The 114,431-nt window shown below is 58.9% G+C and carries 111 protein-coding genes and 1 riboswitch (1 of these 112 running past the window's edge); of the genes, 42 read left to right on the top strand and 69 right to left on the bottom strand.

Going from position 1 to position 114,431, the window contains the following annotated elements; translation table 11 throughout:
• Positions 1–819 carry the 5' portion of a DUF3095 domain-containing protein gene (locus tag ACR0MI_RS05345; protein ID WP_480853835.1) on the bottom strand. Its footprint begins 324 nt before the window's first position, so the window shows 819 of its 1,143 coding nt (coding positions 1–819); it begins with the start codon at positions 817–819; its stop codon lies off the left edge, out of view.
• 151 nt (positions 820–970) lie between these two features.
• Between ACR0MI_RS05345 and ACR0MI_RS05340 the strand changes: the two genes are divergently transcribed.
• From ACR0MI_RS05340 to ACR0MI_RS05325, 4 genes are all read left to right on the top strand, one after another.
• Positions 971–2,143, top strand: a complete 1,173-nt coding sequence (locus ACR0MI_RS05340; protein ID WP_170612619.1) for an MFS transporter — start codon at positions 971–973, stop codon at positions 2,141–2,143.
• Positions 2,143–3,210 carry a glycosyltransferase family 4 protein gene (locus tag ACR0MI_RS05335; protein ID WP_480853832.1) on the top strand — a complete coding sequence of 356 codons (1,068 nt, stop codon included), beginning with the start codon at positions 2,143–2,145 and terminating at the stop codon, positions 3,208–3,210. Before ACR0MI_RS05340 ends, ACR0MI_RS05335 begins: the two co-directional genes overlap by 1 nt.
• 114 nt (positions 3,211–3,324) lie before the next feature.
• A complete protein-coding gene (locus tag ACR0MI_RS05330) occupies positions 3,325–4,347 on the top strand; it encodes an aspartate-semialdehyde dehydrogenase (RefSeq protein WP_170612623.1) in 1,023 nt (340 codons plus the stop codon).
• A gap of 171 nt (positions 4,348–4,518) precedes the next feature.
• Positions 4,519–5,436, top strand: coding sequence for an endonuclease/exonuclease/phosphatase family protein (locus tag ACR0MI_RS05325; RefSeq protein WP_170612625.1), 918 nt, complete (start codon positions 4,519–4,521; stop codon positions 5,434–5,436).
• 38 nt (positions 5,437–5,474) lie between these two features.
• On the opposite strand, the gene ACR0MI_RS05320 is transcribed toward ACR0MI_RS05325, so the two are convergent.
• Positions 5,475–6,011 (bottom strand): SRPBCC family protein, encoded by a 537-nt coding sequence (locus tag ACR0MI_RS05320; RefSeq protein ID WP_170612627.1) that lies wholly within the window; start codon positions 6,009–6,011, stop codon positions 5,475–5,477.
• Between the two features lie 204 nt (positions 6,012–6,215).
• Here ACR0MI_RS05320 and ACR0MI_RS05315 point away from each other — a divergent pair, with 204 nt between their 5' ends.
• From ACR0MI_RS05315 to ACR0MI_RS05305, 3 genes are all read left to right on the top strand, one after another.
• On the top strand, positions 6,216–6,605 hold the full coding sequence (locus ACR0MI_RS05315; protein WP_170613141.1) for a hypothetical protein: 390 nt from the start codon (positions 6,216–6,218) through the stop codon (positions 6,603–6,605).
• A gap of 63 nt (positions 6,606–6,668) precedes the next feature.
• On the top strand, positions 6,669–8,051 hold the full coding sequence (locus ACR0MI_RS05310) for a M17 family metallopeptidase (protein WP_170612629.1): 1,383 nt from the start codon (positions 6,669–6,671) through the stop codon (positions 8,049–8,051).
• On the top strand, positions 8,048–8,785 hold the full coding sequence (locus ACR0MI_RS05305; RefSeq protein WP_170612631.1) for a C40 family peptidase: 738 nt from the start codon (positions 8,048–8,050) through the stop codon (positions 8,783–8,785). Before ACR0MI_RS05310 ends, ACR0MI_RS05305 begins: the two co-directional genes overlap by 4 nt.
• Here ACR0MI_RS05305 and ACR0MI_RS05300 read toward each other — a convergent pair.
• From ACR0MI_RS05300 to ACR0MI_RS05235, 14 genes are all read right to left on the bottom strand, one after another.
• On the bottom strand, positions 8,782–9,132 hold the full coding sequence (locus ACR0MI_RS05300) for a DUF2794 domain-containing protein (RefSeq protein ID WP_170612633.1): 351 nt from the start codon (positions 9,130–9,132) through the stop codon (positions 8,782–8,784). The genes ACR0MI_RS05305 and ACR0MI_RS05300 overlap by 4 nt on opposite strands.
• Positions 9,133–9,207: 75 nt before the next feature.
• Positions 9,208–10,872 carry an ABC transporter permease gene (locus ACR0MI_RS05295; RefSeq protein ID WP_170612635.1) on the bottom strand — a complete coding sequence of 555 codons (1,665 nt, stop codon included), beginning with the start codon at positions 10,870–10,872 and terminating at the stop codon, positions 9,208–9,210.
• 121 nt (positions 10,873–10,993) lie between these two features.
• On the bottom strand, positions 10,994–12,211 hold the full coding sequence (locus ACR0MI_RS05290; protein ID WP_170612637.1) for an acyl-CoA synthetase family protein: 1,218 nt from the start codon (positions 12,209–12,211) through the stop codon (positions 10,994–10,996).
• A gap of 19 nt (positions 12,212–12,230) precedes the next feature.
• A complete protein-coding gene (locus ACR0MI_RS05285; protein ID WP_170612639.1) occupies positions 12,231–13,064 on the bottom strand; it encodes an ABC transporter ATP-binding protein in 834 nt (277 codons plus the stop codon).
• A gap of 113 nt (positions 13,065–13,177) precedes the next feature.
• Complete coding sequence (locus tag ACR0MI_RS05280; RefSeq protein ID WP_170612641.1) at positions 13,178–14,461, bottom strand: ABC transporter substrate-binding protein; 1,284 nt, start codon at positions 14,459–14,461, stop codon at positions 13,178–13,180.
• Between the two features lie 74 nt (positions 14,462–14,535).
• Positions 14,536–15,612: a branched-chain amino acid ABC transporter permease gene (locus ACR0MI_RS05275; protein ID WP_170612643.1), complete on the bottom strand. Its 1,077-nt coding sequence runs from the start codon at positions 15,610–15,612 to the stop codon at positions 14,536–14,538.
• A 3-nt stretch (positions 15,613–15,615) separates the two neighbouring features.
• A complete protein-coding gene (locus ACR0MI_RS05270) occupies positions 15,616–15,873 on the bottom strand; it encodes a hypothetical protein (protein WP_170612645.1) in 258 nt (85 codons plus the stop codon).
• A gap of 3 nt (positions 15,874–15,876) precedes the next feature.
• A complete protein-coding gene (locus ACR0MI_RS05265; RefSeq protein WP_170612647.1) occupies positions 15,877–16,863 on the bottom strand; it encodes a branched-chain amino acid ABC transporter permease in 987 nt (328 codons plus the stop codon).
• Positions 16,864–16,892: 29 nt separating this feature from the next.
• Entirely contained in the window at positions 16,893–17,711 is an 819-nt protein-coding gene (locus ACR0MI_RS05260; RefSeq protein ID WP_170612649.1) for an ABC transporter ATP-binding protein, read from the bottom strand.
• 78 nt (positions 17,712–17,789) lie between these two features.
• Positions 17,790–19,733 carry an AMP-binding protein gene (locus ACR0MI_RS05255; protein WP_170613143.1) on the bottom strand — a complete coding sequence of 648 codons (1,944 nt, stop codon included), beginning with the start codon at positions 19,731–19,733 and terminating at the stop codon, positions 17,790–17,792.
• A 618-nt stretch (positions 19,734–20,351) separates the two neighbouring features.
• The gene (locus tag ACR0MI_RS05250) at positions 20,352–21,386 is read right to left on the bottom strand and encodes an NADP-dependent oxidoreductase (protein WP_170816863.1); all 1,035 of its coding nucleotides are present in this window, start codon (positions 21,384–21,386) and stop codon (positions 20,352–20,354) included.
• Between the two features lie 224 nt (positions 21,387–21,610).
• Positions 21,611–22,009, bottom strand: a complete 399-nt coding sequence (gene mutT / locus ACR0MI_RS05245) for an 8-oxo-dGTP diphosphatase MutT (RefSeq protein ID WP_170612653.1) — start codon at positions 22,007–22,009, stop codon at positions 21,611–21,613.
• A 55-nt stretch (positions 22,010–22,064) separates the two neighbouring features.
• Positions 22,065–23,291, bottom strand: coding sequence for a bifunctional glutamate N-acetyltransferase/amino-acid acetyltransferase ArgJ (gene argJ, locus ACR0MI_RS05240; RefSeq protein ID WP_170612655.1), 1,227 nt, complete (start codon positions 23,289–23,291; stop codon positions 22,065–22,067).
• Positions 23,292–23,296: 5 nt separating this feature from the next.
• Positions 23,297–24,145, bottom strand: a complete 849-nt coding sequence (locus ACR0MI_RS05235; protein ID WP_170612657.1) for a peptidylprolyl isomerase — start codon at positions 24,143–24,145, stop codon at positions 23,297–23,299.
• 176 nt (positions 24,146–24,321) lie between these two features.
• On the opposite strand from ACR0MI_RS05235, the gene secA reads away from it, so the two are divergent.
• The 3 genes from secA (at position 24,322) to ACR0MI_RS05220 (ending at position 29,650) form a co-directional block, all read left to right on the top strand.
• Positions 24,322–27,039, top strand: coding sequence for a preprotein translocase subunit SecA (gene secA / locus ACR0MI_RS05230; RefSeq protein WP_170816862.1), 2,718 nt, complete (start codon positions 24,322–24,324; stop codon positions 27,037–27,039).
• Between the two features lie 100 nt (positions 27,040–27,139).
• Positions 27,140–28,069 carry a hypothetical protein gene (locus ACR0MI_RS05225; protein WP_170612661.1) on the top strand — a complete coding sequence of 310 codons (930 nt, stop codon included), beginning with the start codon at positions 27,140–27,142 and terminating at the stop codon, positions 28,067–28,069.
• Between the two features lie 24 nt (positions 28,070–28,093).
• Positions 28,094–29,650 (top strand): phosphate ABC transporter substrate-binding/OmpA family protein, encoded by a 1,557-nt coding sequence (locus ACR0MI_RS05220; protein ID WP_170816861.1) that lies wholly within the window; start codon positions 28,094–28,096, stop codon positions 29,648–29,650.
• A 19-nt stretch (positions 29,651–29,669) separates the two neighbouring features.
• Here ACR0MI_RS05220 and radC read toward each other — a convergent pair whose 3' ends face one another.
• The 13 genes from radC to dnaK all read right to left on the bottom strand — a co-directional run bounded on the left by radC (position 29,670) and on the right by dnaK (position 41,371).
• Positions 29,670–30,425: a RadC family protein gene (radC, locus tag ACR0MI_RS05215; RefSeq protein ID WP_170816860.1), complete on the bottom strand. Its 756-nt coding sequence runs from the start codon at positions 30,423–30,425 to the stop codon at positions 29,670–29,672.
• 35 nt (positions 30,426–30,460) lie between these two features.
• Positions 30,461–31,198, bottom strand: a complete 738-nt coding sequence (locus ACR0MI_RS05210) for an ABC transporter permease (protein WP_170612665.1) — start codon at positions 31,196–31,198, stop codon at positions 30,461–30,463.
• Positions 31,195–31,923 (bottom strand): ATP-binding cassette domain-containing protein, encoded by a 729-nt coding sequence (locus ACR0MI_RS05205; RefSeq protein WP_170612667.1) that lies wholly within the window; start codon positions 31,921–31,923, stop codon positions 31,195–31,197. Before ACR0MI_RS05205 ends, ACR0MI_RS05210 begins: the two co-directional genes overlap by 4 nt.
• The gene (gene tenA, locus ACR0MI_RS05200) at positions 31,920–32,594 is read right to left on the bottom strand and encodes a thiaminase II (protein ID WP_170612669.1); all 675 of its coding nucleotides are present in this window, start codon (positions 32,592–32,594) and stop codon (positions 31,920–31,922) included. The genes ACR0MI_RS05205 and tenA overlap by 4 nt, the downstream gene beginning before the upstream one ends.
• Positions 32,591–33,526 (bottom strand): ABC transporter substrate-binding protein, encoded by a 936-nt coding sequence (locus ACR0MI_RS05195; protein ID WP_480853822.1) that lies wholly within the window; start codon positions 33,524–33,526, stop codon positions 32,591–32,593. Before ACR0MI_RS05195 ends, tenA begins: the two co-directional genes overlap by 4 nt.
• Before the next feature lie 20 nt (positions 33,527–33,546).
• Positions 33,547–34,512: a HesA/MoeB/ThiF family protein gene (locus ACR0MI_RS05190; protein ID WP_170613145.1), complete on the bottom strand. Its 966-nt coding sequence runs from the start codon at positions 34,510–34,512 to the stop codon at positions 33,547–33,549.
• Positions 34,509–35,105 (bottom strand): thiamine phosphate synthase, encoded by a 597-nt coding sequence (locus tag ACR0MI_RS05185; RefSeq protein ID WP_170612673.1) that lies wholly within the window; start codon positions 35,103–35,105, stop codon positions 34,509–34,511. The genes ACR0MI_RS05190 and ACR0MI_RS05185 overlap by 4 nt, the downstream gene beginning before the upstream one ends.
• Positions 35,102–35,872 carry a thiazole synthase gene (locus ACR0MI_RS05180; protein WP_170612675.1) on the bottom strand — a complete coding sequence of 257 codons (771 nt, stop codon included), beginning with the start codon at positions 35,870–35,872 and terminating at the stop codon, positions 35,102–35,104. Before ACR0MI_RS05180 ends, ACR0MI_RS05185 begins: the two co-directional genes overlap by 4 nt.
• Position 35,873: 1 nt before the next feature.
• A complete protein-coding gene (gene thiS, locus ACR0MI_RS05175) occupies positions 35,874–36,068 on the bottom strand; it encodes a sulfur carrier protein ThiS (RefSeq protein ID WP_170612677.1) in 195 nt (64 codons plus the stop codon).
• Positions 36,052–37,029: an FAD-dependent oxidoreductase gene (locus ACR0MI_RS05170; protein WP_480853817.1), complete on the bottom strand. Its 978-nt coding sequence runs from the start codon at positions 37,027–37,029 to the stop codon at positions 36,052–36,054. Before ACR0MI_RS05170 ends, thiS begins: the two co-directional genes overlap by 17 nt.
• Positions 37,026–37,829 carry a bifunctional hydroxymethylpyrimidine kinase/phosphomethylpyrimidine kinase gene (thiD, locus tag ACR0MI_RS05165; RefSeq protein ID WP_170612681.1) on the bottom strand — a complete coding sequence of 268 codons (804 nt, stop codon included), beginning with the start codon at positions 37,827–37,829 and terminating at the stop codon, positions 37,026–37,028. The genes ACR0MI_RS05170 and thiD overlap by 4 nt, the downstream gene beginning before the upstream one ends.
• A 45-nt stretch (positions 37,830–37,874) precedes the next feature.
• Positions 37,875–37,981, bottom strand: a riboswitch (TPP riboswitch).
• 262 nt (positions 37,982–38,243) lie between these two features.
• On the bottom strand, positions 38,244–39,389 hold the full coding sequence (gene dnaJ, locus ACR0MI_RS05160) for a molecular chaperone DnaJ (RefSeq protein WP_170612683.1): 1,146 nt from the start codon (positions 39,387–39,389) through the stop codon (positions 38,244–38,246).
• Positions 39,390–39,463: 74 nt separating this feature from the next.
• On the bottom strand, positions 39,464–41,371 hold the full coding sequence (gene dnaK, locus ACR0MI_RS05155; RefSeq protein WP_170612685.1) for a molecular chaperone DnaK: 1,908 nt from the start codon (positions 41,369–41,371) through the stop codon (positions 39,464–39,466).
• Between the two features lie 214 nt (positions 41,372–41,585).
• On the opposite strand from dnaK, the gene ACR0MI_RS05150 reads away from it, so the two are divergent.
• Positions 41,586–42,188 (top strand): alpha-ketoglutarate-dependent dioxygenase AlkB, encoded by a 603-nt coding sequence (locus ACR0MI_RS05150; protein ID WP_170612687.1) that lies wholly within the window; start codon positions 41,586–41,588, stop codon positions 42,186–42,188.
• On the opposite strand, the gene ACR0MI_RS05145 is transcribed toward ACR0MI_RS05150, so the two are convergent.
• The gene (locus ACR0MI_RS05145; RefSeq protein WP_170612689.1) at positions 42,185–43,006 is read right to left on the bottom strand and encodes an ABC-2 transporter permease; all 822 of its coding nucleotides are present in this window, start codon (positions 43,004–43,006) and stop codon (positions 42,185–42,187) included. The genes ACR0MI_RS05150 and ACR0MI_RS05145 overlap by 4 nt on opposite strands.
• Positions 43,007–43,128: 122 nt before the next feature.
• Here ACR0MI_RS05145 and cysQ point away from each other — a divergent pair, with 122 nt between their 5' ends.
• From cysQ to ACR0MI_RS05110, 7 genes are all read left to right on the top strand, one after another.
• Complete coding sequence (gene cysQ, locus ACR0MI_RS05140) at positions 43,129–43,926, top strand: 3'(2'),5'-bisphosphate nucleotidase CysQ (protein ID WP_170816856.1); 798 nt, start codon at positions 43,129–43,131, stop codon at positions 43,924–43,926.
• Entirely contained in the window at positions 43,926–44,726 is an 801-nt protein-coding gene (locus ACR0MI_RS05135) for a 3-deoxy-manno-octulosonate cytidylyltransferase family protein (protein ID WP_170816855.1), read from the top strand. Before cysQ ends, ACR0MI_RS05135 begins: the two co-directional genes overlap by 1 nt.
• Positions 44,727–44,796: 70 nt before the next feature.
• Positions 44,797–45,780, top strand: coding sequence for a UDP-glucose 4-epimerase GalE (gene galE, locus ACR0MI_RS05130; protein WP_170612695.1), 984 nt, complete (start codon positions 44,797–44,799; stop codon positions 45,778–45,780).
• 7 nt (positions 45,781–45,787) lie between these two features.
• Positions 45,788–46,831 carry a glycosyltransferase family 2 protein gene (locus tag ACR0MI_RS05125; protein WP_480440951.1) on the top strand — a complete coding sequence of 348 codons (1,044 nt, stop codon included), beginning with the start codon at positions 45,788–45,790 and terminating at the stop codon, positions 46,829–46,831.
• A gap of 186 nt (positions 46,832–47,017) precedes the next feature.
• Positions 47,018–48,004, top strand: a complete 987-nt coding sequence (locus ACR0MI_RS05120; protein WP_170612697.1) for a glycosyltransferase family 2 protein — start codon at positions 47,018–47,020, stop codon at positions 48,002–48,004.
• Positions 48,001–49,701, top strand: coding sequence for a DUF5927 domain-containing protein (locus ACR0MI_RS05115; protein WP_170612699.1), 1,701 nt, complete (start codon positions 48,001–48,003; stop codon positions 49,699–49,701). The genes ACR0MI_RS05120 and ACR0MI_RS05115 overlap by 4 nt, the downstream gene beginning before the upstream one ends.
• Before the next feature lie 6 nt (positions 49,702–49,707).
• Positions 49,708–51,132: a nodulation protein NodH gene (locus ACR0MI_RS05110; RefSeq protein WP_170612701.1), complete on the top strand. Its 1,425-nt coding sequence runs from the start codon at positions 49,708–49,710 to the stop codon at positions 51,130–51,132.
• Between the two features lie 2 nt (positions 51,133–51,134).
• Here the strand turns inward: ACR0MI_RS05110 and ACR0MI_RS05105 are convergent, their stop codons facing one another.
• The 8 genes from ACR0MI_RS05105 to hslO all read right to left on the bottom strand — a co-directional run bounded on the left by ACR0MI_RS05105 (position 51,135) and on the right by hslO (position 60,396).
• On the bottom strand, positions 51,135–51,653 hold the full coding sequence (locus tag ACR0MI_RS05105) for a L,D-transpeptidase family protein (RefSeq protein WP_170612703.1): 519 nt from the start codon (positions 51,651–51,653) through the stop codon (positions 51,135–51,137).
• 61 nt (positions 51,654–51,714) lie between these two features.
• A complete protein-coding gene (locus tag ACR0MI_RS05100; RefSeq protein WP_170612705.1) occupies positions 51,715–52,500 on the bottom strand; it encodes an ion transporter in 786 nt (261 codons plus the stop codon).
• Between the two features lie 20 nt (positions 52,501–52,520).
• Complete coding sequence (locus tag ACR0MI_RS05095) at positions 52,521–53,750, bottom strand: methyltransferase (protein ID WP_170612707.1); 1,230 nt, start codon at positions 53,748–53,750, stop codon at positions 52,521–52,523.
• 59 nt (positions 53,751–53,809) lie between these two features.
• The gene (locus tag ACR0MI_RS05090; protein ID WP_170816854.1) at positions 53,810–55,642 is read right to left on the bottom strand and encodes an ABC transporter ATP-binding protein; all 1,833 of its coding nucleotides are present in this window, start codon (positions 55,640–55,642) and stop codon (positions 53,810–53,812) included.
• Positions 55,639–57,477 carry an ABC transporter ATP-binding protein gene (locus ACR0MI_RS05085; protein ID WP_170612711.1) on the bottom strand — a complete coding sequence of 613 codons (1,839 nt, stop codon included), beginning with the start codon at positions 57,475–57,477 and terminating at the stop codon, positions 55,639–55,641. Before ACR0MI_RS05085 ends, ACR0MI_RS05090 begins: the two co-directional genes overlap by 4 nt.
• Positions 57,478–57,669: 192 nt before the next feature.
• Entirely contained in the window at positions 57,670–58,824 is a 1,155-nt protein-coding gene (locus ACR0MI_RS05080) for a CCA tRNA nucleotidyltransferase (protein WP_480853808.1), read from the bottom strand.
• Positions 58,821–59,435: a CoA pyrophosphatase gene (locus ACR0MI_RS05075; RefSeq protein WP_170612715.1), complete on the bottom strand. Its 615-nt coding sequence runs from the start codon at positions 59,433–59,435 to the stop codon at positions 58,821–58,823. Before ACR0MI_RS05075 ends, ACR0MI_RS05080 begins: the two co-directional genes overlap by 4 nt.
• Positions 59,410–60,396: an Hsp33 family molecular chaperone HslO gene (gene hslO, locus ACR0MI_RS05070; RefSeq protein ID WP_170612717.1), complete on the bottom strand. Its 987-nt coding sequence runs from the start codon at positions 60,394–60,396 to the stop codon at positions 59,410–59,412. Before hslO ends, ACR0MI_RS05075 begins: the two co-directional genes overlap by 26 nt.
• Positions 60,397–60,472: 76 nt before the next feature.
• Here hslO and ACR0MI_RS05065 point away from each other — a divergent pair, with 76 nt between their 5' ends.
• A complete protein-coding gene (locus ACR0MI_RS05065; RefSeq protein WP_170612719.1) occupies positions 60,473–60,916 on the top strand; it encodes an NUDIX hydrolase in 444 nt (147 codons plus the stop codon).
• Here the strand turns inward: ACR0MI_RS05065 and ACR0MI_RS05060 are convergent.
• Positions 60,913–62,187, bottom strand: a complete 1,275-nt coding sequence (locus tag ACR0MI_RS05060) for a SpoIIE family protein phosphatase (RefSeq protein ID WP_170612721.1) — start codon at positions 62,185–62,187, stop codon at positions 60,913–60,915. The two genes, ACR0MI_RS05065 and ACR0MI_RS05060, sit on opposite strands and share 4 nt — an antisense overlap.
• Before the next feature lie 161 nt (positions 62,188–62,348).
• On the opposite strand from ACR0MI_RS05060, the gene ACR0MI_RS05055 reads away from it, so the two are divergent.
• The gene (locus tag ACR0MI_RS05055; protein WP_170816853.1) at positions 62,349–62,678 is read left to right on the top strand and encodes an Hpt domain-containing protein; all 330 of its coding nucleotides are present in this window, start codon (positions 62,349–62,351) and stop codon (positions 62,676–62,678) included.
• A gap of 16 nt (positions 62,679–62,694) precedes the next feature.
• Here the strand turns inward: ACR0MI_RS05055 and ilvA are convergent, their stop codons facing one another.
• Together ilvA and ACR0MI_RS05045 are read right to left on the bottom strand one after the other, a co-directional pair.
• On the bottom strand, positions 62,695–63,921 hold the full coding sequence (gene ilvA / locus ACR0MI_RS05050) for a threonine ammonia-lyase IlvA (RefSeq protein WP_170612725.1): 1,227 nt from the start codon (positions 63,919–63,921) through the stop codon (positions 62,695–62,697).
• Positions 63,922–63,979: 58 nt separating this feature from the next.
• Positions 63,980–64,741 (bottom strand): hypothetical protein, encoded by a 762-nt coding sequence (locus tag ACR0MI_RS05045; RefSeq protein WP_170612727.1) that lies wholly within the window; start codon positions 64,739–64,741, stop codon positions 63,980–63,982.
• Positions 64,742–64,882: 141 nt separating this feature from the next.
• On the opposite strand from ACR0MI_RS05045, the gene ACR0MI_RS05040 reads away from it, so the two are divergent.
• The 3 genes from ACR0MI_RS05040 to msrA all read left to right on the top strand — a co-directional run bounded on the left by ACR0MI_RS05040 (position 64,883) and on the right by msrA (position 67,305).
• Positions 64,883–66,109: an argininosuccinate synthase gene (locus ACR0MI_RS05040; RefSeq protein WP_170612729.1), complete on the top strand. Its 1,227-nt coding sequence runs from the start codon at positions 64,883–64,885 to the stop codon at positions 66,107–66,109.
• Between the two features lie 144 nt (positions 66,110–66,253).
• Entirely contained in the window at positions 66,254–66,535 is a 282-nt protein-coding gene (locus tag ACR0MI_RS05035) for an SCP2 sterol-binding domain-containing protein (RefSeq protein ID WP_170612731.1), read from the top strand.
• A 98-nt stretch (positions 66,536–66,633) separates the two neighbouring features.
• The gene (gene msrA, locus ACR0MI_RS05030) at positions 66,634–67,305 is read left to right on the top strand and encodes a peptide-methionine (S)-S-oxide reductase MsrA (protein WP_170612733.1); all 672 of its coding nucleotides are present in this window, start codon (positions 66,634–66,636) and stop codon (positions 67,303–67,305) included.
• Here the strand turns inward: msrA and ACR0MI_RS05025 are convergent.
• Both ACR0MI_RS05025 and ACR0MI_RS05020 read right to left on the bottom strand, forming a co-directional pair.
• A complete protein-coding gene (locus ACR0MI_RS05025) occupies positions 67,302–68,174 on the bottom strand; it encodes a ribokinase (RefSeq protein WP_170619055.1) in 873 nt (290 codons plus the stop codon). The two genes, msrA and ACR0MI_RS05025, sit on opposite strands and share 4 nt — an antisense overlap.
• Before the next feature lie 3 nt (positions 68,175–68,177).
• Complete coding sequence (locus ACR0MI_RS05020; RefSeq protein ID WP_170612737.1) at positions 68,178–70,433, bottom strand: NADP-dependent malic enzyme; 2,256 nt, start codon at positions 70,431–70,433, stop codon at positions 68,178–68,180.
• Positions 70,434–70,595: 162 nt separating this feature from the next.
• Between ACR0MI_RS05020 and mutS the strand changes: the two genes are divergently transcribed.
• A complete protein-coding gene (gene mutS, locus ACR0MI_RS05015; RefSeq protein WP_170816882.1) occupies positions 70,596–73,211 on the top strand; it encodes a DNA mismatch repair protein MutS in 2,616 nt (871 codons plus the stop codon).
• A 57-nt stretch (positions 73,212–73,268) separates the two neighbouring features.
• Here the strand turns inward: mutS and ACR0MI_RS05010 are convergent, their stop codons facing one another.
• Positions 73,269–73,832 carry a nucleotide exchange factor GrpE gene (locus ACR0MI_RS05010; protein ID WP_170612739.1) on the bottom strand — a complete coding sequence of 188 codons (564 nt, stop codon included), beginning with the start codon at positions 73,830–73,832 and terminating at the stop codon, positions 73,269–73,271.
• Positions 73,833–73,842: 10 nt separating this feature from the next.
• Positions 73,843–74,907, bottom strand: a complete 1,065-nt coding sequence (hrcA, locus tag ACR0MI_RS05005) for a heat-inducible transcriptional repressor HrcA (protein ID WP_170612741.1) — start codon at positions 74,905–74,907, stop codon at positions 73,843–73,845.
• Positions 74,908–75,019: 112 nt separating this feature from the next.
• Between hrcA and rph the strand changes: the two genes are divergently transcribed.
• The 4 genes from rph to ACR0MI_RS04985 are packed head-to-tail and all read left to right on the top strand — an operon-like array spanning position 75,020 to position 77,845.
• Positions 75,020–75,733: a ribonuclease PH gene (gene rph, locus ACR0MI_RS05000; RefSeq protein ID WP_170612743.1), complete on the top strand. Its 714-nt coding sequence runs from the start codon at positions 75,020–75,022 to the stop codon at positions 75,731–75,733.
• A complete protein-coding gene (gene rdgB / locus ACR0MI_RS04995) occupies positions 75,730–76,344 on the top strand; it encodes an RdgB/HAM1 family non-canonical purine NTP pyrophosphatase (protein ID WP_170612745.1) in 615 nt (204 codons plus the stop codon). Before rph ends, rdgB begins: the two co-directional genes overlap by 4 nt.
• A complete protein-coding gene (gene hemW / locus ACR0MI_RS04990) occupies positions 76,334–77,488 on the top strand; it encodes a radical SAM family heme chaperone HemW (protein WP_170816851.1) in 1,155 nt (384 codons plus the stop codon). The genes rdgB and hemW overlap by 11 nt, the downstream gene beginning before the upstream one ends.
• A 3-nt stretch (positions 77,489–77,491) precedes the next feature.
• Positions 77,492–77,845, top strand: coding sequence for a YbaN family protein (locus ACR0MI_RS04985; protein WP_170612749.1), 354 nt, complete (start codon positions 77,492–77,494; stop codon positions 77,843–77,845).
• On the opposite strand, the gene ACR0MI_RS04980 is transcribed toward ACR0MI_RS04985, so the two are convergent.
• The 7 genes from ACR0MI_RS04980 to ACR0MI_RS04950 form a co-directional block, all read right to left on the bottom strand.
• Positions 77,835–78,728 carry a ParB/RepB/Spo0J family partition protein gene (locus tag ACR0MI_RS04980; RefSeq protein ID WP_480853799.1) on the bottom strand — a complete coding sequence of 298 codons (894 nt, stop codon included), beginning with the start codon at positions 78,726–78,728 and terminating at the stop codon, positions 77,835–77,837. The two genes, ACR0MI_RS04985 and ACR0MI_RS04980, sit on opposite strands and share 11 nt — an antisense overlap.
• A gap of 20 nt (positions 78,729–78,748) precedes the next feature.
• Positions 78,749–79,552: an AAA family ATPase gene (locus tag ACR0MI_RS04975; protein ID WP_170612753.1), complete on the bottom strand. Its 804-nt coding sequence runs from the start codon at positions 79,550–79,552 to the stop codon at positions 78,749–78,751.
• Positions 79,545–80,165: a 16S rRNA (guanine(527)-N(7))-methyltransferase RsmG gene (gene rsmG, locus ACR0MI_RS04970; RefSeq protein WP_170612755.1), complete on the bottom strand. Its 621-nt coding sequence runs from the start codon at positions 80,163–80,165 to the stop codon at positions 79,545–79,547. The genes ACR0MI_RS04975 and rsmG overlap by 8 nt, the downstream gene beginning before the upstream one ends.
• Positions 80,162–82,030: a tRNA uridine-5-carboxymethylaminomethyl(34) synthesis enzyme MnmG gene (gene mnmG, locus ACR0MI_RS04965; protein WP_170619059.1), complete on the bottom strand. Its 1,869-nt coding sequence runs from the start codon at positions 82,028–82,030 to the stop codon at positions 80,162–80,164. Before mnmG ends, rsmG begins: the two co-directional genes overlap by 4 nt.
• A 12-nt stretch (positions 82,031–82,042) precedes the next feature.
• Complete coding sequence (gene mnmE, locus ACR0MI_RS04960; protein WP_170816850.1) at positions 82,043–83,329, bottom strand: tRNA uridine-5-carboxymethylaminomethyl(34) synthesis GTPase MnmE; 1,287 nt, start codon at positions 83,327–83,329, stop codon at positions 82,043–82,045.
• A gap of 30 nt (positions 83,330–83,359) precedes the next feature.
• Positions 83,360–84,631, bottom strand: a complete 1,272-nt coding sequence (gene rho, locus ACR0MI_RS04955; protein WP_170619061.1) for a transcription termination factor Rho — start codon at positions 84,629–84,631, stop codon at positions 83,360–83,362.
• A gap of 122 nt (positions 84,632–84,753) precedes the next feature.
• Positions 84,754–85,203 carry a CopD family protein gene (locus tag ACR0MI_RS04950; protein ID WP_170612763.1) on the bottom strand — a complete coding sequence of 150 codons (450 nt, stop codon included), beginning with the start codon at positions 85,201–85,203 and terminating at the stop codon, positions 84,754–84,756.
• Between the two features lie 404 nt (positions 85,204–85,607).
• On the opposite strand from ACR0MI_RS04950, the gene ACR0MI_RS04945 reads away from it, so the two are divergent.
• Genes ACR0MI_RS04945 through dnaQ form a run of 4 tightly spaced genes read left to right on the top strand, consistent with a single transcriptional unit; the run spans position 85,608 to position 88,342 of the window.
• Positions 85,608–86,207, top strand: coding sequence for a nucleoside triphosphate pyrophosphatase (locus ACR0MI_RS04945; protein ID WP_170612765.1), 600 nt, complete (start codon positions 85,608–85,610; stop codon positions 86,205–86,207).
• Positions 86,204–87,037 carry a shikimate dehydrogenase gene (locus ACR0MI_RS04940; RefSeq protein WP_170816849.1) on the top strand — a complete coding sequence of 278 codons (834 nt, stop codon included), beginning with the start codon at positions 86,204–86,206 and terminating at the stop codon, positions 87,035–87,037. Before ACR0MI_RS04945 ends, ACR0MI_RS04940 begins: the two co-directional genes overlap by 4 nt.
• Positions 87,034–87,627 (top strand): dephospho-CoA kinase, encoded by a 594-nt coding sequence (gene coaE, locus ACR0MI_RS04935; RefSeq protein ID WP_170816848.1) that lies wholly within the window; start codon positions 87,034–87,036, stop codon positions 87,625–87,627. Before ACR0MI_RS04940 ends, coaE begins: the two co-directional genes overlap by 4 nt.
• The gene (gene dnaQ, locus ACR0MI_RS04930; protein WP_170816847.1) at positions 87,620–88,342 is read left to right on the top strand and encodes a DNA polymerase III subunit epsilon; all 723 of its coding nucleotides are present in this window, start codon (positions 87,620–87,622) and stop codon (positions 88,340–88,342) included. Before coaE ends, dnaQ begins: the two co-directional genes overlap by 8 nt.
• A gap of 27 nt (positions 88,343–88,369) precedes the next feature.
• On the opposite strand, the gene secB is transcribed toward dnaQ, so the two are convergent.
• A complete protein-coding gene (secB, locus tag ACR0MI_RS04925; RefSeq protein ID WP_170680123.1) occupies positions 88,370–88,867 on the bottom strand; it encodes a protein-export chaperone SecB in 498 nt (165 codons plus the stop codon).
• A gap of 54 nt (positions 88,868–88,921) precedes the next feature.
• Positions 88,922–89,422, bottom strand: a complete 501-nt coding sequence (locus ACR0MI_RS04920) for an FxsA family protein (protein ID WP_170816846.1) — start codon at positions 89,420–89,422, stop codon at positions 88,922–88,924.
• Between the two features lie 108 nt (positions 89,423–89,530).
• Here ACR0MI_RS04920 and ACR0MI_RS04915 point away from each other — a divergent pair, with 108 nt between their 5' ends.
• The 3 genes from ACR0MI_RS04915 to ACR0MI_RS04905 are packed head-to-tail and all read left to right on the top strand — an operon-like array spanning position 89,531 to position 91,811.
• Positions 89,531–90,187: a Tim44/TimA family putative adaptor protein gene (locus ACR0MI_RS04915; RefSeq protein WP_170612777.1), complete on the top strand. Its 657-nt coding sequence runs from the start codon at positions 89,531–89,533 to the stop codon at positions 90,185–90,187.
• The gene (gene mltA / locus ACR0MI_RS04910) at positions 90,184–91,224 is read left to right on the top strand and encodes a murein transglycosylase A (protein ID WP_170612779.1); all 1,041 of its coding nucleotides are present in this window, start codon (positions 90,184–90,186) and stop codon (positions 91,222–91,224) included. The genes ACR0MI_RS04915 and mltA overlap by 4 nt, the downstream gene beginning before the upstream one ends.
• The gene (locus ACR0MI_RS04905) at positions 91,224–91,811 is read left to right on the top strand and encodes a Smr/MutS family protein (RefSeq protein WP_170612781.1); all 588 of its coding nucleotides are present in this window, start codon (positions 91,224–91,226) and stop codon (positions 91,809–91,811) included. The genes mltA and ACR0MI_RS04905 overlap by 1 nt, the downstream gene beginning before the upstream one ends.
• On the opposite strand, the gene ACR0MI_RS04900 is transcribed toward ACR0MI_RS04905, so the two are convergent.
• From ACR0MI_RS04900 to hslU, 3 genes are all read right to left on the bottom strand, one after another.
• Positions 91,808–93,028, bottom strand: a complete 1,221-nt coding sequence (locus ACR0MI_RS04900) for an MFS transporter (RefSeq protein WP_480440962.1) — start codon at positions 93,026–93,028, stop codon at positions 91,808–91,810. The genes ACR0MI_RS04905 and ACR0MI_RS04900 overlap by 4 nt on opposite strands.
• Complete coding sequence (locus tag ACR0MI_RS04895) at positions 93,025–94,125, bottom strand: alpha/beta hydrolase (protein ID WP_480853788.1); 1,101 nt, start codon at positions 94,123–94,125, stop codon at positions 93,025–93,027. Before ACR0MI_RS04895 ends, ACR0MI_RS04900 begins: the two co-directional genes overlap by 4 nt.
• Positions 94,126–94,221: 96 nt before the next feature.
• Positions 94,222–95,529 (bottom strand): ATP-dependent protease ATPase subunit HslU, encoded by a 1,308-nt coding sequence (gene hslU / locus ACR0MI_RS04890; RefSeq protein ID WP_170612785.1) that lies wholly within the window; start codon positions 95,527–95,529, stop codon positions 94,222–94,224.
• A 199-nt stretch (positions 95,530–95,728) separates the two neighbouring features.
• Here hslU and ACR0MI_RS04885 point away from each other — a divergent pair, with 199 nt between their 5' ends.
• Together ACR0MI_RS04885 and ACR0MI_RS04880 are read left to right on the top strand one after the other, a co-directional pair.
• Positions 95,729–96,130 carry a DM13 domain-containing protein gene (locus ACR0MI_RS04885; protein WP_170612787.1) on the top strand — a complete coding sequence of 134 codons (402 nt, stop codon included), beginning with the start codon at positions 95,729–95,731 and terminating at the stop codon, positions 96,128–96,130.
• A gap of 116 nt (positions 96,131–96,246) precedes the next feature.
• Positions 96,247–97,488: an MFS transporter gene (locus tag ACR0MI_RS04880; protein WP_170612789.1), complete on the top strand. Its 1,242-nt coding sequence runs from the start codon at positions 96,247–96,249 to the stop codon at positions 97,486–97,488.
• On the opposite strand, the gene hslV is transcribed toward ACR0MI_RS04880, so the two are convergent.
• On the bottom strand, positions 97,480–98,037 hold the full coding sequence (hslV, locus tag ACR0MI_RS04875; RefSeq protein ID WP_170612791.1) for an ATP-dependent protease subunit HslV: 558 nt from the start codon (positions 98,035–98,037) through the stop codon (positions 97,480–97,482). The two genes, ACR0MI_RS04880 and hslV, sit on opposite strands and share 9 nt — an antisense overlap.
• A gap of 199 nt (positions 98,038–98,236) precedes the next feature.
• Between hslV and ACR0MI_RS04870 the strand changes: the two genes are divergently transcribed.
• Positions 98,237–98,431: a DUF1127 domain-containing protein gene (locus ACR0MI_RS04870; RefSeq protein WP_170612793.1), complete on the top strand. Its 195-nt coding sequence runs from the start codon at positions 98,237–98,239 to the stop codon at positions 98,429–98,431.
• A 57-nt stretch (positions 98,432–98,488) separates the two neighbouring features.
• Here ACR0MI_RS04870 and ACR0MI_RS04865 read toward each other — a convergent pair whose 3' ends face one another.
• From ACR0MI_RS04865 to regB, 10 genes are all read right to left on the bottom strand, one after another.
• Positions 98,489–98,851, bottom strand: a complete 363-nt coding sequence (locus ACR0MI_RS04865; RefSeq protein WP_170612795.1) for a Lin0512 family protein — start codon at positions 98,849–98,851, stop codon at positions 98,489–98,491.
• Positions 98,848–99,198, bottom strand: a complete 351-nt coding sequence (locus tag ACR0MI_RS04860) for a Lin0512 family protein (RefSeq protein ID WP_170612797.1) — start codon at positions 99,196–99,198, stop codon at positions 98,848–98,850. The genes ACR0MI_RS04865 and ACR0MI_RS04860 overlap by 4 nt, the downstream gene beginning before the upstream one ends.
• 269 nt (positions 99,199–99,467) lie before the next feature.
• On the bottom strand, positions 99,468–99,788 hold the full coding sequence (trxA, locus tag ACR0MI_RS04855) for a thioredoxin (protein ID WP_170612799.1): 321 nt from the start codon (positions 99,786–99,788) through the stop codon (positions 99,468–99,470).
• 60 nt (positions 99,789–99,848) lie between these two features.
• On the bottom strand, positions 99,849–103,208 hold the full coding sequence (gene addA / locus ACR0MI_RS04850; protein WP_170816844.1) for a double-strand break repair helicase AddA: 3,360 nt from the start codon (positions 103,206–103,208) through the stop codon (positions 99,849–99,851).
• A complete protein-coding gene (gene addB, locus ACR0MI_RS04845; RefSeq protein WP_480440967.1) occupies positions 103,205–106,132 on the bottom strand; it encodes a double-strand break repair protein AddB in 2,928 nt (975 codons plus the stop codon). Before addB ends, addA begins: the two co-directional genes overlap by 4 nt.
• Complete coding sequence (locus tag ACR0MI_RS04840; RefSeq protein ID WP_170612805.1) at positions 106,125–106,811, bottom strand: nucleotidyltransferase family protein; 687 nt, start codon at positions 106,809–106,811, stop codon at positions 106,125–106,127. The genes addB and ACR0MI_RS04840 overlap by 8 nt, the downstream gene beginning before the upstream one ends.
• Positions 106,808–107,812 carry a phosphotransferase gene (locus tag ACR0MI_RS04835; RefSeq protein WP_170619065.1) on the bottom strand — a complete coding sequence of 335 codons (1,005 nt, stop codon included), beginning with the start codon at positions 107,810–107,812 and terminating at the stop codon, positions 106,808–106,810. The genes ACR0MI_RS04840 and ACR0MI_RS04835 overlap by 4 nt, the downstream gene beginning before the upstream one ends.
• On the bottom strand, positions 107,809–108,282 hold the full coding sequence (gene tsaE, locus ACR0MI_RS04830; RefSeq protein WP_170612809.1) for a tRNA (adenosine(37)-N6)-threonylcarbamoyltransferase complex ATPase subunit type 1 TsaE: 474 nt from the start codon (positions 108,280–108,282) through the stop codon (positions 107,809–107,811). Before tsaE ends, ACR0MI_RS04835 begins: the two co-directional genes overlap by 4 nt.
• Before the next feature lie 41 nt (positions 108,283–108,323).
• Positions 108,324–109,832, bottom strand: coding sequence for a PAS-domain containing protein (locus ACR0MI_RS04825; protein ID WP_480853782.1), 1,509 nt, complete (start codon positions 109,830–109,832; stop codon positions 108,324–108,326).
• Between the two features lie 64 nt (positions 109,833–109,896).
• Entirely contained in the window at positions 109,897–111,294 is a 1,398-nt protein-coding gene (gene regB, locus ACR0MI_RS04820; RefSeq protein WP_170612813.1) for a sensor histidine kinase RegB, read from the bottom strand.
• Between the two features lie 91 nt (positions 111,295–111,385).
• Between regB and ACR0MI_RS04815 the strand changes: the two genes are divergently transcribed.
• The 4 genes from ACR0MI_RS04815 (at position 111,386) to ACR0MI_RS04800 (ending at position 113,743) form a co-directional block, all read left to right on the top strand.
• Positions 111,386–112,006 (top strand): SCO family protein, encoded by a 621-nt coding sequence (locus ACR0MI_RS04815; protein ID WP_170612815.1) that lies wholly within the window; start codon positions 111,386–111,388, stop codon positions 112,004–112,006.
• Positions 112,007–112,082: 76 nt separating this feature from the next.
• The gene (locus tag ACR0MI_RS04810) at positions 112,083–112,637 is read left to right on the top strand and encodes an ActR/PrrA/RegA family redox response regulator transcription factor (RefSeq protein WP_170612816.1); all 555 of its coding nucleotides are present in this window, start codon (positions 112,083–112,085) and stop codon (positions 112,635–112,637) included.
• A gap of 131 nt (positions 112,638–112,768) precedes the next feature.
• Positions 112,769–113,263, top strand: a complete 495-nt coding sequence (locus tag ACR0MI_RS04805; protein WP_170816841.1) for a lactoylglutathione lyase family protein — start codon at positions 112,769–112,771, stop codon at positions 113,261–113,263.
• 84 nt (positions 113,264–113,347) lie between these two features.
• Complete coding sequence (locus ACR0MI_RS04800) at positions 113,348–113,743, top strand: DUF805 domain-containing protein (RefSeq protein WP_170612820.1); 396 nt, start codon at positions 113,348–113,350, stop codon at positions 113,741–113,743.
• Positions 113,744–113,771: 28 nt separating this feature from the next.
• On the opposite strand, the gene ACR0MI_RS04795 is transcribed toward ACR0MI_RS04800, so the two are convergent.
• Complete coding sequence (locus tag ACR0MI_RS04795) at positions 113,772–114,365, bottom strand: HD domain-containing protein (protein ID WP_170612822.1); 594 nt, start codon at positions 114,363–114,365, stop codon at positions 113,772–113,774.
• Positions 114,366–114,431: the final 66 nt, after the last annotated feature.

Genomic DNA, 114,431 nt, shown 5'->3' with positions numbered 1-114,431 from the left:
GAACAGGTTTTCACCCAACATCTTCATAGTGTGCCAAAGAATGTTGCCGCCGGCGCGCATGACACGCGCATTGATCGCAATACCCGGCGGCGGCCACGAGATTGGCGGCCCGTTGACCGGCACCGGGTGGCCCGCGCGATCCAGCGCCTCGGACACGGACAGCACCGACTGCGCCAGATCCGCAAAATCGATTTCTGTCGCGGTCGCGGTCGGTTGCACAACCAGCGATACGATCTGGCCATGTTTCGCTGGGCTGTTGGACCACCGGCAGGACAAGCCCGTCAGATCCGGGTGCGCGCCGGGTGCCGCATCGGGAACAGCGTATTGCCCCGACTTCATCTGCGTCTCGGCCCAGGCCAGCCCACCGCCCGAGAACATCGCGTAGTCCACGCCCGACGATGGCGCATAGCGGGCAACGCGCACATCCCGGCCCGCATTCCGGATATCCGCAACCGGCACCACGGCGCCGCGCAGGGAAACCGAAAACTCTTCATGCGCCCAGCGCTGCAAAGCGGACAGGGTGGCGCGGGCTGTATCCGCTGCGCTGGCCGGGACGGCGAATCCCGCGCCGTCGCCGCCAAAGATATAGGGAAACAGCTTGCCGCCCACTGCGTTGATCATGCCCGAAATCACCGCCGCTCCGACCATGTTCACGGTTTTGTACCGGCCCCGCGCGATTTCACCGGTCGAATCGACGATATCAGCAACCCCGACAACCCAGTCATCCGGCACCGGTGTAAATCGCGCAGGCTTTGCAAGTTCGGTAAAGTCCCTCAACAGCGGCAGGGATTCATAGAAATCGGAATGGACGTCTTTCATTGTCCCCTCAGCGTTGGTGCCTTGTGTCGGTTCCTGATTTGAACAATAGCCCGATTGTGATGTCTGTCCGCCAAATTCAGCATAGCACACGCGCTTGTGCATGATGGCACGACATGCCAAGCATGGCCCGTATTCAGGTTGAGGGCAGATCATGCAGGCAGGATTGGTGGTTTTGTGTCTGGCCTATGTGCTCAGCCAGTTTTTTCGCGCTTTTCTGGCTGTGCTCAGCGTGGATCTGGGCCGGGACCTGGGGGCCACGCCCGAGGACCTGGCCTTTGCCTCGGGCCTGTGGTTCTTCATATTCGCCCTGATGCAGATTCCGGTCGGCTGGGCGCTTGACCGGATCGGACCCCGCCTGACCGCTTCCTTGTTGCTGCTGATCGGCGGTGCAGGAGGGGCTGCTGTTTTTGCGATGGCAACTGCGCCGTTGCATATCAGTATCGCGATGGCCCTGATCGGCATCGGGTGTTCTCCGGTGCTGATGGCCTCGTACTATATCTTCGCGCGCGAGTTTCCTCCCGCCCGTTTTGCCACACTGGCCGCCGTCATGCTGGGTGTCGGTTCCGTCGGTAACCTGGTGGCCTCGTACCCGACGGCACTGGCGGTCGAACTGATGGGCTGGCGCGCAACGCTGGCCGGACTGGCGGCGATCTCGGGCTTTGTGGCGATTGGAATCTGGTTGACGGTCCACGATCCGCATAAGATCGAAACAGAACAGAAAGGATCGTTGCTGGATCTGCTCAGGGAACCAGCGCTCTGGACGATACTTCCGTTGATGCTGGTGGCCTATGCGCCTTCCGGGGCGCTGCGAGGATTGTGGGCCGGGCCGTACCTGCAGGACGTCTTTGGCCTGGGCACCGCGCAAATCGGGCAGGCAACCCTGGTAATGGGCGCAGCGATGATTGCGGGAACCTTTGTCTATGGCCCGCTTGACCGCATTCTTGGCACGCGCAAATGGGTGATCTTCGGCGGCAACGCGCTCAGCGCTGTGTCCCTGATCCTGTTGTGTATCTGGGTCGCCGACGCGGTCTGGGTGTCCGTCATCCTGCTGGCCCTGATCGGATTTACCGGCGCCACATTTCCCGTGATCATGGCGCATGGCCGTGCCTTCATCCCCCCGCATCTAGTCGGCCGGGGCGTCACCCTACTGAACCTGTTTGGAATTGGCGGCGTTGGTGTGGCGCAGTTTGCCACCGGGCGGCTTCATGCCGCTACAGAAGGCGCGGGGCCCGCTGCGCCCTATACGGCCATTTTCGGGTTCTTTGCCATAACAGTTGCGATTGGGTGCCTGATTTACCTATTCAGCCGCGACAGCATAGACTGATGCCAATCAACCCTGAACAGGAGATCACAGTGCGGGAAATCGAGGTCATCGCACCCAACCTGAAACACAGCCTGTCAGGCGTGACCACAACGATCATTCGGCTTTTGCCGATCCAACGCGACCTGATCGAAATTCGCGCGACGGGACCCGGACTGCCCGACGATCTGCCGCACATCCGGCTATGGAAGGTTCCGTTTCTGTCAAACCGGGTGCAACGGGTCTGGCATGCCCGACGCAACACCGAGATGCTGGCAGGACTGGCGCTGAAACATCTGTTCCGGCGCAATTTCCGCCTGCTCTTCACTTCGGCCGCGCAGCGTGATCATTCGGGGTTTACCAAGTGGCTGATCTCGAAGATGGATGCGCTGATCGCGACCACTCCGCAGGCGGCTTCGTTTCTGAAACACCCGGCAACTGTCATCATGCACGGAGTGAACACGGACCTGTTTCATCCGGCACAATCCAAGCAAGCCCTGCGCCAGAAGCTCGGTCTGCCCGATGGCGTTCTGATCGGCTGTTTTGGCCGTATCCGCCCGCAAAAGGGCGTGGACCTTCTGGTGGACGCCGCAATCGAGGTTCTGCCGTCCCACCCTGATGCGCAGATTATCTTCACCGGCCGGGCCACCAAAGAGTTCGAAGGCTTTCAGCAGGAACAGGAACAAAAGCTCAAGGCCGCCGGGTTGGCGGACCGGGTGCATTTTCTGGGCGAGCGTCCGTGGGAAGAGATCGTGGAAACCTATCGCGCGCTGGACCTGTTCGTGGCCCCTGCACGGCACGAAGGCTTCGGCCTGACCCCGCTCGAGGCGATGGCGTCTGGCGTGCCTGCCATCGCCTGTCACGGTGTTGGCGCATTCAGCGCGCAGATCAAAGATGGTGTGACCGGCCGTCTGGTCGAGAAAGACAATGCAAAGGCGCTGGCGGGCGCGTTGCAGGAAATGTTGGAAGACCGCGAAAAACTGGCGCTGGCCGGGCAGGCTGCACGGGCCCATGTCGAGAAGAATTTTCGAATCGAGGGCGAGGCGGAAGCCATCGTTCGGGTCTATCGATCCTTGCTGGAGGCGCATTGACCCGCCGCAATGGTGTCAATTTGGTGTTCCGCGCCGAAATTCGCTTCGATTAGTCTTTTTTCTTCGCCGCAACGCGGCTATGAACGCGCGTCCTTAGACTTCAGGAGACATGATATGGGCTATCGCGTCGTCGTCGTTGGCGCCACTGGCAATGTGGGCCGCGAAATGCTGAACATCCTGGCTGAACGCCAGTTCCCCGTGGACGAACTTGCCGCGCTGGCAAGCCGCCGTTCGCTGGGCACCGAGGTCAGCTTTGGCGACAAGACATTGACGACCAAGGATCTGGATACATTCGATTTCAGCGGTTGGGACATCGCGCTGTTTGCCGTGGGTTCGGCGGCGACCAAGGACTATGCGCCCAAAGCCGCGGCTGCCGGCTGCGTGGTGATCGATAACTCGTCGCTGTATCGCTATGACCCGGACATTCCGCTGATCGTGCCGGAATGTAACCCGCAGGCGATCCACGACTACAAGAACAAGAACATCATCGCCAACCCCAACTGCTCGACCGCGCAGATGGTTGTGGCGCTGAAACCGCTGCATGACCGCGCCAAGATCAAGCGCGTTGTCGTGTCGACTTATCAGTCGGTTTCGGGCGCAGGCAAGGAAGGCATGGACGAGCTGTGGGATCAGACCAAGGCCGTGTACAACCCGATCAACGAGGTTGAGCCGAAGAAGTTCCAGAAGCAGATCGCTTTCAACGTCATTCCGCAGATCGACGTCTTCATGGAAGACGGCTCGACCAAGGAAGAGTGGAAGATGGTTGTCGAAACCAAGAAGATCGTCGATCCGTCGATCAAGGTCACGGCCACTTGCGTTCGTGTTCCGGTCTTTGTCGGCCATTCCGAGGCGGTGAATATCGAGTTCGAGGAATTCCTCGACGAAGACGAAGCCCGCGACATCCTGCGCGAGGCACCCGGCATCATGGTGATCGACAAGCGTGAGGCGGGTGGCTACGTCTCGCCCATTGAATGCGTCGGTGATTTCGCCACTTTCATCAGCCGCATCCGTCAGGACTCGACCGTCGAAAACGGTCTGAACCTGTGGTGTGTGTCGGACAACCTGCGCAAGGGTGCGGCCCTGAACGCCGTTCAGATTGCCGAGCTGCTGGGCCGTGAGGTTCTGAAAAAGGGCTGAATTCTTCCCATCCGAATGTACGAAGGGGCCGCTTCACATGAAGTGGCCCTTTTTTCTCGGCCCCGGCCCGGTGATCGGCCGGACGTTCGAGACCCTCACACCAGTTTCAACTGGACGTATACACCACAAAATGCACAGTGTTTGCCCTGAGCATTTCGATTGAGGCAGAACGTGCGTTTCCTGAACAACAACAGGTTTGCCCGATCCGCTATTCTGGGTTGTGCAACGCTTCTCATGGGTTTGGTGATCCTTGGATTCACCGGACGGTATTTTGCACCCGGTGACTCGGTCGCCCTGATGAGACCCCAGATTGGCGTGCTGCTGATCGTCTTTGCCGCGATCCTCATGGCCGTGCGTGCCAGGGGTTTCGCGTTGGCCTCCCTTGCTTTCGCAGTGATTGCGGTGGGGTCCGTTGCGGCCGGGCTCGTACCTGTTTCAGACGAATGCGATGATCCTTGTGTGACCTTGTATCAAAAGAACCTGATGTCTGTGGCATGGCCCCGGTATTCCCTTGCCGACGACATCCTTTCTTCGGACGCGGACATCGTGACACTTCAGGAAGTTTCCAGCCACAACCGGCAATATATGGAAAACCTGTTCGGGAATTACCCGACATCGGCAATATGTGAGTTCAGGCCCGAGCAGAACGTTGCGATACTGACCAGACTGGCCGTTGTTGAGGGTTCAGAGTTCTGCCTGCAGGGGCTTGGACTGGTGGGTCTTCAGGTCGTCGGTCCGGGTGGTCAGCCGGTTTGGGTCGTCTCCGTTCACCTAAACTGGCCCTACCCTTATGGCCAGTTCGAACAGAGCAAAAAGATCGCCCACCAAATCGAACAACTGGACGGCCCTGTTCTGATCGCCGGGGACTTCAACATGGCCCATTGGGGCAGCAGCGTGCGCCGTATCGGTATGGCTGCCGGCAATCACGTGTTTGGCGCAGTTATGAACACGCACATTCTTGGCAACTGGATGATGCCGATGCCGATCGACAATCTTCTGGTGCCCAATGGCACGACGGGCACGGCGGAACTGCGCCCGTTCATGGGATCCGACCATATGGGAATCAGGGCCCGCATAAGCCTGCCCTGAGAACTCATATTTTCAGCTTTTTAGAGGCTGTTTTTGCCTTACTGGCCGGATTCGACCAGTTCTTTGAGGTTGGAAAGCCCGCGCTCGTAATCCCCGCCGACCCATTCATCCATCATGAGCCCCATCCAGCGCGACATGGGGTTCATACCAAGATCACTTTCAAAGCCCCACGAAATCTCGGTCTGATCGCCTTCGGGCTGCAGAGTAAACGACGCATTTGCCGTCCCCATGGATCCGAAATCCAGCGCGGTTCTGACAAACTGGTTTTCAACGCTTTCGATGATTTCTTGTGATCCCGATCCGACCTGAGGATGCTCAGAGCTCCAGCTCAGGGTATTCCCGACGCCGGCTTCTGGGCCGCTGTAGGCCAGTTTGGTTTCCGGATCGCGCGCCAGCCAAGGCGACCATTTCTCGGTCGCCTGCATCGAGTTCACAAAAGGAAAGATGGCAGCAGCCGGCGCGTTGATGGTGACGCTTCGCGAGACTTCGGCCTTACCGGGCAGCAGATAGGACGCGCCCACCAGAACCAGTATCAATACAAGTAAAATCAGAAGAATTCGTTTTATCCATCGCATGGCTGTCTCCGATCCCAAGCAGAATAATCTCATGTTCAAAAACCGACGGCGCCAGATTGGACCAGAGCCGCGCCAGCTTGACTTTGCCGCGCCACGCAAATGGAATTCAACATAAATTCGAAGAACTTTCCCGACCCATTGCAAGGTTTTGCAAAGATTATGGGGCGCATTCTCTGCCCGTGCCGTGGGGGCATGAACATAGGGGTGAACGTGGTGGATAATGTAATCACGCTGGAGCACACGGAATCCGTGCGGCTGGATCCGGATCGCATTGGCGGCTTGTGCCGTCAACTTGGTGACAAGAACGCGCTGGATGTCATGTGCCGAACCGTTGAAGAACTGGCCGTGCGGCTTTCGAACTGCGAACGATTCTGGCGGCAACGCAACTGGGCCGATCTTCGCAAATGCGCCAGATCACTGGTGGCGATTGCCGATCAGATCGGAATGACGGCGCTGGCCCATGTGGCAAGTGATGTAGCCAGGACAGTCGATGCCGGGGACGCGGTGGCCTCGGGGGCGACGCTGTGCCGTCTGATCCGTGTGGGCGAGCGATCGCTGACGGCAATTTGGGATCAGCAGGATCTTTCCGTTTGACGGGGGTTGCAGGCGCGCGTCCGGTGGCTAGTCTGGGCGCGAACCGAGCCAGCCGAGAACCCTATGACCCTGTCCTTTGCACCTGCCTCTGAACCGTCCTTGCCGCTTCATGTGATCGAACAATCCCGGCTGGAGGACTGGCTTAAAAACCAGAGCGCGAAAGTGCAATCATGGATTGCCGTCAACGGTTTCACCGGTGCTTTGGGACAGGCCCTGTTGATACCGGACACTGATGGTGTGCCGGGCTGCGCAGTTGCGGGATACGGAACGGGCGCCACGCGGGCGCGCAAACGTTTTCCTCTGGCGGCCGCGGCCGAAGCGTTGCCCCAAGGCAACTACCGCATTGCGTCAGGTGTTCCCGAGGATGCGCTGGACACAGAAAGCCTTGGCTGGCTTTTGACCGGATACACTTTTGATCGCTACGCCAGCCAGTCTCCTGTTGGTGCCAGGCTGGTTGCACCCGACGGGTTGAACAGCGCGCGGATTGAAGCGATCGCCACCGCCGAGGCGCTGATCCGAGATCTTGTCAATACGCCCGCGTCCGACATGGGGCCGGATCAGTTGCAGGCCGCCGCGGAAACGCTCGCGCAGGAATTCGGGGCCTCTTGCAACGTGATCGCAGGCAACGCTCTGCTGGAAAACAACTTTCCGATGATCCACGCCGTTGGCCGTGCCGCCGCGCAGGAACCTCGGCTGATCGAAGTGAACTGGGGCACCAGCGGCCCCAAACTGACACTGGTGGGTAAAGGCGTCTGTTTCGACACCGGCGGGCTGGATCTGAAACCGGCGGCGGCGATGGGACTGATGAAAAAGGATATGGGCGGGGCGGCCAATGTGCTGGGTCTGGCCCGCATGATCATGTCCCTGAACCTTCCGCTACAGCTTCGGGTCTTAATCCCTACCGTGGAAAACGCGGTTTCGGGTAGTGCATTCCGTCCCGGCGACATCCTGACCTCACGCAAGGGGTCTACCGTCGAGATCAACAACACCGATGCAGAGGGGCGGCTGGTTCTGGCCGATGCCCTGACACTGGCAGATGAGGGGCAGCCGGATCTGCTGATCTCGATGGCCACGCTCACCGGCGCGGCGCGCGTTGCGGTCGGAGCGGATCTGGCTCCATTCTACACCGATGACGATGGCGCGGCGGAAATCCTGACCGGCGCGGCGCGGTTAGCGGCGGATCCCGTCTGGAGGATGCCGTTCCACGAACCTTATGAAGCCTTGATCGAACCCGGCATAGCAGATCTGGACAATGCCCCATCGGGCGGGTTCGCAGGTTCGATCACTGCGGCCTTGTTTCTGCGACGCTTTGCAGGCCAAAGTCGCTACATGCATTTTGACATCTATTCATGGCAACGCGCCAAGGAGCCGGGACGCAGCAAAGGTGGCCTTGGACAAGGCCCTCGGGCCTTGCTGGCCGCGTTGCCAGAGTTGTTGGACCTATGAGCCGTCTTCGAGTCATCGAACCGGTTGTCGACCTTCTGCGCCAACCGGACGGACCGCGCGACCGTCAATTGCTGTTTGGTGATACGGTTGAGGTCCGTGAAAACCGGGAAGGGTGGAGCCGCGTCACTTCGGACAAGGACGGATATCAGGGCTGGGTTGCGACAGACCGTTTGGGGCCCGAGGCGTCACCGACCCACTGGATCACGGCCCCGTCGACTCATACCTATGTGTGGGCGGACATCAAAAGCGCGGATCGGGCATCGCTGAGTTTTGGCAGCAAGGTTCAGGCTCTTTCCAAGCAAAACGGGTTTTTTGAAACCGAGCTGGGGTTCATTCCGTCCACCCACGCCACCACAATTTCCGACACAGTGAATGACCCGGTTGCCGTAGCCGAACTGTTTTTGGGCACGCCCTATCTTTGGGGTGGCAACAGCCGGTTTGGCCTGGATTGCTCGGGGCTTGTTCAGGCCGGGTTGCTGGCCTGTGGCATTGCCTGCCCCGGTGACAGTGGCGATCAGGAAAGGGCGTTGGGACACCTGGTGCCGCAGGATGCACCCGCAAAACGGGGCGATCTGTTATTCTGGAAAGGACATGTGGCCTGGGTCAGCGGCAACAACATGCTGCTGCACGCCAACGCCCACGATATGGCGGTCGTATATGAACCGATGGATCGGGCCATTGCCCGTATCCGGGAACAAGGCGACGGGCCGGTTACGTCACATAAAAGGCTCTAATCCAGGTCAACCGCCCGGATCAGCTTCCGCTCAAGCACGCGCAACACGGTGCGCAGGTCATGGCCGCGTTTCAGAATTCGACCGTCCATGCCAATGACCGAGTACATTCCTTGCCGCTGACGAAGGCGGGGGTGTTTTTCCACCCGGTAAATCGGATGCTCGGCCGTGCGTCGGAAGATCGAAAAAACTGCCGTATCCCGTAGGTTTGAAATGCCATAGTCGCGCCATTCTCCGGCGGCGACCATTCGGCCATAAACAGACAGGATCTGGGTCATCTCGCGCCGGTCAAAAGCGACTGGCATCTGAGCCGGGCTGGCAGAAAACCCGCTGGGTGGCTGCATTTTCATACTCTCAGCCTTGCCGGAAATTCTATTTTAATCAACCCCGAGGCAGACACGCTGGTTCATTTTGCCTTGAACCTGTTACCTGCGGCCAACCTGCCGGCAGATCAGGATAACCGGCAACAATCCAACAGCCAGTATCACAAGCGAGGGTACGGCAGCCCCTTCCAGCCGCTCATCAGACGCCAATCTGTAAGCCTGCACTGCCAGCGTGTCGAAGTTGAAGGGCCGCATGATCAGCGTCGCGGGCAGTTCCTTCATGACATCGACAAACACGATCAGCAGCGCAGTCAGCAGCGATGGCGTCAGAATCGGCAGGTGCACCCGCCGCAGCGTCGCCAGCGGCGTCTGGCCCAAAGACCGCGACGCGGCATCCATATTTGCGTGAACCGTGCTTTGTCCGCCTTCATAGGCGCTGAGCGCGGCGGCCAGAAACCGCACCATATACGCTGCGACCAGCAACCAGATCGAACCGGTGATTAGCAACCCGGTCGAAATATCGAAGGTCTTGCGCATCCACGCGTCCAGCGTGTTGTCGAACCCGGCAAAAGGCACGATCAGACCGACCGCAATGACACCGCCCGGAACCGCGTATCCCAGCCGCGCCAGATAAGCCGCCGCTGACGAGACGCGCCCCGGTCTCAGGCGCTGATAAAAGCCCACGCAAATGGCGGCGAACACGGTCACCACTGCGGCTATACCGGCCAAAGTCAGCGAGTTCTGGATGAACCCGATATAGCGCCGCGACAGAAGGTTCTGTTCGGAGGTCATCCCCATCTGCACCAATATGATCACCGGCAGAAGGAAACCCAGGACAACCGGTATGATGCACAGGACAAATGCCCCGACCGACTGCCAGCCTTTCAAATGTGCTGTTGGCAGCGCGGCGTGGCTTTTACCGGCCTGATAGTATTTGGCTTTGCCGCGCTGGGTCCGTTCGGCCACGGCCATCAGCAGCGCGAACCCAAGCAGGCACAGGGCCAGCTGAGCGGCAGCGGCGCGGTCGCCTATGGAAAACCAGCTTGTATAGATCCCGGTGGCAAAAGTCTGAACGCCGAAATAGGCGACTGTTCCAAAATCGGCGATGGTCTCCATCACTGCCAGCAGAACACCGCCCGCAATCGCCGGGCGCGCCATCGGCAGGGACACGCGCCAGAATGCCATCCACGGGCTGTTGCCCAACGCCCGGGCCGCCAAAAAGGCTGAACCGCTTTGCTGTATGAACGCCGCGCGCGCCAGCAGATAGACGTAGGGATACAGTACCAGGATCAGCATGACCGCCGCCCCTTCGGTCGAGCGGATTTCGGGGAACCAGTAGTCGCGCGGCCCCCAGCCCGTTATCTGCCGCAGGTTGGTTTGAACAATGCCGGGGTGATCCAGAATGAAGGTGTATGCATAAGCCAGAACATAGGCCGGAAAGGCCAGGGGCAGAACCAGAGCGATCTCGAGAAGTCGCACACCGGGAAAGCGTGTCATGGTCACAAGCCACGCGGCACCGACACCGATCGAAAAGGTCCCCGCCGAAACCAGGACCACCAGAACCGCCGTGGTCAGCGCGTATCCGGGCAGAACCGTGGACATCAGATGCGAGATCGTGGCCGTACCACCGGTTGCGGCCGCCAGAACAACCGCCACCATCGGCAGCAGACAGGCCGCAGCCACAAAAAGAGCGACCCCGCCAACAAGCCTGGTGCCCAATACGCCGCGGTTGCGGGATCCGTGTTCTGAATACTCTATTTCGGCCATTGTCCCGGCTAACGAGTGGCAAATGCGCAGGTTTGGTCTTTCATTGACCAAAACGCTCGGAAAAGCCAGTAGGCGGGGCAACAATTCTGCGGCACTTACTGCCGCAGACTGTTCCGATGCGTCATTCGTAGACGCGCTGATCCTCGATCACCAGCCCATCCTTGGGAAGCGAGCCGGGTGCCACCACCTCGACCGCGCCCTTCAGCTTCAGGACCTCGACGACCGATTTGGCATAGGCCGCGTCGTTTTCGCAGGGGCTTTCGATCTGAACCGTCATCATGTCCATCTCGCCCTGCCGGGCTGCAATCACGCGCGCCTTGACGATCTCCTCATGCTTGTCCACCAGCGCCGCAACCTGTTCCGGACGCACGAACATGCCCTTGATCTTGGTGGTCTGATCGGCGCGGCCCATCCAGCCCTTGATGCGGGTATTTGTCCGCCCGCAAGGGGACTGGCCCGGCATCATGGCTGACAGATCACCGGTGGCAAAGCGGATCAGCGGGTAATCCGGGTTGAAGGTCGTGACCACAACCTCACCAACCTCGCCGGGTGCAACCGGAATTCCGGTGCCGGGGGTGACGATCTCGACGATGACATGTTCGTCGATGATCATCCCTTCCATCGCGGCACTTTCATAGGCAATGTTGCCCAGATCCGCCGTGGCATAGCATTGCAGGCAGGAAATACCCCGGTCGGCATAGTCCTGCCGCAATGAGGGAAACAGCGCACCCCCGCCCACAACCGCCTTCGAGAAAGTCAGCGAAACGCCCATCTCGTCAGCCTTATCCAGAATCACTTTCAGGTAATCCGGCGTTCCCGCATATGCGGTACATCCGATATCACGGGCAGCAGTGACCTGAAGCTCGGTCTGGCCGGTGCCTGCTGGCAACACGGCAGCGCCGACGGCCCGCGCGCCGTTCTCAAAGATCATTCCGGCCGGGGTCAGATGATACCCAAAACAGTTCTGCACGATGTCTCCGGGTCCGACTCCGGCGGCGTGCAGAAACCGGCCCATGCGCCACCAGTCGTGATCCGTGCTGCCCGGTTCGTATATCGGACCCGGTGATTGAAACACGTGGTGGAAATGACGCGCCGGTTTTACCGTAAACCCACCAAATGGCGCGCGTGCGGCCTGCCCCTGTGTCAGGTCGGACTTCCGCAAAACCGGCAGTTTCGCCAGATCCTCGATCGTGGCAACCGCGTCGACATCCGCATCCGCAAAATGAGCCGCAAATCCCGGTGCCGATTTCGCCCGCTGCAATTGCGCGCGCAATGCCTGGGTCTGATCAGACAAACGTTGATCGGCCGAGCGGGTTTCGAGTGCATCGAAGTAAGTCATCGCCAAATCCTCCATCCGCTCACAGCCACCGCTTGCGGCGGCGATAAGAGCGCACGTCCCGAAAGCTCTTGCGGCCTTCGTCCGACATGCCGAGATAGAATTCCTTTACATCCGGGTTTTCGCGCAATTCTGCGGCGGGGCCGTCCATCACGACGCGACCCGATTCCAGAATGTATCCGTAATGCGCGAACCTAAGCGCGACATTGGTGTTCTGTTCGGCCAGCAGGAAGGACACGCCTTCTTTCTCGTTCAGATCCTTCACAATGCCGAAAATCTCTTCGACCAGCTGCGGCGCCAGTCCCATCGACGGTTCGTCCAGCAGGATTGTCTCGGGCCGGGACATCAGCGCCCGTCCCATCGCAACCATCTGCTGCTCGCCACCCGAGGTATAACCGGCCTGGCTTCGGCGGCGTTCCTTGAGGCGGGGGAAATATGTGTAGACCAGCTCAAGGTCCTGCTGAATCGCGGCCTTGCCATCCTTGCGGGTATAGGCACCGGTCAGCAGGTTTTCCTCGACCGTCAGGTGTTCGAAGCAATGGCGACCCTCCATCACCTGGATCACGCCTTTCTGCACCAGATCGGCCGGATCGCTTTCGTGAACACTGGTTCCGCGATATTTGATGGAACCTTTGGTCACCTCGCCCCGTTCGGAATGCAGCAGGTTCGACACCGCCTTTAGCGTCGTCGTCTTGCCTGCACCATTGCCGCCCAGCAAGGCCGTGATGCCGCCCTTGGGCACAGTCAGGCTGACGCCTTTCAGCACGAGGATCACATGGTTGTAGATCACCTCGATATTGTTGACTTCCAGCAGGGTTTCCGCCTGCACGTCAGTGGTTTGTGCCGCATCCAGCATCAGCGTGTTTCCTCATGCCTGCCCCATCCGGGGCGGTTCATCAGGAGCGGCAGGCGCGCCGCCGCTCCGATTGTTTGGCGGCCCCGGATCGCTCCGGGGCGCGGAGTCTTCTCTTATTCGCAGCGGGGTGCGACGTTATTTTCAGCCGCGTACGCGTTTGAATCTTCCGCAACCAGCGCGCCGATCACTTCGCCATCGGTTGGCTTGAAGTCGGAAATCAGGCTCCAGGTCTTGGTGCCGGCATCCCATTGGGACACACCGATCAGGCCGGGGCCACCATGGTTGTCACACGACACCTGGAAGGTCGGGCCAAAGTTCGGCATGCCCAGTGCGGCCATACGCTCTTCGGTGATGTTGAGGTTCTCCATCGCGTCACGCACCATGCCCGGTGTGACGTCGCCGGTTCCGTTGGCCTCTTGCGCGTCCTTGATCGCCTCGGCAGCCAGCATCGCGGAATAGAGACCGCGGTTGTACAGAACGGTACCGACCTGATCGCCCGCGCCTGCGGCCTTACCGGCATCGACAACATGCGTTTTGATGTCATCGAATACGGGGAAATCATTACCGACCGCGTGGAAGGTGACGGCTTTGTACCCGTTCGCCTTGTCACCTGCGGGCAGCACGTCATGCTGCGCACCCGACCACCAGACGCCGATGAAGTTTTCCATCGGGAAACGGATGTTCGCGGCTTCCTGGATTGCGACCTGGTTCATCACGCCCCAGCCCCACATCAGAACGTAGTCCGGCTTTTCGCGGCGGATTTGCAGCCATTGCGACTTTTGCTCCTGACCGGGGTGATCGACCGGCAGCGTGGACAGTTCAAAACCGTGCTTCTTGGACAGCTCTTCCAGCGTGCGGATCGGCTCTTTGCCGTAGGCCGAGTTGTGATAGACCAGCGCGATTTTCTTGCCGTTCAGATCACCGCCATTTTCTTCCAGCAGATAGTTCACCGCGCCCGAGGCCCCGTCCCAGTAATTGGCGGGATAGTTGAAGACATGGCTGAACACCTTGCCGTTGCGGGCCGAAGTCCGGCCATATCCCATGGTGTGAAGCGGAATGTCATCGGCCGTCACTTTCGGGATGAGCTGATAGGTGATGCCGGTCGACAGCGGTTGATAGATCAGCGCGCCCTCGCCCTTGGTCGATTCATAGCATTCCACACCTTTTTCGGTGTTGTAGCCGGTCTCGCATTCGACAACACGAACGGGAACACCGCCGATACCGCCATCCCTCTCATTCAACAGAGTGAAATAGTCGTTGTAGCCGTCCGAGAACGGAATACCGCCCGCAGCATAAGGCCCTGTGCGATAGCTGAGGTCCGGGATCACAAGATCCGCCAAAGCGGGCCCTGCGGCCATCAGAGCGCCCAGCGCCATAGTTGCCAGTTTCTTGTTCATCGGGTGTTTCCTCCCTTGGTTATTCCGATGCGGTTTCGGGCTTTGCACCCGTCTTATGATTGGGCCGGTTCCGTTTAGTGCGGGAACGGCCAGAGTCTGAGCTTTTCCTTGGCCACGCGCCACAGCTGCGCCAGCCCGTGTGGTTCCAGGATCAGGAACATGATGATCAGCGCACCGACGATCACAAGCTGAAGATGCGCCACGATATCGGTGGGCCAGCCCAAAACGTCGACCCCGACAACCTTCAGAACCACCGGCAACAGCACAAGAAACGCAGCCCCGGCAAAGGATCCGAAAATAGAGCCTAATCCGCCGATAATCACCATGAACAGCACCAGGAACGACTTCTGGATGCCGAACACCTCGCCCACTTCGACCGCGCCCAGATAGACCGCAAAGAACAGCGCACCAGCGATGCCGACAAAGAACGAACTGACGGCGAAGGCGCTGATCTTGGCCTTCAGCGGGTTCACTCCGATGATTTCGGCTGCGATGTCCATGTCACGGATCGCCATCCATGTGCGCCCGGTGGTGCCGCGCGTCAGGTTGCGGGCAATCAGCGCGCTGACCGTCAGGAAGATCAGGCAGAACAGATAGGTTGCCCAGGCCGGAGCATTCGGCCCCGTGATGATGATGCCGAACACGTCACGTTCGGGCGCATTGATCTGACCCGAAGCGGAATAGTTGTAGAACCACGGCACCCGGTTGAACAGCCAGACCAGAAAGAACTGCGCCGCCAGCGTGGCCACCGCCAGATAGAACCCTTTGATCCGCAGCGAAGGCAGACCGAACAGCACACCCACGATGGCCGTAATACCTCCGGCAAGCAGGACATGGATGAACATGCTGACATCGGGAAAGGCCGTCATCAGCTTGTAGCAGGCATATGCGCCCACAGCCATGAACCCGCCGGTCCCCAGCGATACCTGCCCGCAATAGCCCACCAGAATGTTCAGCCCGATGGCCGCAATTGCGTAGATCAGGAACGGCAACAGCAGCGCGTTGGCCCAATAATCGTTGATGATGAACGGAATGATCCCGAACGCCACCGCCAGCACCACGTAGTAGCGGTACCGATCAAACTTGATCGGGAAAGTCTGGCTGTCATCCACGTACGAGACTTTGAAGTCCCCGGCTTCACGATAGAACATGTCTTACTTTCCCCATTCTTCCTGCGCCCGGTTCCGGGTCGCAGCGTCCAATTGTTTTGAAGACTTGGCGTAACCGCTCTGTTCGGTGTTGCGCACCAGTTTCATATAGGCCAGCACGCCCGTCACCAGACCGGCAAACGCCAGGATCGCGGCGATCATCAACTGGCCGTCCGTTAGCCCCTCGGCCGTGATCGCGATGTAGCCGAAGGCCCAGAACCCGGCCCAGGCGATGACGTTAATGATGGCGATCAGCTTCTGCACGACCTAAACCCTTTCGATGATCTTCTCACCGAACAGACCCTGAGGCCGGAACACGAGGAAGATCAGCGCCAGAACATAGGCGAACCAGTTTTCGGTCGCGCCGCCCACCATCGGGCCGATCGCGAATTCGAACAGCTTCTCTCCCACACCGATGATCAGCCCGCCCACGATCGCGCCGGGGATCGAGGTGAACCCGCCCAGCATCAACACCGGCAGCGCCTTGAGTGCGATCAGCGACAATGAGAACTGCACGCCGGACTTGGTGCCCCACATGATCCCTGCGACCAGTGCCACGAATCCGGCCACCGACCAGACCATGACCCAGATGAAGTTCAGCGAAATGCCGACCGACAGCGCAGCCTGGTGATCATCCGCCACGGCGCGCATCGCCCGGCCCTGTTTGGTGTACTGGCTGAAGGCCACCAGCGCCGCCACCAGCAGCGCCGCAATGACCGTCGCCACGATATCCAGATTGTCGATGAAGAAGCCGTAATCGAAGATGTTGAACGTCGTCTCGTCAATCCACAGGTTGATACCCTGCGGCAGGCCAACATCCAGCGTCTTGATCTCGGATCCCCACATCAGGTCGGCCACACCTTCAAGGAAATAGGCCAGACCGATGGTCGCCATGAACAGAATGATCGGCTCCTGCCCGACCAAATGGCGCATGACGAACCGCTGCACCGCCCAGGCCAGCAAGACCATCACCGCCATTGTCAGAATGATCGCCAGCAACGCGGGCACGTTCCAGCCGAAATAGTGGACATGGGTGCCGAAGATCGCGTTGATCAGATGCGCAAAGGGCACCTGACCATTCATGATCCCGACCAGTGTCATCGCCGCAAAAAGGGCCATAACCCCTTGCGCGTAATTGAAAATCCCGGACGCCTTGTAGATCAGCACAAAGCCCAGCGCGACCAGTGCATAAAGCACCCCGGCCATCAGACCGTTGAGGATGACCTCCATCGCAAATACGAGTTGTTCAGGCATGTCAGCCCCTCCCCAATTCTGCCAAGGCTTCAGTCATGGCTGACCCCCAGATAGGCGTCGATGACTTCCTGATTGTTGCGCACCTCGTCGGGTGTGCCATCGCCGATCTTCTTGCCGTAATCCATCACGACCACCCGGTCGCTCAGGTCCATCACCACGCCCATGTCGTGTTCGATCAGGGCAATCGTGGTGCCGAATTCGTCATTCACGTCGAGGATAAAGCGGCTCATGTCCTCTTTCTCTTCGACATTCATGCCCGCCATCGGTTCATCCAGCAGCAACAGCTTGGGCTCCGCAGCCAGCGCACGGGCCAGCTCGACGCGTTTTTTCAACCCGTATGGCAAGCGCGCCACGGGCGTCTTTCGGATGTGCTGAATTTCAAGAAAGTCGATGATCTTCTCGACTGCCTCGCGGTTCTCGACCTCTTCCGCCTCGGCCTTACCCTTCCAGAACGCCTGCTGCAGGACGTTGGTCTTCATGTAGTTCAGACGGCCGGTCATCACGTTATCCAGAACGCTCATCCCCTCGAACAGGGCGATGTTCTGGAACGTGCGCGCAATGCCCTGACGCGCCACTTCGTAGGGGCGCATCGCCGGGCGTTTCGATCCGTGGAACCAGACCTCACCCTCCTGCGGAACATAGAACCCGGAAATCACGTTCAGCATCGAGGATTTACCGGCCCCGTTCGGGCCGATGATCGCGCGAATTTCACCTTCGCGGATGTCAAACGAGATATCCTTGATCGCCACGACGCCGCCAAAGCGCAGGGTGATGTTCTTCATCTCCATCACCACACCGCCGATCTTGCGGCCGTCTTCGGTGACATATCCTTCGGAATTATCCAGCATCAGTCGCTCCCTGACGTTTGGAAAAACGGGACGGCGGGCGGGGCGATGACCGCAGGTCGAGCGGCGTACGACCGGCCCTCATTCTGCCGCCACCTTGTGCTGCGCGACAGGCACGACCGGTGCATCGACAATCTTCAAGGTCGCGCTGATCGCGCCTTTGCGGCCATCCTCATAGGTCACTTCCGTGGTCGTCGAAATGCTCTCGGACCCATCATAAAGTGCCTGGATGATGTCGTGGAACTTCTCTTCAACGAAGCCGCGCCGCACCTTGCGGGTCCGGGTCATTTCACCGTCATCCGCATCCAGTTCCTTGTGCAGAACCACAAAGCGATGCACCTGGCAGCCCGACAACATTTCGTCAGCGGCCACAGACTTGTTCACCTCTTCCACATGGCCGCGAATCGTCTCTAACACACGGGGATGCGCCGCCAGTTCCTGATATGACGCATAGGCCACATTGTTGCGTTCGGCCCAGTTGCCGACAGCAGTCAGGTCGATATTGATGAAGGCCACGCAGCGATCCTTGCCGTTGCCGAACAGGACAACTTCAAGAATGTCAGGAAAGAACTTCAGTTTGTTTTCGACATATTTCGGCGCGAACATGGACCCGTCGGCCATTTTGCCCACATCCTTGGCGCGGTCGATGATCCGCAGATGGCCGCTGCTTTCTTCGATAAATCCGGCGTCCCCGGTCGCCACCCAACCTTCGGCATCCTTGGTCGATGCCGTCGATTCCGGGTTGTTGTAATACTCGACGAACACACCGGGCGAGCGGTAGTGAATCTCGCCCTTGTCGTCGATCTTCAGTTCGACATCCGGCGCAGGGACGCCAACAGTGTCGGCCCGAACCTCTCCATCCGGCTGAACGGTGATAAAGACCGTCGCTTCGGTCTGGCCGTAAAGCTGTTTCAGGTTGATGCCCAACGAGCGGTAGAAATCGAAAATCTCCGGCCCAATTGCCTCACCCGCCGTGTAGCCGACGCGAAAGCGACCGTAGCCAAGCGTGTCCTTCAGCGGACCATACACCAGCAGATTGCCCAGCGCGTATTTCATCCGGTCGCCGAAACCCACCGGCTTGCCGTCTAGCAGCAGGCCTCCGACCTTCTTGGCATGCGCCATGAAGTGGTGGAACATGCGCTGCTTCAGTTTGCTCGCATCCTCCATCCGGATCATCACGTTGGTCAGCTGGGTCTCGAACACGCGCGGCGGGGCAAAGAAATAGGTCGGTCCGATCTCGCGCAGGTCCGTCATCATCGTGTCGGCGCTTTCGGGGCAGTTCACGCAGAAGCCGCACCAATAAGCCTGTCCGATCGAAAAGATGAAATCCCCCACCCACGCCATCGGCAGATAGGACAGAATGTCTTCGTTCCGTGTCAGATGATCGAAATCGGCCGAGTTCTTGGCGCTTTCGATCACGTTGCGGTTCGACAGCACCACACCCTTGGGCTTGCCGGTGGTGCCCGAGGTGTAAAGCATCACGCATGTGTCGTCATAGGTGATCTCTGAGATGCGCTTGTCCAGTTCCTCATCGAACCGCGCATGGCCGGCGCTGCCCTCGGCCATGATATCGGCCAAAGCGTTCATCTGACTGTGGTCGTATTTCCGCATCCCCCGCTTGTCGGTATAGAGGATGTGTTTGACCTGATCCATTTTTTCCTGGATTTCGATGACCTTGTCGACTTGCTCCTGATCACCGCAGACGACGTATTTCGCGCCGCAATGTTCCAGAACATAGGCCATCTCTTCGGCGACCGAATCCTGATAGAGAGGCACCGGAACCGCGCCCACCATCTGGGCTGCGACCATGGACCAGTAATGCGCCGGGCGGTTGCGGCCGATCACCGCGATATGGTCGCCCTTCTCGACGCCAAGCTCCAGAAAACCCAGCGCGATGGCGCGGATTTCCCGGGCTGCTTCCGCCCAGGTCCAGCATTGCCAGATCCCGAATTCTTTTTCCCGATAGGCCGGGGCATCCCCGAACCGGGTCACATTGCGGTGTAACAGCGCCGGAAGAGACTGCATCCCTTCGGCGCCCGACTGCGTCTGAGCCAATCTTTTCTCCTCCCCATCCGACCCCTCTCCCAGGGGGCGGAAATGGCGGGTCCGGAACAGGGTCCGAACGCCAATGCCCCGATTTGGGACAGTGGCACAATCAGCGTCAACTTTTTCCTGATGTTTTCTCAATTCTTACGAATTGTAACAGGGGTATAGTGGTGATCTTCTGATTTGTACAAAGCGCACACTAAGAGAAAAAATGCTTCCGGCAAAAGCGAGGCGGAGAAAAGACCGCCCATTCTTCAAATGGTCACTGACATTGCGGCGGGCTGGAGGCGGGGTGCGCGGGTGATTTGAACGGTCCCGAAACAGAAACTGCGCAAGTATTGCGAACTATGACCAACAGTGATTGCTCGGTAGCCCAAATTGCACAGGAAGCTTAATCTGGATGAATTGCCAGCCCCAGTTTCTAGGCTGCGGTCACGAGTGAATGGCCGCAGCTAGCCAAGGTTCAAAGCCGTTTGAAAACTGATGCTTAGGATCGTCGCGGATGAAGACATTAACCCCCCGCCGCCAACTGAGCCCAATAACTTCTGTGGAAGCATCTTTCGGCAAAAGGCAGCTCCGATTGAAATAGTCGGGTGCCTACGACCCGACTTTGACAACCATCTTTCCAAAGTTCCCGCCAACCAGCAGCTGATTAAAGGCCGCAGGAGCGTTTTCAAGCCCTTCCACGACATGCTCTTTGTATTTGACGGACCCATCTTGAAGCCAAGCGGTCATGTCCCGAGCAAACTCTTTGTACAGCGACAGCGGAAAACTGTCGTAGATGATAAAGCCCTGCATCTTAACCTTCATACGCAGTATGGTGCCCATGATGGCCGGTCCCATATCAGGTCCCTTTGGAAGACCAGGTAAATTATACCAAGCCACCACACCACACACGGGGATACGAGCAAAAGGGTTAAGCAGCGGCAAAACCGCGTAAAGCACTTTGCCCCCAACGTTTTCGAAATACACGTCAATCCCGTTCGGACATGCTTCGCGCAATTCGGTGGCCAAATCATCCGACCGGTGATCAATGCAGGCATCAAACCCGAGGGTTTCGACCACGTGAGCGCATTTCTCGGGCCCTCCGGCAATACCAACGACCCGGCATCCTTTCAGCTTTGCGATTTGCCCGACTGTTGCCCCGACCGGCCCAGCTGCCGCTGCCACAACGACGGTTTCGCCCGGTTTTGGCTCTCCAATTTTCAAAAGTCCTGCGTATGCGGTGTAGCCAGGCATCCCAAGTATACCCAAAGCCCAGGATGGGTTCTGCGGGTTCTTACCCAAGTTTATCACCTGAACTCCGTCGGAGATCGCATAGTCTTGCCAGCCACTGCCGGAAAGCACGAAGTCGCCTTCTTCGTAGCCCTCGAGATTGGAAGTCACCACCTGCCCAACGACCTGGGCAGTCATGACTTCTCCGATCGCCACAGGCTCGGCGTAGGACTTGGCATCATTCATGCGCCCCCGCATGTAGGGATCCAAGGACAGGTAAACCGTGCGCACCAGCATTTCGCCTTCGCCGGGCACTGGCACATCGGTTGTCTGCAATTTCAGTGTGTTGTCGTCTGGTTGACCTTTTGGTCGCTCGGCGAGAACAATTTGACGGTTGATATCCGATGTCTGTTCCATTTTGGCCTCCTTCTGTTGCCGAACCACAAAGACATTGCCACGTTATGGGCCGGTGCAGAAGGCGCGTGGCGTGAAACATGCTCTTTGCGGGAAAACTCGGGTCCGATCAATGCGACATTGGCTTTTGGCCGTGTTCCGAACATCGGCGGTGCGCTCCAAGCCGTCTCTGGGTCCGCATACCCGGCGTCCAGGCTGATCACTCTAACTGTCTTATGCATTCCACTCTACAACCAATCCCGCAGGATCGGGATCAGCGGCACATCCGCCGCAGGCATCGGGTAGCTGCGCAAATCATTCGCGCGGACCCATTTCAACGCCTGTCCTTCTTTCGACTGCGGGATGCCCTGCCATTTGCGGCAGGCAAACAGCGGCATCAGCAGATGGAAGTCACTATAGCTGTGACTGGCAAAGGTCAGCGGGGCCAGGCAGGACGCCCAGGTGTCGATACCCAGTTCTTCGTGCAATTCGCGGATCAGGGCGGCCTCAGGGGTTTCGCCGGGTTCGATCTTGCCACCGGGGAACTCCCACAGGCCAGCCATGGATTTACCCTCCGGACGCTGCGCCAACAACACCCGGCCCTCAATATCGATCAGGGCGACAGCAGACACCAACACGGTTTTCATGGTCGCAATCCCGGACGCAAAACCGGGCTCCACTTTTGCTGGAATTGCTCCGGTTTCACGAGCGATAGTCCGCGTTGATCTCAATATAGCCGTGGGTCAGATCGCAGGTCCAGACGGTGGATTTGCCCTCGCCCAGCCCCAGATCAACGGCAATGACCAAATCCTGACCTTTCATATAGACGGCGGCGTCTTCCTCGCGATAGTTGGGGCTGACCCAGCCTTTCTCGGCCACCAGAATATCCCCGAAGGAAATGCTCAGCAGGTCCCGATCCGCTGCGGCACCGGACTTACCGATAGCCATGACCACGCGGCCCCAGTTGGGGTCTTCGCCCGCGATGGCCGTCTTGATCAGCGGAGAGTTGGCGATAGCCAGCCCATGCACCTTGGCATCCGCATCCGAGGCCGCACCAGTCACGCGAATTTCCACGAATTTCGTGGCGCCTTCACCGTCGCGCACCACCTGCTGTGCCAGATCCAGCATGACGCCTTCCAGCGCCTCGGCAAACGCCGCATTGCCGGTGGCATCCACCCCCGAGGCCCCCGTCGCGCACAACAGCAGGCTGTCCGAAGTCGAGGTGTCGCTGTCGACGGTGATGCAGTTGAACGTCCGGTCCGTCTGCGCGCGCAGCATCGCCTGCAGTGCCGATTGCTCGACCCGGGCATCCGTGAAGATGTAGACCAGCATCGTCGCCATGTCCGGCGCGATCATGCCGGAGCCCTTGGCAATCCCTGCAATAGAGACTGTTTTACCATCGATCTGAACCTGCGCTGAGGCTCCTTTCGGGAAGGTATCGGTGGTCATGATGGCGCGGGCGGCATCCTCGATCGCATGACGGCTGAGCCCCGCCTTCAGCGTCTCAAGCTGAGCCACGATGCGTTCATGCGGCAGCGGTTCACCAATCACGCCGGTTGATGAGGTAAAGACCCGTTCGACCTGAACGCCGGTGGCCTTGGAAACGGCCTGGGTCACTTCTGCCACCGAGGTCTGGCCATAATGGCCGGTGAAGGCGTTGGCATTGCCCGAATTCACAACGATCGCTGCCGGTCCTTCGCTGGATCCGCCAATCTTGTCCTGACAATCCAGCACCGGGGCCGCGCGAGTCGCCGAGCGGGTGAATACCCCGGCCACGGATGTGCCCGGATCCAGCACTGCCAGCATGACATCGGTACGACCCTGATAGCGCACACCGGCCTCGACGGTCGCGAAACGCACGCCGTCGATGGCCGGAAGGTCGGGGAAGGCCGCAGGTGCCAGCGGCGACACTTTAGTGATATTGGCCAAGGGGCTTACTCCTGAATCAGATCCAGCTGCCGCATGATTTCCGGACCGGCACCTTCCAGCGCCGGACGCTCGATCTGGGCTTTCTGGGTCAGTTCGTCGATACGGGCCTGAATGGCTTCCTGCTGGATGGTCTGGGCCAGTTCATTGCGAACCTCGGCAAGTTCAGGGGCCTCGGACTTGCGCTGATCGTTCAGGATGATCACGTGCCAGCCGAATTGGGTCTGCACAGGATCCGAGATCTGGCCTACTTCCAGCTCCAGCACGGCGGCCTCAAACTCGGGCACCATGCGGCCCTTGCCGAACCAACCCAGCACGCCGCCATTGGGGCCTGACGGGCCGGTGGACTTTTCCCTGGCGAGCTCCGCGAAATCCGCGCCATCGTCCAGCTGGGTCTTGATTTCCTTGGCCTCATCCTCGGTTTCTACCAGAATGTGGCTGGCCTCGTACTCGTCCTCGCCTTCAAACTCGGCGATCTGCGCGTCATAGGCGGCCTGAATCGACTCGTCCGTCACCAGACCGCCGGTGATTTCGGCAACCGTCTGCACGGCCCTCAGCGAACGTTCCTCGTTCTTGAGTGTCAGGGCGTTGTAGGTGGAAAGGCCTTCCTGTTCCTGGCTGAGCAATTGCTGCTGGACCAGCTGCTCGACGATGAAGTCAAAGAGAACCTGGTCTTCCATCTGCTGGTATTGCTGCGGCAGGCTTGCGGCGGTGGCGATCACGTGACCCAAAGTGATCTCGTCCCCGTTGACGCGCGCAACCACAGTGGTCGCATCCGGCTGGGTCTGGGCGGCCAGTGGGAGGGCCATCACGGCGGTCAGGGCCAGCGATGGCAGAAAAGTGAGGCCTTTGGGCATTGAATTATCCTATTTCCATGCCGCGACAGGGCGCAGCGTTGACACTCTGGAACCTGCCGCTTACATCGCTTTGAAGCCTTGGACAGGGCCGCCTTTCACCCCCCGTATCTATGGGTTGCGCGCAAGGTGGGCAAGCCTGTCGCAACCAAGACAAGAACAGATCCGCTGGAGTGAACATGCTGGGACTCGGAACGCTTGCCAAAAAGGTGTTCGGAACACCGAACGACCGCAAGATCAAGGCGACCCGCCCGCTGGTCGAAAAGATCAACGCGCTGGAGCCGGAGTTTGAGAAACTGTCGGATGAGGGTCTGATCGAGAAGACCAAAGAGCTGCGCCAACGCGCGCTGGATGGCGAGAGCCTGGATGCCTTGCTGCCCGAAGCTTTTGCCAACGTGCGCGAGGGTGCTAAGCGGGCGCTGGGTCTGCGGGCATTCGACGTGCAGCTGATGGGCGGCGCGTTCCTGCATCAGGGCAACATCTCGGAAATGAAAACGGGTGAGGGAAAGACGCTGGTCGCCACCCTCCCGGCTTATCTGAACGCGCTGACCGGCAAGGGTGTGCACGTGGTCACGGTGAACGAATACCTGGCCAAGCGCGACGCGGAATGGATGGGCAAGGTTTTCTCGGCCGTAGGCATGACGACCGGTGTGATCTGGTCCGGTCAGCCGGACGAAGAGAAAAAGGCGGCCTATGCCTGCGACATCACCTATGCCACCAACAATGAGCTGGGCTTCGACTACCTGCGCGACAACATGAGGGCGGACCTGAACGACGTCTATCAGAAGCACCATAATTTCGCGATCGTGGACGAGGTCGACTCGATCCTGATCGACGAGGCGCGGACACCGCTGATCATCTCGGGTCCATCGCAGGACCGGTCGGACTTGTATACCGCCATCGATACGCTGATCCCGTTGCTGCAGGACGATCACTATTCGCTGGACGAAAAGTCGCGCACGGTCACCTTTACCGATGAAGGCAACGAGTATCTTGAGCAGCAGTTGCTGGCAAACGACCTGATCCCCGAAGGTCATTCGCTGTACGACCCCGAAAGCACGACCGTGGTGCATCACGTCAACCAGGGCCTGCGCGCGCACAAGCTGTTTCAGCGCGACAAGGACTACATCGTCCGCGACGGCAATGTGGTACTGATCGACGAATTTACGGGCCGGATGATGCCGGGCCGCCGGTTGTCCGAAGGCCTGCATCAGGCCATCGAAGCCAAGGAAGGCGTGCAGATTCAGCCCGAGAACGTGACGCTGGCCAGCGTGACGTTCCAGAACTACTTCCGACTTTATGACAAGTTGGGCGGCATGACCGGTACCGCGCTGACCGAAGCCGAGGAATTTGCCGAGATCTATGGGCTGGGTGTGGTCGAAGTTCCGACCAACAAGCCGATCGCCCGTCTGGACGAAGACGATCAGGTCTATCGCACCGCCCCCGAGAAATACGGCGCGATGATCAAGGAAACCAAAAAGGCGGTCGAGAAGGGCCAGCCGGTTTTGCTGGGCACCACCTCGATTGAAAAATCAGAGGTGCTGAGCCAGATGCTGACCAAGGAAGGCATTCAGCACAACGTGCTGAATGCCCGCCAGCACGAGCAGGAAGCGCAAATCGTCGCCGAAGCGGGTCGTCTGGGCGCGGTGACCATCGCCACCAACATGGCCGGACGCGGTACCGACATCCAATTGGGCGGCAACGTGGAAATGAAGGTTCTGCAGGCACTTGCCGAGAACCCCGAAGCGGACCCCGCCGAGCTGCGCGCGGCGGAAGAGGCGCGTCACGCCGAGGAAAAACAGAAAGTGCTTGAGGCCGGTGGCCTGTATGTCATGGCCTCGGAACGGCATGAAAGCCGCCGCATCGACAACCAGCTGCGTGGTCGTTCGGGCCGCCAGGGCGACCCGGGCCGCACCGTGTTCTACCTCAGCCTCGAAGACGATCTGATGCGCATCTTCGGCTCGGAACGGCTGGACAAGGTGCTGACAACGCTGGGTATGAAAGAAGGCGAGGCAATCATCCACCCATGGGTGAACAAGTCGCTGGAACGCGCCCAGTCCAAGGTCGAAGGCCGCAACTTTGACATGCGCAAGAACGTTCTGAAGTTCGACGACGTAATGAACGACCAGCGCAGGGTGATCTTCAACCAGCGGCGCGAGATCATGTCGACCAGTGACCTGTCGGAAATCGTGTCGGACATGCGCGAACAGGTGATCGACGATCTGATCGACGAATACATGCCGCCGAAAACCTATGCCGACCAGTGGGACACCGACGGTCTGCACGAGGCGATCAAGGACAAGCTGACCATCGACGCCCCGGTTCAGGATTGGGCCGCCGAGGAAGGCGTAGATGACGAGCAGGTGCGAGAGCGCCTGATCAAAGCCGCAGACGAGATGATGGCCCAGAAGGCCGCCGCGTTTGGTCCCGAGAACATGCGCAACATCGAAAAGCAGGTGCTGCTGCAGACCATCGACGGCAAGTGGCGCGAGCATCTGGTGACGCTGGAACATCTGCGCTCGGTCGTAGGCTACCGCAGCTATGCCCAGCGCGATCCGCTGAACGAGTACAAGAACGAAAGCTTTCAGCTGTTCGAAGGGATGCTGGACAGCCTGCGCGAAACCGTGACACAGCAATTGTCGCGCGTTCGCCCGCTGACCGAGGAAGAGCAGCGTGAGATGCTGGCCCAGATGGCGGCGCAGCAGGCCCAGGCGCAACAGGCGGTCGAACAGGCCGCCGGTCAGGCCGAAGCAGTCGCTGAAGCCGACGCCTCGGGTGATGCCCTGCCCGGATTTGACGAAAGCGATCCGGCGACCTGGGGTAACCCGTCGCGCAACGACCGCTGCCCCTGTGGATCCGGAAAGAAGTTCAAACACTGTCACGGCAGGCTGACCTAACGTCACCTAAATTCGAACACAATGACTTCGCGTCGCGGTCACAAATTGGCCGCGATTGACCGGGAAAGTGTGACTCGCTCCTTCAACTGGGGAGGGTGTCTTGTTCGTTGTAAGAAACTACGTGACCATGGGTGGCACTGTCGTCTGCGCGCTCGCCATCGGTTACCTGATGCAGAATGGATCTGCCGCGCAACCTGATGGAAGTCAGGCCGGTATCTCTGTGGCTTCTGCCGCAGGACAGCCTGTTGGGCTGGCCGGGCTCGAGCAGTTCGCGCTTACCTCGTCTTCTGCAAGCACCGCGTCACTTTCTGCTCCGGCACCCTCGCAACGCAGCCTGCAACCCGGCCAAACCGGCCCCGAAGTAATGACCGACTGCAACCTGAGCGCGCGCGCCACCGCAGTGCCCGGTGCCGCGGCAAGGTTGATCGTCAAGGCCCCCTGCCACGCCAACCAACGGATCGAGGTTCATCACAGCGGGCTGGCCGTTTCTCAACAGACGGATGAAAACGGCGCCTTGGATCTGACGATGCCGGTGCTGTCGGAATACGCGATTTTTCTGATTTCCTTCGACGATCAAAAAGGTACGGTGGCAACAACGCACGTGCCGGACATAAGCCAGTACGACCGCGTCGCGCTGCAATGGAAGGGCACGACCGATCTACAGATTCACGCGCTGGAGTTTGGTGCCAGCTATGGCGGTGACGGGCATGTCTGGGCGGACAGCTCGGCAACGGGTGTCGGCGAGGTTGTCCATATGGGCCAGCCGGGTCTTGGCACCGCGCAGAATATCGAGATTTATTCCTTCCCTTCCGGCCAGTCTGCGCAATCGGGTGCCATCGGCCTGACGGTCGAGGCTGACGTGACCAAGGCCAATTGCGGCTCGGATCTGAGCGTACAGTCGCTGGAACTGCGCGCCGACCGCCGCCTACGCTCACGCGATCTGGTGCTGAACCTGCCCGACTGTTCGCAGGTCGGAGAGTTTCTGGTGTTGAATAATCTGTTCCAAGACCTGACAATCGCGGCAAAGTAAACCGCAGGCAGGCTCGAAACTCCTATGACATCCTTACGTGCAGCAGTGGCTGCACTTTTTCTGGCAACGCTGGCGCCCGGTGCCCAGGCGCAGGACATCACGCTGACCTCGCATGACGGCAAGGTCGAGGTAACTGGAAACCTGCTGGGATATGATGGCGAGTTCTATCGCATCGACACCCAATTCGGTGAACTGACGGTGGACGGGTCCGGCGTGACCTGCGATGGCCCCGCCTGCCCCAATCTGACCGATTTTGTGGCAGAGGTCCGGTTCTCCGGGTCGTCCGTCATGGCCGAGAAAGTCATGCCTGCCCTGATTCTTGGTTTTGCCCAACAAGAAGAGTTGTCGGCGACCCCATCACGGATTGACTCGGCAACCTTTGCCTACGAGCTGTTTCAACCCGGGCGACCCAGACCTTTGGGGCGGTTCTTCTTTCGCGTGGGCAATACAGGCCGGGGGTTTTCCGATCTGAGCGCGAATGAAACCGATATCGTCATGGCCTTGCGCGAAATCCGTCCGGGTGAGCGACTGGCTGCGGAAGACGCCGGGATGGGCGATCTGACAAAAGCGCGGCGATCCCGGGTTGTGGCGCTGGATGCGATGGTGCCTGTGGTGTCCGCCGTCAACGCAATACGACAGATCTCGCCCACGGATCTGGCACGCGTGTATTCCGGCGAAATCCTGAACTGGGCCGAACTGGGCGGGGCCGATGCGCCGATTGCGCTACATCTGCCGGACATAGGATCGGGCTTGTCCCAGGCCTTCGAGGATCAGTTGCTTGCGCCCGCTGGCGTGGCGCTGTCCGACACGGTCCTGCGGCATGGGCGCAGCAACGACTTGGTTCACGCAGTGGCCGAGGATCCGTTTGCCATCGGAATCGCCAGCCGGGCCGAAGCTGACAAGGTTCGCGCGCTGCCGCTTGCCGGGGGCTGCGGCCACGCGCTAACGGCGACCCGGCAATCGATCAAGACCGAGGATTATCCGCTAACCTCACCTATGTTCCTGTACCTGCCGTCATACCGCCTGCCCCGGATCGCACGACAGTTTCTGGCCTATACCCAAAGCCCGGAAGCTCAGATGGCGATACGGCAGGCCGGTTTCGTGGATCAGGCACCCGAGACCATGCGTATCGGATTGCAGGGGGACCGCCTTGCCAACGCAATCGCAAACGGCGGGGACGAAGTTGGCCTGGACAGCTTGAAACAGATGATCGAAACGCTGCGCCCGATGTCACGCCTGTCGCTGTCTTTCCGGTTCGAGGCCGGGTCTTCGCGCCCGGATGCCCAGTCCCGCGCGAACATTCTGCACTTGGCGCAGGCGCTTGAGGCCGGTGACTACGAGGCCCGAAAGCTGACCTTCGTGGGATTCAGCGATGGTGACGGGCCAGCGGCGGGGAACGCCCGCATTGCGCTATTGCGGGCCAAAACAGTGCGCAACGCAGTTCTGGCCGCTGTTGAGACCGCGATCCCAGACAGTGTCGAAATCTCGGTCGAAGGGTTCGGCGAAGCCATGCCCATGGCCTGCGACGACACCGAATGGGGCCGCAAGATCAACCGCCGGGTCGAAGTCTGGATCGAGTGACTTCGAATCCCACCGACAGCTACAGATAGCCGTGCGACCGGAAACTCAGCTCTGTCGATTTTCCGATGATAAGGTGATCGTGCAGCACCAGGCCAAGCGCTGTACAGGCATCATGAATGCGATTGGTCATGTCGATGTCGGGCTGTGATGGCGTGGGATCACCTGACGGGTGGTTGTGCACCAGGATCAAAGCCGAGGCATTCAGTTCCAGCGCCCTTTTCGCCACCTCGCGCGGGTAGACGGGAACATGGTCCACCGTGCCCTTGGCCTGTTCCTCATCCGCGATGAGGACGTTCTTGCGATCAAGGTAGAACACGCGAAACTGCTCGGTCTCGCGATGGGCCATGGTGGTGTGGCAATAATCCAGCAATGCGTTCCAGCCCGAGATCACATGCCGTTGCATCACCCGTGCGCGGGCCATGCGATGGGCGCAGGCTTCCAGAATCTTCAGATCCGTGATCACGCTGTCGCCGACACCCTTGATCTGTCGCAACCGTTCTTCGGGCGCGGTCAGCACCCGGTTGAAGTCGCCCAGTTCGTCCATCAGGGCCCGGGCCAGGGGCTTTACGTCCTGTCGGGGGATCGAGCGGAACAGGACCAGCTCCAGCAGCTCATAATCCGGCATCGCTGCAGAACCGCCAGACATGAACCGTTCGCGCAGCCTTTTGCGATGGTCCTTGATATAAGACGGCAACCGGCCTGCCGGCAGCGGCTGCACCGGGGCTTCGTCGTTTTCAAAAAGCATCGGGGCTTCGGCAAAGGCGTCGTTGGTCATACGCGCAGACTGGCGCAGAATTGCTTTCCGAAACGTTAACGCACCTCACCCGCCATGCGCGCCGTGGCGCGGTGCACCACCATGTGCAGCAGGATCGAAAATACACCCAGCGTCAGCATGGCCGCGAACATCAGGTCCGTCTTGGCCCGCCCGTTGGCCAGCAGCATCAGGTTCCCCAACCCCCCGGACGAGCCACCGACCCATTCTCCGATCACGGCCCCGATGGGTGCGTAGACAGCCGCCAGCCGCATCCCCGAAGCCAACGAGGGCAGGGCGGCCGGTATTCGGATATGCCACAAAACTGCGCGCGGGCTGGCCTGCATGGTGCGTGCAAGGTCCAGATATCCGGCCGGAGTGCGCATCAATCCATCAAAAAAGGATGACGTCACCGGAAAATAGATGATCAGCATGGCCATTGCCACTTTCGACCAAAGATCAAACCCCAGCCAAAGCGTCAAAAGCGGTGCCAGGGCAAAAACCGGCAGGGCTTGCGTGAACACCAGCAAGGGTCGCACCAGGATCCGGGTCATGCGCGAACTGGCCAGCGAGACGGCTGTGACAACGCCCAAGGTTACACCAAAAACGAAGCCGGTCAGAACCTCGATGGCCGTCACCCAGGTGTCCTTTGCGATGATCCACCGGTTGTCCCACCATGTTTCGGCGACAATGGCCGGGCCGGGCAGGATGAATTTCGGCCAGCCCGTGAAGGTGACGATGCCCTGCCAGACGACAAGGGCAAAAAGCGCGGCCGCAAGCGGAGACAGGTATTTCATGCTGCCTCCTGTCTCAGCAGGCGCAACAATGCGCCTTGCGTGGCCAACGAGTCCGGGTCGTCCACTTTGCGGGGGGCCGGAGCCCGGGGCGGCTGGCATTTGGTCAGCCCGGGCCGGGTCATGACAACAATGGTTTGCCCCAGCCGGGCGGCTTCGGCCGGATCGTGGGTGACCAGCAAAACGGTGCGGCCCAGCAACACCTCGGCCGCGAGATCCTGCATATCGGCGCGGGTTCGGGCATCAAGGGCCGAAAACGGCTCGTCCAGCAATACGAAAGGGCGGCCCTCCATTAGCGTTCGGGCAAGAGCCACGCGCTGGCGCTGACCACCTGACAGTTCCGACGGTTTCATGGTCAGGTGATCCCAAAGGCGCATCCGTTTGATCAGACGGTCGCGCCGGTTCAGATCGGCCTTTTCCCCCCTCAACTGTGCGCCCAGCGTGATATTCCGAGCCACACTTGCCCAAGGCAGCAACAGATCGTCCTGCGCCATGTACGCGACACGTTCTGGCACCGGCAAGCCATCGTCGGCCGTGATTTGCCCCGAGAACTCCGCCCCGGTCTGCAATCCCGCGATCAGGCGCAGGATGGTGGTTTTACCGACGCCGGAACCGCCCAGAAGACAGGTCCATTCCCCTGCCGCCATTGTAAGCGAAAGCGGCGCGAACAGGGTCGCGCCTCCGATTGTGGCCTGTCCGCTGATGGTCAGGGCAGGGGCAGACATCATGGCGTCAGGCCCATCTGCCAGAAACTGACTTCAAGTTCGGTCGCGGTGCGGAACGTCCGGCTCAGGCGGTCCCAGCGAGGGGAGGCTTCAAAATCTTGACCAATGCGCCATGTTAGAGCCTGATCGAGCAACTCGCCAACCGCCTTGCATGCAGCGTGATAGTCTTCGCTGGCATAGGCGTTGATCCAGTCCCGATAGGTTTCGGACGTGGCCTCGGTTGCCAGACGCGCGCCAATCTCGCCATAGCCCATGACGCAAGGCGCAAGCGCTGCCAGCAAGTCCAGCAAGTCACCGCTGTAGCCTGCCTCGAGCACAAAGCGCGTATAGGCCAGGTTCTCGGCACGCTCGGGCGTCGCAAACAGGTCCTGCTGTGAAATGCCCGCAGCCTCGCAGACACCGATATGCAGTTTCATCTCTTCGCTGATCAGACCGTTCACCGTGCGCGAGGCGGCCAGCATCTCTTCGTGGGTTTCCGATTTCACCACCGCAAGCGCCCAGGCACGGGCAAAATGGATCAGAAATACACAGTCCTGCCGCAGATAGTGAAGGAATGCCGCGCGCGGAAGCGTTCCGTCCTTCAACCCTTCGACAAAGGCGTGGCGGGTATAATCCCGCCACGGCCCCTGCGCCGCATCGCGCATCAGCGCGAAGGCCTTGCCATATTCATTCATTGCGCAGTCACGTCGATGGCGATGGCGCTGACCGGGTTGATGCTGTCGATCATGCCGCTGTCTTTCAGAAAAACCTCGAACCGGGTGTACCGACCGGCATTGAGCCCGGCCGGGCGCAGGGCAAAACGCGGCAGCGTGTCGAACCAGGCACGGGCATTCAGCTCATCCTGCAGCTCGGGCGAGGTTGCTGCGAAGATTTCCCAGCCTTTTTCGGGGTTGTTGACGATGAACTGTGTTGCCTTTTCCGTCGCGGCCAGAAAACGGGCGACCTTGTCGGTATCCATTGTGTCCGGGTTCGCGACATAGATCAGTTCATCATAGGACGGCACGCCCTCTTCCTCGATATAGAAGCAGGTGCCGGGATGGTCTTCGATGTCCATCTGGTTCAGCTCGAAATTGCGGTAGGCGCCGATCACCGCATCTACCTGCCCCGACATCAGCGACGGCGAAAGCGAGAAGTTGACGTTGATCATTTCGACATCGGCCAGTGCGACGTCATATTTGCCCAGAACGGTGCCCAGAACCGCCTCTTCCACGCCCGCGACAGAAAAGCCGATTTTTTTGCCCTTCAGGTCTGCCGGGGTTTTGACCGGGCCATCTTCCAATACCAGAAGGCAGTTGAGCGGGGTCGCGACTAGCGTGCCGACACGTTTCAGGGGCAGACCCTCGTGGATCTGCAGGTGCAGTTGCGGCTGGTAGGATACAGCCAGATCGGCCTGCCCCGCAGCAACCAGACGCGGCGGTGCGGACGGGTCCGCAGGCGGGATGATTTCAACTTCAAGCCCCTGTTCGGCGAAATAGCCGTTTTCCTGCGCCACGATAATGGGGCCGTGATCGGGGTTGATGAACCAGTCCAGCAAAATGGTCATCTTGTCGTCAGCCCAGGCCGGCGCAGCGGCCAGCAGCGATATGACTGTGATCAGTTTCTTCATAACTCGCGTTTCCTTCCTGTTCACGAGGTTGAGGCCGCGACGAGGACAATCTCGCCCGGCCAATCCGATTGAATCCGTTCGGCTGCGCGCCACGCCCGCAGACCAGTGGCGCAGCAAAGGGCCAGTCTTTTCCCTTGTTTAGGATCTATGTATGGCAATCCTTCGGGCGTTAGCCGTTCCGCGCCGGGGTGTATCGGAACCAGCGCTTCATCCGTGCCGCGAAGTTCGATGATCCGGTCTTCGGCCGTGAGTTGGCTGGCAGACAGGAAACGGAAACAGCTTGCGGGTTCTGGCGCATCATCGAAACGGAAACTGTTGCTGCGCAGGGTGCGGGCATCAAAGTTCACCATCTGGCCCAGCGGCGATGGTTGCAGGCCCAGGATCACGCTCAGCGCCATTTGCACCTGCATCGCGCCGATCACACCGACAACCGGACCCAAAACACCTGCTGAGGCGCAGCTGGCACCACTGTCGGGCGCGTCTGGAAACAGCGCCCGTAAAGACGGCGCGCCGCCGCAAAAGCCGCCCACATAACCTAAAAACCCGAGCACCGAGGCACTGATCAGCGGCTTTCCCTGTGCCAGACAGCTGTCCGACAGGACATAACTGGCCGCATAACTATCCGCACAATCCAGGACCACATCCGACCGCGACACCAGATTTGCCGCGTTTTCGCATGTCAGGGCCTGGCTTTGGCTGGTGACTTCAAGCTTGGAGTTGAGGTCGCGACAGCGCCGCGCCGCAACTTCAGCCTTTGGCAAGCCGACATCCCGTTCCGTGAAAAGCGTTTGCCGGTGCAGGTTCGACAGATCAACGACATCGCCATCAACAACCATGATGTGACCCACCCCTGCCCCTGCCAACAGCGGCAGAACCGGCGCAGCCAGCCCTCCGGCTCCGACGACAAGTACTCGTGCAGCGGACAGGCCCGCCTGCCCTTCGGGCCCCACTTCGGGCAGGATCATCTGGCGTCCGTAACGGTTCATCGCGTGGTGTCGATCCATTCGCGTACCCGCGCTTCGGGGTCAGGGTTCAGCGTGATGTCGGTTACTGCCGCGACAATATCGGCCCCAGCCTCGAACACGCCCGGCGCGCGCTCGACGGTCATTCCACCAATGCCGACCAATGGGATACGCCCCACCCGCGCTTTCCATTCGGTCACGCGGGGCAGACCTTGCTGCCGCCACTTCATCTTTTTCAGGATGGTCGGATAGATAGGTCCGAGCGCCACATAGTCGGGGTCCATCGACAGAACCCGCTCAAGCTCATCATCGTCATGGGTTGAAACACCAAGTTTCAGGCCTGCCCGGCGGATGGCATGCAGATCGGCATCATCCAGATCCTCCTGCCCCAGGTGGACCCAGTCGCAGCCTGCCTCTATTGCCTGCTGCCAATGGTCGTTCACGACCAGTCGGGCGCCGTGGCTGCGGCACAGTTCGAGCGAGATCATAATCTGGGCGCGCACCGCATCACCCGATTGGTCCTTGATCCGCAACTGCACCAATTTGACGCCCAGAGGCAGCATCCTGTGCAGCCAGTCTGAATGATCGAAGATCGGATAGAACCGGTCCAACGTCATGACAGAAATGCCTTTCCGATCACGGGGGTTGAGGGTTCGGCCATGTCGCGTGCCTGGATCGGGTCGGCCTTATGGGCCAATTGGCCGGCCTGAATCGCCAATGCCATTGCACGCGCCATCCCCACCGGATCACCGGCACGGGCCACCGCCGTGTTCAGAAGAACAGCATCATAGCCCAGCTCCATCGCATGCGCGGCGTGGCTTGGTCTGCCGATGCCGGCATCAATGACAAGCGGCACATCGGGAAACGCAGCCCGCAGCGCCCGCAGCGCATATTCGTTGTTCAGACCGCGCCCGGACCCGATGGGCGCGCCCCACGGCATCAGAACCTCGCAACCCGCCTGCAACAGGCGTTCGCCGACGATCAGATCGTCCGTTGTGTAGGGAAAGACCTGAAATCCATCTTCCGTCAGGATGCGGGCGGCTTTGACCAGTTGAAACACATCCGGTTGCAGGCTGTCGGTATGACCGATCAGTTCCAGCTTGATCCAATTTGTCTGAAAAACCTCGCGCGCCATCTGGGCGGTTGTCACAGCCTCTTTCACCGTGTGGCATCCGGCGGTGTTGGGCAGGACAATGACACCCAGGTCGCGGATCATCCGCCAAAAGCTCTGCCCGGCCCCACCCGCGCCTTCACGGCGCAGGGATACCGTGGCAACACCGGCCCCGCTGAGGCGAAACGCTTGTTCCAGAATGGCCGGACTGGGATACTGCGCCGTGCCCAGCATCAGCGGATTGGGCAGTTCTGTGCCGTAAAAGGTCTTCACGTCAGCCCCCCTGCATCGGGGCGACAACTTCGACCCGGTCACCATCTTCGAGTTTTAGTGCCAGTCGAAGGCTTGAAGGGACGAACTGTTCATTCACAGCAGTAGCTACGCAGCCCGAGAATCCACATTCCGCCAGCAAATCTGACAGGGATTCTGCGCGGCTTTCGCGCGCCTCGCCATTAAGCACGATCTTCATCGACCATCTCCGAATGTTTGTTTTCCAGCGCCAGATCGGCGACGCCCTGTGCCAACGCGGGCGCAAGCAAGTAGCCATGGCGATACAGGCCATTGGCATAGATCGTTCGACCCAACCGGCGGATGCGAGGCAGATTGTCGGGAAAAGCGGGGCGAAGATCGACACCGATTTCCAGGATCTCAGCCTCACCAAAGGCCGGGTTCAACACATAAGCCGCACTGAGAAGCTCCAACATCGAGCGGGCGGTAATCCGGCCGCTGTCCTCGGATTCGATCATCGTTGCGCCCAGCATGTAGACCCCGTCACCCCGCGGGGCGACATAAAGCGGCATGCGCGGATGCAGCAGTCGCACAGGGCGAGAGAGCGTGACATCCGGGCAGCGGATCACCAGCATCTCGCCTTTGACGCCACGCAGATCATGCAAGATCTCACGCGCGTGCAACCCCCGGCAATCGATCGCATTCTCCAACCGGGAAGGGGCCAGTTTACGGTGAAAGGGCACACCTGTGTCCCTGAGGTGGCTGTAGAGGTCTCGCAACGCTTGCCGGGGATCAAGATGGGCCTCTGCCCGGAAGAAGAGACCGTTACCGAAATTGCTCATGTCAGGCTCTAAATTGGTTATGTTTCCACTTCCGACTTCTGAATACCCATCCGTTCGGCGTGCAAAGCGGCGCAGATCCGGCAGGTCGCGCGAATGCGCAACAACCAGCGTTCCGCAACGATGCACCTGCGTTCTGGCGTCCCACCAGTCAATCGCTGTTTGTCCAAGCCGCAGAACCGGCTCCTCGGCATTTTCGTATTCACACCAGGGGGCAAGCATGCCACCCGCCCACCAGGAACAGCCATGTGGACCCGGCGCACCTGCCGGATCGAATATCTGCACGTCAGCGCCGCGCGACACCAGCTCGGTTGCAACAGTCAGACCGGCTACTCCGGCGCCTATGACCGACCAGACAGTCATGCGGGCCAAAGCTGATGAAAATGATGAACCGGCCCATGCCCGCGACCAATGTCCAGATCATCGGACCGGGCTATCGCGCCTTGCAGATAGCTGTGCGCATCTGCAACGGCCGTCGTCAGCGGTTTTCCCAGCGCCAGCCCGGCAGCAATTGACGCGGACAATGTGCAGCCAGTGCCATGCGTATTTCTGGTTTTCCGGCGCGGTGCCGTGAACTCTGCCACCAAGCCCGAAGCGTCGATCAAGAGATCACGGCAAATGTCGCCGGATCCATGCCCGCCCTTCATCAGAACGGAACCTGCGCCCATGTCACACAAGGCAAGCCCCTGTTTTACCATCTGATCCGGCGTCTCCGCAGCCGGGCAATCCAAAAGGCGTCCGGCCTCAGGCAAGTTCGGCGTCAATAGCGTGGCTATGGGCACGAGCACCGCCCGTAATGTCTCAACCGAGTCTTCTGTCAGCAAGGCATCGCCGGATTTGGCAATCATCACAGGATCCAGAACGATGGAACCACGAAACGCTGCAAGGCTGTCTGCAACACATCGGATGATCTCCGGTGTCGCCAGCATGCCAATCTTGACGGCGCCCACGCTCAGATCAGACAGAACGGCATCGATCTGTGCGGCGACAGTATTCAGCGGGATCCCGTGAACGGCGGTAACGGCCCGTGTGTTTTGCGCGGTCACGGCGGTGATCACGCTGGCACCATAAACCCCTAAGGCAGACATTGCCTTGATGTCAGCCTGAATTCCGGCCCCACCGCCGCTGTCCGAGCCTGCAATTGTCAGCGCAATAGGCGTCATATCGTTGCTCCATCAAAATTGGGCAACGCGCGCATGGAAAACGTCTGACATTCTGAGACCGTTCCCTACGCCGGTATTGCCCGGATCAGGTTCGATGGGTTAGCGCATTAACGCCTCTCAGCCCTTCGATCAGGGCACCCCAACGGTTGACCGGACAATCACAGGCACATCAGAAAAATACAAGACTGAATTTGATCTGTTTTATGGCCACCCTGACACCTTGGGTAAGGCCAAAGGTATTTGCGAGGCTCTGCCTCGCGCTCCGGGATATTTGGGGCCAGATGAACAAGGGATCTTTCCTTCATCTGGCCAAAAATATCCCGGGGGAGGCGCCCAAAGGGCGGCGGGGGCAGCGCCCCCTGCAACAAAAAAGCCGCCCGAAACCGGGCGGCTTTGGTCGGGAAAGCGGTTCCCTTAGCTTTTCATGCCATCCCAGAAGGACTTGACCGACGAGAAAAAGCTTTTTGATTCCGGGTGGTTGTCCTCTCCCAGATCGTCAAACTCACGCAGCAGTTCTTTCTGTCGACTGGTCAGGTTGACCGGTGTTTCCACAGCCAGTTCGATGAACATGTCACCCACGCCACCGCCACGCAGGGCGGGCATTCCCTTGCCACGCAAACGCATCTGGCGGCCCGACTGGCTGCCTGCCGGGATCTGCACCCGGCCACGACCGCCGTCGATGGTGGGCACTTCGATCGAACCACCCAGAGCGGCCTTGGCCATGCTGACCGGCACGCGGCAATAGAGGTTTATGCTGTCACGCTCAAACAGCTTGTGATCGGACACTTCGACAAAGATGTACAGATCGCCCGGGGGGCCACCACGCATTCCGGCCTCACCCTCACCCGCCAGACGGATACGGGTGCCGGTTTCGACACCGGCGGGGATGTTGACGGACAGTGCCCGTTCTTTTTCCACGCGCCCCGCGCCGCCGCAGGATTTGCACGGATTCTTGATGATCTGACCCAATCCCGAGCAGGTCGGACAGGTGCGTTCAACGGTGAAAAAGCCCTGTTGCGCGCGGACCTTGCCCATACCCGAACAGGTCGGGCAGGTCGTCGGTTCAACGCCGCTTTCAGCGCCCGACCCGTCACAGGCCGAACAGGCCACGGCAGCGGGCACGTTGATAGTCTTTTGCAGACCCGCAAACGCCTCTTCCAGCGAGACGCGCAGGTTGTAACGCAGGTCGGAACCGCGTGCGGCACGACGGCCACCGCCACCGCGCTGGCCACCCATGAAATCGCCGAACAGGTCGTCGAACACGTCCGAAAACGCGCTGGAGAAATCGCCCTGACCAAAGCCGCCGCCGGGCCGGCCACCGCCACCCATGCCGTTTTCAAACGCGGCATGGCCAAAGCGGTCATAGGCGGCCTTGCGTTCTGCGTCTTTCAGAACGTCATAGGCTTCGTTCGCTTCCTTGAACTGCGCCTCGGCTTCCGGGTTGTCCTTGTTGCGGTCGGGATGCAACTCTTTGGCTTTCCTGCGAAAACCTTTCTTGATCTCGTCCGCCGATGCACCCTTGGACACGCCGAGTACATCGTAATAGTCGCGTTTTGACATCAGTGTTTCCTTCTGCCTCAACGTAAACGGGCCGGCCCGGTATCCGGACCGGCCCGAATTGGCCCGGTTACCCGTTAGTTACGCTTGTCGTCGTCCAGATCTTCGAACTCGGCGTCGACAATATCGTCATCACCCGGAGCGGCGTCCGCAGCTGCCGGTTCATCCTCGGCCTCTTCGGACTGCGCCTTGTAGATGGCCTCGCCCAGTTTCATGGCCGCTTCGGTAACGTTCTGGATGCCCGACTTGATCTTGTCGGCGTTTTCGGTTTCCAGCTCGTCCTTCAGCGCGGCAATTGCCAGCTCGATGGCTTCGATGGTGGTCGGGTCGACCTTGTCGGCATGCTCTTCCATCGACTTCTCGGTCGAGTGGATGAGGCTTTCCGCCTGGTTCTTGGCGTCGACCAGCTCGCGGCGTTCCTTGTCGGCTTCCGCGTTCTCTTCCGCGTCCTTGACCATCTTTTCGATGTCCTCGTCGGACAGACCGCCCGAGGCCTGGATGGTGATCTTCTGTTCCTTGCCGGTGCCTTTGTCCTTGGCCGAAACCGAGACAATGCCGTTGGCGTCGATGTCGAAGGTCACCTCGATCTGCGGCATGCCACGCGGTGCCGGCGGGATGTCTTCGAGGTTGAACTGACCCAGGATCTTGTTGTCCGAAGCCATCTCACGCTCACCCTGGAACACGCGGATGGTTACGGCGTTCTGGTTGTCCTCGGCCGTCGAGAAGACCTGAGACTTCTTGGTCGGGATCGTGGTGTTGCGGTCGATCAGACGAGTGAACACGCCACCCAGGGTTTCGATGCCCAGCGACAGCGGGGTCACGTCCAGCAGAACCACGTCTTTGACGTCGCCCTGCAGAACACCGGCCTGAATGGCGGCACCCATGGCAACAACTTCGTCCGGGTTCACACCTTTGTGCGGCTCTTTACCGAAGAATTTGGTCACCTCTTCGATCACTTTCGGCATCCGGGTCATACCACCGACCAGAACAACCTCGTCCACGTCAGCAGCCGACAGACCGGCGTCTTTCAGAGCGGCCGCGCAGGGCTTCATCGACTTCTTAATCAGGTCGCCAACCAGCGATTCCAGCTTGGCGCGGGTCAGTTTCATGACCATGTGCAGCGGCTGGCCGTTCGAACCCATCGAGATGAACGGCTGGTTGATTTCGGTCTGCGAGGTCGAGGACAGCTCAATCTTGGCTTTTTCAGCAGCTTCTTTCAGACGCTGCAGCGCCATCTTGTCGGCAGACAGGTCGACGCCGTGTTCCTTTTTGAACTCGTCCGCCAAGTAGTTGACGATGCGCATGTCAAAGTCTTCACCACCCAGGAAGGTGTCACCGTTGGTCGATTTGACCTCGAACAGGCCGTCGTCGATTTCCAGGATGGTCACGTCGAAAGTACCGCCGCCAAGGTCATAGACCGCGATGGTTTGAGTGTCTTTCTTGTCCAGACCATAGGCCAGCGCGGCAGCTGTCGGTTCGTTGATGATCCGCAGCACTTCCAGGCCGGCGATCTTGCCGGCGTCCTTGGTGGCCTGACGCTGCGCGTCGTTGAAGTATGCCGGAACGGTGATGACAGCCTGCGTGACTTCCTCACCCAGATAGCTCTCGGCTGTTTCCTTCATCTTGCCCAGAGTGAAGGCCGAAATCTGGCTTGGGGAGTACTTTTCACCGCGGGCTTGGACCCACGCGTCGCCATTGCCGCCATCAACGATGGCGTACGGCACCATTTTCTTGTCTTTTTCGACTTCGGCATCATCCACACGACGACCGATCAGACGCTTAACGCCAAAGATCGTGTTGTCGGGGTTGGTGACCGCCTGACGTTTTGCGGGCTGACCGACCAGTCGCTCATCTTCGGTGAAGGCGACGATCGAGGGCGTGGTCCGCGCCCCTTCGGCGTTTTCGATGACTTTCGGCTGCGAGCCGTCCATGATGGCCACGCACGAGTTTGTGGTACCAAGGTCAATCCCGATTACTTTACCCATATTTTCAATCCCTTTCTCTTCAAGGCGATGTCCCGAGGCCGGGACCCGTTATGGCATCCCTGCCCCGATCTGCATTGCGTAATGGCCCTACACCATTGCGCGTCCCGGCGTATATAAGGGCGCGACGAAAGGCCTGCAAGCGGTGTAAAACGCAGGTTTTCGGGATTTTGTGGCCTTTTTCGGCAAGGTTTTGGCAAGGATTGAGGATTCTGGGATGGCCCGGCTGATTTTGCGCGGATTCGACATCAGAAAGGGCTGGCTGGATGCATCGGCCCAGACGCAACTGATCGAAACGCTGCGCCCGATTCTGAAAGCAGCGCCACTGGTGCGGCCGGTGACGCCGCAAGGCAAGGCGATGTCGGTCCGCATGACCTCGGCCGGGGCCGTTGGCTGGGTCACGGACCGGGATGGCTACCGGTATCAAACACAGCACCCGCAAGGGAAGGCCTGGCCCGACATTCCCGAGCCGATCCTGAACCTGTGGCACGACCTTGCCAGCCGCGAACGCGACCCCGATTGCTGTCTGATCAATTATTACGGGGAAGGCGCCCGGATGGGTCTGCATCAGGACAAGGACGAGGCCGATTTTTCCTGGCCGGTTCTTTCGGTTTCGCTGGGGGATGATGCGCTTTTTCGGATCGGCAACACCACCCGAGGCGGCAAGACCGAGTCGATCTGGCTGAGTTCGGGCGACGTTGTCATCATGGGCGGGCCGGCACGGCTGACCTATCACGGGATCGATCGCATCCGTTTCGGATCTTCCAAACTCTTGCCAAAAGGCGGGCGGATCAACCTGACGCTGCGGGTGGCCCGTTAGCGGCGTGCGTCCCAACTTTGCGACACGTGCTTGCGTGTAAAGAACTCACCCAACAGCCCGATCATCAGCAGCGCTATGCCGACCCATAAGGCATATTCCCAGTTTGTGTTCCGTGGAAAATAGTTGCGGAAAATGAAGCCCCGGGCCTGGTCGATGATGTGAAACAGCGGGTTCCAGGCGAACATCATCAGGATATAGCCGCCCAGCGCATTGGCGACGAACATCTTGCCCGAGAACACCATGTTCAGACGCCGATAGATGTTTTTCAACATCTCCGCCGTCCTTGGAAACCACGGCTTCAGGGCCATCAGGTTCAATCCCACCGTGCATCCAACAAACCAAGACAGGATCAGCATTCCGAAAGCGCCGCCTGGGTCCAGAATTTCCAAAGGTTCAACCGCGACATGATACACGAACAGGATCACCAGTATTGAAACGAGCTGCGTGTAAAGCGCTCCGAAGGCCGCCGCCAAAAGCATGATCATCGGATTCATCGGCGAATGCAGCATCATCGGATTGTTCCCCGGCGCAATACCGGCAATCGCGGATACCGACTTTACATGCATGATGAACATGAAAACGCCCGACAGCATGTAAAGCACGAAGTTGCCGCGGATTTTGGCAATCCGTCCCCCCATGAATGACAGGATCAGGTAGAAGACCGTGGCCAGAATGACGATCTGCATGATGTTGATGAAAATCGCGATGACGGCATTCGAATGCTGCGAGCGTATCTGCCGCACGACGGCGTGAAACACCAGTTCCGCCGTGGTGAAGGCACCGCCCAAAAGCGTTTGGTTGCGCTTGTAATAAAACACCCGACGCGTCTTTCCTGCTTCTTTGCCCAAAAACTGGCACGAAATTCTTGCCGTTCCGTAACCGTCACATCATAAGTCCAACAGGACATTGGATCAACAAATCCCAGGAACGGAGCATTTTTGTGACCTACGACGCGTTAATTCCCGTCATCAGACGCCTTGCCCTGCAAGCAGGGAACAAGATCATGCAGATTTATGAGGCGGATGATTTCGACGTGAAGGTCAAATCCGATAGCAGCCCCGTGACCGAAGCGGACGAGGCGGCAGATGCCCTAATCTCGGCCGGCCTGCGCGAAGCCTTTCCCGATACCCTGCTGGTGACCGAGGAACAGGCGGCCTCGCACACGCAGAAGGGCAACACGTTCCTGATCGTCGACCCGCTGGACGGCACCAAGGAATTCATCAACCGGCGAGGTGATTTCACCGTCAATATCGCGCTGGTGGAAAACGGCATTCCCACGCGCGGCGTTGTTTATGCACCTGCCCGGGGCCGCATGTTCTACACGCAGGCCGATGGCCGGTCGGTCGAAGAAACAGGTGCGCTTGAGATGGACATTATCGGGGACGTTACGCCAATTTCAGTGTCTGAACCGGACAATTCCGCCCTTTTGGTCGTGGCCTCGAAATCGCATCGGGACCAGGCGACCGAGGATTACATCAACAAATATCAGGTGAAGGACAGCAAAAGCGCCGGCTCGTCGCTCAAGTTCTGCCTTGTGGCCACTGGCGAGGCCGACATCTATCCACGGGTTGGCCGCACGATGGAGTGGGACACCGCCGCCGGACACGCGGTTCTGGCCGGCGCCGGGGGCAAGGTCGTTCGCTTCGACGATCATTCACCGCTGAGCTATGGCAAGGAAGACTATGCAAATCCGTTCTTCATTGCCTACGCTCCGGGTGTGGAACTGAAGGAAGCCTGATGTCTGTACTGATCGCAATCCCCGCCCGTTACGCGTCGACCCGCTATCCGGGCAAACCTCTGGTGCCGCTGACCGGTGCAAATGGCGTGTCCATGACCCTGATCGAACGATCCTGGCGCGCTGCGTGTTCGGTATCCGGCGTGGGCCGCGTTGTAGTGGCCACAGACGATGACCGCATTCGTGACGTGTGCGAAGGGTTTGGGGCGGAAGTGGTCATGACATCCGAGACCTGCGGCAACGGCACGGAACGCTGCGCCGAAACCCATGCCAATCTGGGTTCGGGTTACGAGATCGTCGTCAATCTGCAGGGAGACGCACCGCTGACACCGCATTGGTTCGTCGAAGATCTGATCGCGGGGTTGCGCACGGCCCCTGACGCGGGTGTGGCCACGCCGGTCCTGCGCTGTGACGGTGATGCGCTGAACAGCCTGCTGAATGATCGCAGGAACGGACGGGTCGGCGGAACAACCGCCGTTTTTGGGGCAGATCACAGCGCAATGTACTTCTCGAAAGAGGTGGTCCCCTTTACCACGGCCACTTATGCGGGTGACGAGCCAACCCCGGTGTTCCATCACGTGGGTGTTTATGCCTATCGACCCGATGCGTTGGCCGCTTATCCCGACTGGCCGGTGGGGCCGTTGGAGAAACTGGAAGGACTGGAGCAGCTTCGGTTCATGGAGAACGGCCGCAAGGTTCTGTGCGTGGAGGTTGAGGCCAAGGGCCGCCAGTTCTGGGAACTGAACAACCCGCAGGACGTGCCCAAGATCGAAGAAATGATGGCCGCGATGGGGTTGGATTGAACGTTTTTCCCCATTTCACCGCTTCCGTTCATGGCCTATTGTTTTTTGACATTCGGAAATTGGATCACCCATGACAGTTGTTCTTGTCACCGGCGGAGCCGGATATATCGGGTCGCATGCCTGCAAGGCCCTTGCTGCCGCTGGCTATACGCCTGTGACATATGACAATCTGGTTACGGGCTGGCGGGACGCAGTGAAATTCGGCCCGTTCGAGCATGGTGATCTGCTGGACCGAAACAGGCTGGATCACGTGTTTGCCAAATACCGTCCCGCTGCGGTGATGCATTTCGCCGCCCTCAGCCAGGTGGGCGAAGCGATGGCGCAACCCGGCAGATACTGGGCGAACAATGTCACCGGTTCGCTGAACCTGATCGAAGCAGCCGTCGAAGCCGGATGTCTGGATTTCGTCTTTTCGTCGACCTGTGCCACTTACGGCGATCAGGACAACGTAGTGCTGGACGAAAACGCGCCACAGAACCCGGTGAATGCCTACAGCTCCTCGAAACGCGCGATTGAGGATATTCTGCATGACTTCGGGGCCGCGCACGGGCTGAATCACGTCATTTTCCGCTATTTCAATGTTGCAGGAGCTGATCCTGACGCAGAAGTTGGCGAGTTTCACCGGCCCGAAACCCATCTGGTGCCGCTGATGCTGGATGCCATCGACGGCAACCGGGATGGTCTGACCGTGTTCGGAACCGATTACGATACGCCGGACGGCACCTGTATCCGCGATTACGTTCATGTCTGCGATCTGGTCGATGCCCATGTTCTGGGACTGAAATGGCTGGAAAACGGCAAAGGCAACCGGGTGTTCAACCTGGGCACCGGGTCCGGGTTTTCGGTGATGGAAGTGATCGAGCAATCCGGCGCGGTCACCAACCGAACAGTGCCCTATACGATCGGACCCCGTCGCGCCGGGGATTGTACGCGGCTGGTTTCGGGCTCGGACCGGGCGGAACAGGAACTGGGCTGGCGGCCGAAAAGATCAACGTTAGAGACAATTGTCAGGGACGCGTGGCGCTGGCACCAGACCGGACACTACGAGAAATGAGGGTCATGTGACCGCGCACCCGGTACAGGATCTGCCATCCATTGGCTGGGCGCAGATGTACCGGTTGCGGCTGAAACGCCGCAGGCTCTTGTGGCGCTCATTCCGAAGCCGCCGCCAGCTGTCCTGTCTTGAGGACCGGACGGAGAAAATCGGTAAGGGAGATATTCTGGCCTTTATCACACTGCGCAACGAGATGATGCGGCTGCCGTGGTTTTTTGAACACTACCGAACCCACGGCGTGGATCATTTTCTGATCGTGGATAACGGCAGCGACGACGGATCGACCGAATATCTGTTGGAACAACCAGATGTTTCGGTCTGGAACACGACGGCCAGCTACCGTGCCGCGCGGTTTGGCCTGGACTGGCTGACCTGGCTGCAGATGAGATACGGGCACGGGCACTGGACCCTGATGGCTGATGCGGACGAGTTGCTGATTTACGCCCATCACGAGACCAGATCGCTACATGATCTGACCGCATGGCTGGAGTCGCACGGGCAGGATGCCTTTGGTGCGCTGATGCTGGATCTGTATCCGCAAGGGCCGCTGGGGGATCAAGGCTATGACCCCGAGACCGACCCGACCCGGGTACTGGACGGGTTCGACAGCGGTCCCTACCGGGTGCAGCGTCAAAGCCCGCTGGGTAATCTTTGGGTGCAGGGCGGAGCCCGCGAGAGGATGTTTTTCTCAAATGCCCCGCGTCGGTCGCCCACGCTGAACAAGATCCCTCTGGTACGCTGGTCCCGGCATTATGCCTTTGTAAACTCGTGCCATTCCGCGCTGCCGCGCCGGTTGAACACCACCTATGACGGCCCGGGGGGGACTGCGGCCTCGGGTATCCTGCTGCACACCAAATTCCTGCCGGATGTCGTCGACAGGTCCGAAACCGAGAAGACCAGGCGTCAGCATTTTCATGATCCGGACCAATTCGGGCCATATTACGATGGCATAATTGCGCAGCCTGTCATGTGGACAGAGCGATCAGAGCACTACGCCGGATGGCAGCAATTGCGCGCGCTGGGGCTGATGAATGACGGGGGCTGGAACTGAATTGCCGCCTTCCCGACAGAATTGCAACGCCCCCGGCTAACAACTTTTAAACCCGTTGCCTCGCAAGATGCATAGGTGGCATAAAACGGCAATGGCTCGGATCCACTCAGGCTTGAACAGGCCCCGGGCCTGCTCGCGTAATAATAAGGGTTGGGCAGTCGCGTGAGCCTGTTGGATTCATATAGAATGAGGCTTCGGCGCAAGCGCCGTCTGGTGCGCTGTGTGCGCAAACGAAGCGAGCTGCGCGCGGTTTCGAACAACACCGCGCAAATACAGCGTGGCGATGTCTTGCTGATGAGCGTTGTACGCAACGAAAAGATCAGGCTGCCGTTCTTTCTGGACTATTATCGCAACCTGGGCATCAATCACTTCCTGTTTGTCGATAACGACAGCGATGACGGAACCTGCGCCTTTCTTGAGGCGCAGCCGGATGTGTCCGTCTGGCAGGCCGAGGCCAGCTATAAGCGCGCATCCTTTGGTCTGGACTGGTCCAACTATCTGCTGCGCAAATACGCGCCCGATCACTGGGTCCTGACGGTCGACCCGGATGAGTTCTTCATTTACCCGTTTTGTGACACCCGCCCGATCCGCGCGTTGACGGACTGGCTGGATGGCTGCGCCGTACGCAGCTTTGGCACCATGCTGATCGACATGTATCCGCAGGGTCCGGTCGAAGAGGCGCCATATCAAGAAGGGCAGAATCCGTTCGAAATCGCGAACTGGTTCGACTCGGGCAACTACATGATTACCCGGAACCCCGATTATGGAAATCTGTGGATTCAGGGCGGTCCCCGCGCGCGGGTGTTCTTTCAGGACAATCCCTCAAAAGCTCCGGCGCTGAACAAAATACCGCTGGTCAAATGGGACAAGCGCTATGTCTATGTCAGCTCGACCCATTCCCTGCTGCCGCGCGGGCTGAACCAGGTCTACGACGAATGGGGCGGTGAAAAGGCCAGCGGCGCGTTGCTTCATGCCAAGCTGATCAACACTCTGGGCGACAAGGCGCGCGAAGAACTGCACCGCGGCCAGCATTATCGCGGCTCGGACGAGTACCGGGCCTATGCCCAGCGGCTGGAAGGCAAACCGGTTTTCTGGTGCGACTGGTCCGAGAAATACATCAACTGGAGACAGCTTGAGATTCTGGGCCTTATGTCGAAAGGAAACTGGGCATGAGCGGTCTGGGCGTCGTCATGCTGGTGCATACAGCACTGGACCGTGCCGAGCAGGTCGCGCGCCACTGGACAACGTCCGGCTGCCCGGTAGTGATCCACGTGGATCGCAAGGTTTCCGACCAGGCATTTGCCGAGTTTTCCGAGGCCTGCGCCGACAATCCCCTGATTGTATTCTCGGACCGGCATGCCTGCGAATGGGGCGGCTGGGGCATCGTCGCAGCCTCGCAATGCGCGGCGACGCTGATGCTTGAACAGTTCCCGGATGTGCGCCACGTATTTTTGTCGTCCGGGGCCTGTCTGCCCCTGCGGCCCGTGCAGGAACTGATCGACTATCTGTCGGACCGCCCGCGCGTCGATTTCATCGAAAGCGCGACCACCGCCGATGTCAGCTGGACCATCGGCGGTCTGGATCATGAACGGTTCACCCTGCGGTTCCCGTTTTCCTGGCGCAAGCGCCGCAAATTGTTTGATACTTACGTCAAATTTCAACGCGCTCTGGGCTTGCGGCGGCGTATCCCGGACGGGCTGGTCCCGCATATGGGCAGCCAGTGGTGGTGCCTGACCCGGCAGACCCTGTCGGCCATCCTGCAAGACCCCAAACGCCCCGTGTATGACCGCTATTTCCGCCGCGTCTGGATACCCGATGAAAGCTATTTCCAGACGCTGGCAAGGCTCTATTCAACGCATATCGAAAGCCGCTCGCTGACCTTGTCCAAGTTCGACTATCAGGGTCGGCCGCACATATTCTATGATGACCACCTGCAATTGCTGCGCCGTTCGGACTGTTTTGTGGCCCGCAAGATCTGGTGGAAGGCCGACCGGCTGTATCAGTCGTTTTTGACCGATCAGGCTGGGGCGATGAAACCGGCCGAGCCAAATCCGGGCAAGATCGACCGGGTGTTTTCCAAAGCGGTCGAGCGGCGCATGCGCGGGCGCGACGGGCTGTACATGCAAAGCCGGTTTCCCCGACATGGCAGCGAAAACGGCCTGACGTCGTTTCCATATTCGGTATTTCAGGGCTTTTCCGACCTTTTTGAAGATTTCGAAACCTGGCTGGAAAACACAACAAACACACGCGTACATGGTCATGTGTTCAGCCCTGAACGGGCAGAGTTTGCGGGTGACCAGACAATTACGAACGGCGCACTCAGCGATTGCGCCACATTGCGCGACTACAACTCGAAGGCTTTCCTGTCGAACCTGATCTGGAATACTCGCGGCGAAAGACAGTGTTTCCAGTTCGGCCCGGCGGACACGCAGGATATCAACTGGTTTCTGGCGCGCGACAAGAACGCACAGATTTCAGTGATCACCGGTGCCTGGGCAATTCCGCTGTTCCGGTCGAACCGGAACTTCGCCGACATCCGCAACGAGGCCGCGCGCCTGCAACAGATCGAAAGCAAACAGCTTGAGGTTCTGACCTCGGTCTGGACCAAGGCGCGGGTGCGCACCTGGTGTCTGGCAGAGTTTGTCGAATCTCCGATCGAGGCGCTGCACGAGGTGATAGACGAGATCGGGACCCAGCAACCGAGCCACCTGATTGAGGCGCCGAAGATGGTTGATCTGTCCGGCTTCGGTCAATTCCTGCAAAACCTGAAGAACCAGGGAATGCACCCGTATCTGATGGGCGATTTCCCGGTAGACGACGTGTTTGGCAGCCAGACCAAACCGTTCCGAAAACCCTATTTGGTTCAATAAGTCGCCATGTCCGGTCCCTGGGATTACTTCATCGTTCTTGGCGCCATGCGCACGGGATCCAACCTGCTGGAAGCCAATCTGAACGCTCTGGAGGGCGTGACCTGCCACGGAGAGGCGTTCAATCCGCATTTCATCGGCCGATTGAAGTCCGAGGAATTGCTGGGTGTTTCGCTGGACGAACGCGACCAAAATCCCGACCTGTTACTGGACGCCATCAAAGCAGCCACCGGCGCACTGAACGGGTTTCGCTATTTTCAGGGGCACGATCCCCGCGTGCTGGAGCCTGCGCTGAACGACCCGCGCTGTGCCAAGATTGTTCTGACGCGGAATCCGCTGGACAGCTACATCTCACTGAAAATTGCGCGGGAGACCATGCAATGGCAGTTGAAGAACATAAAGCGCCGCCGCGATGCTCTGGTCACGTTTCAGGCTGAAGAGTTCTTGGACTACCTGGATCAGCAGCAGGAATTTCAACTGTTGCTGCTGAACCAGCTGCAGAAAACCGGGCAGACCGCATTTTTCCTGGCCTATGACGATCTGAACCGACTGGATATTCTGAACGGGCTGGCATCATGGTTGGGGGTACAGGCGCGGCTGACGGCGCTGGACGACACGCTCAAACCCCAGAATCCCGGTCCCGCCCTTTCCAAAGTCACAAACCCTGAGGAATTGGAACAGGCGTTGTCCGGAATGGACACGTTCAACCTGCATCGCAATCCCGGTTTCGAGCCGCGCCGCGGGCCGGCAGTAGGCCAATACGTCACTGCCGCCCGGACGCCTTTGATGTATCTTCCCCTGCGCGGCGGAAACGACGACGTGGTGACGGCTTGGATGGCCGATCTTGATGGCAGCGCGCCGGTCACGAACCGCAATCGCAGGCAAATCCGGCAATGGCTGGAAGCCAACCCCGGACACCGAAAATTCAGTGTCTTGCGCCACCCTTTGGCGCGGGCCCATACCGCGTTCTGTTCAAAGATTCTAAGTACCGATCCAGGCGCCTATGCTTCAATCCGAAATACCCTGCGCAACCGTTTCAAACTGCCCATTCCCGGCCAGATCCGCGACGGTAATTACCCCTTGGAACAGCACTATCAGGCGTTTGCGGCCTTTCTGAAGTTCCTGCTCCACAATCTGTCCGGGCAAACGTCCATTCGGGTGGACGGCGTTTGGTGCAGTCAGGCGCAGGCGCTGGAGGGGATGTCGGCCTTTGCGCTGCCCGATCTGATCCTGCGGGAAGATGACCTGGCCGCCGCCCTGCCGGAACTGGCGCGTAAAACGGGCCATCCGTCACCCCCCCAACCGGCAACATGTGCGCCGGACACCCCCTACGCGCTGGATCAGATTTATGACACAGAACTGGAAGCGCTGGCGGTCGAAACCTACCAGCGCGACTATCAGCAATTCGGGTTTGGAGACTGGAAACCGATCTAGGATCAGGGGCGCAGGGTGATCAGCGTGCCTTTGTTCACCATCGCGTAAATCTCTTCGATTTCTTTGTTTTTTACGGCGATACAGCCTGCCGTCCAGTCGGGCGTCTTACGGGAGCGGCGGATTTCTGACCTGAGGCTGGGCTCACCATGAATGAAGATGTCGCCGCCCGGATCGACGCCTGCGGCTTTGGCCTGCGCAATGTCTTCCGAATTCGGGTAGGAAATCCCGATCGACAGGTGATAGCGGCTGCGCGGGTTACGGCGGTCAATCAGGTACGACCCTTCGGGTGTGCGGCCATCGCCGCGTTTTGTCTTGGTGCCTTGGGGCGCAAAGCCCAGCGCGACATCGTATTCTTTCAGTATCCGTTCGTTGTGCAACAGATACAGCTTGCGCGCGCCCTTGTTGACGACCAGCGACGTCACCTCGGGTCCGCGATATGTCAGAAATTTCGGGTTGGCGGATGCACATGCCGAAAGGGCCAGCGTCGCCATCGCCCCTAATCCAAATACTCGACGATCCATTTATTCACTGCCTGCTTCTGCTTTTTTGCGATGATTATGCCAGAAAACGCGAAATTTGAAATCACTTTTTGCTGTTCAACTGCCTGGTCAGGTGGCGCTCGATGGTTTCCAGACGCTCCAGAACCTCATCGCGGTAGGCATCGGTTTTGACTTCATCCTCGGCATGGTGGGCATCCTGCATCGAGTTGACGATCAGACCGACCAGCAGGTTCACCACGGCAAAGGTCGTGACCATGATGAAGGGCACAAAGAAAATCCACGCGTAGGGATAGACCTCCATCACCGGGCGGACGATGCCCATCGACCAGCTCTCCAACGTCATGATCTGAAACAGCGTATAGGCGGACAGGCCCAGATCACCGAACCAGTCCGGGAAAGACTGAGAGAACAGCTTGGTCGCGATGACGGCGCCGATATAAAACAGGATCGCCATCAGCAGAAACACGCTGGCCATACCCGGAAGCGCCGAGATGAACCCTTCGACAACGCGGCGCAGGCGCGGGGCCACCGAAATGACACGCAGAACCCGCAGGATACGCAGCGCCCGCAGCACTGACAGGCCCGCACCACCGGGAATGAGGGCGATACCCACAATCAGAAAATCGAAAATATTCCAGCCGCTTTGAAAGAACCGCCGACCGGTTGCCACAAGCTTCATGGCAATCTCGGCCACAAAGACTGTCAGGCACAGGCTGTCCAGCGTCACGATCAGGGGGCCTGCGCGTTCCATCAGACTCGGCGAAGTTTCCATGCCCAGCAAGATGGCGTTAAAGATGATGACACCGGTGATGAAACGCCCAAATGCCGGGGCTTCGATAACAGTCGAAAGGCGCTGGGTGATCCCCATTGTGAATATCTCCGGTCTGATCATTGTGCTGGGCCTAAAGTGAACCGCGCGGCAAGTTCGGTGTGTGACGACCACCGAAATTGGTCAACGACCTGTACCCATTCAAGGGCATATCCGGCATCAACAAGAATTTTTGCATCCCGCGCAAAGGTCACGGGGTTGCAGGACACATAGGCCACGACCGGACGCAGCGCCTGCGCCAGTTCGGCCACCTGCGCCTGCGCGCCCGCACGAGGCGGGTCCAGCACAATGGCGTCAAAGGACTTGAGCTCATCCGGCATCAGGGGTCGGCGAAACAGATCGCGGGCCTCGGTCGTGATCCGTTTCAGACCTTTGGCTTTGCGCCAGCCCTGGTCCAGCGCCTTGGTCATCGCCGCTTCGCCTTCGACGGCGTGAACCTCGGCCTGTTCCGCAAGCGGTAACGAGAGCGTACCGCAACCCGCAAACAGATCGGCGACGCGCTTCGCGCCCTGCGTGGCTTGCAAAACCGCCTGTATCAGAGCCTGTTCTCCGTCCTTCGTGGCCTGCAGGAATGCGCCGGGCGGCGGGGTGACTTCCGCCTGACCAAACCTCTGGAACGGAGGCGTACGCATGGCGATCACCTCGCCATCCCAGGCCAGTCTTGCCAGCCCGTTTGCCTCAGTCGCCTGCGCCAGCGCCAGTTCCAGCGGGCCGTCCAGCGGCTTGCCGCCCTGAACGGATACATCCAGGCCGACCTCGGACAATGTCAGCGTCACGGCCAGCACGCCTTTTCGGCTGCCGCCCAGAACGGCCAACGCTTCGGCAATGGGGATGGCAGCGACCAGCGCCGGGTCGAGCAACTGGCAATCGGGGATCTCGGTGATCGTGTCCGAGGCACGTCCGTGAAACCCGGCCAACGTTCCCTTTTTTGTTCGACGCACCGCGATTGTTGCCCGACGGCGCGACCGTTCCGGCGACGTATGGATCGGACGCATGGGCGCGCTCAGGTCCTGTGCGGCCAGCGCGTTGCGCACCACTTCGACCTTCCAGTCCGCTACAAAACTGTCGGCTGCATGTTGCAACTGGCATCCGCCACAGGCTTTGTAGTGGCGGCACGGCGCCTTGACCCTGTTTTCCGATGGGGTGTCCACGCGGATATCGCCGAGAATCTGGCCCTGCAACGTACCGCTGACCACTTCTCCCGGCAGGGCGCGCGGCGCGTAGACCGGGCCTTCGGCGATGCCGTCGCCCTGATGGCCAAGACGGGTGATGATGAATTGCTGCGTCATGCGTGGCCTGTTACCGGGGCTGCGCCCGCAACAAAACCCCTGACTGAACGCTTTGCGCCTTATTCCGCCGCTTCGGCCTGAATGAAGCCGCCCGACTGACGGTGCCAGAACCGGGCGTAAAGACCACCCTGTTCCAGCAGCGCCTCGTGGGTTCCGCTTTCCACGATGCGCCCATGATCCAGCACGATAATCCGGTCCATCTCGATCAGGGTCGACAGGCGGTGCGCGATGGCCAGAACGGTTTTGCCCTGCATGACGCGATGCAAGGCGGCCTGGATCGATGCCTCAACCTCAGAATCCAGGGCCGAGGTTGCCTCGTCCAGAACCAGTATCGGCGCATCCTTCAGAATGGCGCGGGCCAGCGCGACTCGCTGGCGCTGACCACCGCTAAGCTTGACGCCCCGCTCCCCCAGATGCGCTTCATAACCGGTTCGACCCTGCGCATCCTCAAGCCCGAGGATGAATTCATGCGCTTCGGCCTTCCGCGCGGCGGCGATCAGTTCGGGTTCCGTGGCGTCGGGTCGGCCATACAGAATATTTTCACGGGCCGAGCGGTTGAACATCGCCGTTTCCTGCGTGACCATCCCGATCTGGCTGCGCAGGCTGTCCTGCGTCACCTTAGAAACGTCCTGACCATCGATCAGGATTGCGCCCTCTTCCCGATCATAAAGCCTTAGCAGCAGGGAAACCAAAGTCGATTTTCCGGCCCCCGAGGCACCAACCACACCCAGCTTTTCGCCGGGCGCGACGGTCAGGTTCAGGTCTGCAACCCCGCCGATATCCCGACCATAGGCGAAACTGACGTTTTCAAAAGAGATGCGACCTTCAGTGACGCTCAGATGCGTTGCGCCGCTGCGGTCTTCGATCCGGTCCCGCCTGGTCAGTGTCTTCATGCCATTCTCGATCTCGCCGACATTGGCATAAAGGCCCATCAGCGTGAAACTGACCCAGCCTGTCATCTGCGCGATCCGGATCGACACCGCGCCTGCCGCGACGATGTCGCCCGCCGTGGCAATGCCTGCCTGCCACAACCAAAGCGTGGCTCCCAGCAAAAGCACCGGCAACACGCCTGCCAACGCCATCAGGATGGATCGGAAACTGGCCGAGAGCCAACCGAAATCCAGTGACCTTTCGCGCAAGGTCATCATGGCGTCACGTGCGGCCTGATCCTCGTTGTCGGAATGGGCGAACAGTTTGACCGTCTTGATGTTCGTGATGGTATCCACCACTTGCCCGGACACCATTGCCCGGGCTCCTGCCCGCGCGGCTGAACGCAGGCGGATGCGTGGCAAGTACCATCGGATCAACAGCAGATACACCGCAAGCCATCCGGCAAAAGGCAGCATGACCAGCGGATGAATCGACCCTAACAAAAGCAAAGATCCCGCAAGCGAGGCCAGCGCAAAAACGATTGCACTGATGACATCCGACACCACTGACGCCATTGCATTCGACGTCTGCATCTGTTTCTGGGCGATCCGGCCGGCAAAATCGTCGTCGAAATAGGTCGTCGATTGGCCCAGCGTCCAACGATTCAACCGGGCCAGAACCAGCGGCGTAATGTTGGGCATCACAACGTAATTGTTCGAGAAGGACGACAAGGCCGCGATGATCGGCCGCAACAGCATCAAAAAGATTGCGGCACCACCGAAGGCCCACAGATTCCGTTCTTCAAACAGGTTCTCCGGCCCGCTGGTGGTGGCAATGTCGATCACCTTTCCCAGTATCCACGCGGTGGCCACTTCTGCTGCTCCGCCCAGCATGGACAGGAACGCCGCCACAAACAGAATCGGCCAGGACCCCGCCAGGCACCAGCGAATGAACGCCCCCAACTTCTGCGGTGGGGGCGTTTCAGAGCCTTTGAATGGGTCGATGAGGTTTGCAAGCCTCATTCAGCAGCCTCAGGGTTCAGGAAGCCGCCAGACTGCCGCGCCCAGAACTGCGAGTAAAGCCCGCCTTGCGACAGCAGTTCAGAGTGCCTGCCCTGTTCCACGATTCGGCCCCCATCCATCACCAGAATGCGATCCATCTGCGCGATGGTGCTGAGCCTGTGGGCGATGGCGATTACGGTTTTACCTTGCATCATGCCGTAAAGAGTTTCCTGAATTGAGGCTTCGACCTCGGAATCTAGGGCAGAAGTCGCCTCGTCCAACAACAAGATCGGCGCGTCCTTCAGGATCACCCGCGCCAGCGTGACCCGCTGACGCTGACCGCCACTTAGTTTCACTCCGCGTTCACCGACATGGGCATCGTAGCCGGTGCGCCCTTGCGGGTCCTGCAGGTCAAGGATGAAGTCATGCGCCTCGGCCTGTTTGGCGGCAGCGATCATCTGATCTTCCGTGGCGTCGGGTCGACCATAGAGGATGTTGTCCCGCACCGATCGATGCAACAGCGCACTGTCCTGCTGGACCATGCCGATGTGGCTGCGCAGACTGTCCTGCGTGATGTTGGCGATGTTCTGATTGTCGATCAGGATTGCACCGCTCTCGACGTCGTAAAACCGCAAAAGCAGCTTGACCAGGGTCGATTTCCCGGCCCCCGACCGCCCGATCAGGCCGATTTTTTCACCCGGGCGGATTGTCAAATCGACGTGATCCAGACCACCGGTTTCACGGCCATAGTGATGCGACAGGTCGCGGATTTCGATCTGGCCTTTGGTCAGCTGCAAATCGTCGGCCTTCGGTGCGTCCAGCAAGTCGATGGGCTGCGCAATCGTTTCCATCCCTTCGGCAACGATACCGAGCTGGCGGAAAAAACTGGTCAGCGCCCACATGATCCAGCCGGTCATGGCATTCAGCCGCAAGGTCAGGGCGGTGGCGGCGGCAACCACACCGACCGTTGCGCTGCCCTGCATCCACAGGGAAATGGCCCAGCCCACAACGCCGACGATCAGCAGACCGTTCAGCGTGACCAGAACGGCATCCATCACGGTGAAGATCCGCATCTCGATCTGAAAGGTCCGCCGCGTTTCCTCGATCGCTTCGCGGGCGTAGTCGAGCTCCTGCGTATCGTGCGCGAACATCTTCACCGAATGGATGTTGGTGTAGCTGTCCACCACCCGCCCGGTCACGTTCGAGCGCGCATCAGACGCCGCCTTTGACGCCGGTTGCACTCGCCGCACGGTCCACCGGACCAGAGCTGCATAGAGCGCGAACCAGATCAGCAGCGGGATCAGAAGACGCGCGTCTGCCGCATAAAGCAGGATTGCCGCACCGATCAGATAGGCCAGCGAAAAGGAAATCGCGTCGAAGACCTGAAAAATCACCTCGCCAGCAGCTGGAGGGGTTTGCATGATCCGGTTTGCGATACGTCCGGCAAAGTCGTTTTCAAACCAGCCAACAGACTGGCGCAGCACGTGTTTATGCGCGCGCCACCGGATCAGTGTGCCAAAATTCGGCAGGATCGCGTTGTTCAGCAACAGCACGTCCACCACATGCAACAAAGGCCGCAAGAACAGGACAAAGACCGCCATCAGGATCAGTTCCGTTCCATGCGCCTGCCAAACCTCGGTGGGCGATCCGCTGAGCAGGTCCACGACGCGCCCCATATAGTAGATCAGACCGATCTCGACCCCGGCCACGATGACGGAAATCAGCGCCGTCCAGACGAAGATTCTGTAGAACGGGCTCGAATAGTCCAGCATGAACGGCCACAGCCGCGTCGGCGGTGTGTCGGTCTCGGTATAGGCGACAAAAGGGTCAACAAGGTTTTCGAAATAGCGAAACATGGAGAGTGCTCCGATTGAGCATAAACTAGGGGCGTGCGAAGAAAGATGGCGCCAGAACACCACCCTTACGGGTCAAAGTGTTCCGGCTTTAGCCGAACCAGATCCCGTAATACATTCGCATTCCTCCATCCATGTGACAGGGGCAAGTAACCACAAACGATTTGACTTGTCATCCCTTTTTGAGACCTCGCGCTAATCGGCAAGCAGCTCTTTGCGGCTTAGCCGGAAGCCCGACTCGATCCAACGGCGCTCCAGTTCGGCAAGTTTCTGGCCCAGTGCGGGCCCGGAAAAATCGGGGATCAGGTCCGTTGCACCGATTGGAAAACGGGCCGCCGCGCCAGCTTTCAACTGCTGTTTCAGGTCATCCGACCAGGGTTGTTCCAGCAACGCACAGCGCAGCAGGGTTTCATGCAATCCACCCTCTTCGCCATAGCGATAACCCAACTCGGCCACGCTTGCGGTCCCCGGGGCCTCTTCCCGCATTCGGGTCAGCCGCTGCAGTTGCGCCCGGCTAAGGCGCAGGGTCGCGGCGTCTTCGGGTGCTGCAATGGCCGCCAGCCTGCGCACTGCGTCAGGGGAGGCGCCAGCCTGCTGTTCCAGTGCAATCAGCGGTGCCAGAGATCGGTCATCCGCCCCGGGCAGCACTTGCATCAGAACGCCGGTACTTCGCATTCCCGCCACCGACGGTGCTGGATCAGGGGCTGCCAGCAGCTTCAGCAACTCGGCCCCGACCCGTTCGCGCGACAGTTGACGCAGCCCGTCCGGGTTAGCCGCAATCGCCGCCAGCGCATCCTGATCGAACCCGGCCTGCGGATCGCCATACCAGGCGTGAAACCGGAAAAAGCGCAGGGATCGCAGGTAATCCTCGCGAATGCGGTGTTCGGCGGTTCCGATAAAACGGACCCGGCGCGCCTTCAGATCCGGCAGGCCGTTCAACGGGTCACGAACCGTCCCGTCCGGCGCGGCATAGATAGCATTCATGGTGAAATCACGGCGGGCGGCGTCTTCTTCCACCTTATCCGAAAATGCCACCACGGCCCGGCGACCGTCCGTTTGCACGTCCCGGCGGAACGTGGTGATTTCATGCGCGATGCCGTGACAAACAACCGTTATGGTTCCGTGATCAATCCCGGTAGGGATAGCCTTGAGCCCCGCTTTCCGGGCAAGCTGCATGACCCGTTCCGGCGGCGCATCTGTGGCGATGTCGATATCCGACACCGGTTCGCCCAACAAAGCGTTGCGCACGCAACCACCGACAAACAGCGCCTGCGCCCCGGCTTCTGTCAGGGCCGCACAGACCTTCTGCGTTGCCGGTTCCGTAACCCAGGGTTCAACAATCCGCTTCATTCATTCAACCGTGCTGCCAATCCCCGCAACATGCGGGCCGTTGCGCCCCAGATGTAATAGGGACCGAACGGAACTGTGAAATAGTGCCGTCTTTGGCCCCTCCAACGACGCGATTCCACGATATAATTCGCAGGGTTGAGGACATGTGCAAGCGGAACCGAGAAAACTTCCTCCACCTCACCGGGCTCGGGGATCGGGGTGAAAGGCCGCCGCAATATGGCGACGACCGGTGTCACCTGGAACGATGTCACGGTCTCATGCGCGGGCAGGTGTCCCAGGATTTCGGGCAGTTCAGGTGGCAGCGCGATCTCTTCGCGGGCTTCGCGCAAGGCCGTGGCGGTGACGTCGGCATCGTCACCGTCCTGCTTGCCACCCGGAAAGGCGATCTGCCCGGGATGGTGCTTCAGGGCCGACGACCGTTTGGTCAGGATCAGGCGCGGCTGCTCCCCGACCAGCGAAATCGGCACCAGCACACCCGCAGGACGCAGTTTCCGCCCGGGCGGAAGAACCGCATCGGGGTTCAGGTCAAAATCGCTGGACCCACCGCCCGGTCGGCGCAGGGCCGCCCTGAGCTGTTCAGTCAGGTCATGCACCGCCGGACTCTTTGGCATCGAAACCCACGGTTTCGGGGTCAAGCACGTAATGTGCGCCACAGAACTGGCAGTCAGCCGTCACCTGACCTTCGGGAGTGGTCATCTTTTCGATGTCCTTGGCGGAATAGATCGACAGGCTCTGCCGTACACGGTCCTCGGAACAGGTACAGCCGAACTGCACAGCTTGCGCGTCATAAACGCGGGGCTGTTCCTCGTGAAACAGACGGATCAGCAGGTCCGTGGGTGCCACCGAGGGCCCGATGAGCTCCAGATCTTCGACCGTATCCAGCAGGATATTGACCCGGCCCCAGTTTTCGCCTTCTTCGCCGTCGACCAAATCCGTTGCCGTCAGGATTTCGCCCTCGCCCTGACTGCTCGCCACAAAGGGCGAGGCCTTGGGCATATGCTGCAACATGACACCGCCCGCGCGCCAGTGTTCGCCGACGCCGGGTTCAGTCGATTTGCCAAAGCTCAGTGAAAACCGGGTTGGCAATTGTTCGGATTGCGCAAAATATGCCTCGGCGCAGGCGCTAAGCGAGCCGCCGGCCAGCGGTGTGATGCCCTGATAGGGCTGTGTGCCTTTACCCTGGTCGATCAGAATCGCGAAATAGCCTTCGCCCACCTGATCAAACGGCGCGGCATCGGTCAGCCGATCGCGGTCAAAGCTTGCATAAGCGCGGATGCGGGCAAGCTCACCCTCTTTTTGAGGCGCGTAATAATCCGTTGCGATCATCCGCACCGCACCCTTGGACTGTACCTGCAGCGAAAGCTTCCAGCGCAACGCGACGGTCTGTCCGATCAGCGCGGTCAGCAGGGCCATCTCGGCCACCAATGCCTCGACCTTTTCGGGATAGTCGTGCTGTTTCAGGATGCCGTCCAGAACGCCATCCAGACGGGCCACGCGGCCGCGCATATCCGATACATCGAGTTGAAAGGGCAGGACGGTGTCGTCCCACGCGATTTTCGTTCCAAGAGACATGGGGTTTCCTTACACGCCACGGGTTGGCATACCGCCACCATATAGGTCGAACAGATTGGGTTGTAAGGGGCCATACATGATCAGACGGTTCGGTGAAACCCCGGAACCGGGGCGCAAGTACATACGCAGGGTGGGCGTTTACGGTCTGCTGCCGCGAGGCCGGCACCTGTTGCTGACCTGCCAGACCGAACCTGGGCCAGACCTTCAGTTACCCGGTGGCGGTATCGATCCCGGCGAATCCCCGATCACTGCGCTGCACCGCGAGGTTTACGAGGAGACAGGTTGGCAAATCGCCGCGCCCCGGCGCATCGGCGCGTTTCGACGGTTCACGTTCATGCCGGAATACGATCTGTGGGCCGAAAAGGTTTGCCTGATCTATCGCGCAAGGCCTGTGCGCCGCATGGGCCCGCCCAGCGAACCCTTTCACGAAGCATTGTGGATGCATGGCGCTGACGCGGTTGAGATGTTGGGCAACGGCGGCGATCGGCACTTTGCCAGACTTCATTTGAACAGGCTCTAACAAACATTAAACTCAAAAAAAACGGCCGAGACATCGTCGTCCATGCCTTCACCGGGCGAAGCGGTCTGGGTGAGCTGCCAGAACATGTCGTCCAGAAACTCGCTTCCTGCCCGGTCCGACGCGCAGCCCAGCGCCATTTGCTGCAATCCGGATTCGTCCAGCAAACCGCCATCGGCCAGGCGGCATTCCGTGAACCCATCGGAATACAGCATCAGCCTGTCGCCGGGCTTGAGGTAGAGTTCGGTCTGTTGGAAGTGAACATCCGGCAGCAAGCCGATCGGCAGACCGCCCTCACCCAGAAACTCAGCGCTGCCATCCTGGCGCAGCAGAAGCGGGTGCGGATGCCCTGCTTGCACCATTTTCACATGACCGTTGCGCAGATCGACAATGGCGTAGACCATCGTGAAATATTCTTCGACACCGGCATCCGCCATCAGGCGTGAGTTGAGCGTTGCAGCGACCTGTTCCGGTGGAAGCAAGGCATAGAACTTGTCGAACCGACGCTCCATCGCCACGTTCTGATCGAAGTGTGTGCTTGACAGATACCCGCCAAGACGCGCCGTCATCATCGCCGAAGTGATGCCGTGCCCGGACACATCAATGCTGTAAAACCCAAGGCGATTGATGCCGGGGGAAAACATGCCAACAAGGTCACCGCCAATGTGGCCACATGGTTTGAGCAACAGACTGACCCGGGATTTGCCGAATTCCCGGCTGAACTCGGGCACCAGTGACTGCTGGATCTTTCGGGCCTGCATCAGGTCCTTGTCGATGGCGTCGTGGGCCTGCTTCAACTCGTTCAGCGCGTTTTCGATCAGACGGTTCTTTTCCGACAGTTCGCGTTGCATATCCAGAATGCGTGCACCGGCCGAGATACGGGCGCGCAACTCATCCGCCTCGAGCGGTTTGATCAGAAAATCGTCTGCACCGGCATCCAGCCCGCGCGCGACCTCCTGCTTTTCGCTTTTGGAAGTTAGAAGGATGAAATAGCTGTAGTGATCGCCGCCCAGCGCCCGGAAGGCGCGGCAGAATTCCAGCCCGCTCATCCCCGGCATGACCCAATCGCTGACAACCAGATCCGGAAGGCTTTCGGCACATAAGGCAATGGCGGCTTCACCGCCGTCCGCCTCGATCACCTCGAACCCCCATTTTCTGAGGGATGCGACCAGAATGCGCCGTTGCAGGCGGCTGTCATCCACGACCAGCACCCTGCGGATCGCACCAAACTCCAGCTCTGCGCTGGCTTCCGCCTGTCCGGGTCCTGACACCATCACCCTCTGCACCGCACGCGTTTTCGAATGTCACAACCCTAGCGCGCGGTGATTTAACATCCGATGAAGGTGCAATCCGAGGTTTCTTCGACCGGCTTAACCGGACCTTTACCGCACAGATGTTAATTCCATGGCCAACAGAACGAGGCGGGAAGGGCACCATGATCCATTGGCACAGGGTCAGACAATTGCGGGATGAGGTTGGCGCCGACGAGTTTGACGAGGTGGTGCAGATCTTTCTGGATGAGGTCCAGGAAGCTCTTGCGCGTTTGCACAATGATACCACGCGGGCAGAACTGGAACAAAACCTGCATTTCCTGAAGGGCAGCGCGCTGAGCCTGGGATTCGATCAGTTTTCCAAACTTTGCCAGGATGGCGAACGGCGGGCAGCAGCCGATGAAGGCGACAATGTGGATCTGAACGCAATCCTGACCGCCTACGATGAATCCCGGGCAGTATTTTTAGCAAACCGGGCGGAGAGCCTTAGTTAGAGGCTGTTTTTTGCGCTCAGATCACAAACTGGGCCAGTGTTTCGTCTTCAGTTATGTCGGTATAGGTGAACCCGGCCTCGTCCAGATGCGCAAACAGCCGCATGAAGTTTTCCGGCTTGCGGGTTTCGATCCCGATCAGGACCGAGCCGAAATTGCGCGCCGATTTCTTCATATATTCGAAGCGCGCGATGTCATCCTCGGGGCCGAGAATGCCCAGAAACTCTTTCAACGCACCGGGGCGCTGGGGCAGGCGTAGGATGAAATACTTTTTGACGCCGGAATAGCGCTGCGCCCGCTCCTTCACTTCGGGCAGACGCTCGAAATCGAAGTTGCCGCCCGAGGTGACGCAAACCACCGTCTTGCTGCGCACAAAGCTTTGAACATCCGTCACCGCCTCGACCGCCAGCGCGCCGGCGGGCTCCAGAACGATGCCTTCGACATTCAGCATCTCTATCATGGTGGCGCAGATACGATCTTCGGACATCACCAGGACATCCGACAGGTGGCAATTGCGCAGCAGTTCAAAGGGCTTTTCGCCAATCCGGCCGACGGCGGCGCCATCGACAAATGTGTCGACGCGATCCAGCGCCACCGGATGACCCGCCGCCAGCGCCGCGCGCAGGCAGGCCCCGCCTGCCGGTTCCACGAACAGGCAATGGGTGCGATCCCCGAACCAGGTCGCCACACCCGCCGACATCCCGCCGCCGCCCACCGGCAACAGCAGGTGATCAGGCACACCGCCCAGCTGTTCCTCGATCTCGACTGCAAGCGAGGCCTGCCCTTCGATCACGTCTGCGTCGTCGAACGGCGACAGGAAATGCCCGCCTTTTTCCGCACACCATTTTTGCGCCGCCTTCAGCGTGTCGTCGAAATAGTCCCCGGTCAGATGAATCTCGATATTGTCGCCGCCAAAGATGCGGGTTTTCTGAATTTTTTGCTGCGGGGTGGTCACGGGCATGAAAATCACACCGTTCACACCCATGTGCTCGCACATATAGGCCACGCCCTGCGCGTGATTGCCCGCACTGGCGCACACAAACAGATCCTGACCCGGTTGCTTGCGCATGGCGTTGAACGCGCCCCGGATCTTGTAAGACCGCACAGGGCTGAGGTCTTCACGCTTGAGCCAGATATCAGCCCCAAACCGGTCGGACAGATGGGCGTTCCGCTGCAACGGCGTTGGCGGAAACACGGTGCGCATCGCCTGTTCGGCGGCACGGGCGCGGGTCATGAAATCAGTCATGACCGTTTCAGTGCCGCATCAGTGCGAGAAGGGCAAGGAATACATATGTGTACGCGGCTCAGGTGAGTTCGCGTTTTTCGACAAAGATCCCATACATCGTGGTCAGGATGCTGACATTGATCATCGGCAGAATGAGAGATCCGAAAAACACGGTCAGCAAAACGCCCAGAACCGGGATAATGGCAAGCGCCGCAAGCGCAAACTGCACCAGGATCTGAAACACAAAACTGACCACTAGCAGAACAACAATCGCGCCAGCCACACCCGATGTTCGGTTCCATGCATCGCCCAGTGTAATCGGGTTGCCGATCGCGGCAGCCGGCAGGATGATGGACAAGCGGTAGAAGCAAACAACCAGAACTAGTGCGGCACCGAAGCTTATGACAACCGCGATCAGTCCGGCGCTTTCACCCAGGACAGACAGAATTAGCCCGACCGGTATGAACCCGATTGCCATCAACAGGCCCAGCAAAACAAAGCGGCCCAGATAAGCGAGAATTCTGTCGAAGCGGAATGTGGGCAACAGCCCGCTGGGGTATTCCTCCAACAATATGAACCTGTGCCAGGACACGGCGATCCAGAACATCACGATGAACACCACGACGACAACCAAAAAGGTAAAGACCGTAATCGAACCAAGGTTTTCTGGCGACGCATTGGCGGTGTCATCAAACGACTCGAGTGGAATTCCCAGCAGCAGAAACAGCCCGACGATCACGGCGGTTGCGATCACGGCCGGTCCCAGTGCGATCTGCAAAACCTGTCTGAAATTCCCGAATACCATCCGCACCGAATGCGCAAAAATCTCCCAACCCAGCATCTGAAAACCGCCCTCTCAACCAATCCTTGTTCTCTTTCCAACTGTTTCACCCCAATTCCCGCCTTGCGTCAATCCACACAGCTTGCCCCCGGGTCCAAAACCCGCTAGGGGCCAAGCGTTCTACGCATAAGGGGAAGTCAGATGTCCGCGCCCAAGAAAGTTGTTCTGGCCTATTCCGGTGGCCTTGATACCTCGATCATTCTGAAATGGCTGCAGACCGAGTATGGCTGTGAGGTCGTGACCTTTACCGCCGACCTGGGTCAGGGTGAGGAACTGGAACCCGCCCGCAAGAAAGCCGAACTGCTGGGGATCAAGCCTGAAAACATCTATATCGAGGATATCCGCGAAGAGTTCGTCCGCGATTTCGTCTTCCCGATGTTCCGCGCCAATGCGCAGTACGAAGGATTGTACCTGCTGGGCACTTCGATCGCGCGTCCGCTGATTTCAAAACGTCTGGTCGAGATTGCACAAGCTACCGGTGCCGATGCCGTCGCCCACGGCGCAACCGGCAAGGGCAACGATCAGGTGCGCTTTGAACTGGCGGCCTACGCGCTGAACCCCGACATCAAGGTCATCGCCCCGTGGCGCGAGTGGGACCTGACCAGCCGCACCAAGCTGCTGGAATTCGCCGAGGCGAACCAGATCCCGATTGCCAAAGACAAGCGTGGCGAGGCACCCTTCTCTGTCGACGCCAACCTGCTGCACACCTCGTCCGAGGGCAAGGTTCTGGAAGATCCCGCCGATATGGCGCCCGACTATGTCTACCAGCGCACCGTCCACCCCGAGGATGCGCCGAACGAGCCGGAATTCATCGAAATCGGCTTTGAAAAAGGCGATGCGGTCAGCATCAATGGTGAGGCAATGAGCCCCGCGACCATCCTGACCAAGCTGAACGAATATGGCGGCAAGCACGGTATCGGCCGTCTGGACCTGGTCGAAGGCCGGTTCGTGGGCATGAAATCGCGCGGCATCTATGAAACGCCGGGCGGCACCATCCTGCTGGAGGCGCATCGCGGGATCGAGTCCATTACAATGGACCGCGGCGCGATGCATCTGAAAGACCAGCTGATGCCGCAATATGCCGAGCTGATCTACAACGGCTTCTGGTACTCGCCCGAGCGGGAAATGCTGCAGGCCGCAATTGACAGGTCTCAGGAACACGTCACCGGCACCGTGCGTGTGAAACTGTACAAAGGCCTGGCCTCGACCGTCGGCCGCTGGTCGGATCATTCGCTGTATTCCGAGGCGCATGTGACCTTCGAGGAAGACGCCGGTGCCTATGATCAGAAGGACGCAGCCGGATTCATCCAGCTAAACGCCCTGCGCCTGAAACTACTGGCGGCGCGGGACAAGCGGCTTTCAAAATAAGCCCTGCTCGACCGAATTCTAAAACCCCGGCCCGCAATCCGGTGCCGGGGTTATTTTGTTGCGTGCTGCGGTTCCTGTTGCGTCACCCTTGCCCGCGGCCCCCGTTTGACTTTACGCAAAGGTCAATTGGGAAAAGGACAACACATGCTGCAAGAGATCGCCGACGGAATTCAGAAAGGTCTGAACGGCAAAAGCTTTGACGGATCGCTCAAATTCGATTGCGGCGCGGATGGCGTCATCGTTCTGGCGGACAACATGGCGTCGACGACGGATCAGGACACTGACTGCACCATTCGGATTTCCAGGGACAACCTGACAAAGCTGCTGACCGGCAAGCTGAACCCGATGACGGGCATCGCGATGGGCAAGCTGAAAATCTCCGGCAACATGGGCGTGGCGATGAAGCTGGGGCAGTTGCTGGGTTAGCGCGCGATAACTTCGTTTCACCAGCATGTGACAAACGATGTCAGCGGATTGCATGATCGGGGAACACGGGGCAGCCTGTCTCTGGAAGGAGACCTGCCATGACCCGGACTGCAAATGCCGTTTGTTTCAAACCGACCCTGCTGTTCATTCTGATCGTTCTGGCCGCGCTGCTGCGCGCACTGCCCGCGCCTGCCGCCGGGACCGAGACACTGACGGTTGCGGGTGGCTGTTTCTGGTGTGTTGAATCCGATTTTGAATCCGTCCCCGGCGTGACCGGCGCCGTTTCGGGTTATACGGGCGGCACGGTGGACAATCCGACCTACAAACAGGTGACACGTGGAGGAACAGGTCACTACGAAGCCGTTCAGATCACATTCGATCCGTCGCGTGTGTCACGTGAAACGCTGCTGAACATGTTTTTCCGCTCGGTCGACCCAACCGATGCCGGTGGGCAGTTCTGCGACCGGGGCGACAGCTATCGGACGGCCATCTTCGTCTCTAACACAGGGGAAAAGGTGCTGGCGGAAAAAGCCAAGTCCAATGCGCAATCAGCATTGGGACAAACGGTGGTCACGCCCATTCTGAATGCATCCACGTTCTACCCGGCCGAAAAATACCATCAGGATTATTACAAAGGCGACAAACTGGTCTTAACCCGCTTTGGCCCCAAACGTCAGAGCAGCGCTTACAAGGCCTACCGCAAAGCATGCGGACGCGATGCGCGGGTCAAACAACTGTGGGGCAGAGATGCACCCTTCGCCGGGTCCTAGTCGAACCGAGCTGCCCGCACTTCCTTCAGATCGGGAATAACGTCAGCCGTACCGTGCCGCATGACCATCAGGGCGCCGGCGCGGGTCGCCTGTGCGATGGCCTGCTCCATCGGCAGCCCCCGGTCCATTCCAGCCAGTACGTAGCCGGTGAATGTATCCCCCGCGCCCGTTGTATCGACAGCCTTGACCGCATGGGCTGGAAAGTCCTGTGGTTCGGCACCCCGTTGATAGTAGCGCGCGCCTTTTGATCCGAGGGTTACGATGACATGCCGGACGGGCAGATCATTGGCGTTCAGACCGGTTTCCTGCTGTAGCTGCTCGGCCTCCACCTCGTTCAGGATCAGGAAATCGAGGTAAGGCAAAACCGCCTTGACCGCATCGGCCTGAAACGGGGCTGCGGCGTAACAGACGGTCAGACCCAGTTCGTGCCCCAGCCGGGCCGCTTCGACCTGCGCGTTGGTTTCGTTCTGCATCACCAGCAAATCGCCGGTATCGGTCGCGGACAGTGCCTGGCCCAATTGATCCGCCTGCAATGCATGATTGGCGCCAGGGTACAGGACGATCAGGTTCTCGCCCTGCGCATCCACCGCGATGATCGCATGGCCTGTAGGTGTGTCAACTTCGGCAATGTGGCGGGTGTCGACGCCGTATTCTGTCAGCCGGTCCTTTGCCCAGCGCCCATCTGGACCAACCGCCCCTATATGGCAGACATGCGAGCCGGCCCGCGCAGCGGCGACGGACATGTTCGCCCCTTTACCGCCCAAAAAACGCTCCAGCCCATTTGCGGCCAGAGTTTCCCCCGGCGCAGGCAGGTGCGGCAGGGCGTAAACCATATCCGCGTTGATTGAACCGAGGTTCCAGATCGTCATGACTTACCCGATATCGCAAGAGGCCAGGATGGCCATGTTCAGAATGTCATTCGCCGTCGATACGGTCGAGCAGATCTGGATCGGCTTGTCGACCCCGGACAGGATCGGGCCAATCACCGTCGCGCCGCCCATTTCCTGCATCAGCTTGGTTGAAATCGACGCTGAGTGACGCGCAGGCACGATCAGGATATTGGCCGGGCCGGTCAGGCGCGAAAACGGATAGGCCGCCTGCTGATCCACGTTCAGCGCAACATCCACGGTCATCTCGCCTTCGTATTCGAAGTTGACGCCGCGCTGGTCCAGAACCGCTGGCGCGCGGTGCATCTTTTCCGCACGTTCCGAGACCGGATACCCGAAGGTCGAGAAGCTGACAAATGCGACCCGCGGCTCGATCCCCATATGGCGCGCCACGGCGGCCGAGCGTTCGGCGATTGTAGCCAGGTCGTTCTCGTCCGGCCATTCATGGACAAGCGTGTCGCCGATCAGAACGATGCGCCCCTTATGCAGCAGCGCCGTAACCCCGGCCGCTCCATGGGCGGCGTCGGCATCGAACACGTGATTGATACGATCCAGAACATGCGCGGATTTGCGCGTCGCACCGGTTACAAGGCCGTCTGCGTGGCCGTGGGCCAGCATCAGGGATGAAAACACATGCCTGTCCCGCGCGGCAAGGCGGTGAATATCCTTGGAATCAAAGCCTTTACGCTGAAGCCGGTTGTACAGGAAAGATTTGTAAGTCTCGAGATGCGTGGTATTTGCCGCATTCACCACCTCCAACTCACGCACTGCGTCCCCGAGGCCAGCGTCCTCGAGCTTTTTCTTGACGTCATCGGGTCGGCCAACGACCAGGGCCTTGCCGAAGCCCGAACGCTGATACATCACGGCTGCGCGCAACACACGGGGATCGTCACCCTCGGCAAAGATCATCCGGCTTTGCGCGGCGCGGGCGCGGGCGTTCAGACCGCGCAGGATGCTGGCCGTCGGGTCCATGCGGGACTTCAGGCTCAGCTCATAGGCGTCCATGTCGATGATCGGACGGCGGGCCGCACCGGTATCCATCCCGGCCTTGGCCACGGCAGGCGGGATACGGTGGATCAGGCGCGGGTCAAACGGCGTCGGGATGATGTAATCCCGTCCGAATGTCAGAGACTTTCCATAGGCCATCGCAACCTCATCCGGCACGTCCTCGCGTGCCAGATTGGCCAAAGCATGGGCACAGGCGATTTTCATCTCGTCATTGATGGCACGGGCATGGATGTCCAGCGCGCCGCGGAACAGGTAGGGAAAACCCAGAACGTTGTTCACCTGGTTCGGATAGTCGCTACGGCCGGTGGCGACGATGGCATCTACCCGAACCTCGTGCGCTTCTTCCGGAGTGATCTCGGGGTCGGGGTTCGCCATCGCAAAGATCACCGGATTGTCGGCCATGCTGGCCACCATGTCCTGCGTGACCGCACCCTTGACCGACACGCCCAGGAAGACGTCGGCACCCTTCATGGCCTCGTCCAGCGTACGCAGCTCGGTGGAGATCGCGTGGGCCGACTTCCACTGGTTCATACCCTCGGTCCGACCCTGATAGATCACACCTTTGGTGTCGCAGACAATACAGTTGTCATGCCGCGCGCCCATCGCCTTGAGCAGTTCGATACAGGCGATCCCTGCAGCACCCGCACCGTTCAGGACGATCTTCACATCTTCAATCTTCTTGCCCGAGATATGCAGCGCGTTCAGCAGGCCCGCCGCACAGATCACCGCCGTGCCGTGCTGGTCATCATGGAAGACCGGAATATCCATTTCTTCCTTCAGACGCTGTTCGATGATGAAACACTCGGGCGCCTTGATGTCTTCCAGATTGATGCCACCAAAGGTCGGCCCCATCAGTCGCACCGCGCGGCAGAACTCATCCGGGTCCTCGGTATCCAGTTCGATGTCGATCGAGTTCACATCGGCAAACCGTTTGAACAGGACCGATTTGCCTTCCATCACCGGTTTCGAGCCCAGCGCGCCCAGATTTCCCAGACCCAGCACAGCGGTCCCGTTCGAAATCACGGCCACCAGGTTGCCCTTGTTGGTATAGTCATAGGCCGTTTCCGGCGCTTCGGCGATTGCTTCACATGGAACAGCGACACCGGGGCTGTAGGCCAGCGACAGATCCCGCTGCGTGGTCATGGGAACGGTGGCCTGCACCTCCCATTTTCCGGGGGTTGGTTCCAGGTGAAAGGCCAGCGCCTCTTCGTTGGTGATCTTCGCTTTGGGCATGTGATGGGTCGTTTCTTTACATCTGCGGGACGATTGCCTCATAGCGCAGGAGAACGCGCGCCTCAACGGGAATGAGTTTTCGGCTTTTACAGAAGATGCGGGATTTGTAAGGTCGCGTCCGGAATACGCCAGAAGGGATCAGCCTTGTCCACAGTCACGCCGATGATGGCGCAATATCTCGAAATCAAAGAAGCCCATGCCAACGCCCTGCTGTTTTATCGCATGGGCGATTTTTACGAGATGTTCTTTGAAGACGCCGTCAACGCCGCCGAGGCGCTGGATATCGCGCTGACCAAGCGTGGCAAGCACAACGGAGCCGACATCCCCATGTGCGGCGTGCCCGTGCATTCCGCCGAAGGGTATCTGCTGACACTGATCCGAAAAGGTTTCCGAGTCGCCGTCTGCGAGCAGATGGAAAGCCCGGCGGAAGCGAAGAAAAGAGGCTCTAAATCAGTCGTAAAGCGCGATGTTGTGCGTCTTGTGACACCCGGCACGCTGACCGAAGACGCGTTGTTGGAGGCTCGCCGCCACAACTTTCTGGCCGCTTATGCCGAGGTCCGGGATGAAGCCGCCTTGGCCTGGGCCGATATCTCGACCGGGGCGTTTCACGTGATGCCTTTGACCTCGGTGCGCCTTAGCCCTGAACTGGCCCGGCTGGCACCATCCGAGTTGATCGTGGCCGATGGAGTTCAGGACAAACTGAACGAACCTGCCCGTGATCTTGGTGTCTCGCTAACCCCGATCGGGCGCGCCAGTTTTGACAGCACCGCGGCGGAAAAGCGTATCTGCGGATTGTTTCACGTAAGCGCCCTGGACGCATTCGGCAGTTTTGGGCGCGCAGAGATTTCGGCCATGGGCGCTCTGATCGCCTATCTGGAAATTACACAAAAGGGCAAACTGCCGCTGCTGCAGACCCCGCTCAAGGAATCCGAAGACCGCGTTGTTCAGATCGACAGCGCAACACGGCGCAATCTGGAACTAACGCGATCCTTGTCCGGTGGTCGCGCTGGCTCTCTGCTGTCTGTGGTCGACCGAACCGTGACACCGGGTGGTGCTCGACTGCTGGAACAACGCCTCTCCAGCCCCTCCCGCAATTTGGACGTCATCCACGGGCGGTTGGATGCGGTGAGTTTTGCGACCGAAGACAGCCTGATCGCTTCGGACCTGCGCGAGGCGCTGAGGAAAACCCCTGATCTGGATCGGGCCTTGTCTCGCCTGTCACTGGATCGCGGCGGCCCCCGTGACCTAGCAGCAATCCGAAACGGCCTGACACAGGCAGCGGCAATTGCCGAGCTTTGTGCGGACCAGGACTTGCCTGTCCTTCTGGCAACGGCGTTGCAAAATCTGGTTGGATTCGATGACCTCCTGAACCTGCTCGATGACGCCCTTGTTGCCGAACCCCCGCTGCTGGCCCGCGACGGTGGTTTCATCGCCCCGGAGTATGACGCCGAGCTGGACGAGGCCCGTACGCTGCGCGACGAAGGCCGCTCGGTCATCGCGGGCTTTCAGCAGAAATACGCGGAACACACCGGTATCACGTCACTAAAGATCAAGCACAACAATGTACTGGGTTACTTCATTGAAACGACGGCTACCCATGCCGAGAAGATGCTGAACCCGCCCTTCAGTGAAACCTATATCCACCGCCAGACGACTGCGAACCAAGTACGCTTCACAACGGTTGAACTGTCTGAGATCGAAACCCGCATCCTGAACGCAGGAAATCTGGCACTGGAGATCGAGAAGCGGCTCTATCAAAGACTTTCTGACGAAATTCTGGATAAAGCCGCGCGCCTGAACCAGGCGGCACGAGGGCTGGCCGAACTGGATCTGACCACCGCTCTGGCTGATCTGGCGCGTGGTGAGAGCTGGTGTCGCCCGCAAGTCGACGCCTCGCGTACATTCGATGTCCAGGGGGGCAGACATCCGGTTGTCGAGCACGCATTACGCCAGCAAAGCGGTGACGCCTTCATCGCGAATGACTGCGATCTCAGCGCCAATGGCGGCGCGGCGATCTGGCTGCTGACCGGTCCAAACATGGCCGGTAAGTCAACGTTTCTGCGCCAGAATGCACTGATCGCCTTGCTGGCCCAGATGGGCAGCTATGTCCCCGCTGAACAGGCGCATATCGGTCTTGTCAGCCAGTTGTTCAGCCGCGTCGGAGCGTCAGACGATCTGGCCCGTGGACGCTCTACCTTTATGGTCGAAATGGTCGAGACCGCCGCCATCCTCAATCAGGCGGATGACCGCGCGCTGGTCATTCTTGATGAAATCGGTCGCGGCACCGCCACCTATGACGGTCTGTCCATCGCATGGGCCACGCTGGAACATCTGCACGCCGCCAACCAGTGCCGCGCCTTGTTTGCCACGCACTACCACGAACTGACCGCTCTTGCCGGACAACTGGATGGCGTCGAAAACGCGACTGTCGCCGTCAAGGAATGGGAGGGTGAAGTCATCTTCCTTCATGAAGTTCACAAGGGCGCGGCCGACAGATCCTACGGAGTTCAGGTCGCGCAGCTCGCCGGACTGCCGGCATCTGTGGTCGAACGGGCCCGCATTGTTCTGGACCAGCTGGAAAAAACCGAACGCGAAGGCGGCAAACAAAAGGCCCTGATCGACGACCTGCCTTTGTTTTCGGCTGCGCCACCTCCACCGCCACCGGCACCGAAAACCTCGCCCGTAACCGACCTGCTGGATCAAGTTCTGCCCGACGAACTGACCCCGCGGGACGCACTCGACCTGATTTACAAACTGAAAGAGGCGGCCAGATCCTGACCGCCCCTTCATCTTTTCAAGATACTCTCGCCGAAGGCTTGGCTTCAAAGAAGCCAATCAGTTCGCAGGCATCGACGATACCCCGACCTGCGCCGGACGCAGCAGGCGGTCATGCAGCATGAACCCCTCGGCCGAAACCTGAATGATATCACCCGCACGAGTCCCCGGCACCGGGGCTTCGAACATCGCTTCATGCACATTCGGATCGAACCGGTCGCCAACCTCGGGTGTGATCACTTCGATTCCATGCTTCTGGAACACGTCCTTCAAGGCCCGCATGGTCAGTTCGACACCTTCGATCAGACCGGCGGCAACCTCTTTCTGTTCATCCGTCACAGTCTCAAGCGCGCGCTTCATGTTGTCGTAGACCGGCAGCATGTCACGGGCCAGTTTCGATCCGCCATACTGTTCCGCATCGCGGCGCGCCTTGTCGCCCCGCTTGCGCGCGTTTTCCGCATCCGCCAGGGCGCGCATGAACTTGTCCTTGAAATCGTCCCGCTCAGCGCGCAGTGCATCGATCTCCAGCGCCTCTTCGCTGATATCCATCAGCTCCTCAGCAAGTTCTTCCGCCTCGGCGGTTGCGATATCATCCAGAAATTCTTCGTTCTTGGGCTCTGCCATCTCTTACCCTCTAGCTCCGGTCGGATATCAGCTTGCCGACCAGTTGCGCCGTATAATCCACGATCGGCACGATCCGTCCATAATTCAGACGCGTGGGCCCGATGACCCCGACCGCACCAATTATCTTACGATCAGCGTTCATATATGGAGACACCACCAAAGAGGAACCCGAAAGTGAGAAAAGTTTGTTCTCTGAGCCGATAAAAATGCGCACACCCTCGCCTTCTTCGGTCAGTTCCAGAAATTCCGCGATGTCCCGCTTGCGTTCCAGGTCATCAAACAGCGTTCGAATGCGGTCCAGTTCCTCGGTCGCGCCGGTCTCCCCCAACAGATTCGCCCGCCCCCGCACGATCAAACGGGCCGAGTCGCCCGCATCGCCGTCCCAAGCAGCCATGCCGCTTTCGACCATCCCGCGCGCCAGCACATCGATTTCTTGCTTCCGCGCATCGATCTGGGTCTGCATCTGGCGCCGCACTTCGCTCAGCGTCCGGCCCTCAATCAGCGCATTCAGGAAATTTGCAGCCTCCCGCATCGAACTGGGTGTCTGACCGGGTGGTGGTGTGAATAGCCGGTTCTCAACATGTCCGTCCGCAAAAACCAGAACGACCAGGGCCCGGTCATGAGCCAGCGATACAAACTCGATATGCTTGATCTCGGATTCGTGCTTTGGGGTCAAAACCAGTGATGCGCCATGTGTCACGTGTGACAAGGCGGAACCGACCCGGTCCAGCATTCCCCCCACATCACCCGCGTTAGAGCCTAATGTCTCATCCAGCTTTTGCCGGTCATCCGCTCTCAGATCGCCAACCTCAAGCAGACCATCGACAAACATCCGCAGGCCCATTTGCGTCGGCACCCGACCCGCACTGATATGCGGGCTGTCGAGCAAGCCCAAAAACTCCAGATCCTGCATCACGTTGCGCACGGTCGCGGCGCTGACTTTTTCCGACAGGGTGCGAGTCAGGGTCCGGCTGCCTACGGGCTCACCACTGTCCAGATAACTCTCAACGATCAGCCGGAACACCTCGCGCGACCGGTCATTCATCTCGTTCAGAATTTTACTTGCTTCGCTCATCGGCGGTCCCCTGCTGGGTCGTCATTAAATCGCAGGCAATTGAAAGGTCAATCGGGGTTGCATCGTAAGCCAAGGGGGCGTTATCCCCAAGCCAGCAAACAAAGGATTTTCAATGCGACCCTCTGGACGTGATCTAAACGAAATGCGCCCGGTTTCAATTGAAACGGGCTTTACCAAACATGCCGAAGGTTCCTGTCTGATCAAGATGGGCGATACCCATGTATTGTGTACCGCCACGATCGAGGATCGTGTGCCGCCCTTTATCAAAGGCTCGGGCCTTGGCTGGGTCACAGCCGAATACGGCATGCTGCCCCGCGCGACCAATACAAGAATGCGGCGCGAGGCGGCATCGGGCAAGCAAGGCGGACGCACCGTGGAAATCCAGCGCCTGATCGGCCGCGCCCTGCGCGCCGGTGTGGATCGGGTTGCACTGGGCGAACGTCAGATCACCGTGGACTGCGATGTGATCCAGGCCGATGGCGGCACTCGCTGCGCTTCGATCACCGGTGGATGGGTTGCCTTGCGTTTGGCAGTCAACAAACTGATGAAAACTGGCGATGTGATCTCGGACCCCTTGGTGGACCCTGTTGCAGCAGTTTCTTGCGGTATTTATGCAGGCCAGCCGGTACTGGATCTGGACTACCCCGAGGACAGCGAAGCCGGCGTCGATGGCAACTTTATCATGACCGGGTCGGGCAAACTGATTGAAGTACAGATGAGTGCCGAAGGGTCCGTCTTTAGCCGCACTCAGATGGACCAGCTTATGGATTTGGCGGAAAAGGGCGTGGCGGAATTGGCTGCAGCGCAAAAGGCCGCCGCCGCATGACCCGCAAGTTCGACGGCGACAGGCTGCTGGTGGCCACGCATAACAAAGGCAAGCTCGAGGAGATGGCGCATCTTCTCGAACCCTTTGGAGTGTCCGTCGTGGGCGCCGGTGAAATGGATCTTCCCGAACCGGAAGAAACCGAGGACACGTTCGTCGGCAATGCCCGGATCAAGGCTCATGCCGCTGCCAAGGCCACCGGCCTGCCTGCCCTGTCGGACGATTCCGGAATTACTATCGACGCGCTGGACGGCGCGCCGGGCGTCTACACCGCCGATTGGGCCGAAACCGGCAACGGACGCGACTTCGTCATGGCGATGACCCGCGCGCATAACGAGCTGGAGGAAATAAACGCGCCCTACCCTAGGACCGCGCAATTCCGCAGCACGCTGGTTCTGGCCTGGCCCGACGGACATGATGAAGTGTTCGAAGGTATCGCACCCGGCCACCTGGTCTGGCCCATCCGTGGCGAAGGCGGATTTGGGTATGACCCGATGTTTGTCCCCGACGGATACGACATTACTTTTGCCGAAATGGACCGTTGGGAAAAGAACAAGATCAGCCATCGTGGGCGCGCGGTGGAGATGTTCGTGAAAGGCTGCTTTGGCGGATGATTGGCGCAACGGGGGCTTTGGCCTGTATGTGCATTGGCCTTTTTGCGAGGCCAAATGCCCCTATTGTGACTTCAACAGCCATGTTTCCAGAAATATCGATCAAAAACAATGGTTTGAAGCGTTTCTTGCTGAGCTGGCCCGCTCGGCCGCCGAAACGCCAGGCCGGGTTCTGAACACGATCTTCTTTGGCGGCGGAACACCATCTTTGATGGCGCCGGAAACCGTTGCTGGTGTGATCGAGCAGGCGCGCAGCCTGTGGCGCCCGTCTAACAGCCTTGAAATTACACTGGAAGCCAATCCCGGTTCGGTCGAGGCCGGACGCTTTGCCGCCTATCGTGACGCCGGGGTCAATCGCATTTCGATGGGCATTCAGGCCCTGAACGATGATGATCTGCGCCGTTTGGGACGCATTCACACAGTGGCCGAAGCGCAAGCGGCGTTCGACATTGCCCGTCATTGTTTTGACCGCGTCAGCTTCGACCTGATCTATGCCCGCCAGCACCAAACGCTGGAGGCGTGGAAATCGGAGTTGACCGAAGCACTGAATATGGCGGTGGACCACCTGTCGCTTTATCAACTGACAATCGAAGAAGGCACGGCTTTCGGTGACCGCTATGCAGTCGGCAAACTGCGCGGGCTTCCGGAAGATGACAGTGCGGCAGACATGTATCTGGCCACGCAGGAGATTTGCGAAGCTCATGGTCTGCCGGCATACGAGATTTCAAATCATGCCCGCACAGACGCGGAATCCCGACACAACCTTATATACTGGCGGTACGGAGATTACGTCGGCATTGGCCCCGGTGCACATGGGCGCCTGACGCTATCTGGGCAAAAGATGGCGACAGAAACCTATTTGTCTCCGACCAGGTGGCTGACGGCTGCTTTGAGCGGCAATGGCGAAAAGCCCCGTACCGTCCTGTCATCAAAAGATCAGGCAAATGAATACCTTTTGATGGGGATGCGCATTGCCGAGGGGCTGGACATGGACCGGTTCGCAATCCTTTCCAAAGCCCCGTTGAATCCGGACAAATTGGATGAGCTCGAGTCCTACGGGATGATCAGACGTGATCAAAACCGACTTTTTGCAACCAAAGACGGTCGCGCGGTGCTGAACGCCGTGATCCGCGAATTGTTGGAGTAGCGCATGCAGTTTCTTTGGGCCGGACTGGGGTTGCTATGCGTGGCACTGGCGGTTGTAGGGATTGTCCTGCCGTTGCTTCCAACGGTGCCGTTCTTGCTGCTTGCAGCGTTTTTCTTCGCGCGCTCCTCATCCCGGTTGCACAATTGGCTGATCACCCACAGAACCTTTGGCCCGATGATCCTTGATTGGCAAAGTTCCGGTGCGATCCGCCCGGCAGCAAAAAAGGCGGCAACCTTGTCAGTTGCCGCCGTGTTTGGATTGTCTGTTCTGCTTTCCCTGCCAGCCCATGTCCTGATCATTCAGGCCCTGGTTCTGGGCGGCGTAATGGGTTTTATTTGGACCCGACCTAACGGCTGAGCTTGGCGCACAAATCGTCCAACTGATCCAGGTTTTCATAGGTTAAGACAACCTGGCCCGATTCTGTTCCGGCCTTGTGACTGATGGACACCTTCATCGCAAGGATTGCCGAAAGATCCTTTTCCAGCGCTCTGGTATCCGCATCCTTACCCGCATCCAGATTTCTGGCTCTGGGTGTCGTTGTTGCCGGACCGTTCTGCTTCTTTTTGACCAAAGCTTCGGTTGCCCGTACAGACAACCCATCTCGGACGACAATCTTCGCCAATTCAGACGGGTTTTCGGCCGTGATAAGCGCCCTCGCATGTCCTGCGGATAATTTCCCTTCAATAACAAGGGTTTGAACGTCAATTGGCAGAGACAGAAGGCGGAGTAGGTTGGCTATGTGGCTGCGGCTTTTGCCCAGGGCTTCTGCAAGCTTTTCCTGCGTGTGACCAAAGCGGTCCATCAACTGTTTATAGCCAGCGGCCTCTTCCACCGCGTTCAGATCAGCGCGCTGGATGTTTTCAATGATGGCAACTTCCAGAACCTCGGTATCGTCAAAGTCCCGAACAATGACCGGGATGTCGTGCAGCTGCGCCATCTGTGCGGCCCGCCAGCGTCGCTCCCCCGCCACGATCTCATACTCGCTACCATTGATCTGGCGCACGATCAGCGGCTGGATGATGCCCTTTACTTTTACCGACGCCGCAAGTTCATCCAATTGATCGGTTGAGAAAGTCCGGCGTGGCTGGTTCGGGTTCGCACGCAGTTTTTCGATCGGAACCTTGAGATCAGGGCGGCGGGATTCAGAAAAGCCGCGCCCATCTGTTTCAGTTGCGACATCAGCCATAAGGGCCGACAATCCCCGCCCCAATCCCCGGGATTTTGTTTTTTTGACGTTCACGTCGGCCTCCTCACTGCTACCTAGGCGGCGGCTCTGTTATTTTTTTGCATGACTTCCCGGGCCAGATGACGGTAGGCCATCGCCCCCAGAGACCCCGAGTCGTACTGCAAGACCGGCAACGCATAAGACGGCGCTTCGCTGACCCGAACATTTCTGGGTATCTTGGTTTTAAATACCATCTCACCCAGATTGTCACGCGCGTCTTTTTCAACCTGGCGGGACAAGTTGTTGCGGTTGTCATACATGGTCAACACAACACCTTCGATTCTCAGGTCCGGATTTGCGGTCTGGCGAACCTCTCGAATAGTCAGCATCAACTGAGACAGCCCCTCAAGTGCGAAGAACTCGCTTTGCAACGGAACCAGCACCGAATGGGCCGCAACCATGGCGTTGACCGTCAGCAAATTCAGGGACGGCGGGCAATCGATCAGCACATAGTCCAACTCAAATTTGTCAATTGCGGTCTGACGTAGCGCATCGTGAAGCAGATAGCTGCGTTTTTCATTTGAAATAAGCTCAATGTCGGCTGAACTCAGATCGACAGTGGCTGGGACAACAAAAAGCCCGTCGATTTCCGTTTCCTGAACCACCGCCTCCAGCGGAGCATCGTCAAGAATCAGGTCATAGGTCGTCCAGTCGCGGTCCTCGACGCCCAGACCGGTCGACGCGTTCCCCTGCGGATCAAGGTCCACAACCAGAACTTTGCACCCCGCTTCGGCGAGGCCTGCCGCTAAGTTGATCGCTGTTGTGGTTTTCCCTACCCCACCCTTCTGATTGGCAACCGCAATTATCCGAGGCCCTTCCGGGCGAGACAGATCAACCACGTGATACTCCTTTGACCTTAAGGATAACGGCTTGGGGTTCGGTTAAACTTCTAATTGGCTCAACATCAAAATTCCATTCCTCACGCGCTTCTTCCAGTTCTTTTTTCCAGTTGGCGCCTTTTGGGAACAGCGCTACGCCGGAATCCGCTAAATGCCTGTCGCAGAACGACAATAGTTTGCTCAGATCGGCCAATGCCCTGGCGGATAGTACATCTGCCCCGGCAGGTTCCGCCAACTCAATCCGCTTGGAAACTACAGTGCAATTTGCCCCGCACTCCCGGGCTACATTTCGCAAGAAAGCCGATTTTCGCTGATCGCTTTCCAGGAAAGTAAATCTGGTATCAGGTGCTTCATCAATGGCCATAAGTGCGCAAACCATGCCCGGGAAGCCCCCTCCGCTGCCCAGATCCACCCAATGCCCAAAGCTCTCGACACAACGGAATACCTGCACGGAATCCAGGATGTGGCGTGTCCAGATCTCCGAAAGACTGTTTTTCGAAACAAGGTTGATCTTAGGGTTCCAGCGATTCACCAAATCTACGTAGGTCTCAAACCGAGCAAATGTTTCACGTGAAACATTCAGCCCGTCAAACAAGGCAAACTCTGAGTTCATGCTTTCCGGGCTTTCAGGCCGCGCCTTAGTTTTGCAAGAACCAGTGCCAGAGCGGCAGGAGTAACGCCTTCGACCCGGCTGGCCTGTGCAATATTTTCGGGCCTTGCTGACGAGAGTTTTTGCTTCATCTCGGAAGAAAGCCCATCCATCCCGAAATAATCGAAATCTCGTGGGATTTCATAGGATTCATCCCGCTTCATAGCTTCGACATCCCTTTGCTGGCGCGCGATATAATTCGCATAAAGCGCGTCTCGCTCGACCTGCAACCGAATTTCATCTTCGACCTGTTCAAGATCCGGAAGTAGCGGGATCAAATCCTGAAAACTGACATCTGGGAAGGCAAGGATTGCCATTCCATCCCTGCGGTTTCCGTCCTGGTTGACATTGATTCCTGCTGCCCGCACTTCCTTTGGCGTGAAGCTTTGTTCTTTCAGGCGAGATTTAGCCTGATCCAGCTTTTTAACCTTTTCTTCAAACTGGTTTTTTCGATGTTCATCAATACAGCCCAGTTTTATTCCGATTGGCGTCAACCGTTGATCTGCATTGTCAGCACGAAGGGACAGTCTGAATTCTGCCCGGGATGTAAACATTCGATAGGGTTCTGCCACACCACGCGTTGTCAGATCGTCGATCATGACACCGATATAGCTGTCGGCCCTTGTAAAGTGAACCGGATCCCGCCCTTGCGCTTCCAATGCCGCATTCAGACCTGCGACCATACCTTGTGCCGCCGCCTCCTCATATCCTGTGGTACCGTTGATCTGACCGGCAAGATATAGTCCCGGTACATCAGGCAAAGACAGTGAACTCGTCAGAACACGTGGATCCACGTAGTCATATTCGATCGCGTATCCAGGTTGCAGTATTTCAGCGGCTTCAAGTCCCTTTATGGACCGCACATAGGCCAGTTGAACATCCTGAGGCAGAGATGTCGAAATTCCATTCGGGTAGATTGTGTGGTCGTTCACACCTTCTGGTTCAAGGAAAACCTGATGGGAATCCTTGTCCGCAAACCTAACGATTTTGTCTTCGATCGACGGGCAATATCTGGGCCCAACACCGTCTATGTGACCGCCATACATTGCCGATCGGGACAGGTTGTTTTGAATTATCTCGTGGGTACGTTCGTTGGTATGGGTGATCCCGCATGAAATCTGTGGAGCAGCAGCCCTTTTTGTCTGAAACGAAAAGAATGTTGGATCCTCATCGCCCTTTTGCTCATCCAGTCCCGACCAATCGATGGTTCTGCCGTCCAATCGCGGTGGTGTCCCGGTTTTGAGACGTGACATCGGAAGATCAAATCCGTCCAGGCGCTCCGCCAGTTTCACCGATGGTCGGTCCCCCATCCGACCTCCGGGCTTTGACACATCTCCGATATGTATCACGCCCCGAAGGAAAGTGCCTGAGGTCAGAATAACAGTTTTCGCGTGAATCTCTGATGAATCAGCCAGTTGAACTCCGGCAACTCGTGATCCATCCATCAGGAAGTCGACGACTTCCCCGGTAATCACGGACAGGTTTTCCTGTCTTTTCGTCGTCGCTTGCATGGCGGACCGATACAACGCGCGGTCAGCCTGTGTTCGGGGGCCCTGCACGGCCGGACCCTTGCGGCGATTAAGCAGGCGAAATTGAATACCAGCCTGATCGGCGACCTGACCCATGACGCCGCCCAGGGCATCAATTTCCCGAACCAGATGCCCCTTGCCCAGCCCGCCGATTGCCGGATTGCAGGACATTACCCCGATATCCGTTTCAGACAAGGTGACCAATGCGGTGGCGGCACCCAACCGGGCTGCGGCATGTGCGGCTTCGGTTCCGGCGTGACCGGCACCAATTACGACGACATCAAACATTGAATGTTTCACGTGAAACACTCCCTACTTACCAAGGCAGAAGCTGGAGAATATTTCATCCAACAGGCTTTCTACATCTATTCTGCCGACCAGTGATTCAAGGGCGCGTATGGCTGAGCGTAGTTCCTCGGCTGCGATATCATACAGATCCGGGCCTGATTCAAGAACGCTTGTTGCGTCGGACAAGGATTGCAGAGCTTTGTTCAGCGATACACGGTGCCGTTCGCGCGTGGCGATACCATGGCTGGTAGATCGATGCGCCAAGACACACGATATCTGGGAGATTAGCTGATCTATCCCTTCCCCGGTTCTCCCTGATATTCCACCTTTAGAATGTGAACGCAGGTCGGATTTAGGAAAGACCTGGATATCTCCTTCGCTCATAGGAACACCCAGATCTTGCGGAGAATCAGCTAAAAATACTCGCAAATCAGCAGCTTCGGCGCGTTTTCGGGCCAGTTCGATTCCTAGGCTTTCAACGTGATCCTCGGTTTCGCGCAACCCGGCTGTGTCCAACAATGTGACAGGCAGCCCGGCAAGGTCCATGCGAACCTCAATCACATCACGGGTTGTTCCGGCAAATTCCGAGGTTATTGCAGCTTCCCGCCCGGCCAAGGCATTTAGCAGAGTGGATTTACCTGCATTCGGCAAACCGACGATGGCCACTTCAAATCCTGTTCGGATTCGTTCGGCTATTTTTACGCCTTCCGCTTCTAGGCGCAGGTCATCCATGACACCCGATACAAGCGACCGCACCTCAGGCGTAACATCTGTCGGCACGTCTTCATCGGCAAAATCGATAACCGCCTCCAACAAGGACGCGGCGCGGATAAGGTCACGACGCCAGCGCTCGGCCAGAACACCCAATTCACCGGCCAAAATCGTTTGCGCCTGTTTACGCTGAGCTTCGGTCTCCGCGTCAATCAGATCGGCCAGACCTTCGACTTGCGTCAAATCCATCTTGCCGTTTTCCAACGCTCTGCGCGTAAACTCTCCGGGTTCAGCCAGCCGCAGATCTTCCATGTCAGACAGACAGCGCAAAACGGCGTTCACTGAAGCCGTACTGCCATGGATCTGCAGCTCAGCCACATCTTCGCCGGTAAAGCTGGCCGGTCCTTCGAAGGTCAGGACAAGGCCATCATCCAACCGCCCACCGTCCTGCGCATACAGGGATCGGAGGTGCATGCCGCGGGAAGGCAATGTACCGCGGGTCAGTTCTGCCACAGCCTTATGCGCCCGTGGACCAGAGAGGCGGATAACCGCCACCCCTGCTTTGCCTTGCGCGCTGGCCAAGGCGAATATCGTATCCATTCGAAGGCCTCGCGTCGGTTTAGACCTGTGTCAGGTATTCATCGAGTCGAAGAACTCGCCATTTGTCTTGGTCTGCTTCAACTTCGACAACAGGAATTCGATCGCGTCGGTGGTGCCCATCGGGTTGAGGATTCGGCGCAGAACGAAGGTCTTCGCCAGATCACCCTTGTCGACCAGCAGGTCCTCTTTCCGAGTACCCGACTTGAGGATGTCGATCGCCGGGAACACGCGCTTGTCTGCGATCTTGCGATCCAGAACGATCTCCGAGTTGCCTGTACCTTTGAATTCTTCAAAGATAACCTCGTCCATCCGGCTGCCGGTATCGATCAGGGCGGTTGCGATGATGGTCAGCGAACCACCCTCTTCAATGTTCCGCGCCGCACCAAAGAATCGCTTGGGACGTTGCAGAGCATTTGCATCCACACCACCGGTCAGAACTTTACCTGAGGATGGCACTACTGTGTTAAATGCCCTACCAAGTCTTGTGATCGAGTCGAGAAGAATAACAACATCTCGTTTATGTTCGACCAGACGCTTTGCTTTTTCGATCACCATTTCCGAAACAGCCACGTGGCGCGTCGCCGGTTCGTCAAAGGTCGAGGACACAACCTCACCCTTCACCGAGCGCTGCATATCGGTCACTTCTTCCGGGCGTTCATCGATCAGCAGGACGATCAGGTAGCACTCCGGGTGGTTCTGTTCGATCGAATGCGCAATGTTCTGCAGGATCACCGTCTTACCGGTGCGCGGCGGTGCGACGATCAGCGAACGCTGGCCTTTACCAATTGGCGAAACCAGGTCGATGACACGCGCCGATTTGTCCTTGATGGTGGGATCTTCGATTTCCATCTTCAGACGCTCATCCGGATACAGCGGCGTCAGGTTGTCGAACAGGATTTTGTGCTTGGCCTTCTCAGGATCTTCGAAGTTGATCTTGGTGACCTTGGTCAGCGCAAAATAACGTTCGTTCTCATCTGGTGCCTTGATCTCGCCTTCAACCGTGTCCCCGGTCCGCAGTGAGTGCAGGCGGATCATGTCAGGCGAGACATAGATATCGTCCGGACCCGGCAGATAGTTTGCCTCGGGCGAGCGCAGGAAGCCGAATCCGTCCTGCAGCACTTCAAGCACGCCATCACCGCCAACGGTCCAGCCATCATCCGCGCGTTCGCGCAGAATCTGGAACATCATCTCGCCTTTCCGCATGGTCGAGGCGTTTTCAATCTCCAGTTCTTCGGCCATCGCCAGAAGATCTTTGGGGCTTTTGGCTTTCAGGTCAGCCAGATTCAGGGCTTCAGTTGTCATGATATATACCTTCACCGCTGGCATCGCGGCACGAAGTGGAATTTCAGTACGGAAGATACGCCGCCCGGACGGGCGTGTTGATCCCTACATAAGCGCGACGGCTGGCGGAGTCAAACAGGCCTTCAGAACTTCAGAATGACCGCCAGAACGATGGCAACCATCAAAACGGTCGGTACCTCGTTCATCATGCGATACTGGCGCCCTGTGAGCTTGTTTCGGCCTTCAAGAAAGTCCTTTCGACGTGCCATCAGCCAGTGATGGAACCAGGTCATACCGATCACCGCTGCGCCTTTGACCCAGGGCCAGGACCAATCCCAGCCGACGATACCCGGAGTAAACACCATGATCAGGCCACAGGCCCAGGCTACGATCATTGCCGGGCGCATGATGACCCGTAACAGCTTTTCTTCCATTTCAAAGAAAATCTGTTCAGCCCCGTCGACGGATTGCGCCTTTTCCACGTGATAGACGAACAGTCTGGGCAAATAGAACAAACCTGCCATCCAAGAAATCACGGCCATGATATGTAAAGACTTCACCCACGGGTAAATCGTGAAAAGAAGATCGGTCATTCTGGCTCCGGGCGTTGCTCGGAACTCTCCCTAATAAAAAAATAAGAAAAGAGAAAGGATGATGGTTTTGTAGGGCGAATAGAATCCGTGGATTACTTTTTTACCCTTCACTTTTCCCCAGGTGGATAGAGTTGACCGCGATGCCGATGATCTTGTTAGCGTAATAATTTATCAATTAAATTCATATGGTTAGTATACTATTCCGCGATCTTCACTGTGGATAACTCGATGACCAACTGGGGACATCGTGGTTTTCCCGATTTCCAAAGTTATTCTTGTCCTGCTTTGACAGTTTTCGGGCGACTCGGGGAAGATCCGCGCCGAAATCGCAGGGTTGCGTGTCAACCTGAAAACCATACAAAACGTCCCAGATCACTCAACGCTTTGCCCACGGGGTTTTCCACATGCCTGTCCCCATCATACTCGCTTCGGGCTCGGCCATCCGGGCACAACTTCTGGAGAACGCAGGTGTCCCGTTTTCCGTTCAGGTCGCGCGTGTAGATGAAGACAGCATGAAACGCGCGCTGCTGGCGGAAGAGGCATCACCGCGCGATATTGCTGATGCGCTGGCCGAAATGAAGGCGCGAAAAATCAGCGACAAGAATCCGGGGGCCATGGTTCTGGGATGCGATCAGGTTCTGGACTTCGAAGGCCGTTTGTTGTCCAAGCCGGAGACGCCTGAAGACGCACTGGCCCAGTTGAAGGCGATGCGGGGGAAACGGCACATGTTGCTGTCGGCTGCCGTCATTTATCAAAACGGGGAACCGATCTGGCGACATGTGGGGCAGGTCCGTCTGCGGATGCGGGCCAGTTCTGATGCCTATCTGAAGGATTATGTGGCGCGCAATTGGGACAGCATCCGATACGCCGTAGGTGCCTATAAGCTGGAAGAAGAAGGCGCGCGGCTGTTCGCCACCATTGACGGCGACTATTTTAACGTCTTGGGTATGCCCTTGTTGGAGTTGCTCAATTATCTGGCTGTAAAAGGGGTGATCGATCAATGACGGAACATCGTATTCCTCTGGCCGGGGTGATCGGGCACCCGGTGGCGCATTCCCGGTCGCCCAAGCTGCACGGTCATTGGCTACAGACCTATGGTCTGGCCGGGCATTATGTTCCCATGGATGTCGCGCCCGCGGATCTGGAAACTGTTTTGCGGAGTTTGCCGAAAGCCGGGTTTGTGGGTGCGAATGTAACGGTTCCGCATAAAGAAGCCGCACTGCGTCTGGCCGATCATGTGTCTGACCGGGCTTCGGTCATCGGGGCAGCGAATACGCTTGTGTTTCGCGACGATGGCTCGATCCATGCCGATAACACAGACGGGTATGGCTTTATGGAGAACCTGCGCGCAGGCGCGTCCGACTGGAACCCGCAGGACGGGCCGGCCGTTGTCTTTGGTGCCGGTGGTGCAGCACGCGCCATTCTGTCCGCCCTGGCGGATGCTGGCGTCCCCGAGATTCTGCTGACCAACCGAACCCGCACTCGTGCCGATCATCTGAAAGAAGAGTTCGGCCAGCGCATTACCGTGATTGACTGGGTGCAGGCTGGAAATGTCATTGAAGAGGCCGAGCTAGTGGTGAACACAACCTCGCTGGGAATGCAGGGTCAGCCCGAATTGCGCGTGCCGCTGGATGGCTTGCAGCCCGGCACCGTGGTGAATGATCTGGTCTACGCCCCGCTGCGCACCCGATTGCTGCAACAGGCTGAAGAAGCCGGATGCACAACGGTGGACGGTCTGGGCATGCTGTTGCATCAGGCGGTTCCGGGGTTTGAGCGCTGGTTCGGAGTGCGCCCCGAGGTCACCGCAGAAACCCGCGCGGCGGCCCTGGCATGAGTTTTGCCCTTGGCCTGACCGGCTCGATCGGCATGGGCAAAAGCACGACGGCGCAGATGTTCGTGGCCGAAGGCTGCGGGCTGTGGGACGCGGACGCGGCAGTCCACCAGCTTTATTCCGCAGGTGGGGCGGCAGTTGCGCCGATGGCTGCTGTGTTTCCCGAGGCTGTCCTTGACGGCGCTGTCAGCCGGGATGCGTTGAAACGGATCATCACCTCTGATCCCTCCGTTCTGAAAACCATAGAGAGCATAGTGCACCCGCTGGTTGCTGCGGATCGAGCCAGGTTCCGGGAAACCGCGACCGAGGATATTCTGGTGTTCGACATTCCGCTTCTGTTCGAAACGGGCGGAAACGTCGCGATGGATGCCGTTGCCTGTGTCTCGATACCGGCCGAGGAACAAAAACGCCGCGTGATGGCCCGCGCAACAATTTCCGAAGCGCAATTCGAGCAAATTCGCGCCAAGCAGATGCCGAATGAAGAAAAATGTGCGCGGTCGGATTTCGTGATTGTCACCGATACGCTGGACCATGCCCGCGCGCAGGTGCAGGATGTGGTCAGGCAGATCAGGGCAGGACTGGCAAATGCGTGAGATCGTTCTCGATACCGAAACCACGGGCTTTGATCCCGAAAGCGGCGACCGGATCGTGGAAATTGGCGCGGTCGAGCTGTGGAATCACGTCGCGACGGGCGAAACCTATCATGTCTACATCAACCCCCAGCGCTCGATGCCGGAAGAGGCATTTGGTGTGCACGGGATCGGTCCAGATTTGCTGGAACCGCCCCGCCCGCCAGAAAAAGGCCAGGTGACGCTTAAGGACAAACCTGTATTCGCCAAGGTTGGCCAGGGATTCCGCGATTTTGTTGGCGATGCGCGACTGGTGATCCACAACGCATCCTTCGATATGAAATTCCTGAACGCCGAACTGGGCTGGATGGGCCTGGCCCCGATTCCGATGGATCAGGCGCTTGATACGCTGGCCATTGCACGAAAGCGGTTTCCGGGCTCGCCCGCCTCGCTGGATGCGCTGTGCCGCAGGTTCGGCATCGACAACTCGAACCGTGTTCTGCATGGCGCTCTGCTCGACTCGGAGATTCTGGCGGAGGTGTATCTGGAACTGATCGGCGGGCGGCAACCCGATTTCGGCCTGTCGGCGTCTACCGCAAATGCCTCCGGAGGCAGCGAGGATTGGCGTCCGGCGCCGCGCGCAACCCCGCTTGCGCCGCGGATCACCGAAGATGAACGCGCCGCACATCAGGAATTTCTAGAAAAACTGGGCGAAAATGCCCTTTGGACCCGCGCCTGAACCAATGTCCGGCGCGGGTCAGATTTATCAGGCTTCGGCCTTCTGGGCTTCGGCCTGGCGGCGCATCAACTCGTTACGGTAGAGGCCGACAAAGTCGATTGTGTCCAGGTTGACCGGCGGGAAACCACCGTCGCGGGTGATGTCGCTGACAACGCGGCGCAGGAACGGGAACAGCATCCGCGGACATTCGATCATCAGGAACGGGTGCAATTGATCCTCGGGCACACCTTCCACGTGGAACAGTCCGCAATAGTCGATTTCGCACAGGAACAGGATGTCTTCCATGCCCTTGGCTTTCGAGGTCAGGTTCAGCTTGATCGAAACCTCGAACTGGTGGTCTGCCGGGCGCTTTTTCGCGTCCAGATTAACCTGTACGGCAATCTCGGGCTGCACATCGCCGGATACACCCTTTTGCGCCATCACGTTTTCAAAGGACATATCGCGGATGAATTGCCCCAGAACCCGCATCTGAACCTGCGGGGCGGTTTGTGCCGCAGCGTTGTCTGCGGCTTTTTCTTCGGCCATGGATCTACTCCAAAATTTAATTTCGCCACTGCTTATCAAGTTGGGCGCGGCACCTCAATGCTCGTGCGGACCATCCACCCATTTCGACGGTTTTGTTGGTTCTTTGCGGGGATGAACCTCGGTAAATTCGCCATCGATCACGTCATCCTGACCAAAGGGATCATTGCGCTGGTGAAATTGTGCACCGGTGCCCATCTGAAAATGCGTCACCGTTACTTTGGATTTCAGATACCGGAACACGGCAACCCTTACGCCGGGGATAAGCAGCGCAAAGCCCACGGCATCGGTAAAAAAGCCGGGCGTCAGCAACAATACGCCTGACAGAATGATCATGGCGCCATGGGCCAGGGGTTCGGTCGGGTCGTCGAGATTGTTGAATGTTCTCTGTAATTCACCCAGCGCCATGCGGCCTTGCGTCCGCACCAAAGCGGTGCCCAGAAAGGCTGTCAGGACAACGATTGCAAGTGTCGGCCAAAGTCCGATCAGACCGCCAACCTGAATGAACAGGGCAATCTCGATGATCGGCACCAACAGAAATGCCAGAAACAGATACATTTTCGTCATCCTTTCGCGTGCGCAGGGCAGTGGACTTGCCCTAAACTGTCACCTACATAGTGACATGAGGCCGCGTATACAAAGTCGCGGTTCTGAAAAGAGGATGAAATGAACGAACCCATGATCCAGCTGCTGGTCCTGGCCGGAATTGCCGTTTTCCTGATCCTGCGCCTGAAAAGCGTTCTGGGTACGCGTGAAGGTTTCGAGAAACCTCCTCTGCAGCAGCCCGGTTCCAACAAGGCACGCCGCGATTTTGAAGTGATCGACGGCGGCCCGGATCATGACATCACCGACCACGTTCCCGAAGACAGCGAGCAGGCCCAGACACTGGCCGCGATGAAACGGATCGAGCCCGGATTTTCCGTCACCGAATTCGTGCAGGGTGCACGCGGCGCTTACGAGATGATCGTAATGGGGTTCGAAAAGGGCAACCTGGACGAAATCCAGCCTTTCCTGTCGGAAGAGGTCTTTGACACTTTCGTTTCCGTTGTGGCCGACCGCGAAGACCGGGGCTTGACCATCGAAGCCGAATTCATCGGTGTGCGTGAAACCGCGCTGGCCGATGCCCATTTCGACAAGGACACCAATCAGGCCGAGATCACCATGAAGTTTGTGGGTGAACTGACTTCGGTGGTGCGGGATCGTGGCGGGGACATCATCGAAGGTAGCCCCAACACGGTCAAACGCCAGAAGGACAGCTGGACCTTTGCTCGTGTCATGGGCTCGGATGATCCGAACTGGCTGCTTGTCGCCACGGACGCATGATTGCCACGCTCCGGTCGCTCTTACTGGTGGGCGCGATGACCGCCGCCAGCGCCGCCGGAGCCGAGGCGACGCGATCTATACTGTCATTCGACGATCTGGATGGCTGGGCCGCCGACGATCACGGGGCGGCCCTTTCGGTTTTTCTGAACACCTGCAACGATCTGAATGACCCGGACTGGCGGGCCTTGTGCGGCGTGGCCCAGACTTATTCCCCTGACGCAGCCCGGGCCTTCTTTGAACTGTTCTTTCGCCCTGTCCTTGTCGAAGACGGCAAGGAGGCTTTGTTCACCGGGTATTTCGAGCCGGAACTGGACGGGTCCAGAACCCGATCGGATCGGTTCAGATATCCGCTATATAAAATTCCGCCCGAGGCACGCGCTGCCGACAAATGGCTGAGCCGCCGCGAAATCCTGACGGGCGAGGCCATGGCGGGGCGCGGGCTTGAGATTGCGTGGGTCGACGATCCGGTTGAACTGTTCTTTCTTCAGATTCAGGGCTCGGGGCGAATTCGTCTGCCCGATGGCAGCGCCTTGCGCGTCGGATATGGCGGCGCGAACGGCCACCCCTATCGGTCGATCGGGGTCGAGCTAATCAGGCGCGGTGTTCTTGGCGCACACGAGGTCAGCGCCCAGATGATCCGGGCCTGGGTACGCAAGAACCCCGAGGCTGGTGCGGAACTGCTGTTTCACAACCCGTCCTATGTGTTCTTCCGCGAAGTTACACGGGTCGCTCCTGACCGGGGTCCGCTGGGTGCCATGAACCGATCGGTCACGACCATGCGCAGTATTGCGACGGACCCAGCCTATACGCCGTTGGGGGCACCAGTCTGGTTGGAAAAGGATGGGGCAAATCCGCTGCGCCGCCTGATGATCGCGCAGGACACTGGTGCGGCCATCAAGGGCGCGCAGCGCGCCGATATCTTTTTCGGAACCGGCGACACCGCCGGTCAGGCTGCAGGGAGGCTGAAGGATCCGGGCCGCATGGTTGTGTTGCTGCCAATTCAGCGCGCTTATGCCATGTCGCCGGATGAGTTCTGATGTCCCGCCGAAAGCTGACTGCAGAAGAGGTGGAATTGTGGCGAAAGGTCGCGAAACGGGCCGAGCGTTTGCACCCCGAGATTCCGCAGACGATCCACCCGACCGTTTTGCCGAAACCCAAGCCGAACCGGCAGCCAAAACCGCGATTTGACGAGTTTGAACTGGGGCAGAAAGCAACAACAAAGCCGGCGCAACATGCCCTGAAACCCGCAATTGGAGACAGTCTGCGGGCAAGTCCTGTGCAGATGGACACCAAGGCCTTTGCGCGAATGAAGCGCGGCAAGCTGAAGCCGGAAGGCAAGCTGGACCTGCACGGAATGCGCGTAGACACGGCACATCCGGCTCTGGTGCGGTTTGTTCTGACCGCGCAGGCATCAGGCAAGCGTCTAGTTCTGGTTGTCACCGGCAAAGGGAAAGACAGGGATGAGCCCGGACCGATCCCGACGCCGCGGGGTGTCCTGCGCAATCAGGTTCCGCAATGGCTGTCTTTGCCGCCACTGGCGCAGGCCGTCCTTCAGATAACACCCGCCCATATCAGCCACGGGGGCGACGGAGCCTATTACGTGTATCTGCGCCGAACGCGTTAAAGTGTGCGTGCGGCTTGTGTGATACCGATCCAAGTTACCCCGCAGACCAGAATGAAAAACCCTCCGATCCAGAGAAACTGGGTCGCAAGCGGAATGCCGGTATCAATCAGAATGCCCGTCAGTCCGGGGCCGATGGCCGACCCAAGCACCATGATCGCTGTTGCCAGTGCCTTGATCGCACCGATGTGGCGCGTTCCGTAAAACTCGGCCCAGAATGCGCTGGGCAGCGTGCTGTTGGCCCCGACGGTCAGCGCCAGAAGGACCAGACCGGTCAGGGCGCCTCCAATCGAACCGGTGAAGGACAGAACAAGAAACCCCAGCGCTATGGGCAACTGGTAAAACGGCATTATGCGCGTCGTACCCCATTTGTCCAACGCCCAGCCCGCCGCAAACATAGACAGCACGCCGACTGCGGTGAAGACCGGGAACAGGGCCACCAGTTCGATATGAAGCCAGCCTTTGACCTCGGCCAGATGAACCTGATGAAAAAAGAAGGCCGTGATGAAGGCGGACGGACCCAACAATGCAGGTGCCATGAACCAGAACAGCGGATGCAAAAGCGCGTCCCGGCGGGTCCAGTGGCGGCCCTGCATGCCGGTGGCGGTATATTCACTGGCCAGACTTTGAGGTGTTCGTTCCTGGCGTAGCAGTCGGATCAGGATCGGTATTCCGAACGCAGAGACGGCAGCGCAAACCAACCACAGTGTTCGCCAGTCGAAATGGGCCATTGCGGCGACAAAGATCAGGGGCAAAAGCGCTTCGCCGATGGAAAACCCGACCGAGGCGATGGCAAGCGCCCTGCCCCGCGTTGCGGTAAACCATCGCGCCATGGCGACCAGCGCCAGATGGGTGCTCATCCCCTGTCCAAACAGGCGGAGAAGGAAAACGACCAATGGCAGCAGAACAACCAACTCGTTCAGCGCCATCGCCGCTGTCGCAACCGCCAGCCCCGTCAGAACCGCCGGGCCCAGCGCCCGCACGCGAAAAATATCGGTTAGCCCTCCGGCCCAGACCATCACCACCGCAGACATCAGGGTACCCAGCGAATAGAGGCTTCCCCATGCACCGTGACTCAGGCCGAATTCGGACCGGATCTGGCCCGAGAAGATCGAGATAAAGAAGGTCTGTCCGAAACTCGACAGAAAGGTCAGCAGCGCCCCCGCGCTCAGCCAGCTTGCGTTCTGGACAAGATACCGACGCAGGCCGCCCGGGTTCACGGAGTCGTAACCTCGGCCTGCCCTGTTTCTGTCAGGACTATTTCGGTTGCACCGTCCGGGTTCCGCTGGCTTGGCGGGACAAGGATGTCGATAGCCGGCCTATCTTCCGGCCCGAACGTGTTGTTGACACGTCTGAGCGAGCTGAGGATCGCCAGCAACGCCGGAGAGGTCGCGGCCACGAAATGCGATGATTCCGCATCGCTGTTGAATGCGGTGGTGTCGATCACGCTGATCGGAAATTCTTCAAGACTGTCGATCGAGCTGATGTTGCCCAACCGCTCACCCTCATCCGTTCCGCGCAAACGGGCCGAGATGTTCAGAATCCTGTCCTTTTGCGAAACCATGACGAGAAACGGATCCGGCGGGGACTTGATCCGCTCCATCTGCGAGCGGAACAGATCCACGTCCAGATCCGGTGAAATCAGAACCACGCCTTCCAGGTTCCTCTTGGCCCAGCCCGGTTCCTGCAACTCGGCCTGACGCATCATCTCCATTGTCAGGGCGCTTCCCATGGAATGCGCGACCAGAATGACCCGCTTGACCCCCATTGATTTCAAAGAGCGAATGGTCTGTTCCAGCCCGTCACGGGCGAACAGCATGCTGTCCAGATCATAGGCATAGCCAATGCCTGTCGCACGGCTGGGCCATGAATAGACCAGAGTGTTTCCGGGCAGGCCGATATCGTGGGACAGTTGTGCGGCCCGAAACAAGGTCTCGGTCTGGGTCGAGTTGTATCCGTGCACAAAAATTGTGACGTCTTCTTTGCCGCGCAAATGGGTTTTCAGGTCCTGCGGCCCATCCAGTTCGGTGACGTTCGCCAACACGAACTCTTTCTCCGGATTTGGGTTGGCGTAGGAGAACTTCAGGGTTCCCGGGGTGTGATTTGGCGGAATCGACACCGTGGTTTCCAGGTAGCGCAAGGATTCGCCGCGACGGAACCCATATGATCCATTCGCCTCTTTGGCGCGGGTCGTGGTTGCCAGAATCGTTTTGGGCGTGCCGACAACCGCAGCCGAAGGCACGATTTCAGACACCGTCCTGTCGACACAGGCGCTGAGTGAAAGACAGGCAAGCAGCAGGATCAGATGGCGCAACACGGACAATCCCCGGATCAGGTTTGCGCCAAGCTATCGAATTCTCGCCCCACGTCCAGCGGCGCGGGGTAGAAGAAAGGCAAAATCCGGCTGAGCGTGTTACAAAACGTAACGGCTGAGATCGGTGGATTTGGTCAGTTCACCCAGATTGCTGCTGACAAATTCCGCGTCGACCGTGATTTCCGTTCCGGCCTTGTCGGGGGCGGCGAAAGACAATTCTTCGAACACGCGTTCCATCACGGTGTACAGCCGCCGCGCACCGATGTTTTCGACGCTCTGGTTCACATCCGCCGCAATGCGGGCAAGCGCCGCGATGCCATCTTCGCTGAACCGGACAGTGACATCCTCGGTCCCCATCAGCGCGGTATACTGAAGGGTCAGGGCGTTGTCGGTTTCAGTCAGGATGCGCACAAAGTCTTCTTCCGTCAGGGCGCGCAGTTCGACCCTGATCGGCAGACGCCCCTGAAGTTCCGGCAACAGGTCCGAGGGCTTGGCGATGTGGAACGCCCCGGAGGCGATAAACAGGATGTGGTCTGTTTTGACGGGGCCATGCTTGGTGGATACGGTTGTGCCTTCGATCAAAGGCAAGAGGTCCCGCTGAACCCCTTCCCGGCTGACATCAGCGCCGCGTGCGTCAGAGCGGGCGCAAACCTTGTCGATCTCATCCAGAAATACGATGCCGTTCTGTTCGACGGATTCCAGCGCCACGCGGTTGACGGTTTCATCATCCAGCAGCTTGTCGGCCTCTTCCCCGATCAGAGCGTCATAGCTTTCTGCGACAGTCATCTTGCGTTTGACCGTGCGCCCGCCAAAGGCCTTGCCGAAGATGTCTCCCAGGTTCATCATCCCCATCTGGCTGCCGGGTTGGCCGGGAATGTCGAACATCGGCATCGGGCTCGAGGTGTCCGAGAGTTCCAGCTCGATCACCGTATCGTCCAGCTCACCGGATTTTAGTTTTTTGCGAAACATCTCGCGCGTGCCTTCGCGGGCGTCTTCCCCGGCTATGGCGGCGATGACCCGGTCCTCGGCGGCCTGATGGGCGCGCGCCTTGACGTCCTCCCGCATGAATTCGCGGGTTTGCAGGATGGCGGCGTCCGCCAGATCCCGCACGATCTGTTCTACGTCGCGCCCGACATAGCCAACCTCGGTGAACTTGGTGGCTTCGACCTTGATGAAAGGCGCGCGGGCCAGTTTGGCCAGACGACGGCTGATCTCGGTCTTGCCGACGCCGGTGGGGCCGATCATCAGGATGTTCTTCGGATAGACCTCGTCCCGGATGTCGTCAGGCAACTGCTTGCGCCGCCAGCGGTTTCGCAGCGCGACGGCAACCGCGCGTTTGGCATCCTTCTGGCCAATGATGAAGCGGTCCAGTTCCGAGACAATCTCGCGCGGGGTCAGGTCGGTCATATGCACTCAATCCGTTTGTTTCGAAGCGGAACCTAATCATAAGGCGCGAAAACACAAGCCGATCACGAAAACATCACGCCAACACACGGCGCGCACACAGAAATTCGTCCCGAAGTGATTGGAGTATGCGGCGAGGCCTGCGGCATAACGGACAACATCGGGCAAACCAGTCCGTGTCTACCAATGGAGAAAACTCATCATGATGACTCGTCGCTCGCTCTTTGTGAAAGCCGCTGCAGCCGGCGCGGTACTGACATTGACCAGTGCCAATGTCGCCTTGGCTGGCGGTGCCAAAAAGAAAGGCACGTTCGAGGGCCGTTCGAAGCACATCACCTCGGGTTCGGTGAAGCTGGTCAAGAATGGAGACCGCTACATTGTCGAACTGGGCGACGATTTCTCGCTGGATGGCGGGCCCGACCCGCGTGTCGCTTTCGGCAAGGACGGATCATATGATCCTGACAGCAAGCTGGGTGCGCTGCTGAACCTGACCGGCAAACAATCCTATGCCGTTCCGCCGACCATGGACGTTTCCGGCTACAACGAAGTTTACATCTGGTGTGAGGTCGCGGGCGTGCCGTTGGGCGTGGCGTCACTGAACTGATCCGCGCGCGATCAGGACTGCCGGGGGCCGGGTAAAATCCGGCCTTTTGCATGGTGTTAGGTGTCAGGACACCTGTCTGCTACACTCACCCCATTTGAAGAAACGGGGCGGGTTGCATGACGAAGATTGCCAAAATCACTTTGTTGTTTGTTGTATTTGTAGATCTGATCGGACAGGGACTGGTCTTTCCCATCATCAACTCGCTGATCATGGAGACGAAGTCCGGGTTTCTGCCGGAAAATACGCCGGTCGGTCGGCGGCATTTCTACTATGGTCTGGTGATTGGCTGCTTTTTCCTGTCCTGGTTTCTGGGCGTTGTCTACGTGTCCAAAGTCTCGGATTCGATCGGGCGCAAGAACGCATTGCTGGTTTGTTTGAGCGGAGCGCTAGCGGGGTACGCCATCACCATCGCAGCGCTTTACCTCAACAGTTTGCTGCTTCTGATTGCCGGCCGGTCGATCACCGGCTTTACTGCCGGAAACCAGCCCATTGCACAGGCGGCAATGATTGATGGCAGTACGGATGCGGCGGATCGGGACCGCAACATGGGCTATATCGTGACCGGAGTCAGCTTTGGTTTGGTGGGCGGCCCGATTATTGGTGCGGTTCTTTCGGATGCTGCTCTGTTGGGTGGTGCGGCCACACTCAAAACGCCGTTCTATGGAGCCTTCGTTCTGGTGTTGATCGCGATTTTCCTGGTGCTGTTCTATTTCAAGGACACAAGAACCGAACGCACGGCGTTTGTTTTCCGTCCCCGTGACGTCACCGACAGCCTGATTGCAGTCCGCGGGCATCCCATGGTGCTGAAGATCCTGCCGGTCTATTCGTTCTTCATGATTGCCAACGTCACGTTCTATGTGTTCGTGGATAATTTCCTGACCAGCGCTTTCGGCTACGGCGTGATTGGCGGCAGTATGGCGATGGTGGTTATCGGCTTCGCGCTGGCGTTCTCAAGCACGTTCCTTGTGAAACCAGCACAGGAGAGATTCAGCAAACACAGCATTATCTACACATCGCTTGTGGTCATGATCATCTGCGGCATTGCCTTTGCGTTCAGCCCAAGCGGTGTATTCAGCTATGTGCCAGTGTTCTTCTTCTACTTCCTGTTCGGCGTGGCCTATCCGACCATGCTGGGCCTATTCTCTTCATCGGTCAGCGAAACGGATCAGGGCTGGGTCATGGGCGTGACCACCGCAGTATTCTGCCTGGCCGGAGGGATCATGTCCCTGGTTGGCGGCGGCTTGATGAGCATCGACATCCGCGTGCCCTATTACATCGTGGTCATTGCTGCGATACTGGGCCTGATCGGAATGCACCGCCGCTGGAAGGGGAAAGAGATCTCAGCCCTGTTAGCCTGAGATCGTTTCAACAGTCAGCTTGCCGTTGGTGTACACACAAATGTCCGCCGCAATCGCCATGGATTGCCGGGCGATGTCTTCCGCCGACTTGTCGCTGTCCATCATCGCGCGCGCAGCGGCCAGAGCGAAATTTCCGCCTGATCCAATGGCTGCCACGTTGTGTTCAGGCTCAAGCACATCCCCTGCCCCGGTGATCACGAACAGATCCTTGCCGTCGGTGACAATCAGCATCGCCTCGAGCTTTTGCAGATATTTGTCTGTCCGCCAGTCCTTGGCAAGCTCGACCGAGGCGCGCGCCAGCTGGCCCGGCGTCGCCTCAAGCTTGGTCTCCAGCCGCTCGAGCAGGGTAAAGGCATCTGCGGTGGAACCGGCAAAGCCTGCAACAATCTCGAACCCGCCGGGCGACAGACGACGCACCTTGCGGGCCGTTCCCTTGATCACAGTCTGCCCCAGGCTGACCTGCCCGTCACCGGCAATGACAACCTTTCCGCCCTTTTTGACGCCGATGATCGTTGTGCCGTGCCATCCGGGAAAGTCGCTGTCCGCCATGAAAGTCTCCGTTTGTTGTCCGGGCTCATATATGGGCTGCGCTGATGTTATGCGCAACCGCTTCCCGAAGTGCCTAATTGATATGCACAAAATGCATTGCGGGTTTACCAGACCAGCATTTGTGAGTCCGTGCCGGGCATACTAGATGAGGATCACAACCGACAACGGGTCGGCTGTTTCTGTTAGAAGGAATGCGCAAATGGCAACCACCGCAAACATCCATGCGCCGCTCGGAGCAGCTACCATCCTGCACGTAGTGGACGCATTCACCGGAGCTTTCGAAGCTGCCGCACAGTGGAACGAATCCCGCAAGACCCGCAAGGCGCTGTCAGTTCTGTCCGACGCCCAGCTGGATGATATCGGCCTGACCCGCGCCGACATCAAAAACCTCTGATTTCAAGGCAAGTCAGACCATGAGATGAGCCGCTCGACCGAGCGGCTTTTTTCTTTTTCAGGTCTGCACGAACTTTCCCGACTGATCCGGCAAAAAGGCCTCGATGGCGGCGGTCGCAACAACATGCCGGGTGCCGGCGTCGCTGTCTTCGATATCCAGTCCGCCCTTGACGGCGCGCACCTGCGCCCGCCCCCGGGGCAGATCGGCGGCGACCAGATCGCAATCCACCAGATCTGGGTTCTGAACGCCGATTGTCACCTGGACCCGCATTTCCGAGTGATCGATACCCAGCTTCGAAAACAGCGTGATCGAAGAATGATGCAACGCGTCCTGAACCGCCCGGCGCGCAGCCTTGGTGTAATCCTGACCGTACAGGTCATTTCCGGTTCCCATTTCCAGAATGATGCGTTTTTCGGTCATTGCGCAGGCTCCATATCGAAGGAAACGATGACGGCCGCGTTGGCGATGACCGTGCAGCCATCGGAATGCGGTTTGTCGATGTCCAGACCGCCACGCGTCACCGTGATATTGGGCTGCCCGTAAGGGAACACGTCTTTCAGAGCCTGAGTGTCGACCTTGTCCGGCTGCTGCACACCAATTTGCGCATCGATGATCATTGCTTGCTTTGGGAAATTAAACAGCTCGGCCATATTGACGGAGTTGTGCCACAATGCATCCTTGATGGCCCGCAACGCAGCCTCGGTATAGTCCTTGCGCCGCAAAGACGTCCCCATGCCGAATTCAACCAGAACCCGAGTTTTTGCCATATTTGACGACCCTCCTGTCAGACTTTTGGCCAGGGCACCCTGAAAACCGGATGCGCTAACGCATTGAAATACGCCCTTTCAGGTAAGGACAAGTGATGCAGGTGTTGTGCAATGGCCCTTTGGTGACAGTTGCGGGGCTTGGGTCAAATATCCAGTCGTGCGATGTCGGGCAGTCCAGGGAATACTGGTAAATTCGCAGCCCCTTCTAACCAGATGGCCAAAAAAAACGCCCCGCGGAAACGGGGCGTCTTCTGCCGAAATTCACAGGGTCAGATGGATTCGTCGATCCAGCTTTGCAGCGCCGCCTTCGGTGCCGCACCAGCGCGATTGGATACCACCTGACCGTCCTTGAAAATGAACAGGGCCGGAATACCACGCACGCCCATGGCGGCGGCAGCGTTCGGGTTGCTGTCCACGTCAACTTTGGCAATTTTTACCTTGCCGCCATATTCTGCAGCCAGTTCTTCCAGGGCCGGACCGATCTGCTTGCAGGGTCCGCACCATTCTGCCCAGAAATCCACTACAACGGGGATATCCGAATTCTTGACTTCGGCGTCAAAGGTCTCGTCAGTAACGGCAACGGTCGACATATTCTGTCTCCTGAATGGGGTAAACTCGGGCTGAGAACGTAGGGGCCGATGCAGGCAACGTCAAGATACGCGGGAGCGGGTCAGAGCATCTGTCACAAGATCGTGTGGCAGCCACATGAGCCGGGCGGTTCGGGTCCAAAGGATCGCGGTGCGGATAGTGCGCCCGGGATAAATCTGCGACAACGCGCAAGCATAGGCACCCATTTGGCGCAACAGGCCTTCGGGGCATTGCTCTGCAGTGTCAGGGACAGTGAAATTCGATTTGAAATCAATCGCCTGAACTTCGGCTTCCGTCACGATCAGGCGGTCAATGACACCGTGCATCCGTTGGCCGTTCAATTCGCCCGAGATCGGAACTTCGGCCAATGTATCTGGCGCAAACACCAAGGATAGCCGGTCGCAGGTCAGCACGCGCGTTGCCTCTGCCATCAGCTCCAGCCTCTCCGCTTCGTGCATATCAGGCAGTAGGCGGGCGCAAAGCTGAGCCCAGCGTTCCTGAGAAACGGATGGAAGGTGTTCGAGCAGCAAATGCAATTGCGTTCCGCGCAGCTTGGCGGCGTCTTCGTCCAGACCAGCATCACCGGGTAAAGCCTTGGCACCGCCCAGATCAGAAGGGCTTATTGTCTCCGCTGTTTTGGGTGCTTCCCCGGCGGGCCGCAGAAACATCTGCGGCAAGTCCGTCGTGCTTGCCACGTACTGCTCCTGTTCCGTCAGAGCCAGTCCGTCCCAGTCGCCATGCGCCAGCCTGAGTGTGTCTGTTCCCGGCAACCGGGTGGCGCCCGCCTGTTCCAATGCGCCCTTGACCATCTGATACCAACTGCCGTCCGCCGGCCCCACATCGCCCGCCGCAGCCACTATCAGCCACTTTTCGGCCCGTGTCAGAGCCACATACAGCAATCTCAGCCGTTCGCTTTCTTCCCGTTCCCGCGCCGTGTTTCGCGCCTGCGAGATCAGCACAGGCGATGCGTCCGAGGGGACTTTCCACAAGGGCAAATCATCCGCAACCATGATCTCGGCATCGCGTGGCGGTTGCCGCTTGCCGGTGTCCGGCAGGATCACGATTGGGGCTTCCAGCCCTTTTGAGCCATGAACGGTCATAACGCGGATCATGTTGCCCACACCACTCATCTGGCGCTTGATTTCCAGATCGTCGGTCTGCATCCAGACCAGAAATCCGGTCAGGCTGGGAATATCCGTCCGCTCGTAGGCCAGCGCCTGCGACAAAAGCGCGTTGATACCGTCCTCGGCTTCGGCCCCCAGACGGCCCAGCAGTTTGCACCGTCCGTCATGACGCGTAAGGATACGCTCAATCAGGTCATAGGGGCGCAGAAAGTCGATCTGAGCCCGAAGATCGTTCAAAACGGCACAGGTTTCGGGAAACTCATCTGCCCGCTTGCGCAGCGCCGCCCACAGAAACTCCTCGGAGCGGCGGTGCGCCAGATCAAAAAGCTGCTGTTCCGACCATCCAAACAACGGGGATTTCAGAACCGTGGCCAGTGACAGGCTGTCTTCGGGCGTGGCCAAAAAACTCAGCAACGCGGCAAGGTCCCTGACCGCCAGTTCCGCCCCGACCTTCAGCCGATCTGCCCCGGCGATGGGCAAGCCTTGTGCCTTGCAGGCGCGGATAATTTCGGCAAACAGGTCCGAGCGGCGCTGCACCAGGATCAGGAAATCGCCCGGTTCAATCCGTCGACGTACAAAGCTGCCTGGGTCTTCGCCATCTTCCGGAATGGTTTCACCACTTTCGATCATGCCCTTGATCGAATGTGCCACCTGTTCCGCCAGAATGACTGTGTGATGGCGTGCGCCGGGCCGGTCGACCGGATCGGTCCAGTCGCCGTCCTCTTCATCCTCGACCTTTTCCACGACCGGCCACAGATCGACGCGACCGGGAAGATCTGCCTTGAAGGCGCGGTGCAGCGAGTCCTTGTGAAACCCTGCATCGGTCTTGTTTTTAAACAGGATATCGACCAGCGTCAGAATGGCGCTGGAGGACCGGAACGAGAATTCAAGTGTTGAATCCTGCAGTTTAGAGCCTGATTCTTGAAGTTTTCGCCCAAATTCCGCCTGCATCCGGTCAAAGGCCTGCGGGTCGGCGCCTTGAAAGGAATAGATCGACTGTTTCTTGTCACCGACTACAAAAATTGTACGTTCGACCCCGGACCGGGCCCCTTCACCGCTGGTGAATTCCTGTGCCAGTTTTTCAACCACATCCCATTGATCCGGGCTTGTGTCCTGTGCCTCGTCCACAAGGATATGGTCGATGCCGCCATCCAATCGATACAACACCCATTCCGCCACGGCCGGATCGTTCAGCACATGGCGCGCGCGCAGGATCAGGTCATCAAAGTCCAGCCAGCCGCGCAATTGCTTGCGTCTTTCGTACTCCGGCAGAAAAGCGGACGCGAAACGATGCAGAACCCGCGATTTCTGCGCCGCCGTCAATGCAAGCCGCTTTTCCCGCGCGGCTTCGACACGCAGCATCAGCGCCTCAAGCTGTGGCATCCGGTCCGCAAGGGCGCCCTCGCGCAGAGCCTTGGTCGGGAAGCTGTTGGTTTTGGCGGCAAAGGGCTCCTTTGCGCCTTTTCCCGTCAGTAAAACGGATTCCAGTAGCGGCAGATTCCCAATCCGCGCCTCGGTGAATCCTGTAAGCTTGGCCGCCGCCTTGGCATTGTTGCCGCCGCTTTCGGTCAACGCAGGCAGTAGTGACTGGATCAAATCGACCTCACCGCCCAGAAAGACGCTGCGCGACAGGGCGTCGTCGTCGAAACCAGGCGGCAGGTCAAAGCGTTTCAGCAGCGCGTCCCAATCTAGATGATGAGAAAACAGGTGCCTCTTTTGCGCGATGGCGGCCGTCAACTTGTCGAAACCGGTATCCGTGACAAACCGGGCAATGTCTTCGACCAACCCGGATTGTGGATCTTCGGCAAAGTCTTCGATGATTTCTTCCCGCAAAAGGGCGGCTGCGCGGTCTTCCATTTCGGCAAACTGGGGGCTGACGCCAGCCTCAAGCGGGAAGCGCCGCAGAAGCGATGCGCAGAATGAGTGGATCGTCTGTATCTTCAACCCGCCAGGTGTTTCGATGGCACGCGCGAACAGGGTTCTGGCCTGCGCCAGCCGCCCGGGGTCAATGATGCCCGGAACCCCCAGTTCGGTCAGTTGCGCCAACAACTGGGAATCGCCCAACATCGCCCATTCGCCAAGGCGTTTGAACAACCGGTTCTGCATCTCGCTGGCGGCGGCCTTGGTGTAGGTCAGGCACAGGATATGCTGCGGCTGCACGCCGCCTAGCAGCAACCGGGCCACCCGGTCGGTCAGAACCCGCGTCTTGCCGGACCCCGCGTTGGCGGCAAGCCAGGTCGAGGCATCGGGTCGCGCGGCCTGCACCTGCCGTTCGGTTGCATCGTTGCAGGCTTTCATGTCAGGTCCTCGGGCACCGTTTCGTCAGTGCGATCCCATTCCCCGAACCGCGCCAGATGATCATAATCGCCAATATCAGTGTCCTTGTGCAGCATCCGATGCGACGAGAAGCCCTGATCAGGCTCTAAATAAGCGGAAATGAGCTCTTTCAGCTCGGCCAGAACCTTGTCGGCAGGTTCCTTGGCCAGCGGCGCGGGCACCTCTTTGTAGGTGCCGCCCATACCGATGAACACCGCCTCGGCCACTGGCAAGGGGTCGAATCCTTCGATGCCGCCCTGCTCGGCCATTGCGGCCTCGATGAGAAGCTGTTTGTCGAATTTGGCCTGTTGGCTTTCGGTCGGCGGCACACCGGTTTTGTAGTCGATAATGCGCAGGGCGCCGCGGCTGTTGCGATCAATCCTGTCGGCGCGCCCGGCGATCGTGAAGTCCAGCGGTGCAAGAACCAGCTTCATTGCCGTTTCGAAGGCCACTGGTCCGCCATCGCTTCGCCTCCCGGTTTCGGCAAGCAGGAACGCATCGGCGATCCTTTCCAGACGCGCCAGCCAAAGTTTCCGCGCAGTCGGCCACGCGACGTGCCGGTCCAGCAACGTTGCTGCGCGTTTGAGGAAGTTCTCGCGCGTCAGCAAGGCGGAATCCAGAACGCTATCTTCGATGAAATGTTCCAGGATTTCGTGAATGACGATGCCGCGCAACAACGCGTCCGGAGCCTGTACCAGTGGGTCCAGCGGCCTCAGCCGCAGCACGTGTTTGGCGTATATGGCATAAGGATCGCGGATCAGCCGCTTGATTTCGGTGACGCTCAAACGGCGCGGACGTGCGGCAACCGGGGGGCGTGGCGAGGGGCGATGCGCCGAAGCGATATCGGGCGCGCGTTCCAGCGTTTCGCTCCAACGCAAATAGCTTTGGCCGCGCGCCCGCATTTCGGACAGGGCATCGGGCCCACCCTGATCCGGCAGGCCCTGCAACAGGTTGGTCAGGCGGTTCAGCCAGCGCGACGGGACGGTTTCCGCGTCATCCGACCGGGTTGCCCGGGTCAGCCACACTTCGGGCGCGCCGACGGCCTGCTGGAAATCATGGGCTGACAGTCCAATGCGACGCTCGGGCAGCAGCAGATCGGCCTGACTACGCATTTGCCGGTTTAACCACGGATCAGGGGCGGCGGCCTCGGGCCAGCTGCCTTCGTTCAACCCGCCAAGGATCAGCAGGTCAGCGCCTTGCACGCGTGCCTCCAGGGTGCCCCAGATCATGATATGAGGGTGCGGCGCGTCCCGGTCGCGCACCTCTTCCGTTGCCAGCAACGCGCCCAGAAGATCGGCGAAATCATGGGCGTTCATTTGGCCGCCATATGGGGCCTCGTTCTCCAGCGCGGTCAAAACGGACAAGGCCTTTTGGCCAGCGTTCTTGTCCCATAATGTGCCTGGGTCGCCCTTACTGCCCGCAGAAATCGCTTCGGCAAGTGCGCGCAGGTTTTCCACCCATTCCGCCAACGGACGCTCACCTGCAACCACCTGATCGCAGAAATGAGTGGTGACCCAGCGCACCCAGTCGTCCGAAACATCCTTGCGGATCGCAAATGCACTCAGGCTGGTACTGTCGGGGAACGGCGGGCCGTACCGCCGCAGATCCAGTTCCAGATCGCGGGTATGAAGCAAATGCGCCCCTCGCTCGGCGCCATCATGACACAGCGGGTGTTTGAGCAGGGTCAGGAGGGCCTCACCTTCAAGTCGTCGGACGAACAATCCGGCAACGTGGCGCAGAAAACGGCCGGGCGGCGACAGTTGCAGGGGCAGGCCGGCGCTGTCATCCGGCAGGATGTTCCAGCGGTCCAGCGCGGCACTGACCTGACGGGTCAGCATTCGGTCAGGTGTGATCAGGGCGGCGGTCTGGCCGGTTTCCGCCGCCTCGCGCAACCGCAGCGCGATGGCCAATGCTTCGCCCCGGGGGGATGCGGCCTCGACAAGGGTCAAATCCTGTGTTGCACCGGCCAGATCGGTCAGTCGCGGGCCCTCTGTCATCCACGCGTCGGTGATGGGTGCCGGGCGTAATGCCAGTGAAATCAGCTTGTTGCGCGCGGGTGAGGGTGGCTGGTCGGCGGTCCAACTGGTGATTTGGCCGGGTGTCAAACCCAGCAGGGTCATCAGCTTTCGAAACCGAAACTGGGGGTGATCTTCCGAGGTCAGCGCCTCATCCAGTCCTTCCCAGACTTCATTCGGTTGATCGAAATCGAAGCCCGGAAGGATCAGCGCGCCTTGTGGCAGCCTTGCGACGGCTTCCATCAGCATCAGGGTCGTGCCACGCGATCCGGTTGACCCGGCAAGAATGATGGGGTGTTCGGGCGGGTCGTTCCGCCAGCGGTCAATCAGGTTATTGACGACGCGCCGTTGCCGTGCCTGCGCGTCCAGGGTGTCTTCGCCGGTGTTGATGAATCGATCGGCGATGCCAAAGAATTGCTGTGCGCGGGCCCAATGGCCGGACATGTCGCTGACATCCAGTTGCCGGATGGCGTCGGGCGAAACGCCTTCGCCCTGCATTTCGTCGATCAGGCTGGCCAGACTGTCCGCCAGATCGAAGATGGAAGACCTTGCCGCCAGATCGGGTTGTTGGTCCAGCAGTTTCGCCACCAGCTGGGTCAGTTCCAGTCGCCGACGCAGCGCTGGAATGGCCGGAGGCACCTGCGCCAGATCAACCGATTCCCCCAGATCTGTCACCAGCGAGATTCTTGGCAACAGGCAGGGCGGTCCCTGATCGAACAAGTCCCTCACGCGGCGGGCCATGCGGCGGGTATTCACCACCAGTTGCACCCGCGCCAGCGCTTCGGGCGGAAGATCCGCACTGCGCGCCCTTAACCCCTGCACCAGAACTTTTGGAAAGTCTGCCCCGGGCGGAACCGCAAAAACACGGGGCAGGATGCCGGGTTCAAACATTGTCCAGCAACCCTTCGGCCATTGCGATGCCTTCGGGGCGGCCAACGTCGCACCAGCGACCAGGATAGGTCAGGGCGAACAGACGATCCTGCTGTTGCATCTGATCCCACAACAGGTTCAGCGAAAAGGCCGGTTGCTGAAACCCGTGCAAACCGTCCGTTCGAAGGATCTGAGCACCCCCATATACCAGCCCTCCGCCGCGCGTGATGCGTCCTGTTTCGTCTGCCGCAAAATCGCCCGATCCAGAATGTCCGATTGTCTGCGCGATCGGAATACACATCAAAAGAGCGTCCATTCGGTCAGGGTCCCATGCTGCGCGCAGCAATGTCAGCGGGTTCGGCCCCGACCAGATTGCATCGGTGTTCAGAGTAAAGACCGGATCAGACCCTAACAAAGGCAAAGCCGCCCGCAATCCGCCACCGGTTTCCAGTATTTCTGGCGATTCCCGCGACAATAATACCCCCCGAGGAGCCAGGTGCGCCGCGAGCTGATCCGCATGATAGTGCAGATTGGCAACGACACGCTGAGGGCCAAGATCGTTAACCAGATCCAGTGCGTGATCGATCAGCGGTTTGCCGGCAACTTCGATCAGCGGTTTGGGCCGGTCTTTGGTCAATGCCCCCATACGGGTACCAAACCCGGCGGCGAACAGCATGACAGCTTCGGGCGGTCGGGTCATTGCGGTCTTAGCCTGGCCAGGTTTTCGGGTGTCGGCGCGGGCAGGGATTCGCGCACCAGATCAGCCACTGATACCAGCGCCGGGTGCTCGAGGTCCCGCATCAGATGCGACCACGTGGCCGGGATCAGATCGACATAGTGCGGTTTGCCATATTCGGTCGCCAGACGCGCGAACCCGCCCACAATGCGCAGGTTCCGCTGTGCCCCCAGAACGCTGTACGCGGTGCGGAAATCGTGATCATCCATTCCGGTTGCGGCGATGTACCGGTTGACCATGCGCATTTCGGTACCCGGCGAGACTGAACGGCGCACATCCTGCAACAGCGACATCAGATCGTAGGCGGGATGGCCCAGCATGGCGGTCTGGAAATCCAGCAAACCCACTTTGTGCAAACCGTCCCGATCGGGCATCCAGATCAGATTTTCTGCATGATAATCCCGCAACACAACAACTTTCGCGCCCGAAGTTTCGCGGTGCAGGATATCCTGGAACCGGCGTTCAAACAGGTCGCGTGCGTCTTCGTCATGCGAACCCAGAATACCTTGTGCATATTTGGTAAAGGACAACGCGGCCAGCTCGGTCATCAGCGAAGGCCCGTACGACGGCAAAGACAGTGTCGGCGCGTTGTGAAGATGGATCAGAACGTCGGTTGCGGCCTCATACAAGGCAAGTTCCTGTTTGGGGTTCTTTTCCAGAACACGGGCAAACAGATCGTCGCCCAGATCCTCGAGCAGCAGAAATCCGAATTCCATGTCTTCGGCATAGATTTCGGGTGCGTTCAGACCGTTTGACCGCAGATATTCCGCGACACGCACGAATTGCGCGACATCCTCGGCCTTGTCCGGCGGGGCGTCCATGAATACGGCCGTGCGCCCGGTATCCGGGTCTGTCAGGCGCTCATAACGGCGATTGGACGCATCACCTGCCAATGCTGCGCGTGAGGCGTTCGCCCAGGGTGTTTGCTCAATCAGTGCTTTGGCCAGCACTGCGCGGTTGGTCATGCAGCGGTCTCCAGTTTGGGTGCCCATTTCGGGTCGGACCAGGACAGGGTCAGGTGTCTTGTGTCGGGTAAATCAGGGTCGGTGCGAAATTTCAACGCAAGGGCCGCGTCAGGCATAAGCGGACCCAGTTTCTCGGGCCATTCGATCAGGCAGATTGCAGTGTCGAATGCCTCGGTCAGGCCCAGCTCCTCGATCTCTTCCACGGCACTTAACCGGTACAGATCGCAATGCCAGATTTCTCCGGCCGGGGTGTCATAGGCCTGAACCAGCGTGAAAGTCGGCGAGGGTACGTCTTCGGGTACATCCATCAAGGACTGGATCAGACTGCGGGCAAAATGAGTCTTGCCGCCGCCAATCTCACCTTCCAGCAACAGGGTGTCGCCCGGCGCCAAGCCGGCTGCGACCCGGGTTGCGAAGCCCGCAGTTTCTTCCGGCGAATTCAAGGTGATCGAGAGTGGGGTTCGTGTCATGGCGCCACAATGAACCTGCGCCCGTTCGGCTGCAACCCGGTTCAGGCGCTGATCTGTTGTCGCACCATAGGCTTGCTGACGGTTTTCCCGTCCGCAAAGCGCACGATGGTTGCGCCATTCTGCATCGGACTGACGGTGCAAAGGATGTGCGTTCCGTCGCGCATGAACAGCTCGCCGGACCATTCGGCCCGATTGTCTCGCATTTCAACAAAATCACGGATCTCGCCCAGCAAGGGCGTTGCAGCACAGCGTTGTTGCCATCGCCGTGTGACCTCAAGAACCGATTCCGGTTCGAATCCGGTCTGGCCTGTGTCCTGCCACAACACGCGATAGGCATCATTCGTGCAGGCCAGCGTCCCGTCATCGGCAAACACCGCAATTGCATCTGCGAGCTTGTCCAGGATCGATTGCATCAGGTCCATTTCCGAACGGAACCTTCGGGTCAACGTGATTTCCGCGGTGATATCCTCGAACAGAAACGCAACCGCCCCGTCAGGATGAGGCCGCCCGCTGACCGAATAGACGGACCCGGAGGGCAGAGACCATGTTTCCTGATAATTCCCGTCCTCGGCGGCTTCCAGAAGATCATTCATCTGGCGGCGCCAGCTGCGGTAATTCTTGGGTTCGGGCATCATGTGTTGATCGCGCAGTCGGTCAAAGAAACTTGACAGGCTGGGGCGGCAACTCAGGAAATCCGGGGGCAGGGTGGTCAGGTCGATCAGGGCCGGATTGAACAGGGCCAGTTGCCGGTTGCGGTCGAAGATGACCAGACCGATGGACAGCTGGGCAAAGGTCTTGGTCATCGTCTGAACGAATTTGCGCTGCGTGTTTTCGGCGGCGACAATGGCGTTTATGTCAACGGCATAGCACAGCCGCCCTTCGGCGTGATCGACCAGCGTCAGATCGAACCAAAGTTTGCTGTCACTTTCTTTGACGTCTGCAGAAACCCGGATCCTGGTATTCAGGCGCATATCATCGGCCAGCCTTTGAAACAGAGGGTCTGTTAAATCGGCGTCCTGTCCGCGCACTTTTCGAACCAGTGAAACATAGGCTGCGTTGCACCACCGGACGCTGGCCTGATGATCCAGCAGCCAAACCGGATAGGGGGCCTGATCCATGGCAAGTCGGATCGGGTCATTGGCGTCGCGTCTTACATGGGTGGGGGCATTGCACTGTTCCCGCAACTGAACCCGCACAACGCCGTCGATCCATTCACACACCACCTCGCGCCCGACCGTGCAATCGATCGCCGGGACCACCAGCGTCCCGGCGCTTCGGACGCAATCCGGCGTTTCGGGAAAGGTTGGGAAATCCCGATGCAGCAACCGGCGCAGATCGCCCCACTCGGCGACTTTGTCGAACCCTGTCAAAGCGATGTCCGAGTGGCTGATCAGGCGACTTTCGTCAAACAGGAAGACGGTGTCGAACAAAGACGAAGGCGAAGCCAGCCCGAAACTGGCATCGTATTGCGCCTTGCGGGGCAACAGCCACTGCACCGCGAAACAGGATGAAACCAGACTGATTGCGACAAGGATGATCCAGTCGGCCATATGATCTCCGACACCAGTAAAGTTGGGCCGGACTATGGTCTTGATTGGTTAACGGTTTCTTAACTCACACCTCGATCGGCTGGTTGAGCCCGGACGGTACCGGCGTATCCCCGGTCTGCGCGTCAATCAGGTTGCGCGGCCACGATACTTTGACGATGGCACCCCGCCGTTCGGGATTGTCGGTCAGCGACTGGTAGGGGTCGGAACCGTTGGCAAATTCCAGCTCCGCACCGCTGCGCTCAAGCAGGGTTTTCGCGATGAACAGACCCAGGCCCATCCCTTCGTATTCCGGGCGGGTCCGCTGATCGGTTTCGGTCCTGCGCCGCCGCATGAACGGATCACCGATGCGTCCGATCATCTGCGAGGGGTATCCGCGCCCGTCATCCATGATGTTGACGGTAATCCTGTCTTCGGTCCACTCGGCCTCGACCCAGACATTGGCGCGGGCGAAATCCACGGCGTTCTGAATCAGGTTGCGCAATCCGTGGATGATCTCGGGTTTGCGCAGGATCGAGGGCTGCTGGACATCGCCGCCCTGCGCCGGACCTTCGGCAAAATGCACTTGTTTGCCCCGGTTGATATGCGGCTCTGCCGCTTCAAAAGTGACGGTTGAAAGCGGCGCTTGGCGCAGATGCAGGTCGTCTTTGCCTGCCCGACCCATATTGCGCAGAATATCGCGGCACCGGTTGGCCTGTTCGCGGATCAGGGCCGCATCTTCTTTGAGATCAGGCCTGTCGTCCAGCTCTTCAAAAAGCTCGGAACTGGTCAGTTTGATTGTGGCAAGCGGCGTACCCAGTTCATGTGCCGCAGCAGCCACGACACCCCCCAGATCCGTCAGTTTTTGTTCACGCGCCAGGGCCATATGCGTGGCCGAAAGCGCCTCGGACATGGACTGCACCTCGGAACTGACCCGGTGCGAATACGCGCCAAGAAAAACGATGGCGATCACGATCGCCGCCCAGTTGCCGAACAGCAGGATATCGGGGATTCGTAATTCGAGCCCCAGATTGGTGCGCAAGGGTAGATGAAACTCGGCCAGCAGCGTGGTCAGGACGATTGCCACGGCCCCGACAATCAGGGTGGAACGGGTACTCATAACGCTGGCCGAGATCGTCACCGGGCCGACCAGCAGCAAGGCGAACGGGTTGTTCAGCCCACCGGTCAGGTACAACAGGAAGGCCAGCTGCAGCAGATCGAACAGCACCATCAGAAAGTTCTCAAACTCTGACAGGCGTTTGCTGCGGGGAAACAGAAGAATTGCGGTCAGGTTGCCCATGACCGAAACGCCTATGGCCAGGTAGCACAAACCGGCCTCGAGCTGCACATGATAGGTTTGCTGCGCCACGGTGATTGCCGTGATCTGCCCGACGATGGCGACCCAGCGCAACAGGATCAGGGTGCGCAACCGGATCCAGCTGCTGCGTTCCTGACCATGCCAAAATGTGATGTTGGAATCTGCCATGGGTCAATTATGTCCTATTGCACCGGTTCCTCATGTTGATAGGTGTCCCGACCGAAACGATCAACAACCCCTCTGGTATCAGGATAACGTCATGATCCGCCTTTACGCCATTCTCGCTACAGTCATTCTTGCCGTTGGATTGGGCACCGTCTGGCTGCTGGTGCAGGGTTCAGGGTCGGGCGACAAGTTTGCCCAATGCCGGTCCAGCCAGATCGCCGGCGGCGCAGCAGCCATTGGCGGACCGTTTGAACTGGTGAACGCGCATGGCGCTACTGTCACAGACAAGGACGTGATCACCGAACCGACACTGGTCTATTTCGGTTATACGTTCTGCCCCGATGTCTGCCCCTTTGACATGTCACGCAATGCCGAAGCGATCGACATTCTGGCCGAGCGCGGGCAGTCTGTGACACCCCTGTTCATCTCGATCGACCCGGATCGCGACACGCCCGAAGTGGTCGGGGATTATGCCTTTAACCTGCATGAACGGATGATCGCGCTGACCGGCTCGCCCGAACAGGTCAAGGCCGCCAGCAAGGCCTACAAGACCTATTACAAGGCGCAGGACAAAAGTGACGAGTATTACCTGGTCGACCACTCGACCTTCACCTATCTGGTCACGCCCGAGGACGGGTTCCTTGAGTTTTTCAAACGTGACGACACTGCGGAGCAGATTGCTGACAAGGTCGGCTGCTTTCTGGATCAGACGTGATCGGTTTGACCTTTGTCATGGCGCTGCTATGACTTAGTGCTAGGCCGAAGGCAGGAAACAGCGGAAAGAGCGGAATATGGCGGACAGTCCTCAGTATGATATCGGGCCCGATAAATCATTGCTTCTGGTCGATGATGACGAGCCGTTCCTGAGACGTCTGGCCAAAGCAATGGAAAAACGCGGATTCGAAGTTGAAACCGCAGGCTCGGTCGCGGCAGGGCGCGCCATTTCCACCGCTCGGCCCCCGGCTTATGCCGTGGTCGATTTGCGGCTCGAGGATGGCAACGGCCTGGATGTGGTTGAAGTGCTGCGTGAAAAGCGCCCCGACAGCCGGGTCGTGGTGCTGACCGGATATGGTGCGATCGCGACTGCAGTGGCCGCTGTGAAGATCGGCGCGACCGATTACCTGTCGAAACCTGCCGATGCTACCGACATCACCAACGCGTTGCTGGCCAAGGGCGACGAACTGCCCCCGCCCCCGGAAAACCCCATGAGCGCGGACCGCGTCCGCTGGGAGCATATCCAGCGGGTGTATGAACTGTGCGACCGGAACGTTTCCGAGACAGCACGGCGGCTGAACATGCACCGCCGAACGTTGCAGCGGATTTTGGCGAAGCGCAGCCCGCGTTAAGATCGAACCTAAGCTGGCATTCGCCCTTCTCTGGATGTGGAAACTCAAACAAGCGCACTATTTCGGAAGGTATTGGCAAGGGCTGCTGATACCCCTCCTCTTGTTTGCTGTTGAACGAGGAGTTTCCAAAGATGTCTGCACTAACATTTTCCCACATCGGAATAACCGTTCCGGACCTTGAAAAAGCGGTCGAGTTCTACTCCAAGGCCTTTGGGCTTTATGTCCTCATGGAACCCACCGAAGTGCTGCATGACGACAGCGCCATAGGCCAGATGTGTGACGATGTTTTTGGTGAAGGCTGGGGTTCATTCCGCATTGCCCACCTGTCGATGGGGGATGGAACCGGCATTGAACTCTTTGAGTTTCCGAACACGATCGAAGAGGAACGGCCGTTTGAGTATTGGCGTTGCGGTCTTTTTCATTTCTGCGTGCAAGACGCCAATCTGGAAGAGCGGGTTAAGATCATAGAAGAGTTAGGCGGAAAACAACGCATGAGCCAGATCCGAAAATACTATCCTGGCGAAAAGCCTTATCGAATGGTCTACATGGAAGACCCGTTTGGGAACGTATTTGAACTTTATAGCCACTCGTACGAACTGACTTATTCGGCGGGCGCGTACGTATAGGTTTGTCGGCGGCCGCACAGACGGCTGCATATCAAATAACAAGAAAAAGTGATATGTGAATACCGCCCAATTGCGGAGGGCGGCATGAATAATCTTTCGACGGCATTTCGGCGGGCACTGTCAAATTACGCCAACTTCCACGGTCGCGCTTCGCGCGCGACCTTTTGGTGGTGGGTCCTGGCCGTATTTCTTGTTCTTTTGGTGACGCGAATTGTCGATGGTGCATTGATCGCGCCGATGCTTGGATTTGGCGCGTTTGAACCGAGCGCGGGCCAGCCGCTCTCAGTTTTGGTGTCACTTGGGCTGTTGCTTCCCAATGTGGCGATCGGGGCCAGACGTTTGCACGACATCGGGCGAACCGCTTGGTGGTTATTGATTGCCTTCATTCCGCTGATCGGAACCTTGGTTTTGATCTACTTCTACATTCAGCCAAGCGAGAGTGGTTTAAACCAGTTTGGAGAACCTGACACTTTCCCTTGAAGTTCCAGGTGGAATACGGGGATTTGGGCTACAGTTTCTTTAAAAGTTCCTCGTGACGCGCAGAATACGCCCGCCGAACCTCAACCGCCGGGCGCAACCGGATTTCCAAACCTTCTATGACCGCCCTATCCGGTCGCCCAAAGAACTTCGTCGCCTCAGCCTCGGAAAACCCCGCGATCTGGGTTGCCTCCATCCAGGCGCTGATCTTGTCGGCCTTTTTGATCTGCCGTTTCACTGTTTTCGGCACCTCGGCAGGCAGGCCGAACCGGATGTGGATGGCCGCAGCCAGTCGATCATCCAGCGCGCCGTAATCCGGACCCACGGCGGATTTCACCGGGGAAATCATGTCTCCGATCACATATTCGGGCGCATCATGTAACAAAGCAGCCAGCCGCCATTTTGCCGGTGCCTTGGGGACAATCCGGCCAAAAAGCTCTTCGACCAACAGCGAATGTTCGGCCACGGAATAGGCGAAATCTCCGTCCGTCTGCCCGTTCCAGCGGGCCACAAACGCAAGTCCGTGGGCGATATCTTCGATTTCGATGTCCACGGGCGTCGGATCCAGCAGATCCAGACGCCGACCTGACAGCATTCTCTGCCATGCCCGGGGTTGTGTTGCCATAATACCATACCTCTCGCGACCCGCCGCGATTGCGCCTCATTTTTAGGGTATGATGTACCTGTCTGG

The organism is Ruegeria sp. D4 (assembly GCF_056534475.1).
Note: the sequence above shows the minus strand (reverse complement) of the source record. Positions and strands in the feature narration are given on the sequence as shown.

Coding starts and splice junctions, on each gene's coding strand:
- ACR0MI_RS05340 (WP_170612619.1), top strand. CDS start 971: ATGCAGGCAGGATTGGTGGTTTTGTGTCTGGCCTATGTGCTCAGCCAG.
- ACR0MI_RS05335 (WP_480853832.1), top strand. CDS start 2,143: ATGCCAATCAACCCTGAACAGGAGATCACAGTGCGGGAAATCGAGGTC.
- ACR0MI_RS05330 (WP_170612623.1), top strand. CDS start 3,325: ATGGGCTATCGCGTCGTCGTCGTTGGCGCCACTGGCAATGTGGGCCGC.
- ACR0MI_RS05320 (WP_170612627.1), bottom strand. CDS start 6,011: ATGCGATGGATAAAACGAATTCTTCTGATTTTACTTGTATTGATACTG.
- ACR0MI_RS05310 (WP_170612629.1), top strand. CDS start 6,669: ATGACCCTGTCCTTTGCACCTGCCTCTGAACCGTCCTTGCCGCTTCAT.
- ACR0MI_RS05305 (WP_170612631.1), top strand. CDS start 8,048: ATGAGCCGTCTTCGAGTCATCGAACCGGTTGTCGACCTTCTGCGCCAA.
- ACR0MI_RS05300 (WP_170612633.1), bottom strand. CDS start 9,132: ATGAAAATGCAGCCACCCAGCGGGTTTTCTGCCAGCCCGGCTCAGATG.
- ACR0MI_RS05295 (WP_170612635.1), bottom strand. CDS start 10,872: ATGGCCGAAATAGAGTATTCAGAACACGGATCCCGCAACCGCGGCGTA.
- ACR0MI_RS05290 (WP_170612637.1), bottom strand. CDS start 12,211: ATGACTTACTTCGATGCACTCGAAACCCGCTCGGCCGATCAACGTTTG.
- ACR0MI_RS05285 (WP_170612639.1), bottom strand. CDS start 13,064: ATGCTGGATGCGGCACAAACCACTGACGTGCAGGCGGAAACCCTGCTG.
- ACR0MI_RS05280 (WP_170612641.1), bottom strand. CDS start 14,461: ATGAACAAGAAACTGGCAACTATGGCGCTGGGCGCTCTGATGGCCGCA.
- ACR0MI_RS05275 (WP_170612643.1), bottom strand. CDS start 15,612: ATGTTCTATCGTGAAGCCGGGGACTTCAAAGTCTCGTACGTGGATGAC.
- ACR0MI_RS05265 (WP_170612647.1), bottom strand. CDS start 16,863: ATGCCTGAACAACTCGTATTTGCGATGGAGGTCATCCTCAACGGTCTG.
- ACR0MI_RS05260 (WP_170612649.1), bottom strand. CDS start 17,711: ATGCTGGATAATTCCGAAGGATATGTCACCGAAGACGGCCGCAAGATC.
- ACR0MI_RS05255 (WP_170613143.1), bottom strand. CDS start 19,733: ATGCAGTCTCTTCCGGCGCTGTTACACCGCAATGTGACCCGGTTCGGG.
- ACR0MI_RS05250 (WP_170816863.1), bottom strand. CDS start 21,386: ATGGAACAGACATCGGATATCAACCGTCAAATTGTTCTCGCCGAGCGA.
- mutT (WP_170612653.1), bottom strand. CDS start 22,009: ATGAAAACCGTGTTGGTGTCTGCTGTCGCCCTGATCGATATTGAGGGC.
- ACR0MI_RS05235 (WP_170612657.1), bottom strand. CDS start 24,145: ATGCCCAAAGGCCTCACTTTTCTGCCATCGCTGGCCCTGACCGCCGTG.
- secA (WP_170816862.1), top strand. CDS start 24,322: ATGCTGGGACTCGGAACGCTTGCCAAAAAGGTGTTCGGAACACCGAAC.
- ACR0MI_RS05220 (WP_170816861.1), top strand. CDS start 28,094: ATGACATCCTTACGTGCAGCAGTGGCTGCACTTTTTCTGGCAACGCTG.
- radC (WP_170816860.1), bottom strand. CDS start 30,425: ATGACCAACGACGCCTTTGCCGAAGCCCCGATGCTTTTTGAAAACGAC.
- ACR0MI_RS05210 (WP_170612665.1), bottom strand. CDS start 31,198: ATGAAATACCTGTCTCCGCTTGCGGCCGCGCTTTTTGCCCTTGTCGTC.
- ACR0MI_RS05205 (WP_170612667.1), bottom strand. CDS start 31,923: ATGATGTCTGCCCCTGCCCTGACCATCAGCGGACAGGCCACAATCGGA.
- tenA (WP_170612669.1), bottom strand. CDS start 32,594: ATGAATGAATATGGCAAGGCCTTCGCGCTGATGCGCGATGCGGCGCAG.
- ACR0MI_RS05195 (WP_480853822.1), bottom strand. CDS start 33,526: ATGAAGAAACTGATCACAGTCATATCGCTGCTGGCCGCTGCGCCGGCC.
- ACR0MI_RS05190 (WP_170613145.1), bottom strand. CDS start 34,512: ATGAACCGTTACGGACGCCAGATGATCCTGCCCGAAGTGGGGCCCGAA.
- ACR0MI_RS05185 (WP_170612673.1), bottom strand. CDS start 35,105: ATGACGTTGGACCGGTTCTATCCGATCTTCGATCATTCAGACTGGCTG.
- thiS (WP_170612677.1), bottom strand. CDS start 36,068: ATGAAGATCGTGCTTAATGGCGAGGCGCGCGAAAGCCGCGCAGAATCC.
- ACR0MI_RS05170 (WP_480853817.1), bottom strand. CDS start 37,029: ATGACTGTCTGGTCGGTCATAGGCGCCGGAGTAGCCGGTCTGACTGTT.
- thiD (WP_170612681.1), bottom strand. CDS start 37,829: ATGACGCCTATTGCGCTGACAATTGCAGGCTCGGACAGCGGCGGTGGG.
- dnaJ (WP_170612683.1), bottom strand. CDS start 39,389: ATGTCAAAACGCGACTATTACGATGTACTCGGCGTGTCCAAGGGTGCA.
- dnaK (WP_170612685.1), bottom strand. CDS start 41,371: ATGGGTAAAGTAATCGGGATTGACCTTGGTACCACAAACTCGTGCGTG.
- ACR0MI_RS05150 (WP_170612687.1), top strand. CDS start 41,586: ATGGCCCGGCTGATTTTGCGCGGATTCGACATCAGAAAGGGCTGGCTG.
- ACR0MI_RS05135 (WP_170816855.1), top strand. CDS start 43,926: ATGTCTGTACTGATCGCAATCCCCGCCCGTTACGCGTCGACCCGCTAT.
- galE (WP_170612695.1), top strand. CDS start 44,797: ATGACAGTTGTTCTTGTCACCGGCGGAGCCGGATATATCGGGTCGCAT.
- ACR0MI_RS05120 (WP_170612697.1), top strand. CDS start 47,018: ATGAGGCTTCGGCGCAAGCGCCGTCTGGTGCGCTGTGTGCGCAAACGA.
- ACR0MI_RS05115 (WP_170612699.1), top strand. CDS start 48,001: ATGAGCGGTCTGGGCGTCGTCATGCTGGTGCATACAGCACTGGACCGT.
- ACR0MI_RS05110 (WP_170612701.1), top strand. CDS start 49,708: ATGTCCGGTCCCTGGGATTACTTCATCGTTCTTGGCGCCATGCGCACG.
- ACR0MI_RS05105 (WP_170612703.1), bottom strand. CDS start 51,653: ATGGATCGTCGAGTATTTGGATTAGGGGCGATGGCGACGCTGGCCCTT.
- ACR0MI_RS05100 (WP_170612705.1), bottom strand. CDS start 52,500: ATGGGGATCACCCAGCGCCTTTCGACTGTTATCGAAGCCCCGGCATTT.
- ACR0MI_RS05095 (WP_170612707.1), bottom strand. CDS start 53,750: ATGACGCAGCAATTCATCATCACCCGTCTTGGCCATCAGGGCGACGGC.
- ACR0MI_RS05090 (WP_170816854.1), bottom strand. CDS start 55,642: ATGAGGCTTGCAAACCTCATCGACCCATTCAAAGGCTCTGAAACGCCC.
- ACR0MI_RS05085 (WP_170612711.1), bottom strand. CDS start 57,477: ATGTTTCGCTATTTCGAAAACCTTGTTGACCCTTTTGTCGCCTATACC.
- ACR0MI_RS05080 (WP_480853808.1), bottom strand. CDS start 58,824: ATGAAGCGGATTGTTGAACCCTGGGTTACGGAACCGGCAACGCAGAAG.
- ACR0MI_RS05075 (WP_170612715.1), bottom strand. CDS start 59,435: ATGCCAAAGAGTCCGGCGGTGCATGACCTGACTGAACAGCTCAGGGCG.
- hslO (WP_170612717.1), bottom strand. CDS start 60,396: ATGTCTCTTGGAACGAAAATCGCGTGGGACGACACCGTCCTGCCCTTT.
- ACR0MI_RS05065 (WP_170612719.1), top strand. CDS start 60,473: ATGATCAGACGGTTCGGTGAAACCCCGGAACCGGGGCGCAAGTACATA.
- ACR0MI_RS05060 (WP_170612721.1), bottom strand. CDS start 62,187: ATGGTGTCAGGACCCGGACAGGCGGAAGCCAGCGCAGAGCTGGAGTTT.
- ACR0MI_RS05055 (WP_170816853.1), top strand. CDS start 62,349: ATGATCCATTGGCACAGGGTCAGACAATTGCGGGATGAGGTTGGCGCC.
- ilvA (WP_170612725.1), bottom strand. CDS start 63,921: ATGACTGATTTCATGACCCGCGCCCGTGCCGCCGAACAGGCGATGCGC.
- ACR0MI_RS05045 (WP_170612727.1), bottom strand. CDS start 64,741: ATGCTGGGTTGGGAGATTTTTGCGCATTCGGTGCGGATGGTATTCGGG.
- ACR0MI_RS05040 (WP_170612729.1), top strand. CDS start 64,883: ATGTCCGCGCCCAAGAAAGTTGTTCTGGCCTATTCCGGTGGCCTTGAT.
- ACR0MI_RS05035 (WP_170612731.1), top strand. CDS start 66,254: ATGCTGCAAGAGATCGCCGACGGAATTCAGAAAGGTCTGAACGGCAAA.
- msrA (WP_170612733.1), top strand. CDS start 66,634: ATGACCCGGACTGCAAATGCCGTTTGTTTCAAACCGACCCTGCTGTTC.
- ACR0MI_RS05025 (WP_170619055.1), bottom strand. CDS start 68,174: ATGACGATCTGGAACCTCGGTTCAATCAACGCGGATATGGTTTACGCC.
- ACR0MI_RS05020 (WP_170612737.1), bottom strand. CDS start 70,433: ATGCCCAAAGCGAAGATCACCAACGAAGAGGCGCTGGCCTTTCACCTG.
- mutS (WP_170816882.1), top strand. CDS start 70,596: ATGATGGCGCAATATCTCGAAATCAAAGAAGCCCATGCCAACGCCCTG.
- ACR0MI_RS05010 (WP_170612739.1), bottom strand. CDS start 73,832: ATGGCAGAGCCCAAGAACGAAGAATTTCTGGATGATATCGCAACCGCC.
- hrcA (WP_170612741.1), bottom strand. CDS start 74,907: ATGAGCGAAGCAAGTAAAATTCTGAACGAGATGAATGACCGGTCGCGC.
- rph (WP_170612743.1), top strand. CDS start 75,020: ATGCGACCCTCTGGACGTGATCTAAACGAAATGCGCCCGGTTTCAATT.
- rdgB (WP_170612745.1), top strand. CDS start 75,730: ATGACCCGCAAGTTCGACGGCGACAGGCTGCTGGTGGCCACGCATAAC.
- ACR0MI_RS04985 (WP_170612749.1), top strand. CDS start 77,492: ATGCAGTTTCTTTGGGCCGGACTGGGGTTGCTATGCGTGGCACTGGCG.
- rsmG (WP_170612755.1), bottom strand. CDS start 80,165: ATGAACTCAGAGTTTGCCTTGTTTGACGGGCTGAATGTTTCACGTGAA.
- mnmE (WP_170816850.1), bottom strand. CDS start 83,329: ATGGATACGATATTCGCCTTGGCCAGCGCGCAAGGCAAAGCAGGGGTG.
- rho (WP_170619061.1), bottom strand. CDS start 84,631: ATGACAACTGAAGCCCTGAATCTGGCTGACCTGAAAGCCAAAAGCCCC.
- ACR0MI_RS04950 (WP_170612763.1), bottom strand. CDS start 85,203: ATGACCGATCTTCTTTTCACGATTTACCCGTGGGTGAAGTCTTTACAT.
- ACR0MI_RS04945 (WP_170612765.1), top strand. CDS start 85,608: ATGCCTGTCCCCATCATACTCGCTTCGGGCTCGGCCATCCGGGCACAA.
- ACR0MI_RS04940 (WP_170816849.1), top strand. CDS start 86,204: ATGACGGAACATCGTATTCCTCTGGCCGGGGTGATCGGGCACCCGGTG.
- coaE (WP_170816848.1), top strand. CDS start 87,034: ATGAGTTTTGCCCTTGGCCTGACCGGCTCGATCGGCATGGGCAAAAGC.
- dnaQ (WP_170816847.1), top strand. CDS start 87,620: ATGCGTGAGATCGTTCTCGATACCGAAACCACGGGCTTTGATCCCGAA.
- secB (WP_170680123.1), bottom strand. CDS start 88,867: ATGGCCGAAGAAAAAGCCGCAGACAACGCTGCGGCACAAACCGCCCCG.
- ACR0MI_RS04920 (WP_170816846.1), bottom strand. CDS start 89,422: ATGTATCTGTTTCTGGCATTTCTGTTGGTGCCGATCATCGAGATTGCC.
- ACR0MI_RS04915 (WP_170612777.1), top strand. CDS start 89,531: ATGAACGAACCCATGATCCAGCTGCTGGTCCTGGCCGGAATTGCCGTT.
- mltA (WP_170612779.1), top strand. CDS start 90,184: ATGATTGCCACGCTCCGGTCGCTCTTACTGGTGGGCGCGATGACCGCC.
- ACR0MI_RS04905 (WP_170612781.1), top strand. CDS start 91,224: ATGTCCCGCCGAAAGCTGACTGCAGAAGAGGTGGAATTGTGGCGAAAG.
- hslU (WP_170612785.1), bottom strand. CDS start 95,529: ATGACCGACCTGACCCCGCGCGAGATTGTCTCGGAACTGGACCGCTTC.
- ACR0MI_RS04885 (WP_170612787.1), top strand. CDS start 95,729: ATGATGACTCGTCGCTCGCTCTTTGTGAAAGCCGCTGCAGCCGGCGCG.
- ACR0MI_RS04880 (WP_170612789.1), top strand. CDS start 96,247: ATGACGAAGATTGCCAAAATCACTTTGTTGTTTGTTGTATTTGTAGAT.
- hslV (WP_170612791.1), bottom strand. CDS start 98,037: ATGGCGGACAGCGACTTTCCCGGATGGCACGGCACAACGATCATCGGC.
- ACR0MI_RS04870 (WP_170612793.1), top strand. CDS start 98,237: ATGGCAACCACCGCAAACATCCATGCGCCGCTCGGAGCAGCTACCATC.
- ACR0MI_RS04865 (WP_170612795.1), bottom strand. CDS start 98,851: ATGACCGAAAAACGCATCATTCTGGAAATGGGAACCGGAAATGACCTG.
- ACR0MI_RS04860 (WP_170612797.1), bottom strand. CDS start 99,198: ATGGCAAAAACTCGGGTTCTGGTTGAATTCGGCATGGGGACGTCTTTG.
- trxA (WP_170612799.1), bottom strand. CDS start 99,788: ATGTCGACCGTTGCCGTTACTGACGAGACCTTTGACGCCGAAGTCAAG.
- addA (WP_170816844.1), bottom strand. CDS start 103,208: ATGAAAGCCTGCAACGATGCAACCGAACGGCAGGTGCAGGCCGCGCGA.
- addB (WP_480440967.1), bottom strand. CDS start 106,132: ATGTTTGAACCCGGCATCCTGCCCCGTGTTTTTGCGGTTCCGCCCGGG.
- ACR0MI_RS04840 (WP_170612805.1), bottom strand. CDS start 106,811: ATGACCCGACCGCCCGAAGCTGTCATGCTGTTCGCCGCCGGGTTTGGT.
- ACR0MI_RS04835 (WP_170619065.1), bottom strand. CDS start 107,812: ATGACCAACCGCGCAGTGCTGGCCAAAGCACTGATTGAGCAAACACCC.
- tsaE (WP_170612809.1), bottom strand. CDS start 108,282: ATGACACGAACCCCACTCTCGATCACCTTGAATTCGCCGGAAGAAACT.
- ACR0MI_RS04825 (WP_480853782.1), bottom strand. CDS start 109,832: ATGGCCGACTGGATCATCCTTGTCGCAATCAGTCTGGTTTCATCCTGT.
- regB (WP_170612813.1), bottom strand. CDS start 111,294: ATGGCAGATTCCAACATCACATTTTGGCATGGTCAGGAACGCAGCAGC.
- ACR0MI_RS04815 (WP_170612815.1), top strand. CDS start 111,386: ATGATCCGCCTTTACGCCATTCTCGCTACAGTCATTCTTGCCGTTGGA.
- ACR0MI_RS04810 (WP_170612816.1), top strand. CDS start 112,083: ATGGCGGACAGTCCTCAGTATGATATCGGGCCCGATAAATCATTGCTT.
- ACR0MI_RS04805 (WP_170816841.1), top strand. CDS start 112,769: ATGTCTGCACTAACATTTTCCCACATCGGAATAACCGTTCCGGACCTT.
- ACR0MI_RS04800 (WP_170612820.1), top strand. CDS start 113,348: ATGAATAATCTTTCGACGGCATTTCGGCGGGCACTGTCAAATTACGCC.
- ACR0MI_RS04795 (WP_170612822.1), bottom strand. CDS start 114,365: ATGGCAACACAACCCCGGGCATGGCAGAGAATGCTGTCAGGTCGGCGT.